The organism is Streptomyces sp. NPDC052682, from assembly GCF_040678435.1.
Lineage (GTDB): Bacteria > Actinomycetota > Actinomycetes > Streptomycetales > Streptomycetaceae > Streptomyces.
In genome coordinates this window covers 56,882-169,976 of the sequence record NZ_JBFATS010000010.1, presented here as the reverse complement: position 1 = coordinate 169,976, position 113,095 = coordinate 56,882, and the positions used below count along the sequence as shown (strand labels likewise).

Here is a 113,095-nt window from a genome sequence, read left to right as displayed (position 1 = left end):
GGACCTGCTCGGTGACGTTGGCCAGGTGGAAGTAGGTGGAGAAGGCGCGGACCAGCTTGGCCGCGGTCTCCAGTTCCGTACCGCGCAGCAGTTCGGCGGCGGCTTCGCCGTCCTCGCGGGTGAGGCGGCGGACCTTCTCGACGAGTTCCAGCAGCTCCGGGCCTTCCTGCCGGACGAGGGTCTCACCGAGGAGGTCGCCCAGTCGGCGGATGTCGGCGCGCAGCTCGCTGCTGGTCGTCGTGGACCGCGTAGTCAGGTCGTCGGCACTGCTCACAGGTGCGGCTCCTTGCAGTGTTGAAGCTCGTCTGGGAGGGGAACCCGGACGGCGTCTCGCGCGGCGGGTGCCGCATACGGGGCAGGACATCCGGGGAAAACTCAGAGCGGACCGCGCTGTCCGACCGAACAACAGGATAGGTGTCGGCCGGGACGCGCTGGCTAGGGGCTCTTGCCGCCGGGGTACGCACTGCCATACTTACGAAGCCGTAGGTTACGGAACCGTAGGAAGCACGTGTACCTCGCGCGGTTCCGGCAACTCGGCAACCGTCTTCATCCACAAACCCCCCAGGGGACGCGTATGACCAGTAGTTCCGATGTGATCGACGAAGCGCCGAAAGCGCCCGGTCCGAACACCGACGCCGAGACCGCCTCCGCCACGCTGGGCGGGGAGCGGAAGCGCTCCATCGAGCAGATCACCCTTCTCCTCTTCATCACCGTTCCGTTCCTGGCGCTGCTCGCGGCGGTGCCGCTGGCGTGGGGCTGGGGCGTGAGCTGGCTGGACCTCGGCCTGCTGGTGTTCTTCTACTTCCTGGGCTGCCACGGCATCACGATTGGCTTCCACCGCCACTTCACGCACGGGTCGTTCAAGGCGAAGCGGCCGCTGAAGATCGCGCTGGCGATCGCCGGGTCGATGGCGGTCGAGGGGCCGCTGGTGCGGTGGGTCGCCGATCACCGCAAGCACCACAAGTTCTCCGACGCCGAGGGCGACCCGCACTCGCCGTGGCGCTACGGCGAGACGATTCCGGCCCTGCTGAAGGGCCTGTGGTGGGCGCACATCGGCTGGATGTTCGACGAGGAGCAGACGCCGCAGGACAAGTACGCCCCGGACCTGATCAAGGACAGGACGCTGCGGAGGATCTCGCGGCAGTTCGTGCTGTGGACGGTGGTGTCCCTCGGCCTTCCGCCGCTGATCGGCGGTCTGGTCACCCAGTCCTGGTGGGGCGCGTTCACCGCGTTCTTCTGGGGCTCGCTCGTCCGGGTGGCGCTGCTGCACCACGTGACGTGGTCGATCAACTCCATCTGCCACGCGGTCGGCAAGCGGCCGTTCAAGTCGCGTGACCGTTCGGGCAACGTGTGGTGGCTGGCGATCCTGTCGTGCGGCGAGTCCTGGCACAACCTGCACCACGCCGACCCGACGTCCGCGCGGCACGGTGTGATGCGCGGGCAGCTGGACTCCTCGGCCCGGCTGATCCGCTGGTTCGAGATGCTGGGCTGGGCGTACGACGTGCGCTGGCCGTCACGCTCGCGTATCGATTCCCGCCGGAACAGTGCGGAAGGCGCCTCCCGGAAGGGGAAGGAGCCCGTCAAGGCGGCATGATGGTCGCTGTGGCGACCGACTCGAGCAGCACCCCCAGCAATGACAAGCCGCGGCGCGTGCGTCGTACCCGGATGACCGGTGCCGAGCGCCGCCAGCAGTTGCTGGAGATCGGTCGCACCCTCTTCGCGGCGAAGGGCTTCGAGGGCACGTCGGTGGAGGAGATCGCGGCGAAGGCCGGGGTCTCCAAGCCGGTGGTGTACGAGCACTTCGGCGGCAAGGAGGGGCTGTACGCGGTGGTGGTGGACCGCGAGATGCGGCAGTTGCTGGACATGGTGACCGGGTCGTTGACCGCAGGCCACCCCCGTGAGCTGCTGGAGCAGGCCGCCTTCGCCCTGCTGGACTACATCGAGGAGTCCACGGACGGCTTCCGGATCCTGGTCCGGGACTCCCCCATCCCCCAGTCGACGGGCTCCTTCGCGTCCCTCATCTCGGACATCGCCACGCAGGTGGAGGACATCCTCGGCAAGGAGTTCAAGTCCCGCGGCTTCGACTCGAAGCTGGCCCCGCTGTACGCGCAGGCCCTGGTCGGGATGGTCGCCCTGACCGGCCAGTGGTGGCTGGACGTGCGCCGGCCGAAGAAGGCCGAGGTGGCCGCGCACCTGGTGAACCTGGCATGGCACGGGCTGGACGGGCTGGAGCAGAAGCCGCGGCTGATCGGGCACCGGAAGAGCTGAGATCACCAGCAAGAGTGACACCAATAGACCGCAAGGTTGATCTTCTGACACATTGCGGGCATGACTGAGATCACGATCAGCGCAGCACCGACCACGGCCACGTGGCTGCGCTGCTCGTGTCTCCGCAGGTGATAGAGGATCTCGAGGACGCCCTGGCCGTCGCCGACCACCAGCGGCGCAAGGCGGAGGGCACGTTGGAGCCGGGCGTCCCCATGGCAGAGGTGCGCAGGCGACTGGGGCTCGAGCAGTCGTGACCTACGAGATCACCTTCGAGCCCGACGCGCTGGATGCGTCGGGCCGGGCATCCGCCGCCTGCGCGTCGGCGACTACCGGGTTCTGTACGTCGTCGACGACGACGTGATCCGCATCCTCGTCACCCACCTGGGCCGCCGCCCCTGACCTCCGGCTCCAGGAATCCAGGCGGTGATCACCCGGCTTCCTTGCGGGCGACCGCGAAGACGCGGCGGAACGGGAACGGGGTGCCGTGCGGGCCGGGCGGGTAGGCCTCGCGCAGTGCGGTGCGGTACTCGGCGAGGAACCGCTCCCGCGCCTCGGGGTCGTCGCCGAGGGCGGTCAGGACCGGCCGCAGGCCCGTGCCCTTCACCCAGTCCAGGACCGGGTCCTGCCCCGCCAGCAGATGGACGTACGTCGTCTCCCACACGTCGGTGGTGCAGCCCAGGGCCGTGAGGTGTTCCAGGTAGGCCTCGGGGGCGTGGACGGCGTCGGTGTGGCGGAGGGTGCCGGCCAGGCCGCACCGGGCGGCGAGGTCGCGCATCAGGCGGTGGCTGGGGGCGTCGAAGTTGCCGGGGACCTGGAAGGCGAAGGTGCCGCCGGGGACGAGCCCCGTGATCCAGTCGGCGAAGCGGTCGAGGTGCCCGGGGACCCACTGCAGGGCGGCGTTGCTGATGATCAGGTCGTACGGCTCCCGCGGGCGCCAGGTGCGGACGTCGGCGTGGGTGAAGTCGAGGCGTCCGCCGCCCGGGGTGGGGCCCTCGTGCTCCACGTGGGCCTGGTCGAGCATCTCGGGCGAGTTGTCGTAGCCGGTGATGTGCGCGGTGGGCCAGCGGCCGGCGAGCAGGGCGGTGACGTTGCCGGGGCCGCAGCCGAGGTCGGCGATGCGGGGCCGGGCGCCGGGCAGCTCGGGGACGCGGGCGAGCAGGTCGGTGAAGGGGCGGGCGCGGTGGCCGGCGTGGCGCAGGTACTGGGCGGGGTCCCAGGCGGGAGCGGACACGGGTCCTCCTGGAGGTGACGTGCCGGGTGCGACGGGTACCCAGCGTCACCCCGCAATTATCTTGATGTCAAGAAAATCGACTCCAAGAGACTTCACATCGACACAACCACTACACTGATCGCCATGGAGGACGAGGTCGATCGGCTGGTCTCTGCGTGGCGCCGGGAGCGCCCGGACCTCGACGTGGAACCGCTCGAGGTGCTCAGCCGGGTGAGCAGACTGGCCCGGCACCTGGACCGGGCACGCCGACTGGCGTTCTCCGAGCACGGCCTGGAGCCGTGGGAGTTCGACGTGCTGACGGCGCTGCGCCGCGCGGGCACCCCCTACCAGCTCTCGCCGGGGCAGCTGCTGACGCAGACCCTGGTCACCTCGGGCACGATGACGAACCGCATCGACCGCCTGGCCAAGAAGGGCCTGGTGGAGCGGCTGCCCGATCCGAGCGACCGGCGGGGTGTGCTGGTGCGGCTGACGGACGAGGGCCGCGACCGCGCGGACCAGGCCCTGGCGGGTCTGCTGGAGCAGGAGCGGGCGATCCTCGCGGAGCTCTCCCGTGCCCAGCGCAGCGAGCTGGCCGGCCTGCTACGCCAGCTGACCGCCCCGTTCGACAACATCCCCGGCTAGGTCCACCGGGCCGACCCCGGCCCGCCGGGCCAGGGCGACGGCGGCCAGGGTGGAGTGGACGCCGAGCTTGCCCAGCACGTTCTGCATGTGCGTGCGCACCGTGTGCGGGGAGAGGAACAGGCGTTCCGCGACGGCCTTGCGGCCCAGGCCGGCGACCATGCAGCGCAGCACCTCCCGCTCCCGGGGGGTGAGGGACTCCACCAGCCGCTCGCTCTCGGTGCGGTGCTTGCGGGCGGCGGTCAGTTCCCGCAGCACGCCGGTGAGCAGTGCGGGCGGCAGGTGTGTCTCGTCGCGCAGCACGCCCCGGATGACGGTGAGCAGCCGGGACAGCGAGCAGTCCTTGGCGACCCAGCCGGAGGCACCGGCCTGCAGGGCGAGTGCGGCCCGGCGCGGGTCGTCCTTCTCGGCGAGCACGACGGTCCGTACGTTCGGCTGCGCGGAACGCACCCCGGCGACCAGGGAGATCCCGTCCACGAGCCCGTCCTCGTTGCCCTCCCGCACGGGCACGGCCGGCTTGCCCGCCGGCATGTTGCCGCCCAGGTCGGCGTCGACGAGCAGCACGTCGTACCGCCGCCCCTCGGCGGCGGCGCGCTCCAGGCTGCGCAGCGCGGCGGGACCGCTGCCGGCCGCGGAGACCTCCACGTCGGGCTCTGCGGCGAGCGCCGCCGCGAGTGACTCGGCGAAGATGCGATGGTCGTCGACGACCAGGACTCGGATGCGAACCACGTAACCCCCTTCCCCGAGCTCTCGAAGAGCAGGGGATACACCGTCGTCGGACGACGACACCGGCGCGGGTACGACGCCCGGAGTGCCCAGGTCCGCTGTGTCCGTTCGTCCTCGCCGCACCTGGCCGGGTCGCCGCAGCCGCACGGCCGCCGCCGTGCAGGAACCGCTACCCCCACTCCGGGTGTCGTACCCGGCTGTCTCGCCCCCTGATCGGCACCGGCCCCCACCGGTGCTGCTCCTCAGAGTACGGACGGTGGCCTGGAGCGGAAGGAGATTTGCAGAACTGGCTGTCCTGCGCGTTTATGGTGTGCCGCATGTTTCGTCTTGAGACAGAAGTCGACAAAGCGCGACGTGATCTGCTCCGCGCCCGTCTGCGCGCCACGAACACGGCGGCCTCCCCGGTCCTGGCCGCCCTGCGCGGCACCCCGGACGAACGGCAGGCTCCGCTCCATGTGTGGGCCGTGGACGACGCGGGGGCGCTCGGCGGCGGCCTGGTCGGTCACACCTGGGCGACCTGGCTGCACGTGACGTACCTGTGGGTGGACGAAGCCCACCGGGGCGCGGGGCTGGGGTCGCGGCTGCTGTCGGAGGCGGAGCGGATCGCCGGGGCCGAGCGGGGGTGCCGGGCGGCGCGGCTGGAGACGTGGGACTTCCAGGCGCCGGAGTTCTACCGGAAGCAGGGGTACGAGGTGGTGTGCGTGATCCCCGACTACCCGCCGGGGATCACCGAGTACACGCTGACCAAACGGCTCAGCTGAGGCGCCGCGCCCCCGCCGAGGGCACCGCCTCGAAGACGCGGGGCGCGGTGAAGCCGGCCTCCGCGAAGGCCTCCTGGACCGCCTTGGTGATGCGGTCCACGTCGGCCTCCTCCGCCAGCACGATCGCCGAGCCGCCGAAGCCGCCGCCGGTCATCCGGGCGCCCAGCGCGCCGGAGGACAGGGCCGTGTCGACGACCAGGTCGAGCTCGGGGCAGGAGATGCGGAAGTCGTCGCGCAGCGAGGCGTGGCCCTCGATGAGGACCGGGCCGATGGCGCGGGTGTCACCGGACTCCAGCAGGGAGACCACCTGTTCGACGCGGTGGTTCTCGGTGACGATGTGGCGGACCAGACGGCGGACCTCCTCCTCGTCGCCGAGGCGCTCCAGGGCCGCGTCCAGGTCGTCGTGGGCGATGTCCCGCAGGGCGTCCACGCCCAGCAGGGCCGCGCCCTTCTCGCAGCCGGCGCGGCGCTTGCCGTACTCGCCCTCGCTGTGGGAGTGCTTGACCTGGGTGTCGACCACCAGCAGGCGCATGCCCTCGGCGGCCAGGTCGAAGGGGATCTGCTTCTGGGACAGGTCGCGGGTGTCGAGGAACAGGGCGTGGCCGGCCTCGCAGCACGCCGAGGCGGTCTGGTCCATGATGCCGGTGGGCGCGCCGACGTACACGTTCTCGGCGCGCTGGCACAGGCGGGCCAGCTGCCAGCGCTGGAGTCCGAGGGCGAACAGGTCGTTCATGGCGAGCGCCACGACGACCTCGAGCGCCGCGGACGACGACAGGCCCGCGCCCGTCGGCACCGTCGAGGCCAGGTGGATGTCGGCGCCGGTCAGCGCGTGGCCGGCTTCGCGCAGCGCCCACACCACGCCCGCCGGGTAGGCCGTCCAGTTCTTGTCCGACTCGGGGGCGAGGTCGTCCAGGCGCAGGGTGACGACACCGCCGTCGACGTCGGCCGAGTGCAGGCGCAGGACGCCGTCGTCGCGGCGCGCCACCGCCGCCACCGCGGTGTGCGGCAGGGCGAACGGCATGACGAAACCGTCGTTGTAGTCGGTGTGTTCGCCGATGAGGTTGACGCGTCCCGGTGCCGCCCAGACCCCGTCCGGGTCGGTTCCGTACAGCTCCCTGAACCGCTCGGCGACCGTGCCGGCAACAGCCTCGCTCATGCCCTGACCCCTGACCTTCCGTACGTGTCTACTTGCCGTGCCGCTGCGCGAAGTCCCACGCGTCGGCGACGATTCCCGCGAGGTCCGCGCGGGACGGGTTCCAGCCCAGCTTCTCGCGGGCCGTGGCGGCCGACGCCACCAGGACGGCCGGGTCGCCGCCCCGGCGCGGTGCCACCACCTCGGGGATGGGGTGGCCGGTGACCTCGCGGACCGTCTCGATGACCTCGCGGACGGAGAAGCCGTTGCCGTTGCCGAGGTTGCAGATGAGGTGCTCGCCCGCCGTGGCGGCGTCCAGGGCCAGCAGGTGGGCCTCGGCGAGGTCCGCGACGTGGATGTAGTCACGGACGCAGGTGCCGTCCGGGGTGGGGTAGTCGTCGCCGTAGACGGAGATCGCGTCGCGCCTGCCCTGGGCGACCTGGAGGACCAGCGGGATCAGGTGCGACTCGGGGTCGTGGCGCTCGCCGAACTCGCCGTAGGCGCCGGCCACGTTGAAGTAGCGCAGCGAGACCGCGCCGAGGCCGTGGGCGGCCGCCTCGCCGGTGATCATGTGGTCGACGGCGAGCTTGGAGGCGCCGTAGGGGTTGGTGGGCCTGGTCGGGGCGGACTCGACGATCGGAACCTGCTCCGGCTCGCCGTAGGTCGCCGCCGTGGAGGAGAACACCAGCGTGCGCACGCCGGCGCCGCGCATGGCGTCCAGCAGGGCCATGGTGCCGCCGACGTTGTTGTCCCAGTACTTCTCCGGCTTCGCCACGGACTCGCCGACCTGCGAGGACGCGGCGAAGTGCAGGACGCCGTCGTAGGAGGAGTCCAGCCATTTGGCGGCGTCGCGGATGTCGCCCTCGATGAAGTCGGCACCGGCCGGGACGCCCTCGCGGAAGCCCGTGGAGAGGTTGTCGAGGACGACGACCTCGTGACCCGCCTGCAGCAGGTGCTGGGCGACCACGCTTCCGACGTAACCCGCGCCGCCCGTCACCAGGTACTTGCCGCTCATGAACTCGCTACCTCTCGCAGTCGCTCGGCCGCGCGCTCGGGCGGCACGTCGTTGATGAACACGTTCATGCCGGACTCGGAACCCGCGAGGAACTTCAGCTTGCCGGAAGTGCGGCGAATGGTGAAAAGCTCGAGGTGGAGGGCGAAGTCCTCGCGGACCACCCCGTCGAACTCCTCCAGCGCGCCGAACGGGGCCTGGTGCCAGGCCGCGATGTACGGAGTCGGAGGCTCACCCTCACCGAAGATCCGGTCGAAGCGCCTCAACAGTTCCAGATACACCTGGGGGAACTCTGTGCGGGCCGCCTCGTCGAGGCCGAGCAGGTCGGGCACGCGGCGCTTGGGGTAGAGGTGGACCTCGTACGGCCAGTGCGCCGCGTACGGCACGAAGGCCACCCAGTGGTCACCCTCCAGGACGACCCGCTCGTCGGCGAGTTCACGCTCCAGGACGGCGTCGAAGAGGTTCTGTCCGCCGGTGGCCTCCTTGTGCGCGGCCAGCTGGCGCAGCATCAGGGCGGTGCGCGGGGTGGTGAAGGGGTAGGCGTATATCTGCCCGTGCGGGTGCTGGAGGGTCACGCCGATCTCCGCGCCCCGGTTCTCGAAGCAGAACACCTGCTGCACGGAGGGCAGATGTGACAGCTCCGAGGTGCGGTCGGTCCAGGCTTCCAGCACCAGGGCGGCCTGTTCCTCGGTGAGGTCGGCGAACGAGGCGTGGTGGTCGGAGGTGAAGCAGACGACCTCGCAGCGGCCGGAGTCGCCGGCCAGTGAGGGGAAGCGGTTCTCGAAGACCACGACGTCGTACGACGAGTCCGGGATCTCGCTCAGCCGGTCGCCCTCGGAGGGGCACAGGGGGCACTCGTCGGCCGGCGGATGATAGGTGCGGCCCTGGCGGTGCGAGGCGATCGCCACGGAGTCGCCGAGCAGAGGGTCGCGGCGGATCTCGGACGTGGTGACGGTACGGTCCAGGGGGCGGCGGTCCGCCGCGTCGCGCACGGTGTCGTCACGCAGGTCGTAGTAGATGAGCTCGCGACCGTCGGCCAGTCGGGTCGAGGTCTTCTTCACGCCGGACTCCTCAGTGAGCCACTCAATCATCAAACAGAACCCAACACATCGAAACACGACCTATCACGCCAGTCAACATCACAATCAAACAAAGAGCATCACCTTGCGTGTTCAAGCGCGGAGTGCCGAGGCATGAGTTCCGCTACGGATCAGTTCGCGCGACGAAGCGAGAGATGATGCAGACCCCCACGACCCTCTCAAATCCCCCATATCTGGCAGCCGAGCTGCGCCTGCCCACCAACTGGCTCGACTACACGATCCTCGCCCTGTACTTCGCCGTCGTGCTGGGCATCGGGTTCGCCGCCCGGCGCTCGGTGAAGACCAGCCTCGACTTCTTCCTCTCCGGACGCTCCCTGCCCGCCTGGGTCACCGGCCTGGCGTTCATCGCGGCGAACCTCGGCGCGACCGAGATCCTCGGCATGGCCGCCAACAGCGCGCAGTACGGCGTCTACACCACCCACTGGTACTGGATCGGCGCCATCCCGGCCATGGTCTTCCTCGGCCTGGTGATGATGCCCTTCTACTACGGCTCCAAAGTGCGTTCGGTGCCGGAGTTCCTGCTGCTGCGCTTCGACAAGGCGGCGCACCTGCTCAGCTCGGTGCTGTTCGCCTTCGCCGCGATCCTCATCGCGGGCGTCAACCTCTACGCCCTGGCGATCGTCGTCGAGGCGCTGCTGGGCTGGCCGGAGTGGGTGGCCATCGTGGTCGCCGGATTCTTCGTGCTGGCCTACATCACCCTGGGCGGCCTGTCCTCGGCGATCTACAACGAGGTGCTGCAGTTCTTCGTCATCCTGGCGGCCCTCATCCCCATCGCCGTCCTGGGACTGAAGAAGGTCGGCGGCTGGGACGGCCTGTCCGACTCACTGACCAAGAGCCACGGCGGCGACTTCCTGACCGCCTGGGGCGGCACCGGCATCGGCAGCCCGAACCCGCTGGGCGCCAACTGGCTGACGATCGTCCTCGGGCTCGGGTTCGTGCTCTCCTTCGGCTACTGGACGACCAACTTCGCCGAGGTGCAGCGCGCCCTGTCGGCGAAGAACCTCTCGGCGGCGCAGCGCACCCCGCTCATCGCCGCGTTCCCGAAGATCTTCATCGTCTTCCTGGTGATGATCCCCGGCCTGGTGGCGGCCGTCCTGGTCCCGAAGATCGGCACGGCCGGGTCGGACCTGCAGTACAACGACGCGATCCCCTACCTGATGGAGCAGCTGCTGCCCAACGGGGTGCTCGGCATCGCGGTGACGGGTCTGCTCGCCGCCTTCATGGCCGGCATGGCGGCCAACGTCTCCTCCTTCAACACGGTGTTCACCACCGACATCTGGGCGAAGTACGTGGTGAAGGACCGCGAGGACGACTACTACGTGCGGTTCGGCCGCGTGATCACGGCGATCGGCGTGCTGGCCTCGATCGGCACGGCGTTCCTGGCGTCGTCCTTCTCCAACATCATGAGCTACCTCCAGACGCTGTTCTCCTTCTTCAACGTGCCGATGTTCGTGGTGTTCATCATCGGCATGTTCTGGAAGCGGGCCTCGATGAAGTCCGGCTTCTGGGGCCTGATCGCCGGCACCACCGCCGCGATGGTCAACTACTTCGTCATCTACAAGGAGGGCATGATCGACATTCCCTCCGACCAGGGGGCGAACTTCGTCTCCGCGATCGCCGGGTTCGTCGCCGGCGCGGTGGTCATGGTGGCGGTGTCGCTGTTCACCAAGCCCAAGCCGGTGGAGGAGCTGCAGGGGCTGGTGTACGGGACGCGGTCCCCGGGCATGGCGGAGCCGCCCGCCGTCGGGGACGACGCGTGGTACCGGAAGCCGGCGCTGCTGGGCTGGGGCGCGGTGGCGCTGGCCGCGCTCTGCTACATCCCGTTCTCGTTCTGACCTTGCCGACTGGGAGTTGAGAAGCCATGTCCGAACACTCCGGGTACTCCGGATACTCCGAGAAGGACGTCCAGCGGGAAGTCACCGAACTGCAGGGCAAGTCGGCCACGGCCGCGCGGCTGTTCGACATCCGGCGGATCATCGGTGGGCTGTTCGTGGTGTACGGCGTGATCGTCACGATCGCGGGGCTGACGGCGTCGGATGCCCAGATCGACAAGGCGGAGGGCGTCAACATCAACCTCTGGACCGGGCTGGGGATGCTGGCGCTGGGCCTGTTCTTCCTGGCCTGGCTGAAGCTGAGGCCCACGGCTCCGCCGCCACCGGACGCCGTGCCTGGGGAGCAGCGGGGAGAGTGAGGCCGGGCTGCCGCCGAGGCACGGGTGGGCACCCAACCCGGCACAACGGGGTGCCGCCCACGCCCACCCGTGCCGCCCCGGGCGGCCCGCATGCCTACGGCTTGCGCCACACGCCCCGGCGAGGCGCGCACACCCGTGAATACCTGCGGGGCCCCAGGACGGTCCCCCCGGCCGGACCCGCCCCGCGCCTGGGGGTGCACCCCCAGCCACAGCCGTTCCGGCAGGCCAGGGCCGCTGCCCTCAGGTGGGAGCTGCCCGCGGCGTGCGCCACCGCGCCCCCGAGGCAGCGCGACGGGAAGGGGACGCGTCGGGGGTGTCCGCCCGCAGCAGCTGCCGCGCCGCGCACACCACCCGTAAGAAGCTGTTGTCTTTTCGACCTGAGCCTTGGCGGTCGAACGCGGATTCCCGGTTGGGTGATCTGCCGTGGCCTGGGTTGAAGACGGGGCCTCCTGAACAGCTCGTGGGTCCGTAGGGCTACAGGAGGCCCCTGGTGCCGCAGGTTTCCGTGTCGATGGTCGGGCAGTCCGACTCGGCTGCTCCGTGATCATCACCGTCCGGGTGGTGCAGCACGGCTGACGGCGCTCGGCCTGCCGCTTGGGTCTGAACCGCGCCCGCAGGAAAGCGACGCCGACGAGCGCGCCCGCAACTGGCGCCTGCCCTGGACGCAGAGCGCCTGGCAGGCGCGACGAAATGGACACCGCGTACTCGGCGTTCGGCGGATTGAACCTGGCAACCTGTGGGTTACCCGGGACGGCGGCCGCAAATGGCCAGCCTGGTCACCATGCCTTCACGCCCTCTGCCGCAGTGCCGGGAGCGACCTGTTCGCCAGCCAGGACGACGGCGCCACCTGGTCGCCGACGGGGAACCGGCATCTCGGTCCACACCCTGGAGCACCTGACCGCCGTCACCGACCGGCTCAACCACCGCCCACGCACAACGCTCGGCTGGGCAACCCCAGCCGAGCGCCTGCATGAACTGCTCGCGGCCTGATCCACACGACCACGTGTTGCGACCGCCCCTGGAAAGCGCCGGATGGGCGGGCACAAGAGCGCGCGGTGTCTACGGTTTCACCGGGTCGCCGTTCCCGATGGCCAGCCACCACACTCCGTTGTCGCGGGTGAGGTCGAGTGTCTGACGGCTTTCGTTTTCGAAGCGGAGTTCGACACTTGCCAGGCCTGGTGTGACGGGGTCCGCGACCACGGCCTCCACTGGATGACCGGCCTGGGCGCCGAACTTGGAGATCAGACTCCGGGCGGCTGCTTCCCTGCCTGTGTACCACGGAGCACCGATGTCAGCCAGGTTCTCGGCGTCACCGGCCTGAAGGCGCTGGACGTAGACCTCGAGAACCAGTTCGGCCTCGCGGGCGACCTCCTCGGCCTGTGGATAGGCGGACGTGGCGGCCCGCACCGTCAGGTGCACCTCGGGGGTGTCCCGCAAGGCGTACGGTGCCTGATCGCGCTTCGACCACCAGACCAGGGCGCCCACGACCACGCACAGGACGACGACTACGGCGATGAGCCACCGCGCTTTCGCTGTCCTGGGCATCAGTACCACTCCGGGATGACTCGGTGGATGTTCGCCCACGTTCCCCTCTGGCTGTTGATGTAGGTGTCGAGACGCTGGTTCAGACGGTTGTTGTTGTGGGCGCTCACGTATGCCTTGCCGTTCTTCATCTTGGTGACGACGCCCGCGTGGTCCCAGCCTCCCTTGCCGCCCCAGTTGAAGAAGACCACGTCACCGACCTTGGCCTCTTTTTGTTTGGACTCGGTGTTCACGATGCCGGCGCTGTGCTTGGAGAGGAAGGTCTCCATCTTGTCGGCGACAGTCCACGTGTGGGACCACAGATAGTAGAACCCCCCGCCGGAGTGTGGTGGCGACGAGTGCTTGGTACGCCACCAGTAGTTTGTGCTCTTCTTGTCCTTGCCCACGCCCTTCATGCGCATGCCGCCGCCGTGATACAGCGCCTTGGACACGAAGTTGGTGCAGTCTTGGCTGTACTCGTGCCGGTCGTTCCAGTGCTTCTTCGCCCACTCGGCGGTGCCGCTGCGGCTGATGCTGCCGAAGGTCTCGTACTGCACCGTTTCCAGGCCGAGTGCGGCGGGGCTGTCAGGGACCTGTCGCGTGAGCGCGGTGGGCGAGATGTCGCTCTCCACGCTGCCGTACGTCACGGTTCCGAAGGCATCGTCTCCCTTGGACAGGCGCTGCTCGTACTGCTGCGCGTTGAGCTTGCCGCGCAGTACGGGCGCGTCCTGCCCGGAGAAGGTGTAGAGGAGGGCCGTTTCGTTGGTCTCCGGTTCCTCGGGGCTGTCGGCGAGCGTCCGCTGCTCGTTCACGGTGGCCCGGACGGCCACCGATCCGTCGGAGGAGGGCATGACCAGAACGTCTGACAGTGTCGACGTCATGGCCGTGTAGACGAGTCCGTCTGCCTTCAGGGCTTCACGGGTGTCGAGCAGCCAGAACTCCTCAGCGTTCAGCAACCAGGAGTACTTCGAAGCATGCGGCTTGCCCTGCGTCGCGGCACCGGCGGTGTTGTGCGCACCCGTGGTCAGAGCGGCGACGACCCCAAGGTACTCGTTGAGCGCCGCGGTGTAAGTGGCGATGCTCAGCGGGGCCTTCACAGGAGTGGCGGCATTGCTGGTGACGGCCGTGCTGGTGCCGTACGGGCTCGATGCCTTGACCCGGAACGTGTAGGGAGCGTCGTTGCTGAGACCGGTGATCACGGCGTCCGTGCCGCTCGTGCTGCGAGTGGCCGCCACGCCACCGGAGGAGTCGATCGCGGTCACCTCGTAGGTGAGCTCCGTGTCGCTGTAGCCGCTGTCCCGGCTCGCGTTCCATGTGACCAGCGCCCCCTGGTCGCCCGGCTGGGCCTGCAGGTCCCTGGGCGGTGACGGCGGCGTGGCCGGCCCGTACTCAATGGTGAGTGCGGCCGAGGTGAAGCTGATGCCTGCCGTGCCAGCCCCGCCCTGCGCCCTGCGCAGGACGAGGCCGTGGTTGGCGTTCGCGCCGTCGGTCCACCCGGTGACCAGGCCGGTGACGTCGATCTTCCAGGGTGCGGTGGCATCCAGATTGACGCCTGGAGCGGTGGCACTGTCCAGCTCCGCTCCGGTCCCGCTGGTAGCCCAGGCGGCGTTGAGCGCGTGCACCGCGAGGTCTGGTGTGGTCGCGGTCGACTGGAGTTGCAGTGTTGCATTGGTGATGCGGGCCCCGGCGGGGATCTTCGACAGATCGGCCTTCAGATAGCTTCGCCAGTTCTTGCCGGAGATGCTTCCGACCTTCAGTGCCGTTCCCGTTTCACCGACGCAGTCGGCCGTGTCGGTGCAGACGGTGGCCTTGGTGAGCGGAACGCTCACGGACACGGCCGCGGCCGTCTCGTCGGGCGGCGTGCCGGACCCCGCGGAAATCGCCGTCCTCGCCGTCCATGCGGAGCACTTGCCCTCGAAACAGGCCCTCATCGACCAGTCGAAAGGGCCTGACGCAGTGAGCTTGTCGGCGGGGATCTGGAAACCGACCCGTTCGCCGTTGGGCACGATCTGAGTGCCCAGGAGCTGGGTCCCACTCGCGTTGCCAAGCCGGAACTGAGCCTCAATCATGCCGCCGTTGGGTGAACTGACCACACCGGTCACCACCGGGGAGGCGGTGTCGGTCGCTCCGGCCTGAAGCTGCCTGGGCAGGTCGGCGGGCTGCACGGCGCTCGCATCGACGAGGAACGTCGTCCAGCCGGACCACGCCGACGTATCGATACCGTCACTGGTGCGTGCCCGTACTCTCAGATGGCTGCCGTCCGGCACCGCGGAGGCGGTCGGGATCTGGGTCGTGGCCACAGTGCCCGGCGTGAACTCCACCGTCTTTCCCGTCCACGTGTACGTGGTGTCGGCGTACGCGGGATCAGGCTGCACCTGGAACTCGGTGATCAACGCAGACCCAGCATCGCTGTCGTCGACCTTCGCCTGGAGGGTCGGCGTGAGCGAACCGACCGTCAGGGGGGTCCCTGCCTTGCGTGGGGTGACACCCAGCTGCGCGGGCACGGCCGGCGCCGCGTTGTAGGTGACGATCAGCGAAGGCTCCGTCGCGGAGTCGTGCGAGCCGTCGACGTAGTTGGCGGACCGGTAGCGCCGCCAAGTGAGCGGATCGGTCTCGTCGACGGCCGCCAGACGCACCCCGTAGTTGGGCTGACCGTCCGCCCACGCCTGAACGATGCCCGCGACATCCCACGACACGTGACCGGCCGGGCAGCTCGCGCTGTAGCCCTTCGCCGCCTTCGACACCGGCGCCGCCGTGGTCGTGGTGCTCGGCTGGGCCGACCAGGAGATCGCCGAGGGATCCCAGTCAGAGGTCACTCGCCGGACCTGGACTCCGGCGTTATCCGTCGAACAAGACGACGACCAGTAGGAGAACAGACGCAGATCGGCATCGAGAATCCGCTTACCACTGAACCGATCCGTACTGAACTTGAGGTAGGAGCGCGCCTTCTCCTTCCCGTCGTACGTGCCGGCCTTCAGCTCGGTGGAGCCGCGCTGGGACGACGGATACGCCGCGTCCTGCACCCATGTGTCCGTGAGCGGGCCGAGCAAGGTGTTGGTCGGGTCCACCGTCACCGGATACTGCACGCCGGGATCCTCGAGGAACGACTTGGCCGGCTTGAGCACCAGAGTCTGCTGGTCCCCTCTGCCCTCCACCGTCACGGCGACATCGGAGACGTCCTCCGGTTCACGCGAACCAGCGTGCTCCTCCGCTCCCCACATGACGGGAACGGGTGCGGTGGCGACGTCCCTGCCGTCCTTGCCCTCCCAGAGCAGTCGCTCATCACTGGCCTGACGGAGCTTGACGCCCTCGGCCGCCACGGGTATGCGCAGCTCCACCTGCTCCGTCGGCCGCTCCTTGAGCACCAGGACGTGCGAGAAGCCCTCTGGCAGCGCGGACACCACCAGATCGGCGCCCGGCTGGACGTCCTCGTACGTTGCGGTGTTGCCCTGGAGGACCGGTTGGGGGAGCTCACCGTCCCAGCCGATGCCCAGGCTCTGACTGCCCTCACTCACCTGAGCGAGAGGGCCGGAGCCGCCGGCGGAGATCCTGATGTCCGCCGCGGCGTGCTTGGGCTGGACAACGCCGTCACGCAAGACGAGCGTGGTGTCCACATCCCGCCACGCACCCTTCTCGTCCTTGACCCTGATCGGCCCGGTGGACGACTCCTCGGTCACCGAACCGTCGGGGTTGACGTAGACGGTCGAACTCTCCGTGCGCAGGGAGGGGACTTCAACCCTCTCGCCGAGCATCGCAGCACGGATGCGAGCCGCGCCTACCTCCGCGTCGTCGCTGCCGGACCCCGACGCCGTCAGCGATGTGTCAGCGGATCCCGTGGTACCAGCGGGATGTGCGGGAGCACCGAGTTCCACGGCCAGCAAGCCGACCAGCAGGCATGCGCTGATCCCGAGAGTCCTCGAACTCCCAGGTTTGAAAAACCCCTTCACCATTCCCCCCACCCAACTCATAGAAAGACAAGGAGTCTTCACAAGGAGTACCGAGGCTGTCGAGACAGTGAGAGAAACCACACAGCGGAGCTTCCCATTGGCGCACAGCACGGGGAGACCGCGCCGCCCCTTGCGCTTTGGGAGTTGCCGCTGACTCGGATCGCCTTGCGCAGCCGGCCGTCGCGGCCTGTCACGTGGTTGTGGGCATGAAGACAGGGCCTCTTGGTAGCTCGTGGTTGCGAAGCCAACCGAGACCCATGCACGCGGCCAGGGCCGCTGCCCTCAGGCGGGAGCTGCCCGTGCCCCCGAGGCGCGCGGCGGGAAGGGGACGTGTCGGGAGGGGGCCGGGGCAAGTCTCAAGCCGCAGCCGCTACGGGTCCCGCGGCAGCTTGCCTGCCCGGTCCAGCAGGCCCGTGCGGGCGGCCAGGGCCGCTGCCTCCAGGCGGGAGCCGACGCCGAGTTTCATCAGGACGCGCTGGACGTGGGTGCGGGCGGTGGAGGGGGCGATGCCCATCCCCGCGGCGATCGCCCGGGTGTCCTCGCCCTCGGCGACCCGCACCAGCACCTCCACCTCCCGGGGCGTGAGCATCTGCAGCAGGCGCTGGCCCTCGTCGTCCGGCTCGGCGGCGGGGTTCAGCAGCTCGCTGAAGGCCCCCTGCAGCAGCGCGGGCGCCACCGCCGCCTCGCCCGCCCGGGCCTTCATGATCGCCCGCTCGACGCCCTCGATCCGCTCGTCGTGCCGGACGTAACCGGATGCCCCGGCCGCGAAGGCCGCCGCGATGCCCCGGGGGTTCGGCACCGGGCCGAGCACGAGCACCGCCACCTGCGGCCGCTCCCTCTTGATCTTCACGACCGGGTCGAACGCCCCGGGCTCCGCCGGTGTGGCCGTCCCCAGCAGGCACACCTCGGGCGCCCGGCTGATCACCAGGTCCGCCGCCCCGGCGGCCGGCGCCGCCGCGGCCAGCACCCGGTGCCCGCGCAGTTTCAACGCCGAGGCCAACGCCTCGGCCAGCAGTCGGTGGTCGTCGACCACCATGAGCCGCACTCCCATCGAGCAACCCCCCAGTCCCCCCAGTGGACCCTCACCGATGCTCCCCCGTGCGGGCCCGTGGATGCCCCACGGGTCCCGACGGCCGCCCCCACACGCCCACTGGTCCGTGCGGACAGAAGCCCCCTCCCGGCTCCCCCGCTCTTCATGCCCCCGGAAGCTACACGCTTGTTCGACGTTGCGCTTCCCCTACCGGTGAGAATCGTCCCGGATCGCCGACATTTCCGGTATTCGCGCGCATGCGAGGGTGATGAGCGGTACGTGCACGGCCCCGCCCCTGTTCAGGGGCGGGGCCGTCAACGAAGCCGAACCGATCAACGACGCGGGGCGCGTTCGGTCACCCCGTGCCGAAGGCGACCGCCAGGTACTCCTTGTCGCCGGTGGCCGACTGGGACGCGTACACCTGCGACATGTACAGCCGGCCCTTGCCGAACAGCAGCTCCGAGTAGTCCGGCAGCATGCTGGTCTCCACGTCCCGCACCGAGTCCGTGGCCGGGTTCTCCAGCAGGGTGCTCGCCTTGAAGCTGCCGCCGTCGATGCTGACCACCTGGCCGCCCTTGTCGTACGGCGGGCGCTTGTACGCCAGCAGGTTGCCGCCGTCCATGCGCAGCGGCGAGATCACGTAGCCGTCGCCCGCGTCCGCCCGCTGGCCGGTCTGCTTGCCGGTGGCCAGGTCGAAGGCGACGATCTCGTTGGTCCTGCTGTACTTGCCGGTGCCCTCGTGCTCCTCGGTCGGCACGTACAGCCGGTCGTTGCCGACCGCGAGCTGGGTGCAGTTCTCGATCCGGTAGACGCGGTCGCAGCGGCCCCCGAACTCCTCGCCCGGCGCGGAGATGCGGGCGCGCAGCTTGCCGGTCTTGTTGTCGAGGGAGAAGTAGTCCGAGATGCCGCTGCCGTCGCCCGCGCTGTCGCCGACGTCGGCGGCCACGACCAGCGGGTCGGTGGAGACGATGCTGGCGTACTCGATGCCCTGCGCCATCTTGTACTCGGAGATCACCGTCCCGTTCTTCGGGTTGATGGTCTGGATGTGCAGCTGCCGCTGGCCGTACGTGCCGCACTTGCGCACCGCCACCAGCTTTGGGCCGCCGCCGTAGCCGGCGTCGTAGCAGGTGTCGCTCGGCTTGGGGGCCCACAGGGCCTTGCCGGAGACGTCGAAGGCCGCGCCGCCGCCGGTGCCGCCGAGGGCGATGGTGGTCCCGCTGACCGTGACGTTGTCGAAGGTGGCCGGCTGGTCGCCGTCCTTGACCTTCTTCGTCCACAGTTTCCTGCCCGCGTCCAGGTCGATCGCCGCGACCTGGCTGCAGCCGTGCGCGGGTTCCGCCTTGGTCGGCATGGCGGGCTGGAAGACGATGGCCGTCTTGTGGTCGGCGGTCATCTGGCGGCTGGCCGTGCAGACCGGGCCGGGCAGCGGGATGGTCCAGAGCTTGGTGCCCTTGACGGGGTCGTAGCCGGTGATCTCGGCGACGCCGCTCTTGACGTAGGCCTTGTCGGTGAGCCACGAGCCGGAGACGACGACCGACCGGATCTCCTTCTTCACGGCCGGCATCGGCACCTGGAAGAGGACCTTGGCGGCCGGGTCGGCGGGCGCCTTCTCGGTGCCGCCGGAGGTCGTCCCCCCGGTGCCGCCGCTCTTGTCGTCACCGCCGCCGGTGCCGCCGCTGGAGCTCGCCGTGTCGTCCTTCTTGCCGTCGTCCTTGCTGGAGGCGTACCAGACGCCGCCGCCGACGATCAGCGCGATCGCCACCACGGCCGCGACGATGATGGCCAGCTGCGCGTTGACCTTCCGCCCGCCGGCCGGCGGCCCCGGCTGCGGCTGGAGCGGCATGGTCGGCTGCGGATGGCCGTAGCCGGGCTGACCGTAGGGCTGGCCGTACGGCTGCTGGCCGTACGGCTGCTGGCCGTACGGACCGGGCTGCTGGCCGGGGTAGCCGTAGGGCGGGGTCTGCGGCGGCTGGGGGGCCTGGGGTGCCGGGTGCGGGTAGCCGTACCCCGGCGCAGGCGGGGTGGGGGGAGCGGCCGGAGGCGTCTGCGGTGCCTGCGGGTAGCCGTACCCCGGCTGCTGCGGCGGCTGGTTCTGGGGCGGGCCGAAACCTCCGCCCTGCGGCGGCTGGTTCGGCGGTGGGGGCGGCTGGGTCATGACGTGGGTACCTCGCGGACGGGGACGGACGGCGGGCGGCGGGCGGGAAGGTCGGGTGCCGCGGGCTCACTTGCCGTAGGCGAGCATCAGCTTCTCCTTGGCGTCGTCGTTCCCATTCAGCCGGGTCGTCGAGAGGTAGAAGCGTCCGCCGGCCCAGTCGAAGTCCTTGGAGAAGAAGCCGTTCTCGACGTCGGCGGCGCTCTGCGGGTTCTGCAGCAGCTTGACCGGCTTGTGGTCGCTGCCGGAGACCGGGATGGCCACGACCTGGCCGCCCGCGTCGTACGACGGCTCCACGTACGCGATGAGCTTGCCGCCCTCGATCCTGACGGGCAGCATCGACTCGTCCGCGGGGGACTTCACGCGCCACTTCTCCTTGCCGTTGGCAAGGTTGACGGCGACGATCTCGTTGGCGCCGGTGGTGGCCTCGGTCGGCAGGTACAGGGTGTCCGCGTCGACGGCCACGCCCTGGCAGCCCGTCAGGTCGCGTTCGAGGATGGCCCAGCCGCACTCGGGGGCGAAGTCCTCGTCGAAGCCGACCTGGGAGCGGAACTTGCCGCCGGAGGTGAAGGTGGAGATGTTCCAGGCCTTCTTGTCCTCGTTGGTGCTGTAGACCACCAGCGGGTCGACGGAGTACGTGCGCGCGACCCGCCAGCCCTTGTCGAACTTCTGGGTCCACCGCACCTTGCCGGTCTTCGGGTCGAGCTCCTGGATCTCGTCGTGCTCGTTGCTGCCGCCGGCACCGCAGGAGGCGACCTGGACCAGCTTCTCGCCGCCCGCGAAGGCGGCCGGGAAGCAGGCGTCGCCGTACCGCTTCTTGTCGAACAGCTTCTTGCCGCTGGTGACGTCGTACGCCGTGCCCGACTGGGAGCGGCCCACCATCAGCGTGTCGCCGGTGACGGACAGCTCGACGGAGAGCGTGGAGTCGAACAGCTCGCCGTCGGCGACCTCGCCCTTCCAGCCCTTGTCGCCGGTGTCGAGGTCGACCTCCTGGAGCTGGTTGCACTCGGCGCGGCTGCTGCTGCCGCTCATGTACGCGACGACGATCTTGTTGTCGGCCGTCTTCTGCGGGGTGGTCGCGCAGATCTTCTGCGGGAAGGTGATCGGGTCCCAGGCGGGCGTGCCGTCGCCGACGCGGTAGGCGAGGAGCTGCTTGTACGCGGCCTTCACCGCCGTCTTGTCGGTGATCCACATGCCGGGGGCGTCCGCGCCCGAACCGGGCGCGTCGGGTGCCGACTTGTACCAGAGCACCCTGGCCTCGCCGGGCCGGCGGCCCTCGTTGAGGTTGTCGGGGTCCTCGCCGCCGTCGCCGGAGCCGTCGCCGGGGTTGACCGGGGAGCCGGAAGCGTCGGGCTTGGCGTCGTCGCTGTGCTGCGCCACGGGCTTCTTGCTGCCCTTGCCGCTGTCGGAGGCGCCGATGACGGCCCACGCGGTGCCGCCGATGACGAGCAGCGCCGCGACGGCCGCGCCGACGGCCAGGGCGGGCTTGCGCGTGAAGACGTTTCCGGAGCGGGGCGGGGTGCCGGGCGCCCAAGGGTACTGCGGCTGCGGCGGGAAGCCGTAGCCGGGCTGCGGCCCGTACGGGCCGGGCTGCGGGGGCTGCCCGTAGGGGCCCGGCTGGGTGTACGGGCCCGGCTGGGCGTACGGGCCCGGCTGCTGCGGGTAGCCGTAGCCCGGCTGCGGGGGCGGAGGCGTCTGGGGCGGTCCCTGCGGGGGCGGCGGAGTCTGCGGTGCTCCGAAACCGCCGCCCTGCGGTGGCTGGTCCTGCGGTGCTCCGAAGCCACCCTGCGGTGGCTGACCCGGCGGCTGACTCATCAGCGGCCTCCCCCGTTCACATCACTGATTTCTCGCCACGCCCGGAGGAGCTTCATCACCCGGAGTCGTCCTCGGACATGTCTCGGACGGCTCTTTCTATCACCCGGCACCGACAGCGGACCGGGCCGGTTCTGCCCCTGTTCCCAAGGGAGGACCGGCCCGTGACGCCACTGTTATGGGGCTTCACACCCCCTTCACGCGTCCTCGGCGAGTTCCAGCCAGCGCAGCTCCAGTTCCTCCCGCTGACCGGCCAACGCGCGCAGCTCCGCGTCCAGTTCCGCCACCTTCGCGAAGTCGGTGGCGTGCTCGGCGATCTGCGCGTGCAGCGTGGTCTCCCGCTCGGAGATCTTGTCCAACTGCCGCTCGATCTTCTGGAGTTCCTTCTTGGCGGCGCGCTGGTCGGCGGCGCTCTTCTCGGGCCGGTCCGCGGCGGGCCGGTCCGCGGCGGGCGCGGGGGCCGAGGCGGCCGCGGCCTCCTCCATGCGCCGGCGCCGCTCGAGGTACTCGTCGATGCCGCGCGGCAGCATCCGCAGGGTGCCGTCGCCGAGCAGCGCGAAGACCCGGTCCGTGGTGCGCTCGATGAAGAACCGGTCGTGGGAGATGACGATCATCGAACCGGGCCAGCCGTCGAGGAGGTCCTCCAGCTGGGTGAGGGTCTCGATGTCCAGGTCGTTGGTGGGCTCGTCGAGGAAGAGGACGTTGGGCTCGTCCATGAGCAGCCGCAGCAGCTGGAGCCTGCGCCGCTCACCGCCGGAGAGGTCCCCGACGGGCGTCCACTGCTTCTCCTTGCCGAAGCCGAACGTCTCGCACAGCTGCCCGGCGGTCATCTCGCGTCCCTTGCCGAGGTCGACGCGCTCGCGCACCCGCTGCACCGCCTCCAGCACCCGCCAGGTGGGGTCGAGTTCGGCGACCTCCTGGGAGAGGTAGGCGAGCTTGACGGTCCGGCCGACCCGGATGTGCCCGCCCGCGGGCTGCTGTTCGCCCCCGCTGCAGGCGGCGTCGGCGAGCGCCCGCAGCAGGGAGGTCTTGCCCGCGCCGTTGACGCCGACCAGGCCGATGCGGTCGCCGGGGCCGAGCTGCCAGGTGAGGTGCTTGAGCAGCACCTTCGGCCCGGCCTGGACGGTCACGTCCTCCAGGTCGAAGACGGTCTTGCCGAGCCGGGAGGAGGCGAACTTCATCAGCTCGCTGCTGTCCCGGGGCGGCGGCACGTCGGCGATCAGCTCGTTGGCGGCCTCGACGCGGAAGCGCGGCTTGGAGGTCCGGGCGGGCGCCCCGCGCCGCAGCCAGGCAAGCTCCTTGCGGACCAGGTTCTGCCGCTTGGCCTCCTCGGTCGCGGCGATGCGCTCGCGCTCGGCGCGGGCGAAGACGTAGTCGGAGTAGCCGCCCTCGTACTCGTGGACGGTGCCGCGCTGCACGTCCCACATGCGGGTGCAGACCTGGTCGAGGAACCACCGGTCGTGGGTGACGCACACCAGCGCCGAGCGCCGGGCCTGCAGATGGGCGGCGAGCCAGGCGATGCCCTCGACGTCGAGGTGGTTGGTCGGCTCGTCCAGGACGATCAGGTCCTGCTCCTCGATGAGCAGCTTGGCCAGCGCGATGCGGCGCCGCTCACCACCGGACAGCGGACCGATGACCGTGTCGAGGCCCTTGGGGAAGCCGGGCAGGTCGAGCCCGCCGAACAGGCCGGTCAGCACGTCCCGGATCTTGGCGTTGCCGGCCCACTCGTGGTCGGCCATGTCGCCGATGACCTCGTGGCGGACGGTGGCGGCGGGGTCGAGGGAGTCGTGCTGGGTGAGCACGCCCAGGCGCAGCCCGCCGGAGTGCGTGACGCGCCCGGAGTCGGCCTCCTCCAGCCTGGCCAGCATCCGGATCAGGGTGGTCTTGCCGTCCCCGTTCCGGCCGACGACCCCGATGCGGTCTCCTTCGGAGACGCCGAGCGAGACGCCGTCGAGCAGGGCACGGGTGCCGTACACCTTGCTGACGTTCTCGACATTGACCAGGTTGACGGCCATTTCTCTCCTGCGCAGGGGGTTGGGTCAGCCTCCCAGCGTAACGGGCGCCGGGAGGCCGTCCGGTCCCGCCGCAGGTCAGCGGGACGCTGCCGCGCGGATCTCGGTGAGCAGGCCGTACATGGTCCTACCCCGGGCAGTCCGTCTGTAGCCAGTCGCGGTGGGCGCTGACGGTGGTGACGTCCTTGGCGGCGTCCGTGGGACCGGTGTGGGTCAGGGGCGGGCGAAGGACGTTCACGCGTGGGCGACGTGGACGACCGTGGCGCCCGGCGCCGGCCCGGTCGCGGTGCGCACCGCACGGCAGGTGCCCGACGCCGCCAGGGCCTGCGCCACCGTCGCCGCCGACTGCGCGTCCCGGGCGAGGAACGCGGTGGTGGGACCGGAGCCGGACACCAGCGCCGTGAGGGCTCCGGCGGCGCGGCCGGCCGCGAGGGTGTCCGCCAGTTCCGGGAAGAGCGACAGGGCCGCGGGCTGCAGGTCGTTGGAGACGGTGGCGGCGAGCGCGTCCGGATCGCCCTTGGCGAGGGCGTCGAGGAGATCGCGGGAGGCGACGGGGGCGGGGATGCCGGTGCCTTCGCCGAGCCGGTCGAACTCCCGGAAGACGGCCGGGGTGGACAGCCCGCGGCCGGCCATCGCGAACACCCAGTGGAAGGTGCCGCCGACCTCCAGCGGCTGGAGCTGCTCACCCCGCCCCGTGCCCAGGGCCGCCCCGCCGACCAGGCTGAACGGCACGTCGCTGCCCAACTCGGCGCAGATGTCGAGGAGTTCTTCGCGGGAGGCGCCGGTGCCCCACAGCGTGTCGCAGGCCAGCAGGGCGCCCGCGCCGTCCGCGCTGCCGCCCGCCATGCCGCCGGCGACGGGGATGTCCTTGGCGATGTGGAGGTGGACGGCGGGGCTGCGGCCGTACCGCGCGGCGAGCGCCTCGGCCGCACGGGCGGCCAGGTTCGTACGGTCCAGGGGGACCTGGCCGGCGTCCGGGCCCTCGCAGGTGACGCGGAGGTCGTCGGCCGGGGTGACGGTGACCTCGTCGTACAGGCCGACGGCGAGGAAGACGTTGGCGAGGTCGTGGTAGCCGTCGGGGCGGGCGGGGCCGACCGCGAGCTGGACGTTGACCTTGGCGGGGACGCGGACGGTGACGCTCACTGCTGACCCGGCTCCTCGTGCTCGGCGTGCGCGGCGCCGGCGGCCTCGTGCTCGGCGTGCGCGGCCTTGTGCTCGGCGATGCGGGCGAACTCCTCGACGGTGAGGGACTCGCCGCGCGCCTGCGGGGACACCCCGGCGGCGACGAGGGCCGCCTCGGCGGCGGCGGCCGAACCCGCCCACCCGGCGAGCGCGGCCCGCAGCGTCTTGCGGCGCTGGGCGAAGGCCGCGTCGACGACGGCGAACACCTCCCGCTTGGAGGCGGTGGTCTTGATCGGCTCGGCACGGCGGGTCAGGGACACCAGTCCGCTGTCGACGTTGGGCGCCGGCCAGAACACGTTGCGGCCGATGGCACCGGCCCGCTTCACCTCGGCGTACCAGTTGGCCTTGACCGAGGGGACGCCGTACACCTTGGAGCCGGGCGCGGCGGCGAGGCGGTCGGCGACCTCCGACTGCACCATGACGAGGGTGCGTTGGATGCCCGGGAAGGTGTCGAGCATGTGGAGCAGGACCGGGACGGCCACGTTGTAGGGCAGGTTGGCGACCAGCGCGGTCGGGGCCGGACCGGGGAGCTCGGTGACGTGCATCGCGTCCGAGTGGACCAGCGAGAAACGGCCGGCGCGCTCCGGCATGCGGGCGGCGATGGTCGCCGGGAGGGCGGCGGCGAGGGTGTCGTCGATCTCCACCGCCGTGACGTGGGCGGCGACCTCCAGCAGGGCGAGGGTGAGCGAGCCGAGCCCCGGGCCGACCTCGACGACCACGTCCTCGGGGCGGACGTCGGCGGTGCGGACGATACGGCGGACCGTGTTCGCGTCGATCACGAAGTTCTGGCCGCGTTGTTTGGTGGGGCGGACGCCGAGGGCTGCCGCCAGCTCGCGGATGTCGGCGGGGCCCAGGAGGGCGTCGGGGGCGGGGCTGGTCACGGGGTCTAGGGTACGGGGGCCCGTGCCGGGGTCCTCCGCCCGGTCGCCCGGCGTCACGGCACCCGGCGTACCGCTGGGCACCGCCCTGGGCGGCGCCGCCCGGAGCCGTTCACCCGTGGAGCCGCCGGCCGCAGTGGGGCCAGGGGGCGGCGCCCTCGCGGACGTAGAGCTTCTTCGCCCGGTAGGTCTGTTCCGCCGCCGGGGCGTCCTGCGGGCGGCCCTGGCCGCCGAGGCGGTGCCAGGTGGGGGTGTCGAACTGGTACAGGCCGCCGTACGTGCCCGAGGGGTCCACCGCGTCGGGGCGGCCGCCCGACTCGCAGGCCGCCAGGCCCTGCCAGTTCAGGTGGTCGGCGCCCCGCACGGAGGCGGGCCGGGGTTGCGTGCCGACCCGCACCAGCCGGGGGCTCGGTTCCCGGACCACCTCGGTGCGCAGGCGGCGGGGTTTTTGCCGGACACCGTTGACGGTGCGCAGGGCGTAGGTGGTGCGGCGCAGGCCGGCGCGGCCCGCCTGGTCGACGACCTCGGTGCCCCGGAAGAGGGTGGGGTCCTCGGTCCGGCGTACCGGGAAGGGGATCGCCTCCTCGCGGACCTCCTGGCCGCCGGTGATCCGCAGCACGGTGATGGTCTGCCCCTCGCGCGGGAAACTGCCGGGCGGGACGGACGTGGTGTCCTGGCCGCGCAGGGTGATGCCGGCCTCCTCGACGGCCTCCCGGACGGTCGCCGCGTTGGTGCGGACGGTCCGGGCACGGCCGTCGGCCAGGACCGTCACGGTGCGCTCGGTGCGCACGTCCAGGGCGAGCCCCGCGCGCCCGATCCGCTGCGCGCGCGAGACGGACAGGTACGCGCCGTCCGCGCGCACCCCCAGCTGCCGCAGCGCCCCCTCGACCGTGCGCGCCGTCGTCCACACCTGGCGCGGCCGGCCGTCGAGGGTGAGCCGTACGGGACGCCCGTAGCGCACCGCGACCTCGTCGCCGTCGGTCAGCTCCGTGCCGGGGGCGGGGGCCACCACGTCGTGCGCGCCGGTCTCGACGCCCTCCTCGGCGAGGAGTTCGCCCACGTCGTCGGCGAAGGTGTGCAGCGTGCGCTGCCGGCCGTCGACGCTCAGCTCGATCGCCTTGTCCTCGGCGACGAACGCGGTGGTGCCGCCCGCCAGGAACGCCACCACCAGCGCCTGCGGCAGCAGGCGGCGCAGGGAACCGTCCGCGCGCTCCGCGTACCGGGCCTTTCGCCGCCGCGCGCCCCGCCGGCCCAGGACGGACCGCACACCGGGAGCGGCTTCCCGCGCCCGCGCTGCGGGTGCCCCCTGCCGGGGCAGCGCGGGCTCGGGCACCTCGTAGGCGGGCCGGTAGGTGTCCTCGTACGGGCCGTCGTACGGGCCGGCGTCGTACAGGTCGTCGTACGGGTCGTACGGGTCGTCGCCAGGAGTGCCGTACGACGGATACGGCACGTACGTCTCGTAGGTCTCGTACGGGGAGTTGCTCACGCCGACACGCTCCAGGGGACGGAGGGGGTCCAGGGGTCCGGATCGGGCCCCCAGAACCTAGCGGAGCGGTCGTCACTCTCCAAAGCGACTCGGCTACGCACAGTCGTGCGGCGTGCGTCCGTGGGCGACCGTCAGTAACCGAACGCGCGGGCCGTGTTGGCCGCGAGGGCGGCGGCCATCGTGTCCTCGTCGATGCCGCGCACGGCGGCCATCGCGCGCACGGTGACCGGGACGAGGTACGGGGCGTTGGGCCGTCCGCGGTAGGGCACCGGCGTGAGGAAGGGGGCGTCCGTCTCGACCAGGACGAGTTCCAGCGGGGCCACGGCGAGCGCGTCCCGCAGGTTCTGGGCGTTCTTGAAGGTGACGTTGCCGGCGAACGACATGAAGTACCCGGCACTCGCGCAGATCCGCGCCATCTCCGCGTCCCCGGAGTAGCAGTGGAAGACGGTGCGCTCGGGGGCGCCCTCCTCCTTCAGCACGCGCAGCACGTCCGCGTGGGCGTCACGGTCGTGGATGACCAGGGTCTTGCCGTGCCGCTTGGCGATCTCGATGTGGGCGCGGAAGGACCTCTCCTGCGCCGCCTTGCCCTCCGGCCCGGTGCGGAAGTAGTCGAGCCCGGTCTCGCCGACGCCCTTGACCTGCGGCAGCCCGGCCAGCCGGTCGATCTCGGCGAGCGCCTCGTCCAGCGCGGCGTCACCGCCCGGCCGGCGGGCCCCCTGCCGTGACCAGCCGTCGGGGTCGCCGTGCACGATGCGGGGTGCCTCGTTCGGGTGCAGGGCGACGGTGGCGTGGACGGCGTCGTACGCCGCCGCCGTCTCGGCCGCCCAGCGGGAGCCCTTCAGGTCGCAGCCGACCTGTACGACCGTGGTGACACCGACCGACGCGGCCTTGGCGAGGCCCTCCTCGACGGTGTCGGACTGCATGTCGAGGTGCGTGTGGGAGTCGGCGACCGGTACCCGCAGGGGTTCCGGGAGCGGCGGGGCCGCGGTCTTGCCGGGGGTGTCGGAGGGGTTCGCAGGCATGCCCCGATCCTACGAACCGTCCTGCGAACCGTCCCGGACGAGGGGGTGCCCTCCCCGGCAGGGGAGGTTCCGGGGAGGGCGCCGGCGGGGAGGTGCCGGCAGTCTCAGCTCGCCCTGCGCTGGAACGGGTGCAGCAGGTCGGACAGGTGCCAGTGGTGGTGCTCCCGGTCCCCTTCGGCCCCTGCTCCGGCCGGGGTGCCGGCCCGGTCCTCCGCGGCCGTCCTCGGCGCGACCACCGGTCCGGCGGGCGGCACCCGGTGGTGCCGGTGCTCGGCGTGCCGGGCCGAGGAGACCTGGCCCGCCCGCATGATCCGCACGACGTGGCCTTCGCAGTTCTGACACGTGGGGCGGCTCAGCGGCGACGGCACGATCGCGCCGTCCGCCACGTACAGGACGAACTCGTGGCCCTGGGCGTCCGTGTGGTGCTCTATCTCGTACGACTGCTCCCAGCCGTGCCCGCAGCGCATGCAAGCGAAGGAGTACGACTCGTTGACGACGGCGGTCGCACCGTTGCGAAGGCCGATCGGCTCTGCGGTCTCGCTCATGCCGGCTCCTGGTGTCCGCTGGAGGGAACGGTTTGCGTGTCCCGTTCCCCAGTGGACTCCTCCGATGACGCGACGACAGCCGACCTGTCGAGTGTTGGCGGCGATTTGGGCGTTCCTTGCCCCAGGGCCCGGGCGGCTTTGCCCGTGCATGGGGCGCCCGCTCATCCGGCAAGCGCCCTGCTCACAGGGCATGTGCGCCGGGTCTCAGGCGCCGGCGTTCTTCGCGGCGACGACCGCGTCGAACACCTCCCGCTTCGCAACCCCCGCCTGAGCCGCCACCGCCGCGATGGCCTCCTTGCGCCGCTCCCCGGCCTCCTCGCGCACCCGGACCCGGCGCGCCAGCTCGGCGGCGTCGACCTCCTCGGGCCCCCGCTCCGGCGCCCCCTCGACGACGACGGTGATCTCCCCGCGCACGCCCTCGGCCGCCCACGCGGCGAGCTCGCCCAGCGGGCCGCGCCGGACCTCCTCGTACGTCTTGGTCAGCTCCCGGCACACGGCCGCGCGCCGCTCGGCGCCGAACACCTCGGCCATCGCGGCGAGGGTGTCGTCGAGGCGGTGCGGCGCCTCGAAGTACACCAGCGTCCTGCGTTCCCCGGCCACCTCCCGCAGCCGGGACAGCCGCTCCCCCGCCTTCCTCGGCAGGAACCCCTCGAAGCAGAAGCGGTCCACGGGCAGCCCGGACAGCGCGAGCGCGGTCAGCACGGCGGACGGCCCGGGCACGGCGGTGACCCGGATGTCCTTCTCGACGGCCGCCGCGACCAGCCGGTACCCGGGGTCGGACACGGACGGCATGCCCGCGTCGGTCACCAGCAGCACGCGCGCGCCGCCGACGAGTTCCGCGACCAGCTCGGGCGTGCGGGCGGACTCGTTGCCCTCGAAGTACGACACGACACGCCCTTGGGGCGTGACCCCCAGCGCCTGGGTGAGGCGCCGCAGCCGCCGGGTGTCCTCGGCGGCGACCACGTCCGCGCCCGCCAGCTCCTCGGCGAGCCGGGGCGGGGCGTCCGCGAGGTCGCCGATGGGAGTGCCTGCCAAAACAAGGGTTCCAGTCACGTTTCCATCCTCGCAGGGCGCATCCACGGGACTCGCACAGACGGGTTCCCTACGATGGCGCGGTGACCAGTACAGCGTCGTCCATGGACTCCACGGACACCCGGCAGGGCCAGGCGCCGCACGAGCAGCGGCCCGCCTGGCAGCAGCGGCTGCGCCGTTTCGGCTACGAGGCGGGCCCCACCAGCGATGTCCGGGAGCGGCTGGTGCCGTCGTACACCCGGCCCAGCGGGCGGCTGTGGGCGGTGCTCGGCGTGCCGCCCACCCTCGCGGACCGGGTCACGCGCTGGTCGGCCTGGGGCGGACCGCTGCTCGTCACGCTGCTGGCCGGGGTGCTCAGGTTCTGGAACCTGGGCAGCCCGAAGGCGGTGATATTCGACGAGACGTACTACGCCAAGGACGCCTGGGGGCTGGTCCACCGCGGCTTCGAGGTCAACTGGGACAAGAAGGCCAACGACCTGATCCTGGCCACGAACGGGCACGTGCCCATCCCGACGGACGCCTCGTACGTGGTGCATCCCCCGGTCGGCAAGTACGTCATCGGGCTCGGCGAGCTGCTGTTCGGGTTCGACCCGTTCGGCTGGCGGTTCATGACGGCCCTGCTCGGGACGGCGTCCGTGCTGATGCTGTGCCGGATCGGCCGCCGCCTGTTCCGCTCCACCTTCCTCGGCTGCCTGGCGGGCGCGCTGATGGCGGTGGACGGGCTGCACTTCGTGATGAGCCGCACCGCGCTGCTCGACGGCGTGCTGATGTTCTTCGTGCTGGCGGCGTTCGGCTGCCTGCTCATCGACCGGGACCGGGCGCGCGCGAGGCTCGCCGCCGCGCTCCCGGCGGACGCCGACGGCCGGGTCCGCCCCGACGCGCACACCGCGGACACCACCCGCCTCGGCCTGCGTCCGTGGCGCTGGGCGGCGGGCCTGATGCTGGGCCTGGCCATCGGCACGAAGTGGAACGGCCTGTACGTCCTGGCCGCCTTCTGCGTCATGGCGGTGCTGTGGGACGCCGGCTCCCGCAAGGTCGCCGGGGCCCGGCACCCGTACGCCGCCGTCCTCCGGCTCGACACCGGGCTCGCCTTCCTGGCGACGGTCCCGGTGGCGCTCGTCACCTACCTCGCCTCCTGGACCGGCTGGATCCTCTCCCCCACCGACGGCACCGGCGGCTACCTGCGCAACTGGGCCGCGACCGACGGCAAGGGCGGCAACTGGACCTTCCTGCCCGACTGGCTGCGCAGCCTGTGGCACTACGAGCACCAGGTGTACGAGTTCCACGTCGGCCTGTCCTCGCCGCACACGTACCAGTCCAACCCGTGGAGCTGGATCGTCGCCGGCCGCCCGGTGTCGTACTTCTACGAGTCGCCCGCGCCCGGCAAGGACGGCTGCCCGGTCGACGCGGGCGAGAAGTGCGCCCGTGAGGTGCTGGCGATCGGCACGCCCCTGCTGTGGTGGGTGGCCTGCTTCGCGCTGCTGTACGTGCTGTGGCGCTGGCTCTTCCGCCGCGACTGGCGCGCGGGCGCCATCGCCTGCGGCATCGCCGCCGGCTACCTGCCGTGGTTCCTGTACCAGGAGCGCACGATCTTCTACTTCTACGCCGTCGTCTTCCTGCCCTTCCTGTGCCTGGCGGTGGCGATGCTGCTCGGCGCGGTCATCGGCCCGCCCCGCTCCACCGACACCCGCCGGGTCGCGGGCGCGACGGGCGCGGGCGTCCTGGTGCTGCTGATCGCCTGGAACTTCGTCTACTTCTGGCCGATCTACACGGGCACCGCGATCCCGATCGACGACTGGCGGGCGCGGATGTGGCTCGACACCTGGGTCTGAGCCGCCGCCTTTACCCGATCCCCTGTTCGGTCAACAGACGGAAACTCGCCTCCCCGCTTCCCTTGCGCCACTTACAGTGCGAGAACCACACACGGGGAGGGGCAGGCAGATGGCCAAGGGGGTCAAGGCCGCCGTCATAGGCAGTGTGTTCGCGGTGATGGTGGGGGCGGCCGGGTACGGCGGCTACACCTTCGTGAACGCGCTGAGCGGCGACGGGGGAGCCGGCGGGGCCGCCGCGGAGAGGAAGTCGGGGCCGCCCAGCGGCGACGAGGTCCGCGCCACCACGGCGAAGTTCTTCGCGGCGTGGGAGAAGGGGCAGGCGGCCCGGGCGGCGGCCCTGACGAACAACGCCGCGGCGGCCGAGCCCCTGCTGACGGCGTACGCCGAGGAGGCCCACCTCACCGACGTGCGGATCACGCCCGGCGCGGCGCACGGCACCCGCGTGCCGTACGCGGTGAAGGCGACGGTGTCGTACGACGGGAAGTCCGAGCCGCTGTCGTACCGCAGTGAGCTGACCGTCGTGCGCGGGCTCACCACCGGGCGGGCCCTGGTCGACTGGCAGCCCACCGTCGTCCACCCGCAGCTGCGCCGGGGCGACACCCTGGTCACCGCCGAGTCGGCCAGCCCGCCCATCGAGGCCGTGGACCGCGACGGGACCGTGCTGACCAAGGAGAAGTACCCCTCCCTCGGGCCGATCCTGGACGCGCTGCGCGAGAAGTACGGCGACGAGGCCGGCGGCAGCCCCGGGGTCGAGCTGGCGATCCGGCACGCCGACCAGAGCGCCGACACCCCGCTGCTCACCCTCGCCAAGGGCAGACCCGGCAGGCTGGAGACCAGCCTCAGCGCCCGAGTGCAGGCGGCGGCCGAGAAGGCGGTGCGGAAGTACGCCGAATCCTCCGTGGTGGCGGTCGAGCCGAGCACCGGGCGGATCCTGGCGGTCGCCAACCACCGCGACGACGGCTTCAACGCGGCGTTCCAGGGCAAGGTCGCCCCCGGCTCCGTCATGAAGATCATCACGTCGGCGATGCTCATCGACAACGGCGTGACCACCATGAACGGCCCGGCGCCCTGCCCGGACGAGGCCATGTGGCAGGGCCAGACCTTCAAGAACCTGACCGGCATGAAGCCCAACCCAAACGCCAGTCTCGCCAACAGTTTCCTGCGCTCGTGCAACACGGCCTTCATCAAGCTCATCGACGAGAAGCCGCTGACCGACGCCTCCCTCACCCAGGAGGCCGAGGAGCGGTTCGGGCTCGGACGCGGCGACTGGAAGACCGGTATCGAGTCCTTCGACGGCAGTGTCCCCACCGTCAGCGGGCCGGACCGCGCCGCGAACGCCATCGGCCAGGGCCAGGTGCAGATGAACCCGCTGAACATGGCCTCGGTGACGGCCACCGCGATCACCGGCACCTTCCGCCAGCCCTACCTGGTGTCGCCGAAGCTGGACGACCGGCGGCTGGCGCAGGCCAGGGGCCTGCCGGCCGGCACCGCCGCCCAGCTGAAGCAGATGATGCGGCTCACCGCGACCCAGGGCACCGCCGCGCGCGCCATGGCCGGGCTCGGCGGCGACATCGGCGCCAAGACCGGCTCCGCCGAGGTCGACGGGGTGGCGGTGTCCGACAGCTGGTTCACCGGGTTCCGGAACGATGTCGCCGCGGCGGCCATGGTGCAGAAGGGCGGCCACGGCGGCGACGCGGCCGGTCCTATTGTCGCAGCCGTGCTACAAGCGGGCGGCTGATTCCCTCCCCCCGTCACCCGACCAGGTCGGGACTCTAGGGTGGTGGCCGTCGTTGGAGGGCTACGGGGACCCTGGGGAAGTCGCGGAGGAACGGAAAAAGCCGTGGGCAACAGAAGGCGCGTCGCCGGTGAGCGACGGAAGACCAGACCCGCCGTGATCGGCGGGATGATCGCCGTGGTCGTCGGCGGCGCCGGTGTCGTCGGTTACGCGCTTCTCGGCGGCGGGGCCGCCGCCGAGAACGGGCCGCACTCCGCGGCCGTCGACCAGAAACCGAAGGTCAAGACGGGGCCGCTGTCCGCGGCCGAGGTCATGGGCGCCGCCCGCGCCTTCCTCACCGCCTGGCAGTCCGGGCAGGCCGGGAAGGCCGCCGCGGCCACCGACGACCCGGCCGCCGCCAAGGCGCTGCTCACCGGCTACACCAAGGACGCCCACGTCAAGGACGTCACCCTCACCCCGGGCACCCGCACCGGCGACAAGGTGCCCTTCTCGGTCAAGGGCACGGTGTCCTACCGGAAGGTGAGCAAGCCGCTCGCCTACGACAGCGCGCTGACCGTGGTCCGCCGTCCGAGTGACGGCAAGCCGCTGGTCGACTGGCACGCCTTCGTCGTCCACCCGGACCTGACGGACGGCGACAAGCTGGTCACCGGTGAGGCGGGCACACCCCCGGTCAAGGCCCTGGACCGGGACGGCGGCGAGCTGACCACCGCGAGGTACCCCTCGCTCGGCCCGGTGCTGGACGGGCTGCGCGAGAAGTACGGCAAGAGCGCCGGCGGCAGGGCGGGCATCGAGCTGCGTGTGGTGCGCGGCAAGGCGGCCGCCGCCCGCAAGCTCTCCGACAAGACCCTGCTGGAGCTGAGCCAGGGCACGCCCGGCACCGTCAAGACCACCCTCGACCCCACCCTCCAGGCCGCCGCCGAGCGGCAGGTGGCCCAGCGGGCCCGGGCCTCGGTGGTCGCCCTGCGCCCCTCGACCGGCGAGATCCTGGCCGTGGCGAACTCCTCCAAGGGCTTCAACACCGCCTTCCAGGGCTCCCTCGCGCCCGGCTCCACGATGAAGGTCATCACCTCCTCGCTGCTCATCGACAAGGGCCTGGCCTCCGCGGACAAGCCGCACCCGTGCCCGAAGTACTTCAGCTACGGCGGCTGGAAATTCCAGAACGACGACAAGTTCCAGATCAAGGGCGGCACCTTCAAGGCGAGCTTCGCCCGCTCCTGCAACACGGCCTTCATCAGCCAGGCCCCGAAGCTGAGGAACGACGACCTGACCAAGCAGGCCCGTCAGGTCTTCGGCCTGGGCGGGAACAACTGGTCGGTCGGGGTGCCGTCCTTCGACGGCGCGGTGCCGGTGCAGTCGGCGGCGCCGATGGCGGCCTCGCTCATCGGCCAGGGCGGGGTGCGGATGAACCCGCTGAACATGGCGTCGGTGGCGGCGACCGTGCGGGCCGGGGTCTTCCACCAGCCGTACCTGGTGTCGCCGAAGGTGGACGGGCGCACGCTCGCGACGGCCTCCCGCACGCTGTCCGCGACCACCCTGTCCCAGCTGCGCGAGCTGATGTCCTACACGGCCGCGTACGGCACGGCGGCCGAGGCGATGGCCGGGGTGAGCGGTGACGTCGGCGCGAAGACCGGCTCCGCCGAGGTCGACGGGCAGAAGAAGCCGAACGGCTGGTTCACCGCCTACCGGGGCGACCTCGCCGCGGCCGGTGTGGTCCAGGCGGGCGGCCACGGCGGCGACACGGCCGGTCCGATCGTGGCGGCCCTGCTGAAGACGGGCGGCTGACGGAGGAAGGCTCAACCGGTCACGGGTTCCGCGGCGGCCGTGTACGTCCGCCGCAGGAACCGCTGCAGCGCCTTGGTCTCGAACTGCACGACCGACACGCCCTGCGGGGAGTGGAACTCCACGACCGCCTGCACGCGCCCGCAGGGCCACACCCGTACGTCCCCGCTCTCGGCGGGCGCCCGCAGGCCCTGTTCCAGCAGCTCCCGCGAGAAGGTCCACTCGCGCCCGGCGCCGGGCAGCCCCACCCCGACCGACCGGGGGTCCTTCTCGGGGTCGTAGCGCAGTCTCACCGGTACGGCGTCCAGCTCGTCCTGCACCCGGACGTCCGCGTCCGTGACGATGTGGGCGCGTGCGTACTGTTCGACTACGGACATCGGCTGGGCCCCTTACGGTGCGCTACCTGTGCGAAAGCTGTACGTCCACCCCCTCTCCAATGTCGCATATTTTCCGGAACGCGCCCTCCGGTGCCGGACATATCACAGCCGAGATGACAGCCGTGATGCACGAGAATCTCGCTCTTGCAAACCGTTCGCATCTAGCCACTATCATCGAACGGTGCATGTACCAGACGGATTCATCGACGCCCCCACCTCCGCCGCCACCGGCCTGATCGCCGCGGGCGCCGTCGCGGTGAGCCTGCGCGGCGCGCGGCGGGAACTCGACGAGCGCACGGCGCCGCTGGCGGGCCTGGTCGCGGCGTTCATCTTCGCGGTGCAGATGCTGAACTTCCCGGTGGCGGCCGGCACCAGCGGCCATCTGCTGGGCGGGGCGCTGGCGGCGATCCTCGTGGGGCCGTACACCGGGGTCCTGTGCGTGTCCGTGGTGCTGCTCATGCAGGGCGTGCTGTTCGCGGACGGCGGCCTGACCGCGCTGGGGGTGAACATCACCGACATGGCGGTCGTCACGACGGTGGTGGCGTACGCCGTCTTCCGCGGCCTGGTGAAGGTGCTGCCGCGCACCCGCCGCTCGGTGACCGCCGCGACCTTCGTCGCCGCGCTCGTCTCTGTGCCGGCCTCCGCGCTGGTCTTCACCCTGATCTACGCGATCGGCGGCACGACCGACGTGGCGATCGGCAAGGTCGCCACCGCCATGGTGGGCGTGCACGTGCTGATCGGCATCGGCGAGGCCGTGATCACCGCGCTGACCGTGGGCGCGGTCGTGGCCGTCCGCCCGGACCTGGTGTACGGGGCGCGTGACCTGCGGCAGAAGCTGAAGCTGCGGGTCGGCGGCGAGCTGGTCGACGCGCCGGACGCCGAGCCCGTGCCCGTCGCCGCCCGGGCCTCGCACCGCGGGGTGTGGATCGCGGGTCTGGTCACCTCCCTGGTGCTCGCCGGGTTCGTCAGCTTCTACGCCTCCTCCAGCCCCGACGGCCTGGAGAAGGTCGCCGCCGACCACGGCATCGACAAGAAGGCCGAGGACCACGCGATCGCCGACTCCCCGCTCGCCGACTACGGCGTCCGGGACGTCGAGGACGCCCGCCTGTCCGGGGGGCTGGCGGGTGTCATCGGGGTGGGCGTCACGGTCGTCGCGGGCAGCACGGTGTTCTGGGCGGTGCGGCGGCGCCGTACGGGCGACACGAGCCCCGTGAACACGGGGGTCTGACATGGGGGCGGGGCACGCGCACCGGCTGTACCGGCACGGGCACTCACCCGTGCACGGGCTGCCGCCGCACACCAAACTGGCCGCGGTCTTCGCCTTCGTGGTCGTGGTGGTGTCCACCCCGCGCGAGGCGATGTGGGCCTTCGCCCTGTACGCCGTGCTGCTCGGTGCGGTGGCGTCCGTGGCGCGCGTGCCGGCCGGTTTCCTGCTGAAGCGGCTGCTGATCGAGGTGCCGTTCGTGGCGTTCGCGGTGCTGATGCCGTTCGTGGCGGAGGGCGAGCGGGTCGAGGTGCTGGGGATGTCCCTGAGCGTCAGCGGCCTGTGGGGCGCCTGGAACGTGCTCGCCAAGGGCACGCTCGGCGTCGCCGCGTCCGTGCTGCTGGCCGCCACCACCGAGCTGCGGGAGATCCTCCTCGGGCTCCAGCGGCTGAAGCTGCCGCCGCTGCTGGTCCAGATCGCCTCCTTCATGATCCGGTACGGCGATGTGATCACCGACGAGATGCGGCGGATGCGCGTGGCCCGGGAGTCGCGCGGCTTCGAGGCGCGCGGAGTGCGGCACTGGGGCGTGCTGGCCAAGTCGGCGGGCGCGCTGTTCATCCGCTCCTACGAGCGCGGCGAGCGGGTCCACCTGGCCATGGTCAGCCGCGGGTACGCCGGTTCCATGCCGGTGATCGACGAGGTGACCGCGTCCCGGGCGCAGTGGTCGTACGCCCTCGCGCTGCCGTTCGCCGCCCTGGTCGTGTGCGTGGTGGGATGGGCGCTGTGACGACACCTTCGCTGGAAGTGGCCGGGCTGGCCTTCGCGTACCCGGACGGGCACCAGGCCCTGTTCGGTGTGGACTTCACCATCGGGCGCGGTGAGCGGGTCGCGCTGCTCGGGCCGAACGGCGCCGGCAAGACGACCCTGGTGCTGCACCTCAACGGCATCCTGACCGGCGGCGCGGGCTCGGTGCGGGTCGCCGGGCTGCCGGTCGGCCGGCAGCACATGGCGGAGATCCGGCGCAGGGTCGGCATCGTCTTCCAGGACCCCGACGACCAGCTGTTCATGCCGACCGTCCGGGAGGACGTGGCCTTCGGCCCGGCGGCGGCCGGGCTCAAGGGCGACGAACTGGAGGAGCGGGTCGACCGGGCGCTGGAGCGGGTCGGCATGGCGGGGTTCAAGGACCGGCCCCCGCACCACCTGTCCTTCGGGCAGCGCCGCCGGGTGGCGGTGGCGACCGTGCTGGCGATGGAGCCGGAGATCCTGGTCCTGGACGAGCCGTCCTCCAACCTCGACCCGGCCTCGCGCCGCGAGCTGGCCGACATCCTGCGCTCGCTGGACGTGACCGTGCTCATGGTCACGCACGACCTGCCCTACGCGCTGGAGCTGTGCCCGCGCTCGCTGATCCTGAGCGACGGCGTGATCGCGGCGGACGGCCCCACGGCCGAGCTGCTGGCCGACGAGGAGCTGATGCGCGCCCACCGGCTGGAGCTGCCCTTCGGGTTCGACCCGCGGTCCGTGACAATGGGCGCGTGACGAACGAGGAGACCGGCCTTGCGGGGCCGCCGGTCCTGGACGACCAGCTGTGCTTCGCGCTGTACGCGGCCCAGCGCGCGGTGACGGCCGCGTACCGGCCGCTCCTTGACGACCTCGGCCTCACCTACCCGCAGTACCTGGTGCTGCTCGTGCTGTGGGAGCGCGGCCAGACCACCGTGAAGGAGCTGGCCGGGGCGCTGCGGCTCGACTACGGCACGGTCTCGCCGCTGCTGAAGCGGCTGGCGGCGGCCGGGCTGGTGCGGCGGGAGCGGTCGGCGCGCGACGAGCGGTCGGTGCTCGTCGCGGTCACGGCGCGCGGCGCGGAACTGCGCGAGCGCGCGGCGTGCGTGCCGGACGCCCTGCTGGCGGCGACGGGGCTCGACCGGGCGCGGCTCGCGCGGTTGCGCGAGGAGCTGTGGCGGCTGGCGGACCACGCCGAGTCGGCGGCGGACCGGGCCCGCTGACCTGCCCCCTCCGGTTACCCGCGGTTGCATCCCCCTGGGCGCGACCGGCTGGTTACCGGCCAGTACCTTGTGCGCAATGTACTCGCGCGCTCTTTTTCCCGGGGGAGGGCCATCGTGACCGGGGCACCCATGACCGACACCACGGCCGTCGACACACGTCCGACGAAGATCATGTACGTCGCCGAGGCCACCGCGCACGGCGGCCGGGACGGCTATGTGACCAGCCAGGACGGGCAGCTGGACCTGAAGGTCGCGATGCCCCCGCAGCTGGGCGGCGACGGCGCCGGCACCAACCCGGAGCAGCTGTTCGCGGCCGGCTACGCCGCCTGCTTCCACAACGCGCTGATCATGGTCGGCAACCGCGCGGGCTACGACCTGAGCGGCTCCACCGTCGCCGCGAAGGTCGGCATCGGCCCCAACCGCAGCCGCGGCTACGGTCTCGCGGTCGCCCTCAGCGTCTCCCTGCCGGTGCTGGACGCGGACCTCTCCGCCCGGCTGGTGGACGAGGCGCACCAGGTCTGCCCCTACTCCAACGCGACCCGCGGGAACATCGACGTCACGATCCTGCTTGGGTGAAAGGGAGCGTGACAGCGAGACGAGGAGGAGTACGGACGTGGAAGTGCACGGCACAGTGGCCGAGGGCTTCGAGCCGGTCAGGGAAGCGTTCGTACGGAACTTCACGGCGCTCGGGGAGCGGGGCGCGGCCGTCGCCGTGTACCGGGACGGGCGGCGGGTCGTCGACCTGTGGGGCGGCACCCGGGACGTGGACGGCGACGCGCCCTGGCAGCGGGACACGGCCCAGGTCGTCCGCTCGGCGACCAAGGGGGTGGCCGCCGCCGTCCTGCTGCTGCTGCACCAGCGCGGCGAACTCGACCTCGACGCGCCGGTCGGGCACTACTGGCCGGAGTTCAAGGCGCGGGGCAAGGAACGCGTGCTGGTCCGGCACGTGCTGAACCACCGCGCCGGAGTGCCGGTCCTGGACCGCCCGCTGACCCCGCGGGAGGCGCTGGACCCGCTGCGCGGCCCCGAGGCCGTCGCCGCTCAGGCGCCCGTGTGGGAGCCGGGCACCGACCACGGCTACCACGCGCTGACGTACGGCTGGATGCTGGACGAACTGGTCCGGCGCGTGACGGGGCAGGGCACCGGAGCGTGGCTCGCCCGGCACCTCGCCGCCCCGCTCGGCCTGGACCTGTGGCTCGGGCTGCCGGACACCGAGGCGCACCGCGTGGGCCGGGTCGGCCGGGTCGAGGGGCCGGAGCCGGCCGGGGGTGTGCGGATGCGCCCCAAGCGTTCGGTCACCGCGGCGTACCAGGACCCCGCGTCCCTGACCCGCCGGGCCTTCGCCGCGATCAGCCCGTTCCCCGACCAGAACGACCCGGCGTACCGCAGGGCGGCCCTGCCCGCGGCCAACGGCATCGCGACGGCGGACGCCCTGGCCCGCCTCTACGCGGCGCTGACCGATGGGCTCGACGGCGCCCCGGCGCTGTTCACGCCCGAGACGGTGCGGCTGGCCCGGGCCGAGGAGTCGGCGGGCCCGGACCGTGTCCTGGTCGTGGGCACCCGCTTCGGCCTCGGCTACATGCTGCACGGCAGCGCCTCCCCCCTGCTGTCCCCCGGTTCCTTCGGCCACCCGGGACGCGGCGGTGCCCTCGGCTTCGCCGACCCCGAGTCGGGCATCGCCTTCGGCTACGTGACCAACGGCTTCCGCAGGACGGTGACGGCGGACCCGAGGGCGCAGGCGCTGGTGCGGGCGGTACGGCAGGCTCTGTCCGGCCGGATGTGACCCGCTAGATGTGAATCGGGTGCGAGGTCCGCCCCGACGCCTGGTCGATCTCGTCGTGCGCCTTGGTCAGCAGCTGCATGGCGAGCTCGTTGAGCGCCCGGGCCCCGGCGATCTCCTCGCCGACCCTCGGCTGGTTGGAGTCGGTCCGGTGCCGGGTCGCGTGCCCCCGGGCCCGTACCTCGCTGCCGTCGGGCAGCCGCACCAGCGCGACCGCCCGCGTGTGCTGGTCGTCCTCCTGGAACTCCAGCTCCACATGCCATCCCACAGCGGTGTGCAGTGCCATGACGATCACCTCCGGAACACCTAGTTCCAGGGTGCTCCCGAGGATGGCCCCGCGCACCCACGGCTAATGGGCGTGCAGCATCAGCCCGATCCCCGCGACCACCAGGGCCGCCGCCGCGATCCGCGGGGCACCGAAGCGCTCCTTGAAGAACACCGCCCCGATCGCCGCGCCGACGATGATCGAGGACTCCCGCAGCGCGGCGACGGGCGCGAGATCGGCCCGGGTCTGCGCCCACAGGACCAGGGCGTACGCCATGACCGACAGGGCCGCGCCCGGGAGGCCGAGGCCCAGGTGGGGGCGGAGCACGGCCGCTGTCCGCCCGCGCAGGCGCGTGACGGCATAGGCGGGCACGACCGTGCCCTGGACGGCCATCAGCCAGGCGATGTAGCCGAGGGAGGAGCCGGAGGCGCGTACGCCCAGGCCGTCGACGACGGTGTAGGCCGCGATGGTCAGGCCGGTGGCGAGGGCGGCGCCGATCGCCGCCCAGTTCGGCCGGTGCCCGCGCAGCCCCCACAGGGCGACGCCGGTCAGCCCCGCGCAGGACACCGCGATCCCGGCGGCGCCCCACCCGTCGGGCACCTCGTGCGCGAAGACGGCGGCGAGCACCGTGACGACCAGGGGCGCGCTGCCCCGGGCGATGGGGTAGGCCTGCCCGAAGTCGCCCAGCCGGAAGGACCGCATCAGCAGCGCGTAGTAGACGATGTGGGTGGCGGCCGAGGCGAGCAGGTACGGCCAGGCCTCCCCCGCCGGGAACGCCACGAACGGCGCGAGGGCCAGCCCGATCAGCAGCCCGCCGCCGGAGATCAGCGTGAAGCCGACGAGCTTGTCGGGGATCTTGTGGGCGATGGCGTTCCACGCGGCGTGCGTGACGGCGGCGAGCAGGACGGCGGCCGTGACCAGCGGGGTCACGCGGAGCGCTCACGCACGTCCACGAGGGTGCCGCCGGCGTGCGTGATCAGTTCCTTCGGTGCCATCGGGAAGACGGTGTACGGGGTGCCGGCCGCCGCCCACACGGTGTCGTGCGCGAGCAGCCCCCGGTCCGCCAGCACCCGGGTGCGCCGCACATGCCCGAAGGGCGGCACGCCGCCGATGGCGTACCCGGTCGTCTCCCGTACGACGTCCGGCCTGGCCCGGGTGACCCGCTCCGCCCCGAGCTCGCGCCGGACCCGCTCGACGTCGACCCGGGAGGCCCCGTCCATGAGGACCAGCACGGGCTCCCCGTCCGCCGCGAAGATCAGCGACTTGCAGATCTGGCCCAGCTCGCACCCGAGGGCCGCGGCGGCCTCGGCGGCGGTCCGGGTGGCCTCGGGGAAGCGGCGGACCCGCGGGAGAAGTTCCTCCAGTCCGAGCTCGCGCAGGGCATCCGCGAAGCGGGGGTGGGCTCCCTGGCCCTCGGCGTCGGTGGCGGCTGTCGTCGTCATGCAGGGCACCGTAGCGGTGCGTGCAGGGGGCAGGCGACCGGGTTACGGGGGCCTCGGACCAGGCCCACGCCGGCCGCTCGGCCGTGTCACGCGTACAGCTTCTCCACCTCGTCCGCGAAGTCGCGCATGATCACCTCGCGGCGCAGCTTCATCGACGGGGTCAGATGGCCCGCCGCCTCCGTGAAGTCGACGGGCAGGACGGCGAAGCGGCGGATCGACTCGGGCCGGGAGACCAGCTTGTTGGCCTCGTCGACGGCGCGTTGCAGCACCGCCCGCAGCTCCTCGTCGTCCAGCAGCAGCCCGGGCGGCACCGGGTGCTTGCCGTTCATGCGGCGCCAGTGGGCGATGCCGTCCGGGTCGAGGGTGATCAGCGCCGAGACGTACGGGCGGCCGTCGCCCAGCACGATGCACTGGGAGATCAGCGGGTGGGAGCGCAGCCAGTTCTCCAGGGGCGCCGGGGCGACGCTCTTGCCGCCGGCGGTGATCAGCATCTCCTTCTTGCGGCCCGTGATCGTCAGGTAGCCCTCGTCGTCGAGCTCGCCGAGGTCGCCGGTGGCGAGCCAGCCGTCGGGAGCCGCGGGGACCACCCCGCCCGCCGCCGGGTCCCAGTAGCCGCGCAGCACGTGGTCGCCCGCCACCAGGATCTCGCCGTCGGCCGCGATCCGGACCCGGGTGCCGGGCAGCGGCCAGCCGACCGTGCCGAGCCGGGGCTTGAGCGGGGGTGTCACGGTGGCGGCGCCCGTGGTCTCCGTCAAGCCGTACCCCTCGAAGATCTCGATGCCGGCGCCGGCGTAGAACGCGGCCAGCCGGCGGCCGAGCGGGGAGCCGCCGCAGATGGCGTACTTCACCCGGCCGCCCATGGCGGTGCGGATCCGCCGGTAGACCAGCGGGTCGTAGAAGGCGCGGGCCGTCTTCAGCGCCCGGGTCGGGCCGGAGCCGGTGCCGGTCTGCTGGGCCTCCAGGGCCTCGCCGTAGCGGCGGGCCACCGCCACCGCCCGGTCGAAGGCGGCCACCCTGCCGCCCGCCTCGGCCTTCGCGCGGGCGGTGTTGAACACCTTCTCCAGCATGTACGGGATGGCCAGCAGGCAGGTCGGCCGGAAGCTCGCCAGGTCCGGCAGCAGGTCGTCGGCCTTGATGCTCGGCGCGTGGCCCAGCCGGACCCGGGCGCGGACGCAGGCGATCGCCACCATGCGGCCGAAGACGTGGGACATGGGCAGGAACAGCAGGACCGAGGCCTCCTCGCTGGTCCGGGACCTGAAGACCGGGTAGAGGAGCTCGATGGCGTTGTCGACCTCGGCGAAGAAGTTGCCGTGGGTGAGGGCGCAGCCCTTGGGGCGGCCGGTGGTGCCGGAGGTGTAGATGAGGGTGGCGAGGGTGTCCGGGGCGAGCATGCCGCGCCGGACCTCCACCTCCGCGTCCGGGACGTGGGCGCCGAGTTCCGCGAGCCGCGCCACGTGGCCCTTCTCGACGACCCACACGGACCGCAGATCGGGCAGGCGTTCCCGCTCGGGGCCGAGGGCGGCGGCCTGGGCGGCGGTCTCGGTGACCAGGGCGACCGCGCCGGAGTCCTGGAGGATCCAGCGGGCCTGGTAGACGGAGGAGGTGGGGTAGATGGGGACGGTGACCAGGCCCGCCGCCCACGCGGCGAAGTCCAGCAGCGTCCACTCGTAGATCGTGCGGGCCATCACCGCGACCCGGTCGCCGGGCACCAGGCCCTCGGCGATCAGGCCCTTGGCCAGGGCCAGCACCTCGGCGGCGAACCCGGCCGCCGTCACGTCCCTCCACCGCCCGTCGGCGTTCTTCCGGCTGAGGACCACCGCGCCCGGGGCCGCGGCCGCGTTGTCGAACGGCAGGTCGGCCAGCGACCCGTGCCGCACCGGCTGCGCGAGGGGCGGTACGGACGCCTCCCGCACCACCCCGTCCAGCCGCCGGGTCTCGGGCTCGACGAGGACGGGCCCGCCGTACACGTCACCGAAGGCGGAGGAGGGATACGCAGTGGACACGGGGCGACTCCTGGGGCGTGCAGCGGAGAACTGCTTGCTGCATGACGTACGTGCCTCGCACGCCGATGCGCTCAACGGCTGGAACCCGCCGAAAGGGGTTACTCACGGTAGGAACCGGATCGTACGGGCCCCACGTGGCGGGTTTGTGCGGGTTCGACGGTGGTCCGGAGCCAGGCCTGTGCAATATCGGGGGTCAGGTGAGAGGTCTTCACGTTCTCCCCCGGCTCACCCCCGCGTGACCGTCACGCCCGCTCCAGGACCGCCGTCACCCCCTGCCCGCCCGCCGCGCAGACGGAGATCAGCCCCCGGCCGGGCGCGTCCCGTTCGGCCAGCAGCTTGGCCAGGGTGGCCACGATGCGGGCGCCGGTCGCGGCGAAGGGGTGCCCGGTGGCGAGGGAGGAGCCGGCGACGTTGAGGCGGGCGCGGTCCACCGGCGGCAGCCCGCGCTTCTCCCAGGCGGCGAGGGTGGCCAGCACCTGGGAGGCGAACGCCTCGTGGATCTCGATCAGGTCGAAGTCGTCCAGGCCGAGGCCCGCCCGCTCCAGCATGCGCGGGACCGCGTACGCCGGGGCCATCAGCAGCCCGTCCTCGCCGTCCGCGACATCGCCGTGCACGAAGTCGACGGCCGCCGTCTCGTACGCCGTCAGGTACGCCAGCGGCTCCAGGCCCCGGGCCCGCGCCCACTCCTCGCTCGCCAGCAGCACGACCGCCGCGCCGTCGGTGAGCGGGGTCGAGTTGCCCGCGGTCATGGTCGGCTCGGGCTGGTCCAGGCCGAACACCGGCTTGAGCGTGGCGAGTTTCTCCACGGTCGAGCCGGGGCGCAGGTTCTGGTCGCGGGCCAGGCCGCGGAAGGGGACCACCAGGTCCTGGAAGAAGCCGCGTTCGTACGCCGCCGCCAGCCGCTGGTGGCTGGCGGCGGCCAGCTCGTCCTGCGCCCGGCGGCCGATGCCCCAGGCCCGGGCGGTGACGGCGGCGTGCTCGCCCATGGACAGGCCGGTGCGCGGCTCGGCGTTGCGCGGGATGTCGGGGACCAGGTGGCCGGGACGGATCTTCGCCAGGGCCTTCAGCCGGGCGCCCGCCGACGTGGCCCGCCGGGCCTCCAGCAGGATCCGGCGCAGGTGGTCGTTGACGCCGAGCGGGGCGTCGCTGGCGGTGTCGGAGCCGCCCGCGATCGCCGACTCGGTCTGCCCGAGGGCGATCTTGTTGGCGGCGGCGATGACGGCCTGCAGCCCGGTGCCGCAGGCCTGCTGGATGTCGTACGCGGGTGTGCGGGGGTCCAGCTTCGAGCCGAGGACCGTCTCGCGGGCCAGGTTGAAGTCACGGGCGTGCTTGAGGACCGCTCCGGCGACGAACTCGCCCACCGCACCCGGCTCCTGGAGCCCGTGCCGCTCGACGAGGCCGTCGAGGGCGGCGGTGAGCATCTCCTGGTTGGAGGCGGTGGCGTAGGGCCCGTCGGAGCGGGCGAAGGGGATGCGGCTGCCGCCGATGACGGCGACCCGCCGCGCCTGCGGCGGACTGAGCGGCTGCTGGGGGCTCATCTCGACCTGCTCCTCACCCGTGACATAGCATTACCTCCGGTAACCTTACTCCAGAGTAAGGAATTGTCGGAGCCCTCGCAGCTGGGAGTACCCCATGGCCGACCGCTATCTGAGCTTCACCGGCACCGCGCCCGGCCGCTTCCTCACCCGCCGCCTCGGCCTGCCCCAGCCGGCGGCGCTGCGGCGCTGGTCACCGCAGCGGCCGGTCCTCGACGGCGGCCTGCTGCACCTCACGGCGGGCAGCTCGGCCCTCGACCTGGCGCCCGTCCTCGCCCGTACGGGGCTGGGGGCCGACGCGGGCCGCCCGGCCGCCGTGGTCCTGGACGCCACCGGGGTACGCGGCGTCGAGGACCTGGCCGAGGTGCACGCGGCGCTGCACCCGGTCGTACGGTCGATCGCCACCAGCGGACGCGTGCTCGTGCTCGGCGCCCCGCTCGATGCGGCCGACCACCACCAGGCCGCCGCCCAGCAGGCTTTGGAGGGCTTCACCCGCTCCCTGGGCAAGGAGATCGGCCGGGGCAGGACCGTGAACCTCCTGCGCCTCACCGACGCCGCCGCCGCCGAGTCCACCCTGCGCTTCCTGCTGTCCCCCAAGTCGGCCTACGTCAGCGGCCAGGTCATCGAGGTCGGCACCGGGCAGGTGCAGGCACCCGCCGACTGGGAGCGCCCCCTGGCCGGCCGCACCGCCCTGGTCACCGGCGCCGCGCGCGGCATCGGCGAGGCGGTCGCCGAGACCCTGGCCCGCGACGGCGCCACGGTCGTCGTCCTCGACGTGCCGCAGGCCGAACAGGACGCCCGGCGCGTCGCCGAACGCCTCGGCGGCACCGCGCTCACCTGCGACATCACCTCCGGCGACGCGGGCGAGCAGATCGCCGCGGCCCTGCCGGACGGCCTGGACATCCTCATCCACAACGCGGGCATCATCCGCGACCGGCGCCTGGTCAACATGTCCGCCGACCGCTTCGGCTCCGTCCTCGACGTCAACCTGGCGAGCGTGCTGCGCACCACCGACGCGCTGCTCGGCAAGGGCGTCCTGCGGCCCGGCGGCCGGGTCGTGGCCACCGCCTCCATCGCGGGGATCGCGGGCAACACCGGCCAGACCAACTACGGGGCGAGCAAGGCGGGCGTCATCGGCCTGGTCCGCTCCCTCGCGCCGCGCGCCCTCGCCGAGCACCGGGTCACGGTCAACGCGGTCGCGCCGGGCTTCATCGAGACGAAGATGACCGCCGCCATCCCGCTGGTCATCCGCGAGGCGGGCCGCCGGATGAACTCCCTCGCCCAGGGCGGGCTGCCCGTCGACGTCGCCGAGACCCACGCCTGGCTCGCGCACCCGGCCTCGGGCGCGGTCAACGGGCAGGTCGTCCGGGTCTGCGGCCAGAGCCTGCTGGGGGCGTAGTGTCCGTCACGCTGACCAAGGCCCCCTCCCTCCCGCCGCTGCTCGCCCGCGGCGCCCTGCTGTCCCCCTTCAAACGGCCGGGCCCGGACGCGCAGTTCCCGCGCACCGAACTGGTGCTGCCCGACCTGCGCGCCGACCTGGCGCGGCTGGCGGCGTACGAGCGGGTGTGCGGCTTCCCGACCGGCGCGGACACCCTGCCGGTGACGTATCCGCACGTGCTGGGCTTCCCGCTGGCCATGCGGCTGATGAGCGGCCGGGACTTCCCGCTGCCGTTGCTGGGCCTGGTCCACACCTCGCTCTCGCTGACCCGGCACCGGGCGCTGCCGGTCGGCGCGGCGTACGACGTCGCCGTGCGGGTGGAGGGGCTGGCGCCGCACCGGCGCGGCACCGAGGCCGCGGTGCGCACCGAACTCCGGTACGGCGGCGAGGTCGTGTGGGAGTCGCGCAGCACCTACCTGGCCCGCCACCGCACCCACCACCGGCCCACCGCGGACAGACCCGCGGCGGAGCCCCCCAAGCCCCTGCCGGCCGTCGCCGAGTGGCGCCTCGGCGCGGACGTCGGGCGCCGGTACGCCGCCGCCTCCGGAGACCGCAACCCCATCCACCTCCACCCGCTCACCGCCCGGCTGTTCGGCTTCCCCCGGGCGATCGCCCACGGCATGTGGACGGTGGCCCGCTGCCTGGCCGCCCACGGCACCCCGGACACGGCCGCGGTCCGGGCGGACTTCCGGGCACCGGTGCTGCTGCCGGGGACGGTGACGTACGCGGCGGAGGGCGGCAGGTTCGAACTGCGCGGCCGAGACGACCGACTGCACCTGACGGGCGAGATCCAGTCCGGGTGACCGGTTCGCCCGGGCGAACGCCGCCGCCCGAGGCGGGCTCCAGGCCCCCCGCGAGACCGGCCGCCAGGGCTGACCCCGGTCAGATCCACCGCCGAGCCCCACCGTGCGCGAACTGCACGCCGCCCGCCGGCGCCCGTCGGCTACGCCGGCTGCTCCCGCTCCTCCGGCGGGGACCACGGCCGCCCTGCCATCAGGTCCCCCAGGCCCGCCCAGGCGAAGTTCATCAGGGTGGCCGCCGCCTGCCGGGCGGTGACGCCCGGGGTGGCGTTCGCCCAGGCGGCGAGGGACTCGGCGGCGCCCACCAGGGCCTCGGCGAGGCCGGCGACCTCCCGTTCGGGCAGGTCGGGGTCGTGGTGGGCTTCCCGTGCGGCGGCGAGGATCAGCTGGGTCACGAACGCGACGATCTCCTCGCGCATCGCGGTGACCTCGGCCGCGAACGGCTCGCCGTGCGTGCGGGCCTGGAGATGCAGCACCGCCCAGCCGTCGGGGTGCTGGGCGGTGTGCTGGAAGAACGCCCGCAGTCCTTCCCAGAGTTGACGGTCGGCCGCCAGGCCGGGGCGCGCCCCGGCGCGGACCGCCGCCGTCAGGGCGGCGGCCTCCCGGCGGATGCAGGCCGTGAAGAGGTCCTCCTTGGAGTTCAGGTACAGGTACACCAACGGCTTGGAGACACCGGCGAGTTCGGCGATCTCGTCCATCGACGCGGCCATGTACCCGCGCTGCCCGAAGGTCCGTACGGCGGCGTCCAGCATCTGCTGCTCACGGACCGCACGCGGCATGCGCTTGCTCTTCACGGCACCCATGCGTATCAGCGTACGGTCCGGGGCAGCCGGTCAGGTCCGGCTCAGGCCGTGGCCGTCACCGGACGCCGCTCGTCCGACGGCTCGGGCTCGTCCACCGGGGAGGTGCGGACGCTGTCGTAGGCGTCCCGGTCGAGCAGGTTCTCGCGGGCCGAGACGATGACCGGCACCAGGGCCTGTCCGGCGACGTTGGTCGCGGTGCGGATCATGTCCAGGATCGGGTCGATGGCGAGCAGCAGGCCGACGCCCTCCATGGGCAGGCCCAGCGTGGACAGGGTGAGCGTCAGCATGACGGTCGCCCCGGTCAGGCCGGCCGTGGCGGCGGAGCCGACCACCGACACGAACGCGATCAGCAGGTAGTCGCCGACGCCGAGCTGGATGCCGAAGATCTGGGCGACGAAGATCGCGGCGATGGCGGGGTAGACGGCGGCGCAGCCGTCCATCTTGGTGGTGGCGCCGAACGGCACCGCGAAGGAGGCGTACTCGCGCGGCACACCGAGCCGCTCGGTGACCTTCTGGGTCAGCGGCATGGTGCCCACCGACGACCGGGAGACGAAGGCCAGCTGGATCGCGGGCCAGGCGCCCTTGAAGAACTGCACCGGGTTGGCCTTGGCGACGGTGCCGAGCAGCAGCGGGTAGACGCCGAACAGCACGATCAGGCAGCCGACGTAGATGTCGGCGGTGAAGGTGGCGTACTTGCCGATCAGGTCCCAGCCGTAGGTGGCGATGGCGTAGCCGATGAGGCCGACGGTGCCGAGCGGGGCGAGCCGGATGACCCACCACAGCGCCTTCTGGAGCAGCTCCAGCACGGACTCGCTGAGGGTGAGGATCGGCTGGGCCTTCTCGCCGAGCTGGAGCGCGGCGATACCGGCGACGGCGGCCATGAAGACGATCTGCAGCACGTTCAGCTCGGTGAACGGCGTGATGACGTCGGTGGGGATGATGCCGGTCAGGAAGTCGAGCCAGGAGCCGGTCTTCTCGGGCAGCTTGCCGTCCTTGGGCGTGAGGCCCGTGCCGGCGCCCGGGTTGGTGAGCAGGCCGATCACCAGGCCGATGCTGACCGCGATCAGCGAGGTGATCATGAACCAGAGCAGGGTGCGGGAGGCCAGGCGGGCCGCGTTGTTGACCTTCCGCAGGTTGGTGATCGAGACCAGGATCGCGAAGAAGACGAGCGGGGCGACGGCGAGCTTGAGCAGGCCGACGAAGGTGTCACCGATCTTTTCCAGGGTCGTCACGAGCCAGGACACGTCCAGGCTGCGGGCGACCCAGCCGAGGACCACGCCCAGGGCGAGGCCGAGGAGGATCTGGGCCCAGAAGGGCACCTTCAAACGCTTCGTGGGGGACGGGGCTGTCTTCATTTCAACGACCGTAACACCTGAACTTTGAGACCCCCAAAGCCTTACTTTGAGAGGCGGAGGCCGAAAATGACCCCCACAAACGCAAATCGCCCCGGTATGCAGGGGTTTGAGAACCCCCCGCACACCGGGGCGCCGTACAGATGTGACCGACCTTACGCGGTCCTTACCCGAGGGCCTTACGAGGTCTGCCCCTGAGCCCGGGCGGCGTCGTCGGCGCCGTCCTCCTGGCTGCGGCTGGCCTCGAGGTTGGCCTTCATCCGGTCCACGCGCTGCACGATCTGCGCGGAGGCCCGGTCGCGCTCCCCGCGCAGCGCCACGAAGCTGATCGGGGCCGAGATCACCAGGGAGAGCAGGATGATCCACATGCCGTTCGACGAGCCGAGCCCGCGCGGGAAGACTCCGGCGTAGACGAGGCCCCAGACGACCACGAGGCAGCCCACGAAGATCCCGAGGCGCATCAGCGTGTAGCGGAGCATCTCAACCCACTCTTCCGTATCTATCGGCCGGAACGTCCCAAAGGGGCACCGTCCAGTGAAGCACGCCGGGCCGCCGGTCTCGCAGGGGGGTGGGTACGCGGCTCAGTGCAGTTCCAGCAGCATGATCACGTCGTCCCGGTCGTCGCCCGGGGCGACCCGGATCGCGCCGGGCACGCGCCCGACCTCCTTGTAGCCGCAGGAGGCGTAGAAACGCTCCAGTCCCAGGCCGCCCCGGCAGGTCAGCCGGATCGCCTCGATGCCCTCGCACGACCGGGCGGCGTCCGCGGCGGCCGCCAGCAGGTCACGGCCGTAGCCCCGGCCCTGGTGACGGGGGTGCACCATCACCGTGTACAGCCACAGCCAGTGCGTCATCAGCCGGTGGGTGTTGAAGGTGAGGAACGCGGTGGCGGCGACCCCGCCCTCCTCGTCGTGCCCGACGAGCAGCCGGGACCGGCCCTCCGCCATCGCCGTGAAGTGCTTCACGAGCTCCGGCCGGATCCTCTCCCGGGTCACCGGCGGCACGAATCCCACGGCGCCGCCCGCGTTGGACACGTCGGTCCACAGATCGAGGAGCCCGTCACGGAGCTCGGGGGTGACGGGCGGATCGAGGGTGAACGTAAGAGGCACGCCGGGATCGTATCTGCGACGACCGTTCCCGCGCCTACGCCAGTTCCCGTGCCGCCACCCTCAGGTCCGCCACCAGTCCCTCGTACGCCGCCTGCCGCTCCCGGTCGTCCCGCGCCCGCAGCACGGAGGACGGATGCACGGTCGCCACCAGCTTCTCCGGCCGGCCGTGGATCTCCCGCTCCAGCACCGCCCCGCGCACCTCCCCCACCCGGAACGCCGAACCGAGCAGGGCCTTGCCGGCCGTCGCGCCCAGGACCACGATCAGCTCCGGCTCCACGAGCGCCAGCTCGGCGGCCAGCCAGGGCCCGCACGCCGTCATCTCACGCAGGCTGGGGGCCTTGTGGATACGGCGCTTGCGGGGCTCGGCCCGAGTGAACTTGAAGTGCTTGACGGCGTTGGTCACGTACGCCTCGCCGGGGTCGATGCCGGCCTCGGCCAGCGCCCGGTCCAGCAGCTTCCCGGCCGGGCCCACGAAGGGCCGGCCCTGGCGGTCCTCCTGGTCGCCGGGCTGCTCGCCGACGAGCATGACGCGCGCGTGCGGGTGGCCGGTGCCGAAGACCGTCTGGGTGGCGTCGCGGTGCAGGGGGCAGCCGCGACAGGCGGCAGCTGCCGCACGCAGCTCGTCGAGCCCCGCCCCGGCGGGGAGGAAGGGCTCGGCGGTGTACGCGTCCTCGGGAGCCTTCGTGCCGGGCATGGCTGCCGGGTACCCCGGGTCGCGGGCGGCGAACGACGGGCCGGGCCGGCCTCACACCCGCATCGGCTGCGGCGCCTCGCGCCGGGCCGGGTCCGGGCCCTCGTACTCGCGGATGATCTCGTACCGCGTGTTGCGTTCCACCGGGCGGAAGCCCGCGTCCCTGATCAGCTCCAGGAGGTCCTCGCGGGTCAGCTTGTTCGGGGTGCCGAAGTTGTCCGCGTCATGGGTGATCTTGTACTCGACGACCGAGCCGTCCATGTCGTCCGCGCCGAACTGCAGGGCCAGCTGGGCGGTGTTGATGCCGTGCATCACCCAGAAGACCTTGACGTGGGGGACGTTGTCGAACAGCAGCCGGGAGACCGCGAAGGTCTTCAGGGCCTCCGCGCCGGTCGCCATCTGCGTCCGGGCCTGGAGCCGGTTGCGGACCTTGCCGTCCTTCATGTCGACGAAGTCGTGCTGGTAGCGCAGCGGGATGAAGACCTGGAACCCGCCGGTCTCGTCCTGCAGTTCGCGCAGCCGCAGCACGTGGTCGACGCGGTGGCGGGGCTCCTCGATGTGCCCGTACAGCATGGTGCACGGGGTCTTCAGGCCCTTCTCGTGCGCCAGGCGGTGGATGCGCGACCAGTCCTCCCAGTGGGTGCGGTGGTCGACGATGTGCTGCCGGACCTCCCAGTCGAAGATCTCCGCGCCGCCGCCGGTGAGCGACTCCAGGCCGGCGTCGATCAGCTCGTCCAGGATCTCGCCGGCGCTCAGGCCCGAGATCGTCTCGAAGTGGTGGATCTCGGTGGCGGTGAACGCCTTCAGGGAGACGTGCGGCAGGGCCTTCTTCAGTTCCCGCAGCGAGCGCGGGTAGTAGCGCCACGGCAGGTTGGGGTGCAGGCCGTTGACGATGTGCAGCTCGGTGAGGTTCTCCGACTCCATCGCCTTGGCGAGCTTCACGGCCTCCTCGATGCGCATCGTGTACGCGTCCTTCTCCCCCGGCTTGCGCTGGAAGGAGCAGTACGCGCAGGAGGCCGTGCACACGTTGGTCATGTTGAGGTGCCGGTTGACGTTGAAGTGCACGACGTCGCCGTTCTTGCGGGTGCGCACCTCGTGGGCGAGTCCGCCGAGCCAGGCCAGGTCGTCCGACTCGTACAGCGCGATGCCGTCCTCGCGGGTCAGCCGCTCACCGGAGCGGACCTTCTCCTCCAGCTCGCGCTTGAGCCCGACGTCCATGCCGTTACCTCCACCTAGAGACAGACTCCGTCAACCGTAGCCCTACGCCGGCTCGGGCAGGTCACCCACCCGGTTCTCCCACTTCGTGGACAGCACGATGGTGGTACGGGTCCTCGAGACGCCCTTGGTGCCGCTGAGCCGGCGGATGATCTTCTCCAGGCCGTCCACGTCGGTGGCCCGCACCTTGAGCATGAACGAGTCGTCCCCGGCGATGAACCAGCAGTCCTCGATCTCCGGCAGGTCCTTCAGCCGGCGGGCGACGTCCTCGTGGTCGGCGGCGTCGGACAGCGAGATGCCGATCAGGGCGGTGACGCCGAGGCCCAGCGAGGCGGCGTCGACGGTGGCGCGGTAGCCGGTGATGACACCGGCCGCCTCCAGCCGGTTGATGCGGTCGGTGACGCTCGGCCCCGACAGGCCGACGAGGCGCCCCAGCTCCGCGTAGGAGGCCCGGCCGTTCTCCCTGAGGGCCTGGATGAGCTGCCTGTCCACCGCGTCCATGCGATCGAAGCCTTCCGCTGAAGAGGTCTGAGGTCTGAGGTCTGAGAGGTCTGAAGAGGTCGGAAGAAGGGGGCGTGCGCTCAGGTGGCGGGACCGGACCCGCCGCCGAGTTCACCCTCCCAACGGCGATAGAGCCGGTGCGGCACGCCCGCCGCGTCCAGGACGCGTCCGGCGACGAAGTCCACCAGGTCCTGGATGTGCGTCGCGCCCGCGTAGAAGGCCGGGGAGGCGGGCACCACGGTCGCGCCCGCGTCGTCCAGGGCGACCAGGTGCCGCAGGGTCTGGCCGTTCAGCGGGGTCTCCCGTACGGCCACCACGAGCCTGCGGCCCTCCTTCAGGGTCACGCTCGCCGCCCGCTGCAGCAGGTCCTTGGACAGCCCGAGCGCCACCCCGGCCACGCAGGCCGTCGAGGCGGGCACGATGAGCATGCCCTTGGCCGGGTACGACCCCGAGGACGGCCCGGCCGCCAGGTCCCCGGCGTTCCAGTACCGCACCCCGTCGAGGTCCACGGCGAAGGCGTCCGGCTTCCCGTCGGCCCCCCGGGCCAGCCATTCCCGCAGATCGTCACGCCAGTGGGCGTCCCGGAAGGAGATCCCGGTCTCGTCGAGGAGGGTGAGCCGCGAGGCCCGGCTGACGACCAGGTCGACGGCTTCCCCGGCGGCGAGCAGTGCCCGCAGCACGGCGGCGGCGTACGGCGTACCGGACGCCCCGGACACCCCCACGATCCAAGGCGCGCGCTGCGTTTCTCCTGCGTTCACATCTTGAGCCTACCGGCGAGTCCGGACGTACTCAGGACCGGCCGGGCGCCTTCGGGTCGACGGGGAGCCGTCCGGTGGGGATCGTCAGCCTCCCCAGGGGCGTGTCGACCGTGAGGTCCCGGCCGTAGGGGATGGTGTCGCGGCCGCGGTAGCCGTCGGGGCCGGGGTTCCACATGGTCACGACGTGGCCTTGGAGCGGATCGAGGATCAGGTAGTTGGCGATGCCTCGCGAGGCGTATCGACGGGGCTTCACGTCGTAGTCACGGCGGATGCTCTCCGGGGACACCACCTCGGCGACCAGCTCGATGAGATCGGCCGGATAGGCGCTGAGGTTCTCGGCTTCGGCCTCGGCCGGGATCACGGCCAGGTCGGGGCAGAACTCGTTGGCGTCGTCGAACGGGAACGCGACCTCGCTCACCAGGGCCCACCCGGAGGGCAGCTGGTCCTCGGCGATGGCCCACAGGCGCTGAATGGTCTTCCCGTGGAACGGCCTGACCGGGTTCATCACGATGCTGCCCTCGACAATCTCCGTCAGGTAGCCGGGGAACATGTCCTCCAGCTTGCTGAGCTGCGAGTGCAGGCGATCGATGCCCGAGACGGTCACGGTGGCCTCCCTGGGGTCCTGCCCTCGATGGTAGGCCGCACCGTATTCACACGGTCAGACCACGAACCACCAGATCCAGCAGCGCGCACCCGAACAGGGCGATGCCGATGAAGCCGTTGACGCTGAAGAACGCCCTGTTCACGCGGGACAGGTCGTGGGGGCGGACGAGGGTGTGCTCGTAGAGGAACGCGCCCGCCACGATGACCAGGCCCAGCCAGAAGAAGGGGCCCGCGCCGGTGGCCAGGGCGTACCAGACGAACAGGGCCGTGGTCACGGCGTGGCAGCCCCGCGCGCCCCAGATCGCCGCGGGCACGCCGAAGCGGGCCGGGACCGATTTGACGCCGATCTCGCGGTCGGTCTCCACGTCCTGGCAGGCGTAGATGAGGTCGAAGCCGCCGATCCAGATCCCGACCGCGAGGCCGAGGATCACCGCGTCCCAGGACCAGGTGCCGGTGACGGCCAGCCAGCCGCCGACCGGTCCCATGGCCTGGGCGAGACCCAGGATGGCCTGCGGGAAGTTCGTGAACCGCTTGCCGTACGGATAGACCACCATCGGGATCACCGCGACGGGGGCCAGCGCCAGGCACAGCGGGTTGAGCGCGGCCGCCGAGGCGAGGAAGACGACCAGGGCGATCAGCGCGCCCGTCCAGGCGTGCTTGACCGACATCGCGCCGGTCACCAGCTCGCGGTGCGCCGTACGCGGGTTACGGGCGTCGATCTCCCGGTCGATGATGCGGTTCACCGCCATCGCGAAGGTGCGCAGGCCGACCATCGCGAGGGTGACCAGGAGCAGCCGTCCCCAGTGGATGTTCCTGTCCAGCTGGTACATCGCGGTCAGCGAGGCGATGTAGGCGAAGGGCAGCGCGAAGACCGAGTGCTCGATCATCACCAGGCGCAGGAAGGCCTTGGTGCGTCCGGGCTGCGGGATCGCGGCGGAGGCGCTGGTCACAGGCCGTACTCCTTCCAGCGGCGGTCCACCAGGGCGGCCGTCTCCGGGTCGGACTCCACCATGTCGGGCCAGCCGCCGTCGCGCGTGTACCCCTCCTCGGGCCACTTCCGCGTCGCGTCGATGCCCGCCTTGCCGCCCCAGAACTGCTGGTAGGAGGCGTGGTCGAGGTGGTCGACCGGGCCCTCGACGACCGTGAGGTCGCGGGAGTAGTCGGTGTTGCCCAGCGCCCGCCAGGCGACCTCGTGCAGGTCGTGCACGTCGCAGTCGGCGTCGACGACCACGATCAGCTTGGTCAGCGACATCATGTGGGCGCCCCAGATGGCGTGCATCACCTTCTGCGCGTGCTTGGGGTACTTCTTGTCGATCGAGACGATCGCGCAGTTGTGGAAGCCGCCCGCCTCGGGCAGGTGGTAGTCCACGATGTCCGGGATGATGATCTTCAGCAGCGGCAGGAAGAAGCGTTCCGTCGCACGGCCCAGCGGGCCGTCCTCCGTCGGCGGCCGGCCGACGACGATCGACTGGAGCAGGGGACGGCGGCGCATCGTCACGCAGTCGATGGTCAGCGCGGGGAACGGCTCCTGCGGCGTGTAGAAGCCGGTGTGGTCGCCGAACGGCCCCTCCGGGAGCATCTCGCCCGGCTCCAGCCACCCCTCCAGCACGACCTCCGCCTGCGCCGGCACCTGCAACGGCACCGTCTTGCAGTCGACCATCTCGATCCGCTTGCCCGCGATGAACCCGGCGAACAGGTACTCGTCGATGTCCCCGGGCAGCGGCGCGGTGGAGGCGTACGTCACGGCCGGCGGGCACCCGAAGGCGATCGCGACCGGCAGCCGCTCGCCCCTCCGGGCCGCCACCTGGTAGTGGTTGCGGCTGTCCTTGTGGATCTGCCAGTGCATGCCGATGGTGCGCCGGTCGTGCCGCTGGAGCCGGTACAGCCCGAGGTTGCGGATGCCCGTCACCGGGTCCTTGGTGTGCGTGAGCCCCAGGTTGAAGAAGGAGCCGCCGTCCTTGGGCCAGGTGAACAGGGCGGGCAGCCGGTCCAGGTCCACGTCGTCACCGTGCAGCACCACTTCCTGCACGGGCGCGTCCCCGGACTTCACCTTCCTCGGCGGTACGTGCGTCATCGCGCCGAGCTTCCCGAAGGCCTCGCGCACGCCGACGAACCCCTGCGGCAGCTCGGGCCTGAGCAGCCCGCCGATCTTGTCCGAGATCTCGCCGTACGACTTCAGCCCCAGGGCCTTCAGCAGCCGCCGGTCGGTGCCGTACACGTTCATCGCGAGCGGCATGCTCGACCCGCGCACGTTCTCGAAGAGCAGCGCCGGGCCGCCGGACTTCTGGACCCGGTCGACGATCTCACCGACCTCCAGATACGGGTCGACCTCGGCCTTGATGCGCTTGAGGTCGCCCTCGCGCTCCAGCGCCCTGAGCAGGGAGCGAAGATCGTCGTAAGCCATGGGGTCAAGTATCCCCGAGCGGATACTCTGGCCCTGTACCGCCCACCGCTTTCGCTGAGAGGCCGCATGCTCCGGGTACTGATGTTCCTCGTGCCGCTGGCGCTGAGCGTGTACGCGTTCATCGACTGCATCAGCACGAAGGACGAGGACATCCGCCACATGCCCAAGCCGCTGTGGGCGATCCTCGTGCTGCTGTTCCCTCTCGTCGGCTCGATCTCCTGGATCATCGCCGGGAAGAAGCGCACCCTGGCCGCCGGCCGGCCCCGGCAGTGGGTGGCGCCCGACGACAACCCGGAGTTCTTGAGGTCCCTCGAAGAGGAGAAGAAGAGGGACGAGGATCCCAAGCGGGACGAATCCTGAGGCAGGGCTGGTGCTCTGACTTCAGGCGCGCCCGGCAAGCACGTGCCGCTACGCGGGGGACCAGCCCCGCTCGCAGAGCACGAGCCGGTAGCCGTCCGGGTCCTCGATCGTGACGCCCCACCGGTTCCAGTACGGGTTCGGCGACGGTACCCGCTTGCCGCCGTGTTCCTCCAGCCGCGTGACCAGGTCATCGGGCACCGGGCCGTCGACGTAGATCACCAGCAGGTCCTCCTCGGTGGGCCGGGGCTCGACGGCGGGCTCGTGGACCAGCTCCAGATGCCAGCCGGCGTCCGGCCAGCCCACCATCAGCAGGTCGTGCTCACCGGGTTCCGGCCCGCTCTCGGCCCGCCACACCACATCGAGCCCCAGCCCCCGCACCCAGAACCGCTCGGCCACCGCCAGGTCCCGGGAGGGCCGGGCGACGCGGAGGTGACTACGACCGTTGACGGGCATCCCGACCTCTTCCTGAGCTGCCGATTCCTGCTCGACAGCTTAGGTATCAGGCTCTCGCGCGGGCATCGGCCGATCGTCCTGGATCACAGGTCCTAGTCGGACTAGAGCAGTTCGGCCTGCGGCACCTCCTCGACCTTGAGGTGTGCGGCACCGAAGGTCTTCTCCAGGACGGGCTCGGCCCGCTCGAGGGAGTCGACGCCGACCGACACCCATCCCCGTTCGTCCACGGCGACCTCCCGCAGCTCGAAGGTGGCGTCGAAGCGGTGCATGTCCTCGCCGATCCGGTCCGCCAGGGCGTCCAGGGTGCGGCGGTTGACGTCCGTGTCGTGCAGCCGGACCGTCACGCCCTTCTCGACGGCGTCGCACACGTCCGCGTCGAAGGCGGCGGAGGGGATGCGCCAGACGTCCACGACGTCCTTGTCCTCGTCGAGGGAAAGGCCCGTGTAGACGGCGGAGTGACGCCGGGTGGCGGTGAGCCGGTCGATGTGGTCCAGCACGCGCTGGAGCGGCATGCTGTGCGCGGGCCGCACGCCGGTGCACTCGGATGTGGCGGCGTACGTGTCGGGGGTGTCGCCGTACAGCACGGCAGCGGTCACCACGCCACAGGTGGCCAGTGCGGTCGCGACCCTGATGCGGTTGCTCATGGCACTGTGACGCCGGAAGGGGGCGGGAGGTTCAGCCCTTGAGCGCCGTGACGAAGGCGGACCAGGCCCTGCGCTGCACAACCAGGACCGGGCCGTCAGGGTTCTTGCTGTCACGAACGGGGACGGTGTCGGGGAAACCGGGGGCTATTTCGATGCAGTTGCCGCCGTTGCCGTCGCTGTAGCTGCTCTTGATCCAGTGCGCCGTGCCGAGCTCGTTGCTGTCCATGGTGCTCGTACCTCTCCATCGCCTCGTGGATCAGAGCGGCGGACTGGGGAGCTGACGGAGCGTCCGCCCTGAGCACATCATAGAGCTGGTTGTAGCGCTCGTAGACGGCCGGATCGTTGGTGAAATGGCCGCGGTTGAGGGACTCCGAGTAGAGCCACTGCTGCCCGTCCGGCAACGTGATCAAGGACATGGAGCCGCTGGGGCGGACCAGTTCGGCGGGACCGGCGGGCGCTACCTGGATGCGGATGTTCGTGCGCTGCGCGAGGCTGATCAGGTGCGCGCACTGGGCCCGCATGACCGCCGGGCTGCCGACCACGTTGCGCAGGCAGCTCTCATCGAGGACGACGACGTACAGCGGCCCGCGATCGGCGAGGAAGCGCTGCTGGCGGCTCAGTCGGGCGCGCACTCGCTCTTCCAGCTCCACACCACTCACATAGCGGGAGGACAGCGCCCGGGCGTAGTCCGCCGTCTGCAACAGACCGGGGATGACACGCTCCTGGTACTCCCGCAGGGTCACGGCCACCGCATCCATCTCAGCCCTGCGCCGGAACCAGTCGGGATGCTCCACCTGCGGATACCAGTCGATGCGGCCCCACAGCCGCATCAGCACCCCACCCGTCTCCAGCACCTCGTCGCACTTCTTGGCGAACGTGTCCTGCGGGACCCGCCTCCCCGCCTCCACCCGCGCGACATGGGAACGGTCGCACGGGATCCGGGACGCGAGGGCCTCCTGCGTCAGCAGCGCGGCTTCGCGGTAGTGGCGCAGCAGTTCGCCGAACACGGCGGCCGTACTCGTGCCCGCCCCGGACTCGGCGTTGCGTCGGCTCACGGTGTCCCCCCTCGTGACAGTGATCCAGTGGCACGCGTGAAGCGTTGATACGGACGGTTCCCGTGGGCGACGCTCAACACACACTGAGTGACCAAGTGGGCACGGAGAGATCATGGTTGAGCGGATCGCGCAGGACATCGGCAGGGGAACGCTCGTGTACGACCCCGAGTCGGGCAAGGTCGGCGAGTATCAGGGCAAGGCGGGCCCGTACGCGATGCTGCGGCCGGTCGGCGGGGGCCGGGAGTGGGAGGCGGACGCGGGCCGGATCCGCCCGGCGACCGCGCAGGAGCGGCTGAGCGCGGAGGTGCAGGCGGCCAACGTCCGGTCACAGGGAGGGCGTTGCGGGGTGGAGGACCTGAGCCGGCCGCCCGTGCCGGTGCCCGGCTGCGGGGACTGTGCGGAGCTGGCCGTACGGCGGGATCAGGCCCGGGCCCGCGCCGACGGTACAGCCGAGACCGACGCGAACGTGCTGCTGCGCCGGCACCAGCGTGGCGACCACGCGGGGGTGACGGACCGGCCCGTCCGCAGGCTGTTCCGGTACGTGCCGTACGCGATCGTGCAGGACCCGTCGGCGGAACCGGAGTACGAGGCCCGTTGTGTCTCGGGTGAGGAGGCCGACTGCGGGGCCTCCTCCGGGCCGTGCCGGGGGCCGGAGGAGGTCGAGGAGTGGCAGCGCCGGCACACGCAGGAGACCCGGCACACCCGCTACCGGCGCAGTTTCGCGGACTACGCGGTGCTGGAGCGGCAGGGCTGAGGGCCGGCCGGTCAGGACTGCTCGATCAGCTTCCTCAGCCCGGGCGGGAGCTCCCCGAGGTGGTCGACGACGGCCAGACGGTACTCCCCGGGTGCCTCCGCCACCGCGATGGCGATGCCCGGGTCCACTCCCCGGAGGGCGAACGCGGTCGTCAGGGTGGGGCCCTCCCCGTCGTCGCCGTCGCCGGGGGTGTCGTCGCACGCCGGACGGGTGGCCCGGCCGAGCGGCTCCCCCACGGGGAGGCCGGTTTCCCCGTGGCCCAGGTATCTGCGGCTGTCGTACTCGACGACGTACGCGCAGGACGGCGCGGCCTGGCCCCCGTCGTCCGGCGCCGACGTGCAGGCCGCGCAGAGCGCGGCCGCGGTGGCCGCCGGCAGCGCCCAGGCCGGGCCGCGTCGGCGGTGCGGTGGTGATGCCTTCATCGGTCACGCCTCCTGGTGGCCGGCTGGACCCGTGCGCACGGATCCCGTACGGGGACGTGCCGGGCCGGAGGAACGTTCAGTGCTGCGGCGGTCCTTGCGCCAGCAGCCGGCCGCCGGCCGCGCCGCCCTGCGGGCCGAGGTCGATCAGCCAGTCGGAGGCGCGGATGACGTCCGGGTTGTGCTCGATGGTCACCACCGAGTGGCCGGCGTCGACGAGTTGCTGGAGGACGTCGAGGAGGCGGGCGGTGTCGGCGGCGTGCAGGCCGGTCGTCGGTTCGTCCATGAGGTACAGGGCGCGGCCGGTGGTGCGGCGGCCCAGTTCCTTGGCCAGCTTGAGGCGTTGGGCCTCGCCTCCGGACAGGGTGGTGGCGGGCTGGCCGAGCGGGAGGTAGCCGAGGCCGACGTCCGCCAGGCGCCCGAGCCGGGCGGCCACCTGCGGGACGTCCTTGAACACCGTCAGCGCCTCGTCCACGGTCGCCTTGAGGATCTCGGCGATGTCGTGGCCGTCGTAGCGGACCGAGAGGACCTCGGGGCGGAAGCGGCGGCCCCGGCAGAGCGGGCAGCGCACCTCCACGGCCGGCAGGAAGTGCATCCGGACGGTGAGGACACCGGCCCCCTCGCAGCGTTCGCAGCGTCCGCCCGGCGTGTTGAAGGAGAAGTGGCCGGCGGCGAGGCGGCCCTCGCTGCGGGCTGCGAAGACCTCCCGGATCGGGGTGAAGACGTCCGCGTACGTCGCCGCATTGGAGCGGGGCACGCGGCTGATGGGCTCCTGGTCGATCAGTACGGCCTTGGACAGGTGCTGCCAGCCGTCGATGCCGTCGTGCTCGCCGGGCGGGTCCCCGGCGCCGTGGAAGTGGCGGCGGGCGGCCCGGCCGACGATGTCCAGCAGCAGCGTGGACTTGCCGGACCCGGACGGGCCCGTGAGCGTGACCAGGCGGCCCAGCGGGATCCGTACGGTGAGGTCCTTGAGGTTGTGGGCACGGGCCCCGCGGACCACCAGCGCGGCCTCGCTGTCGCCGCGCCCGCGCGACCGGGGTGCGGGCCGCCGGCCCGACAGGTACGCGCCGGTGACCGAGTCCTCGGCCCGGGCCACCTCCTCGGGGGTGCCGGCGGCGACGATCCGGCCGCCGTCGCGGCCCGCGCCCGGGCCGACGTCCACCACGTGGTCGGCCGCGCGCAGCACGTCCAGGTCGTGCTCGATGACCAGCACCGTGTTGCCCAGGTCGCGCAGGCGGCGCAGGACGCCGATCAGGCGGGCGGTGTCCGAGGGGTGCAGTCCGATGGTCGGCTCGTCGAGGACGTACAGCACGCCGGTCAGTCCCGAGCCGAGCAGGGCGGCCAGCCGCAGCCGCTGGGTCTCCCCGGCGGACAGGCTCGGGGTGGACTGGTCCAGGGTGAGGTAGCCGACGCCGACGTCCACCAGGCGCCGGACCCGCTCCTCCAGGTCGGCGACGACCGGCTCGGCGAACAGCCACTCGTCCCCCTCCGACCGCTCCCGCAGGCCGCCCAGCCAGGCCGCCAGCTCGGTCAGCGGCAGCCGGGCCGCCTCGACGAGGGTCAGCCCGTGCACAGTGACCGCCCGGCTCTCCGCCCGCAGCCGGGTGCCGCCGCACTCCGCGCAGACCTGCTTGGTCAGGCCCTGCTTCTCGGCGCGTTCGCGGTACTCGGGGTCGTCGGCGCGGTCGGTGTAGCGGCGCAGCAGCGCGGTCGCGACGCCTTCGAAACGGCCCGCGGCGACGGTGGCCGGCGGGTCGGTCGCGGGGAAGTGCCTCCGGAACTCGGGGCTTTCGACGCCGTACAGCAGCAAGTCGCGCTGGGGGTCGCCGAGTCGGTCCACCGGGGTGTCCGGGTCGAAGGCGATGCCGTAGTGGCGGGCGGCGGCGCGCAGGACGGGGATGCTCCACTCGGTGTACTTCGCGTTCCAGCCCCGTACCGCGCCGCCGGCGACCGAGCGGCCGCCGTCGAGCAAGCGCCGTGCGTCGGGCCGGATGACCTCGCCGAGGCCGGTGCAGGCCGGGCAGGCGCCGGCGGGCTTGTTGAAGGAGAAGGAGCCCATCACCAGCTCGGGCACGGGGGTGCCGCAGTGCGGGCAGGGCGTCTGCCCGGCTTCGGCGTCCTCGTCGGGCTCGGCGTCGTGGGCGTACGACGGCGGCACGCTGCGGCCGCAGTGCGGGCAGGGGCGGGTGCCGATCCGCGACCACAGCAGGCGCAGGTAGGTGAAGACCTCAGTGACCGTGCCGACCGTGGAGCGGGGGCTGCGGTTGGTGAGGTGCTGGTCGACGCTGATGGACGGGGACAGGCCGGTGATCGAGTCCACGGCGGGCTTGCCGACCAGGCCGGTGACCATGCCCAGCGACTCCATGTACTGCCGCTGGCCCTCCCGGTGGAGGGTGTCGAAGGCGAGCGTGGACTTGCCCGAGCCGGACAGGCCGGTCATGACGACCAGCTGGTTCTTGGGGATGTCGAGGGAGACGTTCCTGAGGTTGTGCAGGCGGGCGCCGGTGACGCGGATGCGGTCGTCCATGCCTTCAACTGTCTCATTGAAGTAGCGAGTTGAGACTTGAGCGCGGTTTGGGTGGTATCTCGGCGAGTAACCTTCAAACCCGTGAGGAACGAACGCCGTCTGCGTCCGGTGGACCTGGCCCGGCTGGCCGGTGTCTCCGCCCAGCAGATCCGCAACTACGAGGAGGCCGGTGTGCTGCCCCCGGCGGCCCGTACGGCTTCCGGCTACCGGGTCTTCACGGACGTCCACCGCCGCGCCCTGCTGGCGTACCGCGTGCTGATGCGCACCCACGGCCCGGTGACGGCGGCCCGGATCCTGCGCGCGGTCCACGACGGAGACGTGCCGGGCGCCCTCGCCCTGGTCGACGCCGCGCACGCCGCGCTGCACCAGGAGCGCATCGCCCTGCGGGCCACGAGCGAGGCCCTTCAGTCCCTGGCCCGCGAGGACCCGGCCCCGCTGCCCCGCTCGGGCGGCCTGCGCATCGGAGAGGTGGCGGCCCTGCTCGGCGTGCGCACCTCCGCCCTGCGGGTCTGGGAGGCGGCGGGCCTGCTCCGCCCCGAGCGGGAGCGCGGCACCCGGTACCGCCTCTACACCCCCGCCGACGTCCGGGACGCCCGCATCATCCACACCCTGCGCCGCGGCCACTACCTCTTCGACCAGATCCGCCCGGTGCTCGAGGGCCTGCGCCGGGAGGGCAGCAGCGAGGCCCTTCGCGCGGCGATCACGGCCCGGGGCGAGGCCCTGACGGCTCGGACCCGGGCGATGCTGGAGGGCGCGGGCGCCCTGCACGCCTACCTCGGTGCGGCAGCCGCGCCGGCGGCGGAGTGACGGGGCAGCAAGCGCGGCGCAGCCGCGACGACGACAGCACCGGGACCGGCGGGCCGTGCTGTCGGCCCTCGTATGGCCGTTCGAGATGCCATCCGTTCCATTGAAATCTCGCGACACCCGCTGCGCGGACTCGCGGAGTGTGCATTCCCCTGGTCGGGTCTGTCCCATCTGCGAACGGAGGCGCCCCGTGCGAATGACTGACATCCAGCGCTGCGAGGTTCGGCCTGGACGACTCGTCGAATGGACCCTCAGTCCGGCGACCGTCGCGACGGCGACCGGCCTGCCCGAGGACTCCCGGCCACCGGCGTACATCCAGGAGTCGCACATCAGAACGGCCCGGTCCGTGCGCGAGGACGGTCTGTTCGTGCCGACCTGGCTCGGGACGGCCTTCGACATCCCGGGCCGGATCGACCTCGACGCGCTGCAGGAGGCGCTGCGCGGCTGGACGCTGCGGCACGAGACGCTGCGCAGCGGCTTCCGCTGGGCAGGCGACGCCGGGGACGAGGTACGCCGTTTCACGCTCGACGCCACGGCGGTGTCCCTGCACCGTGAGGAGATCGGCGACTTCCCCGACGTGGCCGAGCTGGTGCAACACCTGCAGGACCGTTTCGACGCGACCGCGCACGCGCTGCGCTGGCCCAACCTCATCTACGCCGCGGTGGTCCGGGACGACTCCACCAGCGTGTACATGGCCTTCGACCACAGCAACGTCGACGCGTTCTCCATCTACCGCATCCCGTCCGAGATCCACGAGCTCTACGCGGCACACGTCGCCGGCCGGGACGTGGAGCCGGTCCCGGTCAGCAGTTACGTCGACTTCTGCCAGGCCGAGCGGGAGGACGCGGACCGGATCGACAGCGGGCACGAGGTCGTCGCCCGCTGGCGGGACTTCATTCACCGCTGCGACGGCAAACTGCCCGACTTCCCCGTCGATCTCGGCCTGGAGCCCGGCGGCCCGCTGCCCACCCAGAAGCTGATCCGCGAGCACCTCGTCGACGCCCGGACCGCCGCCGCGTTCGAAGCGTACTGCCGCCCCTGCGGCGGAAGCCTGGTCGGCGTCCTGGCCGCCACCGCCCTCGTCGTGCACAAGATCGGCGGGCAGCCCGTCTACCGCACGGTCGTGCCGTTCCACACCCGGGTGAAGTCCCAGTGGTCGGACTCGTTGGGCTGGTACGTCGGGGGCGCGCCCATCGAGGTTCCGATGACGCAGGCCCCCGACTTCCCGGCGGCCCTGCGGACGGTGCGCGCCGCGCTGCAGGCCAACCGGCACCTGGCCCGGATGCCGCTCGCCCGGGTGCTGCGCTTGCTGGGCGCGGACTTCCGGCCCACGTCACCCGACCTGTACTCGATCGTGTCGTTCGCCGACGCCCGCGTCGTCCCCGGGTCCGAACGCTGGACCGGCCTGAAGGCGTACGGGCTGATCAGGGTGTCGTACGGCGACCAGGTCTGCGCGTGGGTCACCCGGCTCCACGAGGGCCTGTGGTTCGCGAGCCGGTACCCCGACACCGACATCGCCCACAAGAACCTCAGCCTCTACGTCGAGCGGCTGCGGGACATCATCACGGGGGTGGCCTCCTGTCCGTACAGCAGAGGCCGGTTTCCGTGACCCAGGTCACAGAAACCGGCCTCAAGCCGTACGAGAGTCTCAGACTCCGGCGTAGGAGTGCTTGCCGCTGACGAAGATGTTCACGCCGTAGTAGTTGAACAGCCAGCAGCCGAAGGCGATGAGGGCGAGATAGGCGGCCTTGCGGCCCTTCCAGCCGGCCGTGGCGCGGGCGTGCAGGTAGCAGGCGTAGGCGACCCAGGTGATGAAGGACCAGGTCTCCTTCGGGTCCCAGCCCCAGTAGCGGCCCCAGGCGTCACCCGCCCAGATGGCGCCCGCGATGATCGTGAACGTCCACAGCGGGAAGACGGCCGCGTTGACGCGGTAGGAGAACTTGTCGAGCGAGGCCGACGACGGCAGCCGCTCCAGCACCGAGGTCGCGAAGGTGCCCGGCGTGCCGCCGCTCGCGAGCTTGCTCTCGTAGGAGTCCTTGAACAGGTACAGGATCGTGGCGACCGCGCCGACGTAGAAGACCGCGCCGCACAGGATCGCCGTGGAGACGTGGATGTACAGCCAGTACGAGTGCAGCGCGGGCACCAGCTGGTCGCTGGCGGTGTACAGGACGGTGACGGCGAGGCCGAGGTCGAGCAGGACCGTGGTGACGAGGAACAGCCCGAGCCAGCGCACGTTCTTCTTCAGGGCCAGCAGCAGGAGGTACACGCCGACCGCGACCGTGGAGAAGGTGATGTTGAACTCGTACATGTTGCCCCACGGCGCCCGCTCCACCGAGGCCGCGCGGGCGACCACGCCGCCCAGCTCGACGAGGAAGGCGAGCACGGTGAGGGAGATGGCGATCCGCCCGTACAGGTCGCCCTGCTCGTCCCCGCCGTGCGCGCCGGGCCCGTCCGGCACGTCCCGCTGACCGGACGCCGACCTCACGACGACCTTGGGCCGCTCCAGGACGGCGGTGCCGCCGTCCTTGCGCACGGTGACGGCCGGGGCCTTGCTCTGCTCCGGCCGCGCGGTCAGGGCGGCGGCCGTGCGGGCGACCTTGCTGCGGCTGCCGAAGAGCCACTCGGCGATGTAGGCGAAGAACGCCAGGGTGTAGACGGCCATCGCGGAGTAGATCAGCACGTTGCTGATGTTCGCGAGGTGTTCGTTGGTGGCGGCGGCCAGATCGGTTGCGGCGGCGAGAGTCACTGCTGCTCAGCCCCTTCGGCAGGTACGACTTGGGGGTCGGGGGTGGTGTCGTCGTGAGGGGGGTCGTCGTCGGGCTCGGGGGCGCCCGGCGCCTGGTCGTACAGGATCCCGGCCAGCTCGCCGAGCTCCTCGGGCACCTTCGCGGACTCGCTGCGGCCGAGGCCCGCCATCTCCACGACGGTGATGCCGTCCGGGCCCGCGGCCGCCCGCACCCACACGCGGCGGCGCTGGATGAACAGGGAGGCGGCCAGGCCGCCGATGGCGGCGAGGGCCCCGGCGAGGGCCCAGCCGCCGCCGGGCTCCTGGACGATCTGGAAGCCGGCCCACTCCTTGATGCCCTTCTCGAAGGTGACCGAGCCGGCGCCGTTCGGGAGCTTCATGGTCTCGCCGGGCCGCAGCAGCTGCTTGAGCAGCCGGCCCTTGGCGTCCTTGAACTCCTTCATGTTGGTCTTGTCCATCTGGTACACGCTCTGCGGGATGCCGGCGTCGGCACCCAGGTCGCCGTGGTAGGCGGACAGCGCGAGGACCGGATAGTCGAGCGCGGGGAACTGGGAGAGCATCGTGCCGCTGGCCGAGCCGCCGAAGGTCGGCACGAAGAAGGCGTTGAAGCCGAGCTGCTCCTTCTTGCCCTGCGGGTTGCGGTAGCCGTCGAGGACCTTCACCACGCCGGAGGAGGTGACGTTGGAGTCGAGCGGCAGCAGCGGCACCGCGTCGTGGAAGACGACCCTGCCCTTGCCGTCGCGGACCGTGATGACGGGGGCGTAGCCGTGGCTGACCAGGTAGACCTTGGCGTCGCCGATCTCCAGCGGGTGGTTGACCTTGACGGTGGTCCGCTTCTCCTTGCCGTACGCACCCGTCGCGTAGTCGAGGGCGGCCTGGTAGGTGCGCGGGGTGCCCCGGTTGGGGCCGGTGCGCTCGTAGGTGCCGGTGAACTTCCTCAGGTCGAAGCTGAACGGCACCAGGTCGTCGGCGGTGAAGAGGCTGCCGGACTTGAAGTCGTCGTACTGGGTGAGCGTGTTGGAGAAGCCGTCGCCCTCGACGACCAGCTTGTTGCCCTCCGACTTGTACAGCTGGCCCCAGGCGAAGGCGACCAGCATCACGATGAGGGCCAGGTGGAAGACGAGGTTGCCGAGCTCGCGCAGGTAGCCCTTCTCGGCGGCGACGGCGTCCCCGGCGACGTGCGCCCGGAAGCGGCGCCTGTTCAGCAGGGCGAGGGCGGCCTCGCGGACCTGCTCGGGCTCGGCCTCGGTGCGCCAGGTGGTGTAGGCGGGCAGGCGGGTCAGCCGCCGGGGGGCGGCCGGGGGGCGGCCGCGCAGCTGGCCGACGAACTGCCAGGTGCGCGGGACGATGCAGCCGATGAGGGAGACGAACAGCAGGATGTAGATCGCGGAGAACCACACCGAGCTGTAGACGTGGAACAGGCCGAGCTTGTCGTAGAGGTCACCGAGCGCCGGGTGGGCCTTGCGGAAGTCGGCGACCTTGGTCTCGTCCTGGCCGGACTGCGGGATGAGCGAGCCGGGGATCGCGCCGAGCGACAGCAGCAGGAGCAGCAGCAGCGCGACCCGCATGGAGGTCAGCTGCCGCCAGAACCAGCGGGCCCAGCCGATCACGCCCAGGGAGGGCAGGCTGGGCGGGTCCTCCGTCGGGGCGGTGGAGAGCTGGGAGCCGGCGGCGCCCAGGTCCTGGTCGTCCGATGCGGTCTGGGGCGCGTCGCCGGATGTGGTCCTGCTCATGGATCAGATCCCCACAGTGAAGCCGTCGGACCAGACCTGCATCTCCTGCACGATGCGGTCCCAGGCACCGGTCAGCAGCAGCAGACCGGTCACGATCATCATGGTGCCGCCGATGCGCATCACCCAGACGTAGTGCCGCTTGACCCAGCCGAAGGCGCCGAGCGCCTTGCGGAAGGCGACCGCGGCGAGCACGAACGGCACGCCCAGCCCCAGACAGTACGCGACGGTCAGCAGGGCTCCGCGTCCGGCACTCCCCTCGTTCAGGGCGAGGGTCTGCACGGCGGCCAGGGTCGGTCCGATGCAGGGCGTCCAGCCGATGCCGAACAGCGCGCCCAGCACGGGTGCGCCGAGCAGCCCGGCGGCGGGTTTGCGGTGGAAGCGGAACTCGCGCTGGGTGAGCCAGGGCATCAGCCCCATGAAGAACACACCCATGAGGATCATGAAGACGCCCAGCACCTTGGACAGCACGCCCCGCTCCTGTTGGAGCGTCTGCCCGAAGTAGCCGAAGAAGGCGCCGCCGGAGACGAACACGGCCGTGAAGCCCAGCACGAACAGCGAGGCACCGGCGACCATCCGGCCCCGCCGGGCCTCGGCCAGGTCGGTGCCGCTGACGCCGGTGACGTACGACAGGTAGCCCGGCACGAGCGGCAGCACGCACGGGGAGAAGAAGGAGACGAGTCCGCCGAGCAGCGCGAGGGGCAGGGCCAGCAGCAGGGCTCCGTTGAGCACCGTGCCGTTGGGGTCCGCGACCGCGGCCAGGGTGGTGAGCGCGCTCACGTCACTTCTCCGCGAGGACCGGCTTGAGCATCTTCAGCAGCCGGGTGTCGCTGAGCGCGGACAGCGAGCGGGCGGCGATCTTCCCGTCCCGGTCCAGGATCAGGGTGGAGGGGACCGCCTGCGGGTTGAGGGTGCCCGGCTTGAAGCGGAGCATCAGCTTGCCGGTCGGGTCGTACAGGCTCGGGTAGGTGATGCCGAAGTCCTTCTCGAAGGCGACGGCGTTGCCGAGGCTGCTGTCCCGGGTGTTGATGCCGACGAACTGCACGCCCTTGCCGGCGTACTCCTGGGACACCTTCGCGAAGTACTTGGCCTCCGCGCGGCACGGGTTGCACCAGGAGCCCCAGATGTTCAGGACGACGACCTTGCCCTTGTAGTCGGCGACGTCGAGGGTCTTGCCGTCGAGGGTCTTGCCGGACAGGTCGGGTGCCGGGGTCCGCTTGCCCTGGGCGACGGTGTCGATGCCGTCGGTGCCGGTGACGAAGTTGGTGTCGCCGCCCCCGCCGGACGTCCCGCCGGAACCGCACGCGGAGACGAGCAGCGCGGCCACGGCGGCACCGGCGGCCAGGGCGGTACGGCGGCGGACCCGGGCCGCACGGGCCGTACGGTCATCGGGGCCGGAGTGTTTCGAGCGCAGGGGGGCGCGGCTGGCGGCACTCATGTGAAAAGTTTCGCATGTCCGTTCTGGGGATCTCGCCCACCCCCCGTGCGGGCGGAAAACCGCATTTCAGGCGGCCTGCCCGGCCCCCCGGGACGGCTTGTCCGCGCCCTGCGACGGCTTCCCGGCGTCCTTGAGGAACTGCTTCCAGCCCCCGGCCGGGCGCTGCCCGACATCGAGGGTGCGCAGCTTGGCGAGCACCTCGGGCTTCTGCACGTCCAGCCAGTCGACGAACTGCCGGAAGGAGACCAGCCGTACGTCGGCGCCCTTGTCCTTCTCGCGCGCGATGTGCTTGAAGGCCTCTTCGACGGCGTCCATGTAGATGCCGCCGTTCCACTGCTCGAAGTGGTTGCCGACGAAGAACGGCGCCCGGTTCGTCTCGTAGGCCCGCCGGAATCCCTGGATGTACGCCTGGGCGGACTGCCGCCGCCAGCCCGGGTAGTTGTGGGCGGGGGCCCGGGTGGTGCTGATCGACTGGTTGGCGAGCATGTTGTAGTCCATCGACAGCACCTCGAAGCGGCGGCCGGGAAACGGTATCTGCTGCAACGGCAGGTCCCACAGGCCCTGCCGCTTCACGGGCCAGACCTGGCGGCCGCCGGGCGAGGAGGCGTCGTAGCGCCAGCCGAGCTCGCGGGCGGTGGGCAGCAGGTTGTCCTGGCCGAGCAGGCAGGGCGTCCGGCCGCCGACGAGCTCCTTGTCGTAGTCGAAGGGCAGGGCGGGCAGGTCCGTCCAGCCGGTGTGGGTGCGCCACTGCTTGACGAAGGCCTTGGCCTGCTCGATCTCGCTGCGCCACTGCTTCGGCGTCCAGTGCGCGACCGAGCCGTAGGCGGTGCCGCAGAAGTGCCCGTTGAAGTGGGTGCCGATCTCGTGCCCCTCCAGCCAGGCGCGGCGGACGTTCTTCAGCGTGTCCTTGATGTGCTCGTCGCTGAGGTAGCCGATGTCGGAGGCGCCGCGCGGGTTGTTCGGCGGGTCGTACAGGCGCTTCTTCGACTCGGGCAGCAGGTACAGCCCGGAGAGGAAGAAGGTCATGCTCGCCCCGTGCTCCCGGGCGAGGTCCAGGAAGCGCGGGAAGAGGCCGTTGCCGACCTCCCCGGCGCCGTCCCAGGAGAACACGACGAACTGCGGCGGCGTCTGACCCGGCTCCAGCGGTACGGGCCTGTCCGGCTGGTGGGGCTGCTTGCCGGTGAAGGAGGTGGAGCCGTCACCGAGGGGGCGGGCGGTGGGGGTCGGCTTGTCGGAAGGATTCTTCCCGTGGCGCGCGGAACCCCCGGCGGGGGCCGGGCCGTCCGACCCCGTGAGGCCGCCGCAGCCCGTCAGCGAGACGGCGGCCGCGGCGCCGGCCCCGATCCCGAGCATTCCCCTGCGGGTGAGAGTGCGCATGGCATCCCCGTTCGTCACGATCTCTGGCAGTCACCCAGACAGAGGACGTGAGGAACGGGGCGGTTCCTTGCTCTCGCACACGTATCGCAACAATTGTCACGAACGTGTCATAGATCTCACCGCAGGGGCAGGCGCGGCTCAGGCCCCGAAGGCCTTGCCCTTCCCCCGCACCGGCTTGGCACCGGCGAGCAGATGGGCGGGGACCAGGTCGCGGGCCGGCTCGGTGTAGCCGACGGACACGATGCGGTCGCCCTGGAAGGTGAACGTCGTCAGGGACGCCAGCGTGCACTGCCGCTTGCGCGGGTCGTGCCACAGCCGCCGCCGCTCGACGTAGGAGCGCACGATCCAGATCGGCAGCTGGTGGCTGACCAGCACCGCCTCGTGCCCGCGCGCCCGGTCCTTCGCCGAGTTCAGCGCGTTCATCATCCGCACGACCTGGTCGACGTACGGCTCGCCCCAGGACGGCCGGAACGGGTTGACCAGGTGCTTCCAGTTGCCCGGCTTGCGCAGCGCGCCGTCGCCGACGCCGAAGGTCTTGCCCTGGAAGACGTTCGCGGCCTCGATGAGCCGCTCGTCGGTGCCGACGTCCAGCCCGTGCGCCTTGGCGATCGGCTCGGCGGTCTGCTGCGCCCGCTCCAGCGGGGAGGCCGCGACGTAGGTGATGTCGCGGGACGCCAGGTGCTCGGCGACCCGGTCGGCCATCCGGCGGCCCAGGTCGGACAGGTGGTAGCCGGGCAGCCGCCCGTACAGGATCCCGTCCGGGTTGGCGACCTCGCCGTGCCGCATGAGGTGGACGACGGTGATGTCGCCGCTGCTCCCGGTGCTCATACGCGCGTCCCCGCCGGTGCTCTCGGTGCTCATGCGGTCGCCTCCGCCGCCGCGCGGGCCGCCGCCGGGAGGGCGTCGGCGATCCTCTCCACGGCCCGCTCGTCGTGCGCGGTGGACACGAACCACGACTCGAACGACGACGGCGGCAGGTAGACGCCGTGCGCGAGCATCGCGTGGAAGAAGGCGTTGTAGCGGAAGGACTCCTGGGCCTTGGCGTCCTCGTAGTTCCGCACCGGCCGGTCGGTGAAGAACACGGAGAACATGTTGGAGGCGCTCTGCAGGGTGTGCGCGACGCCCTCCTTGGTGAGCGCCTCGGAGACCAGCGCCTGGATCTGCGCGGAGGCGGCGTTGATCTTCCGGTACGCGGCGTCGTCGAGCAGCCGCAGCTGGGCGAGCCCCGCGGCGGTGGCGACCGGGTTCCCGGACAGGGTGCCGGCCTGGTACACGGGCCCGGCCGGGGCGAGGTGCGCCATGACGTCCGCCCGGCCCCCGAAGGCGGCGGTCGGGAAGCCGCCGCCCATGACCTTCCCGAAGGTCATCAGGTCCGGCTCCACGCCGTCGACGCCGTACCACCCGGCCCGGCTGGTGCGGAACCCGGTCATGACCTCGTCGGAGATGTACAGGGCGCCGTGCTCGGCGCAGAGGTCCTTCAGGCCCTGGTTGAACCCGGGCAGCGGCGGTACGACGCCCATGTTCCCCGGGGAGGCCTCGGTGATCACACAGGCGATCTCGCCCGGGTGGGCGGCGAACGCGGCCCGCACGGCCTCCAGGTCGTTGTACGGCAGTACGAGGGTGTCCCCGGCCTGGGCCCCGGTGACGCCCGGGGTGTCGGGCAGCGCGAAGGTCGCCACACCGCTGCCGGCCGAGGCGAGCAGGGCGTCGACGTGCCCGTGGTAGCACCCGGCGAACTTGATCACCTTGGTGCGCCGGGTGAACCCGCGCGCCAGCCGGATGGCCGACATGGTCGCCTCGGTGCCGCTGGACACCAGCCGCACCTGCTCCAGCGGCGCGACCCGGGCGACCATCTCCTCGGCGAGCGCGACCTCGCCCTCACTGGGCGTGCCGAAGGACGTACCGCGGGCGACGGCCTGCTGCACGGCGGCGACGACGTCCGGGTGGGAGTGCCCGAGGATCATCGGCCCCCAGGAACAGACGAGGTCGACGTACTCCCGCCCGTCGGCGTCGGTCAGGTACGGGCCGTTGCCGGACACCATGAACCGGGGCGTGCCGCCCACGGCACGGAAGGCCCGCACCGGGGAGTTCACGCCGCCGGGCGTGACGGCCGCCGCACGGTCGAAAAGAGCCTGCGAGACGGGCGCTTCGTAGGGGTAGGGCGCTCCTGTGGAGGCTCCCTGAGAGGGCGTTTCGCTCATGCGTGCGACTTCTCCGACCTTCTCCGACTTCTCGGACTCCGGTTGTCAGTGACCAGTTCAGGGTAGGCCAGAGGGGTGCCAGGGCAGCGGGGCGCTGTGCGGGGGCCGTGGGGCGCTGGGCGGGGGCCGTGGGGCGCTGGGCGGGGACCGTGGGGCGCTGGGCGGGGGCCGTGGGGCGCTGGGCGGCGGCCGTGCGGTGCGCCGCTGCGGCGGAAGCGGCCCCCGATCCCCTGTCATCTGCGAAACTGGGACCTGATACACACAGCTCGAACGGCCCACGGTGGTCAGAGGCTGGGCAGATCCTGCGGACAGATGTTTCACCGCACGTTTCGGCGGGCGGCCGCGGGGGAGGTCACTGACACGATGATCGGGTTGCGCGGCGGGGGCCACGCGCCTAGAAAAAGCAGTCGGGTGGAGATATGCATCGCGGTGGCGGACTGGGCGAGGGGACTGATGACCTGGGTCCTCGACGTGCCCGGCGGGGAAGGCACCGGCGCGAAGCGGAGGACACGAACGAAGCACGTCAGTCACAGGGTCTGCCGAGTGAACCGGAACGGCTCGACCGACGTACGGAACGACGGATCGACCGGATCGACGCGCTGAGCGCGGGGAGCAGGAATGGTGGTCGGGTGGGGGTGACGTACAAGTACTTCGGCGCGCCCGACGGCGCGACGGCGGCCCGCGTCCCGATCTCGATGCGCCCCGAGGAGCTCGGCGGCGACGAGCTCGGCATGAACGGCATGTTCACCAAGATCAAGCCGGAGACGATGGCGGCCATGGTCCTCACCGGCATCGAGGGCGTGCCCCTGCACAAGGTGCCGCCCCTGGAACTGGTCGTCCTGCACCCCGACTACGCCGTGGTCAAGCTCCCCATGACCGTCGTCGACCCGCTGCGGGGCATCGGCGAGGAGGCGGTGGGCGCGGCGGCCTTCATCTGGTCGACGGTGCCGGACCGCGGGGGGCCGCGGGACGCGTTCAACGTGTACCAGTTGCTGCACGAATGGCAGGACTTCTCGCATCGGCTGCATGAGGCGGGGCATCAGCCGTATTGCTTGGTGTGGCCCTGACCTGGGGTTTCGCAGGGTTCAGGTGGGGTTTTCGGACCCCGCCCTCGCTAGTGCCCGGGGGAGGCCGTCAGGCGGCCAGGGCACATTGAGGGCACATGGGTTTCTTCGGAGGCACTGATGTGCCCTGAGCCTCTGCTGCCGGGGCTTCGGTGAAGGCGTCGTCTATCGCCTTGCGGGTGCGGGTCTCGCTGGACGGCAGCAGGTGCGTGTACGTCCGCAGCGTGAAGCCCGGGTCCGAGTGGCCGAGGTACTCCGAGAGCGCCTTGATGCTCTCCCCCGCGTCCAGGAGCACGGAGGCGTAGGCGTGCCGGAGGGCGTGCATCCCCTCCTCCCGGGCCGCCTGGAGGTACCTCGCGCCGCGCTCGCGGGGAGGGATCACGCCGGCGGCAGCCAGAGCGCGCTTCCAGTCCCCCATGTTGAAGACGCTGCGGTTGTAGGCCCGCCCCTTCGCGTCGACGAAGAGGAGGCGGAACGTCCTCGGCTCACCGTCCGGCTTGGTCCACGGCAGGGTGACCTCGACCGGCGGGAACTCCTTCATGTGGGCCTTGAGGGCCGCGGCAAGCTGGGCCGGTAGAGGCACGGACCGGATCTTGTTCCCCTTGGGCAGGGCGAAGACGGGCTTCGTGCCGACGAGCCGCACCTGGCGGTTGACGTGGATCCAACCGCCCTTGAAGTCGATGTCTTCGACGGCGAAGCCGAATACCTCGCCCTGCCGCAGGCCGCAGCCGAAGGCGAGCTTGCCACCGGCCTGGAAGCGCTTGGGCAGGCCGGCGAGGACTGCCCGGACGCGCTCCAGCGGCCAAGGTATGACCTTCTTCTTGGTCGCGGTTGGCAGCTTGACCGACTTCGCCTTGCAGGGGTTCTTCGGCAGCAGCCCATCCTCCACGGCCGCGCCGAGGATGCTGGAGAGGATGTCGAAGATGCCCTCGATCGTCGACGCCTCCAGGCCGGCGTCCTGGAGCGTGCGGATCCAGCCCTGGATGACCGAGGGCTGGTTGAGGGAACGCAGCTCGCGTCGCCCGAGGTGCTCGACGATGTGGTTGCGGACCGTCGCCTCGTAGCGGAGGGCTGTCGTCGGACCGACGGAGTTCGCGTCCAGCCACTTCTGCGCGTAGGCGCCGAGCGTCTGCTTCGTCTCGGCTGGTACGACGTAGGAGCCGCGCCGGATCTCGACGTCGACCTCGGCGGCCCGGTTGTCCGCCTCGGCCTTGGTATCGAAGTTCTCCTTGCGCTGGCGGCCGTCCAGATCGCGGTAGCGGACCTGCCAACGCTTGCCAACACCGTGATCGGCGGTGGGGACCATCTGCCTCGTACGGCTCTTGTGTTCGCCGCATTCGACCTCGGTGGGCTTGGGGTGGGACTTGTGCCAGCGGTCGTACACGTCAGCCAAGAAGGGCCCCCCGGATGTGCTCCGAGGTCTGGAGCGGAGAGGTCTCCAGAGGCAGCAGGACTGCGGGCGAGACGCCGAGAGCGGCGGCGATCGCGACGAGGTCGTCGACGTCACAGCGGCGGTGGCCACGCTCGGTGCGGCTGAGGGCTGTGTTGGACATCGGGCGGCCCAGCGCGGTGCATCGGACAGCCAGCTGGTGCTGGGTCAGGCCGCGCACGATGCGTATTCGCTCTATGGCGCGGGCGGCGTGGAGGCCGGCGGGTCCTATTTCAACGGGTCGAGTTGCCATGACAGGTAGCTGTAACTTGCAGCCGACCTTTATGGCAAGAGTTGGCTCTAAAACTCTACAGAAGTCGTTGCAGGGTGACCGTGGGGCAGCGTGGCGTTTATCTCGTCCATTCACGAGACGCGGACGGGTAATTCCCGGGAGTCGCCGTGCTAACTTGCCGTCGCGCGTGAACTTTGGGCGTTTTGAGCTGGTAACTGATGATGTGCTCAGTGCTTGCTTCAGCTCACTTGATCGCCCGTCCAGACTGGCTCCGGCCTGCACGAACCGACGACACGTGCCCGGTCGGGGCCCCTCGGGCGATCAGGGATGAGGAGGTAGTCGCCAACTTTTTGGTCAACGGCCGATCCGCCTCTACGGTTATTCCCTCCCTCCCAGCCACGCCGAGGGAATTAGTGGAGAGTTTTAGAACCAACGCTGGACTTCTTCGCTGGCAGTGTGGCTGTGTTGTCCAGGCCGCTGTCCAAGACCGAAAAGGAGCCCTGTGCCGAATACCTCTCTCCGCAGCGCGAACGCCCCTTCCTCCGCCAACGCTGCCCGGCGCGGCCCGTTGGCCACCCCGGCGGAAGTCGCTGCCTATCTCGGGGTGCCGGTGAAAACGCTCTATCAGTGGAAGTACCGGGGCATCGGCCCCAACGTGCACAAGGTCGGCCGTCACCTCCGCTACCGCTGGTCCGAGGTGGACGCCTGGGTGAACGCCCAGTCCGCGTACGACCTCACGGCCTGAAGCCGCCCTGCCGGGACAGCGAAGCGGCTCTCCGCGAGCCACTGCCGAGAGCCGCACAGTCCCCGCCCCATCGCTCTTGAACGATCGAATCGGTGGGCCGGGCCTTGCCCGTCCGGCCCACCGGGAAGGAACGCCTATGGACGAATCTATGTCCCCCGCCTCCTCCGCCGTATCCACCACCGAGGACGACGAGCCAGGGCAGACCGGAGAAGGCGCGCAGCTGCTGGACGAGCTGCGGGAAGCCATCGCGCGGTACGTGATCCTGCCCAGTAGTGAGGCGCTGACTGCCGTCACGTTGTGGGTGGCGGCCACGCACATCCAGCCTGCCCTCCAGCACGCACCTCGCCTCGCCGTGGTCGGGCCGGCGAAGCGGTGCGGCAAGTCCCGCCTGCTGGACGTGCTCACGGAGACGGTGCGCGAGCCGCTGATCACGGTCAACACAAGCCCGGCGGTGGTCTTCCGCTCTATCGGTGACGATCCGCCCACCCTGCTTGTGGACGAGGCCGACACCATTTTCGGCAGCATCAAAGCTGCCGAGAAGAACGAGGAGCTGCGCGGCCTGCTCAACGCGGGTCACCAGCGCAATCGGCCCGCCCTGCGCATCTCAGGGCCGGAGCACAAGCCGCAGGCGTTCCCCACCTTCGCCATGGCAGCGCTCGCCGGCATCGGAGACCTGCCGGACACGGTCATGGACCGAGCTGTGGTGATCCGTATGCAGAGACGCAAGGCAGGTGAGCGGGTGGAGCAGTTCCGCTCTCGCCGCGACATCCCCGCCCTGCACGCCCTGCGTGACCGGCTGACCGCCTGGCTGCGCCCGCTAATGGACACCGCAGCCGACCTGGTACCGCCGATGCCGGTGCAGGACCGGGCCGCCGACACATGGGAACCGCTGGTGGTCGTCGCCGAACTGGCAGGCGGGCACTGGCCGGAGAGAGCACGGGCAACGTGCACAGCAATGTGCGCGGCCGAGGTCGGCCAGGACGACGAGTCCAACGTGAAGACGCGCCTGCTGAAGGACATCCGCCGCGTCTTCGCGTGCTACGGCGATCCCGACACCGTGCGCACGCGGGACCTGCTGGAGGAGCTGCTCAAGGACCAGGAGGCGCCGTGGGCGGAGTACCGCAACACCGGTCTGACCCCGCGCTACCTCGGGATCCTGCTGAAGGACTTCGGCATCCAGGCAGCCGTCCTCCGCTTCGAGGGCGGACGGCAGGCCCGGGGATTCACCCGCACACAGTTCACCGATGCCTGGGCCCGCTACTGCCCCGAGGAGCAGCCACCCGACGGCGGTGAGACCACACGTCACGGGTCGGCCGTACACCCGTAAACACCCGTCGCACACGTCGCACCGCAGGTCATCCCCGTGACGGGTCCGGCAACTGTGACGGGTCCTCCCGTATCACGCCAGGCTCCCGTACCTGCCCTGACCAGGCATGCGACGCGTGCGACGAGTCCGCCGCCCGCACTGGCAACCCCGCACCGTGCCTAGGCACCCGTCTCCCCCTGGAGTACCACGCTTGCCCTCACGCACCGCCCAAGCCCCCGTGCCGCCAGTGACCGTAGCGATCCGCCTCGGGGTCGCCCTGGTCGGCACGATCGGCTTCGCCCTCTCCTACGACGCCCTGCGGCAGATGGCCGTCGCCATCCACATCCGCGGAGTCCTCACCTACGCCTTCCCCCTCGTGATCGACGGGTTCATCGCCATCGGCGTCGCTGCCCTGCTCATCCTCCGTACCGCGCCCTGGCGTTCTCGCCTGTACGTCTGGGCACTGGTCGGCCTCGCCACCGTCACGAGCATCTGGGCGAACGCTCTGCACGCCGTCCGCCTCAACCAGCAGGCACACGCCGCCGGTCTCCATCTGGACGATGTGACCGTCGGCGCCCTGTCCGCGATAGCTCCGCTCGCCCTGGCCGGCGCGGTCCACCTCGACCTCGTCATCCGCCGCCACCCCACGAGTCTGCGCCAAGAGGCCGCCGCCGCACCGGGCCACAACACCTCTGGCCACAGCCACAACGGCACGCACAGCGCCATGCGGCCTGCCCGTTCGCAAGACGATGACGTCCTGCCGAAGGAGGCACAGAGCTCGCCCGACGTGGCCGAGCGCCCAGACGTGGCGGAGGCAGCCGCCAACGTGCCGCAGGCATCGAAGTCGCTCTCCAAAGACGAGGGCCACGAACGGGATGTCACCTTCGACGAACTCCTCGCCATCGCCCGCACCGCACCGCTGGGACGCGGGGACCGTGCCTCACGCCGCAACATCGAGGCGGCCATCCGAGCCGCTGAGTACCGCATCGGCAAGGACCGTCTCACCCAGCTCAAGGACCGAGTACAGGCCGAACTCGACCGGGCGGCCCGCCAGCGGCAGGCCGAGCCCGACACGGCCCCCGTCGGCGCGCGCTGAGGGCCGCCGCCCTACCCCGATCGACCCACTCCGCTCGTTCCCGCACAGTCCGGAGCGGGGACGAGCGGCCCACTAGGCGACACGTCCTCGCCCCTCAACACCGCACGGAGAACCCCTCAATGCACGACCCGCACCCCGAACTCGCCACCGCCGGACACAGATGATGACCACCGCCACCAGCGCAGCAAGGTATGGCGTTGGACCGTCCAAGGGTCGGTCCAACGCGGGCGCCTCCGCCCCGGGGGTGGCGGAGGACCTCGGGCACCAGGGGGTGCCTGAGGAGGTAACGCCCGGCGACGCAGCCGAGCAGTCGCCCGCCGCCCCCGCCGACGAAGTCACCCTGCGTCGCATCGCTCGCCGCCGTACCCGCGAGAGCGTCCAGCGCAAGCAACGTGTCGATGTCCGCTACAGCAGCGATGAGAAGGCCCGGATCCTTACCCGTGCCCGCAAGATGGGCATCGCCGGCGCCCACCTCGTCGGCGCAGTGATCACGGCCTACCTCGACGGTGATCTCGCCGTGGGCCTGGCCGGGCAGCGCACCCAGCTCGATGAATGCCTCGACAAGCTCGACGCCCTACGGGCCGAGGTCGCGCGCATCGGCAACAACGTCAACCAGATCGCCCACCGCCTCAACGCCGGAGGCGATCCACACCCTGTGGACGCCACCGTCCTCGCCCAGACCGAACGCACCCTGGACGCCGTCCGCGCCGCCATCAGCGACATCGCGCAGACCATGAACCACGCCGTCTCCGGGAAGGCGGCCTGGTGATCGCCAAGATCGGCAGCGGCAAGAGCACCGCCGGCCTGATCCGGTACCTGTTCGACACGAAGAAGGCCAAGGACCACAGCGACCCGCACCTGGTCGCCTCCTGGGACGGCTTCGCTCCCGACCCCGGCCGCGCCGACGACTTCGACGCCACAAAGAAGCGCCTCGTGGCCGACCTCGACCTGCGCGTCAAGCAAGCCCGCCGACTGGGCCGGGTACCCGAGCGGCACGTGTGGCACTGCTCCGTACGTGCCGCCCCCGGCGACCGGCACCTCACCGACGCCGAGTGGGCGGACATCGCGCGCCGCGTTGTGGCGGCCACCGGCATTGCGCCACAAGGCGATCCCGACGGGTGCCGGTGGGTCGCTGTACGCCACGCCGACGACCACATCCACATCGCCGCGACCAAGATCCGTGGTGACCTGCGCACCGCCCGCCACTGGAACGACTACCTGACCGCCGACAAGGAACTCGCCGCCATCGAGAAGGAATACGGCCTCAAGCAGGTCGTGCGCGGCGACCGCACCACCGCCAAGCGCCCCACCCGCGCCGAGACGGAGAAGGCCCGCCGCGCCGGCAAGACCAAGACCTCCCGCGAACGGCTGCGCACCACCGTCCGCCAACTGGTCTCCATCGCCACCAGCCCCGAGGAGTTCCTCCGCCTGCTCGACGGCGTCGAGGGCATCGTCGTCGACGTCCAGCACTTTCCCTCAGGCGACGTACGCGGGTACAAGGTCGCCGTGGAATGCGACACCAACGCCGCCGGTGAACCCGTCTGGTTCTCAGGCGCCAAACTCGCGCCCGACCTGTCCTACCTCAAGATCCGCGAGCGCCTCACCGCCATCGACGTCGCGCCCGTCACCGAGCCGGGCAGCCGACGCAAGCCCAATCCCTGGCACCAGGCCACCGCCGCGGCCGAGCGCATCCCCCACCACCTCGACCACGGCGACGACGCAACCGCCCAGGCCCACATCGCGGCCTTTGGCGAAGCCATCGACATCCTGCCGCTGCTCGCGCCCAACCACCTGCGGCCACAGCTGCAGCAGGCAGCCACCGCGTTCGAACGTGCCACCCGCTCGCGCATCCGCGCCCAGCAGGACCAGGCCCGCGCTCTCCGGGGCGCCGTCCGCGCCCTGCGCACCACGCCAGTCACCGGCGATGGCGCCGGACTGGCGATGTTCCTCGACATCGCCGTCCTCGTCGTCATCGCCGCAGCGCGCTGGCACCAGGTCCGCCGGCACGACCAGCAGGTCGCCGCCACGCACAAAGCCCTGGTCCACCTGCATGCCGCCTACCGACAGGCTGCTGCCGAGCCGCTGGCCGCTCTGGCCCAGCGCCAACCACCGGCCCGCACCATCGAACGGCACGCCCAGCGCGTCCTCGTGATGCTGCCCGATCACGCCCAGCAGATCCTCGACGACCCCGCCTGGCCCGCACTGGCCGCCGCCCTGACCGAAGCCGAGACCGCCGGCCACGACCCCGAACAGCTCCTCCAGCACGCCGCACGGCAGCGCACCCTGGACGACGCCCGCTCCACCGCCAGCACGCTCACCTGGCGCATCCAACGCCTCGCCGCCCGGCAGGCCCGCAGCGATCGAGCACGAACCGCGCGAGCCGGCACGTATGTGACACCACAACCGGCACAGCCTGGCCAGACACCGCCGAGCCCGTCACAGCCTGGGCCTGCGGAGGCCCCCGCGCGACACCGGTAATTCCGGCACTGGTGGCCTCGCGCCCGCGAGGCCACCAGTGGGTGGAAAGACACCTCTCTCGTCCGCTTCCAGCTTTCGAGTGACGGAGGGCATCACCGCGCCGTGCTGACCAGAGGCTCCAGCAACTCCAGCGCTTCGTCCCAGCGGAACCGTTCCGCCGCGCCGCCAGCCCTCGGCCGGTGCGGTTCGCATGAGCCGATCAGAACACCCATGCCCCGCAGCCGGTCCAAGCTCTGCTGGTAGGCGGGATGGGCAGCCTGGGCGGAGTTCAGGTAAGGCAGCACCACAGTCGGGATGTCCATGCCGTACGCCTCGCACAGGATGCCCAGGGCGAGGGTGTCGGAGATCCCGGCGGCCCACTTGTTGATCGTGTTGAAGGTGGCGGGAGCCACGGCGATCGCGTCCGCCGGGGGCAGGGGGCGCGGGTCTCCCGGTGAACGCCAGGCGGAACGGATGGGGTAGCCGGTCTGTGCCTCGATCGCCTTGGTGTCGATGAAGCCGAGTCCCTGCGGTGTGGCGATGACGCCGACGTCCCAGTTGGCTTCCTGGGCGGCGGTGATGAGCTTGCCGACATCTCGGGCAACACCCGCAGCGCACACGACGACGTACAGGAAGGGCTTCTTGTCCGGGGCGGTCGGCTCGGTCACGCGGGGACTCCCAGTTGGCGACTGAAGTGGTGCAGTTCCGGCAGGGTACGTCGGCGGTCGCGGGCGGCCATATCGGCGACCAGGTGGCGGACATCGGGGCGGCGGATGTCCTGGGCGGCACAGGTCTCGGCGATGCGCAGGGCCTGGTAGCCGTCGGCGAGGCGGCCCTGCTGGCTGTAGGCGCGGGCCGCCTCGACCCATAGTGCGGCGCGGCGCTCGGGGACCGGGATGTGCCGACGCATGAGGGGCCGGGCCGCCTGAAGGGCGAGGCCGGCGTCGCCGAAAGCCACCAGAGCGCTCAGCTCGTGCAGGGCGACATTGGTCGGGCTGAAGGTGGCCCAGGCGTCGGGCCGGTCGAGAGTGACGTAACGCGAGACTTCCTTCGCCTCACTGAGGAATTCCTTCGTGGCCGCGCGGTCACCGCGACTGCTGGCCGCGGTCACACCGCGCAGGAGCAGCAGTCCCACAGCGGCGAGGTACTTCGGTGAACGCCGGTCGTAGGAGCCGGTGAGCTGGTCAGCGGTGTGCCGAACCAGGGTGACGGCCTCTGTGGCGTGCTTCTCGCGGACCAGAACGTGGGCCTGGACACGGACGCTGGAGGCGAGGACCACCGGATCCCCCGAGCGTTCGGCCTCGGCCATCGCCCGGCCGACGGCGAGCCATGCGTTGCCTTGGTCGTGCTGCTTGAGCAGCAGGCTCGTCGTCGTCTGGTACGCCGTGGCCAGGAGCCGGGACACCGTGTCCCTGTCCGTCGCATCACCGGACGCCAGTCGCAGGTCGGCGATCAGGCTCGGGAGGGTGCGCTCCAACTCCGTGTAGTGGCAGGTGTGGAAGAGCCTCAGTGCTGATCCGACGCGTTCGTACAGGACGACCGTGTCCTGTGGGCCACCGGTGCCCGCGGGGCCGGGACCGGGCAGGAGGGCCTGGACGAGGGCGGTGCGCGAGGCCGAAGAGCCGGCCGGGGCCGCGAGCGCTGCGATGCTCGCGGAGAGGAAGGTGCGGCGGTGCATGTCGTCAGCTTCTTGATCGGCGGCGGAGACGTCCTGAGATGGGGCGAGGCCCAACTCATGAGGCGGGATGTTCAGTTCCTGCGCGATGGCGCGTAGTACGCGGATGTCCTCCGTGCCGCGACCGCTCTCCAGACGGCTCACCTTGGACTGGTGATACCCGAGCGCTGCGGCCACGTCGTGCTGTGAACGCCGCTGTAACACCCGCGCCCGCCGGATCCGTTCTCCGATCCGTCTCGCTTCCCCATGCGCGTCGGCCATCTGCCACGGCTCCCTCCGCCGTCGCTGATCCTGCCTGCTCAATCGAGCATAGATCAGCCGTAGTTGGCGGTGATGCAGCTCCTGCATAAGTCATGCAGCGCCCGCGTCAGGGCTCACCACTCACGGCGACGGACTGGTTGCTTGGTGTGGCCCCACCTACACCGGGAGGCCGCTCATGGAAGCGCACCAGCTCGCTCTCTCCCTGCCCGCGACGCCCGCCGCAGCAAGCCAGGCCCGGCACCAGGCCGTGGACGCGATAGCTGGCTGGGACGCGGGACTGGGCACCGAGGTGGTGCACACGGCCGAACTGCTGGTCAGCGAGCTCGTCACCAACGCGGTCCAGTACTCCGGTGCCGGATCCGTCTCGCTCGCGGTCTGTCTCGACGAGGCCGTCCTGCGGATCGAGGTCTGCGACACGAGCCCGGTCCTGCCCCAGCCGGCTCTGTCCGACGCGGACAGCGAGGGCGGCCGGGGCCTGTTCCTCGTCGCCGCTCTCGCCGACCGGTACCACGCCGAGCCGACCGAGACCGGCAAGCGCTGCTGGGCCGAAATCGATCTGACCAGCAAACCCAGCCAGGAAGTCGCCTGTTTCCTCCCTCTCCAGAGGAGTTGATGATGACAACCACCCACGCCCCCGGCGTGGCCGCCGAGGTGATCGCCGTACGCCCCGGGCCGCCGCTCGCCGGCACCGTGAGCGTCGACGGCTCCAAGAACGCCGCTCTGCCGCTCCTGGCCGCCGCGGCGGCCCTCGGTCGGCCGGTCCGATTGAGCAACGTCCCGGACAGCACGGACGTCCAGATCATGCTCACTCTGTTGCAACAGGCGGGCTGGCATGTCACGCAGCCCGTCGGCGAACCGACCACTTACGTGATCCTGCCGACGGAGGCATCTCACCGGCTGCCCGATCTGGCGCAGGCAGCCCAGATCCGCGCCTCGTACTACCTCGTCCCCGCCCTGCTCGCGCGTTACGGCCAGGCGCGGCTGCCCTGGCCGGGCGGCTGCCGGATCGGTGCGCGCGGGATGGAGCTGCACTTCAACGTGTACGAGGCGTTCGGCGACCGGAGCCGACAGGACAGCTCCGGATACGGCATCGAGGCCCTCACCTCTCACACCGGCACCGTCTCCATCGCACTGCCCTTCCGCTCTCGCGGTGCGACCGTGGCCGCGACATTGCGCGCCCTCACAACCGGCCGGCCTTTACGGCTGGGTCAGCCCAATCTCTCGCCCGAAGTCCTGAGCGTGCTCGACGCCCTGAGTTCGGTGGGCTGGGAGACGCGGGCCGGCGAACATGTACTCACTCTCTCGCCGCCCTCCTCGTCGCCGACTGCCCCCGCTGCCTGGACCGTGCCCGGAGACAAGATCGAGGCAGCCACGCTGGCCTGCGCGATCGCCGCGACGCGCGGTACTGCCCGCATCGACGGCGTGCAGGGCAAGGACGTAGGCCCGTTCGTGGCTGCCCTTCATCAGCTCGGCATCCCCGCAGACGCGGAGCCGGGTGGCCTTACTGTCCGCGCGCATGAGACAGCCCCCACTGGTCGTCCCCTGCGAGCCATCGCCTCTCTGAGCCCGGCGGGCCTCGACGCCGACTTCGAACCACCGCTCATGGCACTCGCCCTCGGACTGCCCGGCACGCATCTGTTCGCCGACGCCATCAATCCCGGCCGCCACGGCAACCTGCTGCCGCAGCTGACCCGCCTGGGCGCCGACATCGAGGAGATCTCCCCCACCGAATGCCGCCTGACCGGTCCCCAGCAGCTGACGGGCGCGGGCGTCGAAGCCACCGACATCCGCACCGGGTCCGCCCTCATGGTCGTCGGCCTCACAGCCCGAGGCGTCACCACCATCGGCGGCCTCGACCAGCTGCGCCGCGGACACGCCGACCTGTCCGGCAAGCTGCGCACCCTGGGCGCCGACATCTGCGAGGTCACCCCATGACCAGCGATGGCCGCGTCCTCCGCCAGATCGTTGCCACGACCGACGTGCATTCCGCTTTCGACAACGCCGCGCCGTTCCTGACTCACCTCCACGCGCTACGCCCGACCTCGCTCATCGTGGACTGCGGCGACTTCTTCGAAGGCAGTGGGTACTACCGCCTCGGTCGCGGCACGATCGAGCGGAAGATCCTGCTCGGGCTCTACGACGTGCTGGCCCCTGGCAACCATGGCTGGCCCCACCACTTCGAACCCGACCTTCACCGGCGCACTGTCTGCGCCAACGCCATCGATGCCAACACTGGCGACGCTCTCTTCCGCCGCCTGCACATCGCCGATATCGATGGACGGCGCGTCGGCGTAACCGCCGTGATCGGTCAACAAGCCTTCCACTCGATCCCGGCCGCCCAACGAGCCGGCCACTGCGTCACCGATCCCCTCCAGGCCCTGCGCGAGGTGATTCTCGCCCACCACCATGACGTGGACAGCTGGGTCCTGCTCAGCCACTCCGGCTTCGACGAAGACCGGAAACTCGCGGCGGCCTGTCCGTTCCTCGACGTGGTCTTCGCCGGGCACTGCCACAGCGATCAATATGGGCCGGTCCGAGTCGACGGCACCCTGGTCGTCAAGGGCCGGGAGCTCGCCGAAGGCTATGCGATCGCCACGCCCGTGGGCGCGGGATGGGGCGCGGGCACTACATCCTTCCCGGATCAGCTCCCGAGCTTCGTCCCCGCGGAGCTTGCGGGCCTGCGCTCACGCATCGAGGACGTCAGACAGCAGCTGGCCGCCGTCCTCGGCCCCATCAGGCTGGCCTACCGCCACCAGCCCCTCGACCGGCGCAACCTGCTCCTGGACCTCGCCGCCCGCCTGCGTAAGGCACTCGGGGCAGACGCGGTCATCCTCAACGAGACGGCACTGCGCGCTGTCCCCCTCGGCGACACCCTCACCCAGGGCCACCTGCTCTCCATCGAACCGTTCGCCAACCAGCTGGTGCACGCCCACGTACCTGAGCCGGCACGCAGCGACCTCCCCGGCTGGCTGTCACATCTGAGCACCCAGACCGGCCCGCTCGTCACCGCCCCCGATCCCTTGCCGGATGCCGTCACCACCGTGCTGACCACCGACTACCTCGGCGACACCTACCTCGGCGAGCGCACGCACGAGGCCGGCCTGCGTCTGGACCAGGCAGTCCAACACGTCCTCACCACTACCGACACCGCGGAAGGAGGCAGGCAATGATCCTCACCGGCCCGGAGATCACCGCTGCCGCTCATGACGGCCGCCTCCGCATCACCCCGTTCGCCGCCGATCAGGTCAACCCCAACAGCTACAACGTGCGTCTGGGCCCCACCCTGATCACCTACACGGCCCCCGTCTTGGACCCCTATCGGCCCAACCCCACTCACGAAACCAGCATCGGCCCGGACGGCCACATCCTCCAGCCGGGCGAGCTCTACCTCGGCCACACCCTCGAAGAGGTCGGCTCCGACACCTTCGTCCCGCTGCTGTTCGGCCGCTCCTCCGTCGGCCGCCTCGGCCTGTTCGTCGAGATCACCGCCCCCATCGGCGACATCGGCTTCCACGGCCAGTGGACGCTCATGCTCGCCCCGATCCGACCGCTGCGCGTGTACGCCGGCATGAAGGTCGGGCAGATCATGTTCTTCGTCTCCACCGGCGCCATCGACCTCTACCGCGGCAAGTACCAGGCCGCTGCAGGACCGCAACCCTCCGCGTACTGGCGAGACCTCGCCCGACTCCGGGCGGTGGCATCGTGATCCTCACCGGCCCCGCCATCGCGGCCGCCGTCCAGGCCGGCGAGATCACCATCGACCCGTACGAGCCCAGCCGCGTCTCCCCCAACGCCTACGACTGGCGCCTCGGCAACACCATCCGCGTCTGCGACGGCGACCTCGACGCCGCAATGCCCACCACCTTCACCGAGCAGGCCATCCCCAACGCCGGCCTGGTGCTGCGCCCTGGCCTGCTGTACCTGGGCATCACGCTGGAGCGGACCGGTTCGGAGACGTACGCGCAGATGCTCAACGGCGACCGCACCACCGGCTCCCTGGGCATCTGGGTCCACGTGTCGGCTCCGCTCGGACACCAGGGCCATGCGATCCGCTGGACGCTGGAGATCCGCGCCGCCCGACCTGTGCGCGTGTATCCGGGCATGACCTTCGGCAAGCTCGTCTTCCTCACCACCTTCGGCGCACCGGCCAGCTACCAGCAACAGCCCGCCAAGTACGCATCTACGGAAGGCATCGACATCTCACGCCTCTACGAGGAGATCAACGGAGGAATGCGGTGAACGCCAGCTCGGCCACCGACCCGATGGCCGCCACCTTCCTGGATCTCCCCGTCGGAAGCCCCGGCGGCAGCGTCGAGCTCTTCCTCGACCTCTACACCGGCCAGCAGCCCCTCATCCCGGCCCGCGCCTTCATGCTCACGCCACCTGGTCACGCTCCCCGGCCGCCCGTCGGACTCAACCTGCTCCCCGTGGCAGGCAAATGCCTGGAAGGAACGGCCTTCAGCCGCTACGTCGCCACCCTGCGCAGAGCGCTCACGGCCGCGGTCGATGCCACACAGATCGACGTCCTCCACTTGCAGCACCTCGCGTTCGGCGCCACACCAGCCCTCATCCGCGCGCTGCCCGCACATCCCCGGATCGCCCTCGTCCACGGCACGGACCTGCTCTTCGCCGAGACACACCGAGACCAGCTCCAAGTGCTGCGCGAAACAGCCAGGGCCGCCCACGCCATCGTGGTCCCCACCAACGCAATGGCCGACCGCCTCCTCAAACTCGCCCCGCAGATCGAACGCCGCAAGATCACCCACATCTCCTGGGGCATCCCCGACCACCTGCTCACCGATCCGCCAGCCCGACCACTGCGCACATCCACCAGCCACCTTCGGCTCCTGTACGCAGGACGCCTGACCGCCGAGAAGGGTGCCGAGGCCCTGATCAAGAGCCTGGCTCCGGTGGTCGGCGTCGAGTTGAGCGTGGCGGCGCCCAGAGCCCAGTTCCACGCGCTGGCCCCGCTGCTGCAACGAGCTGGCGTACGAGTGCGCTACCTCGGCTGGCTCCGCCGCCCACAGCTGTGGAAAGCCTTCACCGAACACGACGTACTGGTCATGCCGTCCACCACCCTGGAAGCCATGGGACTGGTCGCGCTGGAAGCCCAGGCATGCGGACTCCCAGTCCTCTACCAGCCCGTACCCGGCCTCAGCGAAGCCCTCGCCGCATCCGGCATGGCCACCGACTTCACCCACTCCGCCGCACTCGCGCACGACCTCGACCGGCTGAGAAAGACACCCGGGCTGATGACCGCCCTGCGCCAGGCGGGCTACGCAAACGCGGCACGCTATCCCCTCTCGGCGACCGCACGATTGCTGACCGACCTCGGCCGACAGCTCACCTGAACCGACCGCCAGACGACCCGACACGTCACTACCCGAACCGCTCCACGAACGTCACTACGCTGACCGACGGGACACCCCCGGCGAAGAGGGAGACCATGACGTACGACCGCGACCGCATCGAAGCCCTGCTCGACGAGGGAGTCCGCGACAAGGTGTACCCCGGCGCCGTGTGGGCCCTCGGCAACGCCACCGGCACCCTCGGCCGGGGCACCACCGGCGTCCTCGACCCCGACGAGCCGGAGGTGCCGATGCGCACCGACACCGTCTTCGACGCCGCCAGCCTCACCAAGATCCTGGCCGTCTGGTCCTCCATCGGGGCCCTGTGGGAGGACGGCACCCTCGACCTCGACCAGCCGCTCGGCAGCTTCTGGCAGGAGGTCACTGGGCACCCACTCGGAGCCGTCACCGCCCGGCAGCTGCTGACGCACACCGCCGGCGTCCCACTGCGGGCGCAGCTGAAGAACCTCTACGGCACCGACCCCCACGAGATTCGCCGAGGCGTCCTCCAAGAACAACTTCATCGGACACCCGGAGAAGCCGTCGAGTACACCGACCGGGCCGCCCTCATCCTCGGCTACCTCGCCGAACACCTCTCGGGCCGCCCCTTGGACCAGCTGGCCACCGCCCGCACCTGGCACCCCCTAGGCATGACCGGCACCCGCTTCGGCCCCCTGCCCGCCGACCTCGCCGCCCGCTGCGCCCCCACCGAACTCGACCAGGACACCGACACCCACCTCAAGGGAGTCGCCCACGACTTCTCAGCCCGCCTCCTGGGCGGCGTCTGCGGCATCGCCGGCGTCTTCACCGTCCTCGACGACCTCGCCACCTTCCTCCAGTACATGCTCGCCCCCGCGGCGTCACAGCTCCGGGCTGATTTCGGCATCGAGTGGATCAACAAGTCCCTGGCCATCGAGACGGGGCAGCTCCAGCCCGCTCGCGGCCTGTTCTGGCACCCCGCTCCTGGTACCACCATCGAGGAGGACGTCTGGGTCCACTACGGCTTCACCGGCACGGGCATGTGGATCTCCCCCACCAAGGACCGCTGGGCGGTGCTCCTGACCAACAAGCTTTACTACACAAGGGATCGTGGGCCATTGACCGAGGTTCGCAACACCTTCCGCGAACTCGCCTTCAATTGATGTTTCAAAAAGGGGCCCAGCCCCATCCGACGTCCACCACCCGGTGTTGAGCGCAACGCTGCCCACCCGCCTGCTAGACGGCTGACCTTACTCGGACAGCGGTCATCGCCGGTGTCCGAAGGTAAGTGGACACACAGTGCGTTGCAGCTGAGACCGAACGAGCGCTGCCAATGCGACGGAGTTAACCGAATCGGCTCCGGTGGCCCACCCATTTCGTCCGCTTTAGCGTGGAATGCACCGCTCTTCAGATAGGGGTGATGTCAGTGCCATAGGGAAGACTCTGGATGTGGGGGAGGGAGACTCATGACTGACCAGCAAAATGGCTCTGACCAGCGCATACCTGCTCCGAACGGTTGCCGATGGTGTGGGCTTGAGGCGCGGGAGCATGCGCAGCGCTGGAAGCCTCCGGTGGGGTGGCACAAGTGGGAACCGCCGACATTGGAACAACGCAAGGAACGCATGCTCGCACGGCGGCGGCGCCGCAGCGGTACCAGTGAGACCAGGTCAGCGCTGCGCGCTCTTACCCTGCGGCCAGCTTTCTGATCTCGCCGAAGATCTCCCGCAGCTGTGCGGGCACCTCATCAGGGCTGGTGAGCGTGCTCACCAGCCCGAACATCATGTCGGGTTTGCCGCTGGGCCCGCTCGTGCTGTCATTGCGGAGCATGTTCAGCACTTCCTTACTGAACTTCTTGCCGCGCTGAGCGGTGAAGTCGTCCTTGGTCCACGGCTCGCCGCCCTTCGGCCAGAGTTCGTTGGCGGTCGCGGCCCACAGATCGTCCGGGAACAGTTCCTCAAGCTCATTGAAGGCGTCCGGCTCGCCCACGAAACGGACAACGTCGCTGAAAGCACTGCCGAAGAACTGCTGGAGTCGGGCTTCCTTGAAGAGCCCCTTGGGCAAGGTGCGGCTGTCGGCGTCCACCATGAGCATCACGGAGCGACCATGCGCGACCAGATAGTGAGCGAGGTGCAGGGCCCCCTCATTGTTGAAGCACGCCCACAAGGCGATGCCGGCCGACTGGAGAGACTGGCCCTCCGACAGTCGGAACAGCATGGGGATCACCCGCTGTTCGGTGTCACCCTCGACAGCCAGAAAGCAACGCTCATGCAGTAGAACGGAGTTTCGAAGACCGACCGCCGCGGCCATGCGCCCCAGGTGCACGTCGATGCCGTCGTGGGTGTCGGCCCCCAGCCGCTCGATCACCGTCCGTCCGCGCTCCAGTCGCAGATGCACGACGTCAGCAATATCGACACCGTCGATGAGGTTCATGGAGTGGGTGGCGACGATTACGTTCACATGGGGCAGCGCGCTCTGGTCACGGATGAGCTGCATGATCTTGCGCTGGTGCCCGTAGTCGAGGTGTGTGTCCGGCTCGTCGTAGATCACAATCGTCTGCACCGGAGGCGGGACATCTTCGGCGGCCTCAGGGTCAGCTGAGGAGTCGACGTCGGCGAACTCCTCGCGCGTGAGCAGTTGGCTGTTCCACTCCCAGATCGCCAGGGAGATACGTCGTGCGCTACCTAGGCCGGAACGATCCAGGCCCACGGTCTCGCCCTTCGTACGGGCGATTCGCAGCGGCGCACCCCGGAAACCGTGAGTGAACGAGACCACAGGCTCGACATCAACGTCTGTGAGGTCGTCGCAACGACTCTGAATGTGCTCGCACAGAGACCGGGCATCGTCCTGAAGTCGCTCTTTGATCCCGGCCTCGATCGACTGCAACTGGCCCTCAAGCGTGGGGTCCGCCATATGGGCCTGGTAGCGGCCCATCAGCGCGGTCTTCACCGCAGCGTCGGGATCGGCCGACTTCCCGTCGAATGGCATCAGCCGGGGCATGCGGCGCTCCATCTCCTTCGGAGCAGGAACCCAGCCCGACGCCGAGGCGTGAGCCATGCCGTACCTGCAGAGGGCTGGCTCGATGTCGCCGCGTTTTATGGACGACAGCTCAGGGAGCAACTGCTTGGCGAGGGCTCTCACCTCGTTGAGGGACAGCTTGGAAGGGTCACGCAGTCGTTCGTCGTCCGCGAGCGGCGCCCAGCACTCAAGGACGGGGTCCTCACCGTTGACAGCGCGCCGCCGTACGCGCAACTCCTCGGTCGGGAAGCCGAACGTTTGCAACTCCCAAAGGTCGAGGGTGAACTGTCCCTCCACCCATGTGGTCGAACACCGCAGGAGAGGCGCCGAGTCATCGACGTCCACGCCATCCGAAGCGTCGAGCTCGTACGTACGATCGTCCTCGGTCAACTGCTCATTGCCCACAAGGAACGCCAGCGCGGCAAGCACCGCGCTCTTACCGCCGTCGTTCTGGCCGGCGAGGATGGTAGGTGTGCTGACCGGAATGTCACGGACGTCCTTGAGGGATCGGAATCCGCACACGGTGAAGCTGTGCAGGTGCACCGTTCTCAGCCGCTCCGTTCCCTAGCGCCTCGGGGCAGACGCAAGCCACCAGGGGCGCCTCGCCCCAGACATCGACCTGGGCAACAGCCAACCCAGGCGCATCATCTTATGTCTTGTGGAGATAGCCTGTTGGCGCTGTGAACGGATCTGACCGATTCAGACCGACACCGCACGAAGCCTGCCTGCCTCGGGCTCAATATCACGGCTCACGGGGCCTTCATCGCCCCCGAACCGCACCACGCCCGCGTCCTGTTCTCAGGCATGCAGCCGTCCTGAGCAGTGTCCACACGTGTGCGGGCAGGCCCGTCTACGATCAGCCGCCATGGACTGGCTGGAGCGGATAGCGAAGCTGAGGCAGTGGACCAGGAGCGGTACCCGCGCTCCGCACAAGCCGCTGCTGCTCCTGTACGCCCTCGGCCGGTTCCAGGATGATGCCGACAGCGGCCTGCAATACACCGCAGTGGAACAGGACCTGCAGCGCCTCCTGACCGAGTACGGCCCACCCAACAAGACGACACCCGCCTATCCCTTCCACCACCTGGTGAGCGACGGCGTATGGGAAGTGCGCACCGATCGCGGACCGGGAAGCCCTGGAAGCGGAATACGGGACCTCCGGGAGACGGGCGCCACCGGGCAGCTCGCGCCGGACTTGAGAGCGGCGCTGCGACGCGAACCAGACCTGCTCGGCAGAATGGCGCGATTGCTGCTCGACCTGCACTTCCCACCCTCCCTGCACCGAGAACTGTGCGAAGCCGTCGGCCTGGAACTGGAGCCGGCGGAGGCCGAGCAACTCTCGCCCGTACACAGACAGCGGGACCGGAGGATGCGGGAGCTGGTGCTGACCGCCTACGAGTACCGGTGCGCCTTCTGCGGATACGACGGCAGGATCGGCGCGGTGCCCGTCGGGCTGGAGGCCGCCCACGTGCGCTGGTGGGCGTTCGGAGGACCCGACGAGATCGAGAACGGGCTATGCCTGTGCTCGCTGCACCACAAGCTCTTCGACAAGGGCGTCCTCGGCCTGGGAGACGACCAACGCATCCTGGTGTCACAACGCTTCGTTGGCCACAGCCCCGCCGCCCGCGACCACGTCATAGCTCTCGCGGGCCGCCCACTCATCGGCCCCCAGCCGGGTGCTCGCCCTGTTGCCGCAGTTCACTGCGACTGGCACGCCCGACAGGTCTTCCACGGCGAACCGCGCCCTGCCACTGCCTGAACGCTGCTGCGCCCACAATCAACTGTTCAGAGAGTGGCCCTCACTTGCAGCGCTACTTTCATCATATGATGCCGAATCAGTCACGGAATATTTTGTGCTACTGTCTTGAGGTCTGATACGAGGTGGTGTCGTGTATGGCGATCACTGAGCTGCAGGCGCAGCCCGGGATGCTCGTGCTGGCGCGCGAGTCCCGCGGGCTGACGCAGGCTGAGGTCGCCGCGGCTATGACCAAGGTGTCGCCAGGCGGCGCCACGCCGGTTTCCCAGGGCTACGTAAGCCGAGCCGAGGCTGGTCGTCTCGTCGTCACACATGAGCGTCTTGAGCTGTACGCTGCCGCGCTTGGCTACCCTCCTGAGTTGCTGTGCCTGGATCCGCAGGTCAGCGGCATCGGGGTGGGCCTGGTCCACCACCGCAAGAAAGCAGCTCTGACTGCCTCCGCTCTGCGACGCGTGCACGCCCATGTGGCGCTCTCACGGATTCAGCTGAACGGCCTGGCGTCCGCAGCGGCATTGCCGCCAGTCTCACATCGCTTCTTCAGGGTCCCACTGGATGACCTCACCACCCCGAAGGACGCTGCCCGGCGAGTCCGCAGGGAGTGGAGCGTGGCCCCCGGTCCGGTACCCGACATGGTCGCGGTGCTGGAGAATGCCGGCGCACTGGTGATCACCCGCGACCTGGACAGCGACCTGTTGGACGCCGTAAGCCAGTGGGAAGCGGGCGGGCGTCCTCTGCTCCTGGTCAACACCCGGGCACCGGGCGACCGACGTCGCTTCAGCATCGCGCACGAGCTGGGTCACCTGGTGATGCATGACGAGCCGGGCACAGGGTCCACGCAGGAGAAGCAGGCCGACGCCTTCGCTGCCGAGTTCCTGATGCCTGCCTCCGATATCCGGCAGGCGTTCTCCGGCGGCGTCGATCTGGCCAAGCTGATGGAGCTGAAGCGGGTTTGGGGTGTCTCCATGAGCGCGCTGCTGCGCCGTGCCCAAACGCTCAACGCCGTCAGCGAGTGGCAGTACCGCACCCTGGTGATCGAGATGTCAGCGCTCGGCTACCGGACCGCAGAGCCTGTTGATGTCCTCCCTGAGCAGCCGCAGCGCCTCGTTGCCCTTGTCAACACCTTGCTGACCGACCGCCAGATGACTCTGGAGGATGCGGCTGCCTGCGCGCACCTGCTTCCTGAAGACTTCCAGCGCCTGTACGTCGAGGGCGCCGGTTCATCATCATTCCCGGCCTTCCGAAGGTGACCATGACCGACCGTTCCGCCCCGCTGCCTCGTCCGCGCTCCGATCTGACCGAGCCTCCCGACGCTGCGGGTGCGCCAGACCGGCCGGACAGCCTGAACGGTCTGCAGGGCCGCATGCTGATTCAGGTCAGCGCCGCCCGGCTCGGCTACGTCCAGGGGCAGGTCGACCCGGTACGCAGTGGGCTCATCCTGTGTGGCACCGACGCCGTGAAGAAGGCCGGCGCCCTGCGATACAGGGAGGGCTACGCCGCTCCACTCCTGATCGACCCAGCGGTGTACGAGGTCAGCGCCGCGACCGAGGAGAACCCCTTCCCCTACGACGTCGAGCCCACGCTCTTCCTCGACGATCCCCTGGAACTGTCTCTGGCCGAGCAGCGGGACGCCGGAGCAACGCTCCCCATGACCCCCACCGGCTACATCAGGGCCGAGGACTCCGATGCCCTCCGGGCCGCCGTGACCCGTGTCCTGGAACTCGACGACCCAGAGGTGATCTTCGCCGCTCCGGTGGATGTCTCCTGGCTACGCGACGAGGAATCGACCCGCCAGCTCATCGCCTACCTGCGGATGGTCAAGGGGCCGAAGGCCATCATGCTGGGCGGACAGATGGACCCCCTGGCGCGTTACGCCAAGGCCGTAAGCCATCTCAAGCAGGTCATCGAGGAAGTCCCCGGGGCTGCCCTGCTACGCACGGATCTCGCGGCGTTCGGCGCGCTGGCCTTCGGTGCCGCCTTCACAGCCTTCGGCGCCAGCAGCCGCTACCGGCACGTCGTCGCCCCCGGCGAAAAAGCGCAGACCAACAAGAGCATCCCCGTCCAGTCACCGCACGTTCTCTTCCCCGACCTGATGGCCTTCTTCCTGGGTGAGTCGATCGCCAAGCGTTACGGTGGCGCCGAAGCTCCGGTCTGCTTCTGCTCGGCCTGTGTCGGCAAGCTCGCACTGGACGCCTTCACAAGCAACCGCGGCGAGCTTCCTGCCGCAGCGGCGGCACACAACGTCGCGGTCCTCATGGAGTGGCTGCGTGCCCTGACTTCGGTCAAGCCCGGCACAGCACGCCAGCAGTGGTGGTTCGACCGCTGCCGTAAAGCTCTCGATCAGTACGAACTGATCAACACGTCCATCAGGCAGCCGAAGGCGTTCAAGCCTCCGGCGCAGCTCGATCGATGGGCGTTGACCGCTCCCGAAACCGCCAAGACACCGGCTCAGACAGCCGCCGCCGAGCGTAGGCGCTGATACACATCCTCGACGAACCACCAGGCCGCAGCGGTGTGCCGGGGCGGTCTGTAGTCCTCCGGCTCCAATACCAGCTCGACCTCGTCTCCAGAGGCGACGAACACGCCGATGCCGTAGAAGTCGGCCTCGACGAGGACCTCATCCAGTCGGGCTGGAAGACGGTCCAAGAGCATGGCCCGGCGGCAGAAGGGAGCAAATTGGCCCGCTCGCTCAAGGCCCTGGCGCCACCCGGAAGCGCGAACCACAGCAAGATCCACCTGCAGGGGCCGCACGGCACGTCGGGTGACCGTCTTCCGGTCTCGCTCCACCGCTCCCGACGGCAGCCCTCGCACCGCCCGCCGCGCCGGCGAGTCCAGCGATTGCAGCGGAACAGGAACGCCCACCGGGAGTGTCAGCAGGCACTCAAGATCGGGCAGCTTATCCACTCGGGCGGCGGAGACTTCCTCGCGCCGCGCATGCTCGCCCTCGTTCAGACGGTAGAAGCACAGCGCCTCGGTCCCGAAGACAGAAACAGTTCGGGCCTGCCCGCCCGGCTCCAGCAAGGCGCGAGAAGCCTCCCGCACAGAACCGCCCGTCAGGGAACTCGCCAAGGTCACCATGGCCCCCACCCTGCCTCACTGGGATTCGACCGCATGCAGCGGCCCCGCGTTCATCCAAGCCGTATGCGTACGGGTACACCCACCAAACAGCTCAAGACGCCTCGCGGACACTGCCCGACTGGGATCCTTCTCCGCATCACTGCCCTCATCACGGCGCCCTAGGCGCGAAAGCTGGGCCTGAACGCGCCTCCCCAGCCACGTCCCCGGAGGGCACATCCAGGGCACATGAGCCTGGGAAACGGCGTTGACCCGTGAGAACTACCGAGACGAGTTCCCGCAGGTCAACGCACGTTTCACCGAGAATGCACAGGTCACAACCCCGCCTCTTCCAATCGCTGCACGAGTGGCAGGACTTCTCGCATCGCCTGCATGAGGCGGGGCATCAGCCTTATTGCCTTGTGTGGCCCTGAGCTGGGGTCTTTTGCGGATCGGGCGGGGCCTTCGGGTCCCGCCCTCGCCATGTGCCCTGCCGGCGGCGGCGCTCCGCAGAGCACGGGGCGTGCTGACCACTTCCGGCAAAGTCGATCACTGACAGGAAAGCTACTGACAGGTCCCGTCACCACGTACTGATTCATGGGACCTTTCTGGGAGTTACACGTGTCATATCGGCCGCCACTTTGTCGCCCCGCCATACCCAAAACAGTGACTCGGCCGCTAGATTGACGCCCAAGCCTCCGCAAAGAAGTCGGGCAGAACCCGCAATCTCACGGAGGCAGTCATCCCACCTAAGCCTTCACAAGGCGTTCTTCGGGTGCCCCCAACCGCAGCGGCTGAGTTCGCTGCTTCTCCCTTTCTCACGCCATGTCTTCCGGCGTCCCCCCTCCCATAACTGGAAAGCGCACGTAAGTGATGAGATCCCTGAAGCGTTTCGGCCCCGGGCTGGCCATCTCGACTCTGACGATCGTGTTGAGCACGCCCGGTCTGGCCGCCGCCGACGAGGCGACCAACGACACGGACACCACGTACTACATCTCGCTCGGTGACTCCCTGGCCACCGGCTACCAGCCGGACGTCGACAAGGACACCGACGCCGCCTACACCGACCAGCTCTACGCGCGGCTCAAGCAGCACACTCCCGGACTGAAGCACATACGCCTCGGCTGCACCGGTGAGACCACCGAGTCTTTGATCAGCGGCGGAAAGTGCGCCTACCCGAACGCCAAGTCCCAACTGGACGCCGCCCTGAAGGCCCTGGCCCAGCACCACGGCAAGGTCGCCTACGTGACCCTCAGCGTGGGCGCGAACGACATCCAGGCATGCGTCGGCCCGGCCGGCAGCCTCGACGGGGCGTGCCTGAACAGCGCGAGCCAGACCATGGGGAAGAACCTCGCCCGGATCACGGGCGCGCTTCGCCAGGCGGGCACGACGAACACCCAGTTCGTGGGCTCGACGTACTACAACCCCTTCCTGGCGGCCTGGCTGCTGGGTGCTCAGGGGCAGCAGGCCGCCAGGGAGTCGGCACCCCTGATCGAGGCCGGCAACACGGGCATCGGCCAGGTGTACAAGTCCACCGGCTTCAAGGTGGCGGACGTGGCCGGGGCGTTCTCCTCCCAGGACTTCACCACCATGGTGAACGTGCCCGGCGCGGGCGAGGTGCCGGCGAACGTGGCCAAGATCTGTCAGCTGACGTGGGCGTGCACGCCGAAGAAGGACCCCCACCCCAACGCCGACGGCCATCAGGTGATCGCGGGCGTCTTCGCCGCGGTGCTCGCCAAGAACGACGCGCCCGCGCCGGGCGCGTCCCCGGCCCCCAGCGAGTCGGCCCCGTCCGGTGCGGGCGAGTCCCCGACACCCGGCCAGTCCGCCACGCCCGGGTCCGGTACGGACACGGGGGCGAACGCCCCGACCACGAACGGGAATCTCGCCGAGACCGGCGCGTCGAGCAACGCTCCCGTCCTCGCGGGTGCCGGTCTCGCGGTCGTGGTGGCCGGCACCGCCGCGGTCTACTTCGCGCGCAGGCGCCGTGCGGGTGAAGAGGGCTGACGGGCAGTCACTGGGTCGGACTTGAGCAGCAGGCCGCTCGCGGTGTCGCGGGTGGCCTGCTCGCCTCGGCCACGGACGGGGGAGCAGGCGCCTCCGATCGTGTTCGCTCGATCGCTGCTCCGACGACGGCTTCGGGGCAACTCCCTGCCAGGCAGCTTCCTGGCCCGACCGGAAGCGGACAGCAGGTGTGTCGTGGTGGTTGTCTCTTCTCAGCGGCCGGGAACGCGGGGGACGCGGACCGGCCCGGGGGAGCTGAAAGCACATCTGGCTCCATGCGCATCGTCGCAACGACACTGCCTCACGCATGGAATGGAGACCAGCCATGAACCGCATCATCAACCGCTGTACCGCGGGCGCCGCCCTGGCCACGGCCGTACTGGCCACCCTCGCCTGGGCCACGCCCGCCCAGGCCGCCGACCGCCCTGCGCAGGAGACGGCGGCCTCGACTCAGGACTTCACCTGGCAGCCGCCGTCGCCGATCGGTGCACTCGCCCCGGTCACCGGGCAGCTGCCGCACCTCCCCGGCCTGCCCGGCGACTTCACCTGGTCCCCGCTGCCGGCCCACGGGCCCGAGGACTTCACCTGGTCCCCGCTGCCCGAGGACCACCGGGGCGACTCGCGGTGAGCATCGGTGGTCCGCGGGCCGGGTCCGCCTGTCAGATCCACTGCCGGCGGGTGGCCTGCACCCCGGCCTCGAAGCGGCTGGACGCGCCGAGCCGTTCCATCAGCTCGGCCATGATCCGCCGTTCGGTGCGCACGCCGATGCCGAGGGCCCGCGCCACCGCCTCGTCGGTGAGGCCGGTGGCCAGCAGCTGGAGCAGCTTGCGTTCCTGCGGGGTGAGCCCGTGCGGGTCGTCCGCGGGGGACGGCTCCTGATGGAAGGGGGTCGCGTGCTCCCAGTACGCCTCGAACAGCGCCCGCATGGCGAGCACCACGGGCCGGCTGTGGAACAGCAGGGCCGCGGGACCCGTCTGGCCGGGCAGGTTGGCCACGATCGCCGCGGTGGTGTCGATGATCAGCAGCCGCATCGGCAGGGTCGGCGACGTACGTATCTCGCTGTTGTGCTCCGCCATCCACTGGGCGTGCGCCTTGGTCACGCGGTCGTTGACGGCGCTGTCCAGGTAGATCGAACGGAACCGGACACCCCGGGCCAGCGCCCGCTCGTTCAGCGGCCGGGACGCGTCGATCGCCTCCTTGGTCAGGCCGCCCACGGGATGGAAGACGAGGGACTCCTGTTGGCACGATTCCGCGAGCGCCTCCAGCCGGATGCGGATCTCGTCGACGTTGTCGAGCTGTTCGGTGCCGTCCGAGCCGGACCCGCCTGACGCCGTGTACTCGGCGGCGAGAGCGGCCAGCGCCGCCCGGTTCTGCTCGATGCGTTGCTGCCGCCAGGCCAGTTCGTCCTGTTCCCGCTGGAGCAGGACCTTCAGGCCGAGCGACGGGTTGACGGCACGCAGCGTCCCGGGCAAGTCCCGGGAGGGGGCGAGCAACGCCAGGTCGGACAGCCGCACGAGGGCCTTGTCCACGTCACCGGGGGCGATGCGGAGGAGTTCGGCGAGCTTGTCCGGATCGTGTTCCTTGTGGAACAGGATCGCGCGGTACACCGCGAGGGTCTGCTGATCGAGTGGCGCAACCTCTTCCACGTGGTGTTTCCCCCTTCAACCACATGTGTGAGCCGAACCATCGCGCTCGGTCGGGCGCGGTCACGGCGGGACGGGGGACCCGGCGAGCGCCCCCATGAATCGTTCACATATTGGCCACGTTACCCGTTCAGGAGTTCCGGTGTCGCACACAGTCGCTCGTGTACTTCCGCCTTTGCACGGCTGTGTCGTCCTTGTCGTCGATGCCACCACCGGGGCCGGCCGTCGTGTCACCAGTCAGCTGTGTGCGCTCGGGGCCGCGGTGGCGGTGGTGGGCGCGGGACACCCGGGGCGCGACGGCGACGCAGCCACCAACGCGGCGTTCCTGTGCAAGGAACTGGCCGGTATCGGGCTGGTCGCCCTGCCGTACCAGGCCGATGTGGAACGGCCGGAGTCCTTCCGGGCGCTGCCCGGCCAGATCGCCGCCGACCTCGGGCCGGTGACCGCCAGTGTCGTGGTCATCCCGTCCGAACCCGGCAGCGAGGGGCTGACCGCCAGCTTCCGTGCCCTGTCGGACGCGGTCGCCGCGTCCCTGCCGGCCGGTGCCGAGCACATCGAGGTCGACACCGGCCTCGACGGCGTCAGCCACGAGAAGGCGGCCCAGGCGGTGGTGGAGCGGCTGACCCGGCTGAACGACCGCCGCCACAGCTGCTGAAGGTCCGCCCACTGAATGGTTTCCCAAGTTCGTTCTGTTGCACCGTACGGGGGTCGAGCATGTCGATACGGATAGTCGTCGCAGGTGATCACCAACTCGTGCTGGAGGCTTTCGCCGAGACGCTCAACGGCGTCGACGGGCTCGAGGTCGTCGGGCTGGCCACGTCGTGCGACGCCGTCCAGCCGGCCGTCGAACGGCACCGGCCCACGGTGCTGCTGCTCGGCGAGTCCACCATGGCCGGCAAGGCTCTGCGGGTCGCCACCGACGTGCGCAGCCGGCACCCCAAGTGCGGGGTCGCCCTGATGGTGGGAGCGGCCACGCCGTCGGTCGTGGACCGGGCCGTGGCGGCCGGCGCCCTGGGTGTCGTACCGAAGAACGCCCGGCTGCCCCAGCTCGTCACGACGCTCATGGGGGTCGCCGGCGGCTGCCTGACCGTGGACCCCTCGCTGCTGCGGCCCGTGGCCGTCGGGGAGACGATGCTGAGCACGCGGGAGGTGGACGTCCTGCGACTGACGGCCGGGGGTGCGACCGTGAAGGAGATCGCGGGAGAGCTGTATCTGGCGGCGGGCACCGTGCGCAACCTGACGTCGGCGGCCATCAAGAAGCTCGGGGGGCGCAACCGGTTCGACGCGGCGCGCATCGCCGGGGAACACGGGTTGCTGTGAAAGCCCCCACGGCGGTGGGCGGACATACGCCTGCCCCGGCACGGGGGGTGCCGGGGCGGGGCGGGTCGGTACGGCCGCTGGTCAGGCTCGTGCGGTCGCTGCGGCGCCTGGTGTCCGTCCGGGTGCGAGGGTCACTTCTCCAGGCAGAACTCGTCGATCGGGTAACCGACATGACGGTCCGCCGTCGGCAGGTGCCCGAGGATCCGGTCGCCCGGCTTGAGCTCCGTGGAGTTGAGGACCGCGGCGTTCGGGCCGAGCACCCGCACGTGCCAGTCGTCCTGAAGGATCAGGTTGACCGTCTGACCGCTCGGGGCCACCGCGTCGATGGAGATCAGCGGACGGGTCTCGATCTTGACCCGGCCGACGCTGACGGGCCTGGTGCGGCCCTTGACGTCGACGGCCAGCACCTTGCTGCCGGCGTGGAGTTCACTGAGGTAGTGGGTGCGGCCGTGCTGGGACACGGTGTACGAGTGCAGGGCACCCGCGTTGACCCGGAACGGACGGGTCGGCATGTACGGCAGCGGGTGGGTCTCGCTGACGCACAGCACCATGCCCTTGGAGTGCGAGCCGACCAGGATGCCCTCGTCCTTGCGGAAGTGGGTCGTCGTGTCGACGCAGGCCCGCTCCCCCATGCCGATGTGGGTGGTCCGGGTGACAGTCAGCTCCACCAGGTCGATCTCGCCGCCCCGCGCGCTCGCCGCGGTACGCAGCGCGGTGGCGTCTCCGACGGCGTTCGCCCGCATCAGCACCCCGTCCGAGCCGAGCTCCAGGACGCCGTAGATGATCTCGGCCTCCTCGGTGTTGGACGCGGTGGTGATGATCGAGCCGGGCGCACCGGTGGCCGCGGCGATCACGATCTCCAGCGGGATCTTGGTGGGGTCGCGGAAGTCGAGCACGCTCCACGGCTCCAGACGGGCCGCGAGGCAGGCGTCCTCCAGCGTGTCGGCGTCGACGATCTCGACGTACCGGCCGAACTCGACGTCCGGGTGGGCCTCCTGGAGCGCGGCACGCTCCTCCCGGGGACCGGGCACGACCACCACGTCGGCGGCGCCGAGGTCCGCGGGGACGGCGTCGAGCCCGTCCTCGTAGAGCAGGACCTTGCGGACGGTGGGCGGCAGCCCCGTGAAGGCGGCCGGATCAGCGGCGACGATGCCGTCGATGCGCTGGTGCAGGGCCTCTTCGAGCACGGCCCCGGTAGCGGTGCCGGCGCCCCGGATGTCAAGCCAGCACAGTTTTGCGTCCGTCATGGTGCGGACCTCCTGTCGGATGTGAAAGGTCGGAGAGGTGGTGGGTCTCGGTTGCGATGCGTGAGCCGGGCGCGCCGAAACGGGCAGGGGCGTCCAGGTGGTCGGGGGTCAGCCGCTCGTCCCTGGGCGCCCCGGCCGTGGCCGGGAACGCCACCGGGCCGAAGTGCTGCTCCGGGAAGTGGTGGATCAGCCGGGCCACCTCGGCCGCGAGCCGGCGCGGGTCGGAGGCCTGGAAGATGTTGCGGCCCATCGCCACCCCGCCCGCGCCGCCCGCCAGGGCGTCACGGACGTAGGCGAGCACGTCCTCCTCGGTGGGCATCGCGGGGCCGCCCGCGACCAGGACGGGCACCGGGCAGGTGGCGGTCAGGTCGAGCATCTCCGCGGTCGAACCGAGGAAGACGGTCTTGACCAGGTCCGCGCCCAGGTCGGCGGCGACCGTCACCGCGTGGGCGACCAGCGCCGGGTCGCGCGGGTCGGTGACCCTCGGGCCGCGCGGGTACACCATGGCGAGCAGCGGCAGGTTCCACCGGTCGCAGGCGTCGGCGATCCGCCCGAGGTCGCCGATCTGCTGCCGCTCGTCGTCCGAGCCGACGTTGACGTGGACGCTGACCGCGTCCGCGCCGAGCCGGAGCGCCTCCTCGACCTGGGTCACCACGTACTTGGCGTCGGGGTCGAGCGCCTGGCTGGTGGAGGCGTTGAGATGGATGATCAGCGACATCGCGGCGAACCGCTCCGGGCTGATGTGGCGGACGCTGCCCTTGTGCACGACGACCGCGTCCGCGCCGCCGGCGGCGAGCTGCCCGGCGAGGTGATCGAGGCTCGTGCCCTTGGGCACCACGGGCCCGTCACTGATCGAGTGGTCGAGCGGGGTGATCATCAGGCCGGCCGTGCTGTGGCGGTAGAGCCGCCGCAGCCTCAGCGACCTGGCGAAGTGCCCGAATCCGGTCATGGGATGCCCTTTCTGTTGCGCGGATCGGTACGCCCGCGGGCGTCTGGTCCGGCGGAGCCGCCCGGCACCCCGCCGGCGCCGGGCGGGCCCGTGCCGCGTGCCTCGGCGGGCGGTGGTGCCGCGGGCACGGGCCCCGCGGGCCGGGTCCGCACGGGTGCGGTCATCCCGCGCAGCCGGGCCCGGTCCGGTTTGCCGGACGGCGTGAGCGGCAGTTCGGGCCACACGGAGACGCTGACCGGGGCGTGTTCGGGGGTGAGCGTCGCCGCGACGTAGTCCCGCAGGTCGCAGGAGGTGTGACCGGCACCCGAGTGCAGCTCGACGGCGGCGTGCACCTGCTCCACGAGATCCGCGTCCCGTACGCCGAACACGGCGGCCTGCCGCACCTGCGGATGCTGGAGCAGCGCTGCCTCGATGGCGGCCGGGTCGAGCTTGAGGCCGCCGTGCTTGATGACGTCGCCGACCCGGCCGTCCAGGCGCAGATAGCCGTAGCGGTCCCAGTGCCCGAGGTCGCCGGTGCGCAGCCAGCCGTCCCGGTACGTGGCCGCGGTCAGCTCCGTGTCGTCCAGGTAACCCGCCGACACGGTCGGGGAGTTGACCCAGATCTCGCCGGTCTGGCGCCGGCCCAGCGGCGCGCCGGAGTCGGGTGCCCGGATGTCGACGCGCACCCAGGGGAAGGGCCGGCCGGCCGAGCCCAGCAGTTCGGGCTCCCGGTGGTCCAGCGGAGTCAGACTGCTGATGCCGCCCGCCTCCGTGGTCCCGTACACCTGGATGAGTACGTCGCCGAGAATCCGTACCGCCTCACGGACCCGCTCCGGGGCCGCGGGGGTGCCGCTGTAGGTGACACGGCGCAGGGACGACAGGTCGTAGGACGTGATGTGCGGGTGGTCGAGCAGCCGGTACAGGTGAGGCACCGCCAGGTACACGTCGGTGACGCCGAGTCCGGCGATGGCCCGGAGTGTGGCGTCGGTGTCGAACTCGTCGTGGAGCACGACCGTGCCGCCCCCGCACAGCACGGCGTCGGCCATGGGTGCCGTGGTGTGGCTGACCGGGGTGACGGACAGCAGCGTGGCCGGTCCCCGGGGGTCGAGGCCGTCGGCCAGCCGTGCGACGAGGTGCTCGCGGGTCCCGTAGCGCTGCGCCACCATCTTCGGGCGGCCGGTGCTGCCGCTGGTGAAGTCGACGACGGCCAGGTCGTCGGGCCGCGGCGGCTGTGCCGGCGGCACGCTGTCGTGGCCCAGTGCCGTGCGCGGGATCGCCCGCACGGTGAGGCCGGGTCGCCGCCGCGCCAGCCATCGGCCGCGGGCCGCGCTCTCCTCGTCCGTGTCGTCCACCAGCAGCAGCGACACCCCGAGGTCCCGCAGCAGCCCGGCCTGGGTGGCGATCGAGAAGGTCTCGGTGTCCGTACGCGGATTCATCGAGCGGACGTACACGGAGGTGGCGCCGAGCAGATGCACGGCGTACCGGGCACTGAGCATCAGCGGATGGTTGGGACCCGTCAGGATCGCGACGGTGGTGCCGGGGCGGACGCCCTGGGAGCGCAGCAGCGCGGCACTGCCCAGAACGGACGCCCGCAACGCGCCCGCCGTCACCGTCGTGTCCGGCCGGTGCAGCACGACCCGGTCCGGGTCCCGCTCCAGCGCGGCGAGGACACGGCGCGCATAAGGCCGTGGAATCGTTTCGGTGGTCATGGTCCTCCTCTCGAACCATTCACTCGCCCCGTTCAGGGTGAGAAGAAATGCGAGGGAAATCAGGCGATCTTCATCTGCGCCATCATTCCCATGGCGCTGTGGTCGATCATGTGGCAGTGATACGGATACACGCCGCGGTGTGAGTCGAAAGTGAGCTGGAGTTTCGCGCTCTGACCGGGGAAGAGGAGCACGGTGTCCTTCCAGCCGGTCTCCGCCGGATACGGCGGCTGTCCGTCACGCTCCAGAATGCGGAACTGCACCAGGTGGGTGTGGAAGTTGTGCGGGACGGTGGCGCTCTTGTTGGTCACGGTCCACACCTCGGTGCTGCCCCACTCGATGTGCGTGTCGATGCGGTCCGGGTCGAACGTCCTGCCGTTGATGTAGGCCTGGTGGCCTCCGGAACCCGGCTCGTCCATGGAGAGGTCGAAGGAGCGTTCCACCGTCGGCCTCGGCAGCGCCGGCAGCGTGGCGAGGGTGTCCGGGACCCGACTGTCGTCGGCGGTCCGCTCGCCCACCTCGAACCGCATGACCTGCCCGACCCGTTCCATCGGGCCCGGACCCAGCATGTTGGCGAGGGTGAGGCGGGTGCCGGGCGCGTACCGGGCGAAGTCGACGACGACGTCGGCGCGTTCGCCGGGCGACAGGACGATGACCGGGGTTTCGGCGGGGGCGGCGAGCAGCCCGCCGTCCGTGCCGATCTGCTGCACGGGGTGCTGCGTGGCCGAGCCGTCGGACAGCGCCAGGACGAAGATGCGCAGGTTGCACGAGTTGACCAGCCGGAATCGGTACTTGCGGCCCTCGACCCTCAGATACGGCCAGGGCCTGCCGTTGACCAGGATCGTCGTGCGGTTCTCCGAGTCGTCCATCGTGTAGACGAGTTGCGCGTCGTCGTCGAAGTGCGCGTCACGCAGGACCAGGGGGATGTCGTACGGGCCGGACGGCAGCCCCAGCCGGTCCTCGGCGGGGTCCCGCAGCAGGTAGAGCCCCGACAGCCCCCGGTAGACGTGCTCGGACTCCATGTGGTGCGCGTGGTCGTGCGTCCACAGGGTGGCACCGGGCTGCTTGTTCTCGTACACGTAGGTGCGCCGGCGCCCGGGCGCGATGGTGTCCGTCATCCCGCCGTCGTGTTCCACCGGGTTGTTGCCGCCGTGCAGGTGCACGGAGGTCGGCATGTCCAGCGCGTTGACCTGCTGGACCACGGTGGTCCGGCCGGTGCGGGCGCGGATGGTGGGGCCGGTGAACGATCCGTTGTAGGTCAGGGCGTCGGTGCGGGTGCCGGGCAGGATCTCCACGCCGGCGCGGCGCATGGTGATCCGGTAGTGGTCGGCGGTTCTGGTTCTGCGGTACGGCGCCAGAACCGGTGGAACGGTCAGGGGCACCGAGAACGGCTCCACCGCTCCCGCCGCGCCTGCCGCCGGGGCCGCGACGGGAACGGTGACCGGCCGGTGCTCGGCGGCCGCGGCCGGCTGTCCCGCGGTGAGCGTCCGGAAGACCCCGCCCGCCGCGCCGACCGCCCCGACGGCGCCGGTGGTCAGACCCAGACGTATCGCATGTCGACGTGTGAACACGAGGTTTTCCTTCTCGTCGGGAATACCGAATTCGTGTTCCGAGCATGCGCTTTGGGCGCCGAATGTCCGAGCGAACGGTGTCCGCCCCTGTCATCTGTCACGTATTCCATGACCTCGGTCATGACCGGGAATGGTGACTGTCATTCTGTGCGGCCGTCGGGGAGGGGACGGGTGTAGCGGGGGTCAGAGTGGTTTTCGACAGGTCCATGAAGCCGAGCACGAGCACCGGAGGCCAGATGAATCCCGCGTCCACGGAAAATCCCCCCGAGCCCAGCGCCCGGGCGCTGCGCACCGATGTGCGCGTGACGTTCGACGACGGCACGGACACCGCCGTACTGCGTGGGCCCGTCACCTCGCTCGCCCTGCGGCCGGTGCGCGGGGCGCTGCGCACCGTCCTGCACCGGCTGGCCGAGGGACCGCTGCCGCGCGGGGAACTGTACGAGGGCCTCGGCGACGCCGAGCGGGGCCGGGCCGACGCCCTGCTGGAGCGGGCCGCGCCTCTGCTGGCGCACAGCGTCCTCACCCACGACGCACCGCCGTCGCGCCGGGAGCTGATCCGCCTGGAGCCGACGGCCCGCGACGCCCGCCACCAGGTCACGGCCGTGGCCGCCGACGCCCGGGTCCGGCTCTCGCGGTTCGCGTTCTGCCGTACCCGAGAGGGCGTGCTGGTCCTCGAGTCACCGCTCGTGAAGTTCCGCGCCGTGCTCACGGACCGGGCCGCCCGCGTACTCGTCGCCGCCCTCGGTCAGCCGGTGTCGGCCGCCCTGGCCGGTGAGGGGACCGGGCTGAGCGAGGCGGAGGTCCTCTGCGCCCTGGCCCACCTCGTCGGTCCGGGCTTCGCCGAACTCGCCGGCCCGGACGGTACGTTCGCCTCCGACACCGAACCGGTGCTGCGGCAGTGGGACTTCCACGACCTGTTGTTCCACTCGCGCATCCGTTCAGGTCGCTACGACGGGGTCTTCGGCGCCGTCTACCCCCACCGGGGCACGATCGACCCGCAGCCCGCCGTGAAGACGGCGCCGCGCGGGCCTGCGACCGACCTGTACCGGCCGCGGCGCACGGACATCGAAGCGCGTGACCCGTCCCTGACCGCCGCCGTCGAGACCCGCCGCTCTCACCGCACCTTCGGACCGAGAGCCCTGACGGCACGTGAGCTCGGCGAGTTCCTGTACCGGGTGCAGCGGGTGCGCGTCCACCACACGCCCGGCCCGCATGCGCCCGACCGGGACGAGGTCGTCTCCCGCCCCTACCCGAGCGGCGGCTCGCTGTACGAGCTGGAGCTGTACGTCACCGTGCTGCGCTGTCAGGGGCTGGCACCGGGCATCTACCACTACGACTCGTACGCGCACCGCCTCGTCCTGCTCAACGAGGCGGAGGCCGACCGGCGGTCGCTGCTGGGCGTGGCGTCCCGGGCGGTGGGCTTCGAGGTGCGCCCCGACGTGCTGTTCACCGTGACCTCGCGGTTCCAGCGCATGGCGTGGAAGTACCGGGCCATGGCGTACGCCACGACCCTGCGGCACACCGGGGTGCTCTACCAGACCATGTACCTGGTGGCCACGGCGATGGGCCTGGCGCCCTGCGGACTGGGCAACGGCGACGCCGACCTGTCCGCCCGCGTCCTGGGCCTGGACTACCTCCAGGAGTCCTCGGTCGGCGACTTCCTGCTCGGCACGCCGGCCGCGGACACCGCGCTCCCCGAGGACCCCGGCGAGGAATGGCACATGGTCAACAGCCCTGAATGGGCTATTCCGCTCGATGCCGCCGAAAAGCCGGGCGCTACGGGAAAGTCATTCGGGCCGTGATAAATGTCAGCCGCCGCCCGGAAACTCTGGTGCCGGGGTGGCCGGTCGAGCACTATGGAGTCACAGCCGGACGGGATCCCAAGAATTCCGGAAGGCCGCCAGTGACGAAGGCCGGGAATTCCGTCCCCGGAATTCCTGAACACAGTGGAAGGAACACGGAATGACCGCCAAGGACATCAAGAACAACGACGTGGACCAGGCGTTCGAGGGCTTCGACGCGGACGAGCTGGAGACCCTCGAGGTCACCGACGGCGTCGCCCTGCCGGAGATGGGTGCCTCCAGCGGCTCGATCGGCACCTCCTCCTCGTCCTCCAGCACCTGCTCGGCCTGCTGACCCACCCCACCAGGACTACCGGAAGGACCACGACATGAGCATCGACGGCATCAAGAACAACGACGCGGACCAGGCGTTCGAGGGCTTCGACGCGGACGAGCTGGAGACCCTCGAGGTCACCGACGGCGTCGCCCTGCCGGAGATGGGCGCCTCCAGCGGCTCGATCGGCACCTCCTCCTCGTCCTCCAGCACCTGCTCGGCCTGCTGAACCCGCGTCACCGCCTGAGCACAACGGTGTGAACGCAGAAGGATGCGCCTGCCCGGCCCCGGCCGGTCGGGCACATCCTTGCGTTCGCTCGCGGACGGCGCCCGGGTTCGTCAGCCCCGTACGGCCAGGTGGTAAGCCGAGCCCCACAGGACCACCGCGCAGCCCAGCCCCACCACGACCCGCACGCTCTCGTCGGCCAGCCCCGCCACGACGAGGACCAGGCCGACGACCGACAGGGCGGTCAGCAGTGCGGCCGTCCACCGGTACTGCCACTGGTCGTACAGACGGGCGAGCGGGAAGAAGTGCAGCCCCACGACGAGGGCGATGCCCACGGGGATGAGCTCGGGCCGGCCCGAGGCGTTGGACGCGGCGATGACGGCGAAGACGGCCACCAGCTCGACCGTGTTGACGATGCCCACACCGCGCGCCCAGTTCGCCGGCAGGCTCACCATCCGCGGCGAGGGCGCGGCGCCCTTGCGGTACCCCAGGTAGATCGCCCCCGCCGTGACGAGGACGGCGGCCGCCTCGATGCCCACCGGTACGGCGTCCGTGGCCGAACCGGTCCCGGAGGCCGCCGCGACGGCCCACACCAGCGCGAACACGGAGAGCACGAGGGTCCCCCGGCGCCGCAGCGTGCGCGTGAGCGCGCGGCATTCGGCGTCCGAGGCGGACGGGACCGGGGGTGTGGTGGGGGGCGTAGACGTCATTCGCGGAGAGTACAACGGCCACGCCGCCCACCTGGACGTTTTCGGCCAGCGCACGGACCGCCGGAAAACGGAAGAAGAAGTTCCGACCTCTCGCGACAGAGGTCGTGCCCGAGCGGCGGAAACGTCACGGAAACGATGACTTATGTAAGGCCCGGGCTTTTTCCTCTTCCGTCGCCAATTATCGGCGCCAATGATGTGACTCGGATTTTCTTTCTCTTTTTTCGCTCGTCTCGGAAGGTGCGAAGGACATGGGGGTTGACGCTCCGGAGCGCAGTGCCGTGAGGCCGGATTCCGCCGGCCTGACGGGGGTGCGGCTCCACACCCGGATGCCGGTGACACCGGCCTGGCTGGCCCGGTACGTCGTCCCGGTCGCCCGCAAGCTCGGCGAGCGGGGCATACCCGGCGTACAGGTGCGCCGTGGCTGGCTGCACGGCCCGCACATCGACGTGCTCGCCCCGGCCGGCGCGGGAGCGCCGGGCGGGCCCGGGGCGCCTGCCGACTGGTCGGCCGTCGCGGCCGGACTCGACGCCGGCCCCCTCGACCCGTCCCGGGCACTGACCGAGGAGGTGTATCTGGAACAGGCCCGCGAGTTCGGCCGGCTGGAGGCCGTCGAGCCCCCCTATCTGCCGTTGCGTGAGCACGGCGTGGTCTTGCGCATCGGCCCCGACGACCCCGCCCTGCACTCCCGCGAGCCGCGCCTCGACGCGCTGCGCACCGTCGTGAACGGCGCCCTCACCCCGCCGGTCCTGTCGATGATCGAGGGTCTGGCCGAGGAACCCGGCAGCGGCACGGCCCGCCTCGCGGAGGCGTTCGCCGCGCTCGTCGACACCCACGCCCTCGGACCGGCCTACGGGGTGTTCTCGCCCCGGTCGCACGTGGAGGCGTTCCTCGCCTGGGCCGCTCCGCGCAAGGACATGCGGCCCGTCTTCCGGGCGCGTCTGGCCGACGAGGCCCCGCTGATCCGTGCGGTCGTCGAGCAGCGGCTGAGCGGCGCGGTGTCACCGGCGGCCGCCCAGTGGCGCACCGCGTTCGCCTACAGTGCCGGGGTGCTGGACAGCGCCGTCGCCGCGGGCACCCTCACCGCGCGGTTGCTCGACTCCGTCACCGAGGGGATCGACCGCGACCGGATGGGCCCGCCCGGGGCGCCGACGGCGGTGCCGCGAGGCGAGCAGCCGGACACCGACTTCCACCGGACCGTGCACGGCTCCGGCGCGATCAGCACCCCGTCGCCCTTCTTCGCCGCCTACCGCCTTCTGACGAACCTCTTCTACCAGCACCTGCCGCTGCTCACGGTGTCGCCGATGCAGCGCTACTACATGTGCTTCGCCCTCGCCGAGACCGTCGACGAGGTGCTCGGCACCACCTGGCGGGAGCGCCTGGCGGCGACCGCCCAGCCCACCGACCCGACGGGAGCCCCGCGATGACAAGCCCCGAACCCCAGTGGTTCCTGCGCGTCAATCCGCTGCGCAGGGCCCGCCTCGCCGACCCGGACCTGCGCCGCCTGACCCGCGAACTCGCTGGCGTGGAAACCGAGTTGGCCGAGGCCGCCGCACAGTGCTCGCAGGAGTTGTACGAGCGGATCGGCGCGGCTGGATCCGACGCCGAACGCCGCGACCTCATCGCGCTGCGCCGCGCCATCCACAACGGCCGGGCGCCGAAGAAGACCCCCGCGGCCGAGGTCCCCTCGGTGGCCCGCTGGCTGGCCGCGCACACCGAGCGGGAGCGGCTGCGCGCCACGATCATCCAGCGCTACCCGGCCGCGGCCGACCGCGAACGAGCGGTCCTGGCCGGCCTGCTGGGCGACGCGGATCTGCTGTGCTCCCTCGCCCTGGTCGCCCCCGAGGTGCACCAGGAGGCCGAGCGCTACCGCGCCGCGGTCCAGGGCCCCGGCAAGGTCTCGGCCCGCACCCGCAAGTCCGAGCGCGGCCTCATCCAGTACGTGACCCGGGCCATGGTGCGCACCAGCCCGCTCTCCCGGTTCACCGCGGTCGGCATCGCCGAACCCGCCCCCGCCACCGACCCGGAGGCCGTACGCCCCGGCGAGGTGTCCTTCACCGGGGCGCGCGCCGTGCCGGGCCTGGACCGGGTCATGCTCCACTACGTGCTCGGCGGCCTGCCCGCCGACGACGGCACGGACCTGACCGGGCTGTGGGTGGGCATGCCGCCCACCTCCGCTCCCGACCCCGAGACGGGCAAGCTGTACTTCCTGAAGTTCACCGAGCAGGGCATGCACCGCCTCGCCGTCCCGCTCGACGGGCCCGCCGGTGACCTGCTCGACGCGCTGTCCATGGGGCCGCGCAGGTTCCCGGCCGTCGTCGCCCACGTCGCCGAGCGCGCCGGATGCTCCGCCGAGGACGCCGACCGGCGGGTACGGCAGGCCTTGCGGCAGGGCGTGCTGTGCACGTTCAACCAGCCTGAGGACCGG

107 protein-coding genes and 2 pseudogenes (2 of these 109 cut by a window edge) are annotated in these 113,095 nt (G+C 70.9%); 49 read left to right on the top strand and 60 right to left on the bottom strand.

Annotated elements, in window-relative coordinates; translation table 11 throughout:
- Positions 1–274 carry the 5' portion of a phosphoenolpyruvate carboxylase gene (ppc, locus tag AB0K80_RS17955; protein WP_365670599.1) on the bottom strand. It extends 2,468 nt beyond the left edge of the window, so 274 of the gene's 2,742 nt are visible here — the first part of the coding sequence; its start codon is at positions 272–274; its stop codon lies off the left edge, out of view.
- Positions 275–574: 300 nt separating this feature from the next.
- On the opposite strand from ppc, the gene AB0K80_RS17950 reads away from it, so the two are divergent.
- The 4 genes and pseudogenes from AB0K80_RS17950 (at position 575) to AB0K80_RS17935 (ending at position 2,667) form a co-directional block, all read left to right on the top strand.
- Positions 575–1,594, top strand: coding sequence for an acyl-CoA desaturase (locus tag AB0K80_RS17950; protein WP_365670597.1), 1,020 nt, complete (start codon positions 575–577; stop codon positions 1,592–1,594).
- Positions 1,591–2,268 carry a TetR/AcrR family transcriptional regulator gene (locus AB0K80_RS17945; RefSeq protein ID WP_365670595.1) on the top strand — a complete coding sequence of 226 codons (678 nt, stop codon included), beginning with the start codon at positions 1,591–1,593 and terminating at the stop codon, positions 2,266–2,268. The genes AB0K80_RS17950 and AB0K80_RS17945 overlap by 4 nt, the downstream gene beginning before the upstream one ends.
- A gap of 86 nt (positions 2,269–2,354) precedes the next feature.
- Positions 2,355–2,522, top strand: a pseudogene (locus tag AB0K80_RS17940) (type II toxin-antitoxin system prevent-host-death family antitoxin); the annotation flags it as partial.
- Positions 2,523–2,571: 49 nt separating this feature from the next.
- The gene (locus AB0K80_RS17935; protein WP_365670835.1) at positions 2,572–2,667 is read left to right on the top strand and encodes a hypothetical protein; all 96 of its coding nucleotides are present in this window, start codon (positions 2,572–2,574) and stop codon (positions 2,665–2,667) included.
- Positions 2,668–2,695: 28 nt separating this feature from the next.
- Here AB0K80_RS17935 and AB0K80_RS17930 read toward each other — a convergent pair whose 3' ends face one another.
- Entirely contained in the window at positions 2,696–3,499 is an 804-nt protein-coding gene (locus AB0K80_RS17930; RefSeq protein ID WP_365670593.1) for a trans-aconitate 2-methyltransferase, read from the bottom strand.
- A 123-nt stretch (positions 3,500–3,622) separates the two neighbouring features.
- Between AB0K80_RS17930 and tamR the strand changes: the two genes are divergently transcribed.
- Positions 3,623–4,120: a MarR family transcriptional regulator TamR gene (tamR, locus tag AB0K80_RS17925; RefSeq protein WP_365670591.1), complete on the top strand. Its 498-nt coding sequence runs from the start codon at positions 3,623–3,625 to the stop codon at positions 4,118–4,120.
- On the opposite strand, the gene AB0K80_RS17920 is transcribed toward tamR, so the two are convergent.
- Positions 4,079–4,846: a response regulator transcription factor gene (locus tag AB0K80_RS17920; protein WP_365670589.1), complete on the bottom strand. Its 768-nt coding sequence runs from the start codon at positions 4,844–4,846 to the stop codon at positions 4,079–4,081. The genes tamR and AB0K80_RS17920 overlap by 42 nt on opposite strands.
- A 302-nt stretch (positions 4,847–5,148) precedes the next feature.
- Here AB0K80_RS17920 and AB0K80_RS17915 point away from each other — a divergent pair, with 302 nt between their 5' ends.
- Positions 5,149–5,604, top strand: a complete 456-nt coding sequence (locus AB0K80_RS17915; RefSeq protein ID WP_365670833.1) for an N-acetyltransferase — start codon at positions 5,149–5,151, stop codon at positions 5,602–5,604.
- Here the strand turns inward: AB0K80_RS17915 and galK are convergent.
- From galK to galT, 3 genes are read right to left on the bottom strand one after another with little or no spacing between them, the layout of a single operon-like run.
- Complete coding sequence (gene galK, locus AB0K80_RS17910; RefSeq protein WP_365670587.1) at positions 5,597–6,760, bottom strand: galactokinase; 1,164 nt, start codon at positions 6,758–6,760, stop codon at positions 5,597–5,599. The two genes, AB0K80_RS17915 and galK, sit on opposite strands and share 8 nt — an antisense overlap.
- Before the next feature lie 28 nt (positions 6,761–6,788).
- Positions 6,789–7,751 (bottom strand): UDP-glucose 4-epimerase GalE, encoded by a 963-nt coding sequence (gene galE / locus AB0K80_RS17905; RefSeq protein ID WP_365670585.1) that lies wholly within the window; start codon positions 7,749–7,751, stop codon positions 6,789–6,791.
- The gene (gene galT, locus AB0K80_RS17900) at positions 7,748–8,809 is read right to left on the bottom strand and encodes a galactose-1-phosphate uridylyltransferase (RefSeq protein WP_365670583.1); all 1,062 of its coding nucleotides are present in this window, start codon (positions 8,807–8,809) and stop codon (positions 7,748–7,750) included. The genes galE and galT overlap by 4 nt, the downstream gene beginning before the upstream one ends.
- A gap of 176 nt (positions 8,810–8,985) precedes the next feature.
- Between galT and AB0K80_RS17895 the strand changes: the two genes are divergently transcribed.
- The 3 genes and pseudogenes from AB0K80_RS17895 to AB0K80_RS17885 all read left to right on the top strand — a co-directional run.
- Complete coding sequence (locus AB0K80_RS17895; protein WP_365670831.1) at positions 8,986–10,683, top strand: sodium:solute symporter family protein; 1,698 nt, start codon at positions 8,986–8,988, stop codon at positions 10,681–10,683.
- A gap of 26 nt (positions 10,684–10,709) precedes the next feature.
- Complete coding sequence (locus AB0K80_RS17890) at positions 10,710–11,039, top strand: hypothetical protein (protein ID WP_365670581.1); 330 nt, start codon at positions 10,710–10,712, stop codon at positions 11,037–11,039.
- An 858-nt stretch (positions 11,040–11,897) separates the two neighbouring features.
- Positions 11,898–12,029, top strand: a pseudogene (locus AB0K80_RS17885) (IS30 family transposase); the annotation flags it as partial.
- 69 nt (positions 12,030–12,098) lie between these two features.
- On the opposite strand, the gene AB0K80_RS17880 reads toward AB0K80_RS17885, so the two are convergent.
- The 12 genes from AB0K80_RS17880 to rsmI all read right to left on the bottom strand — a co-directional run bounded on the left by AB0K80_RS17880 (position 12,099) and on the right by rsmI (position 29,679).
- On the bottom strand, positions 12,099–12,584 hold the full coding sequence (locus AB0K80_RS17880; protein WP_365670579.1) for a hypothetical protein: 486 nt from the start codon (positions 12,582–12,584) through the stop codon (positions 12,099–12,101).
- Positions 12,584–16,312: a DNRLRE domain-containing protein gene (locus AB0K80_RS17875; RefSeq protein WP_365670577.1), complete on the bottom strand. Its 3,729-nt coding sequence runs from the start codon at positions 16,310–16,312 to the stop codon at positions 12,584–12,586. Before AB0K80_RS17875 ends, AB0K80_RS17880 begins: the two co-directional genes overlap by 1 nt.
- A 565-nt stretch (positions 16,313–16,877) precedes the next feature.
- Positions 16,878–17,558, bottom strand: coding sequence for a response regulator transcription factor (locus AB0K80_RS17870; protein ID WP_365670576.1), 681 nt, complete (start codon positions 17,556–17,558; stop codon positions 16,878–16,880).
- 334 nt (positions 17,559–17,892) lie between these two features.
- On the bottom strand, positions 17,893–19,692 hold the full coding sequence (locus tag AB0K80_RS17865) for a PQQ-binding-like beta-propeller repeat protein (RefSeq protein ID WP_365670574.1): 1,800 nt from the start codon (positions 19,690–19,692) through the stop codon (positions 17,893–17,895).
- A 66-nt stretch (positions 19,693–19,758) separates the two neighbouring features.
- The gene (locus tag AB0K80_RS17860) at positions 19,759–21,504 is read right to left on the bottom strand and encodes a PQQ-binding-like beta-propeller repeat protein (RefSeq protein WP_365670572.1); all 1,746 of its coding nucleotides are present in this window, start codon (positions 21,502–21,504) and stop codon (positions 19,759–19,761) included.
- 194 nt (positions 21,505–21,698) lie between these two features.
- Positions 21,699–23,516 carry an ABC-F family ATP-binding cassette domain-containing protein gene (locus AB0K80_RS17855; RefSeq protein WP_365670571.1) on the bottom strand — a complete coding sequence of 606 codons (1,818 nt, stop codon included), beginning with the start codon at positions 23,514–23,516 and terminating at the stop codon, positions 21,699–21,701.
- 231 nt (positions 23,517–23,747) lie between these two features.
- Entirely contained in the window at positions 23,748–24,656 is a 909-nt protein-coding gene (locus tag AB0K80_RS17850) for a 4-(cytidine 5'-diphospho)-2-C-methyl-D-erythritol kinase (protein ID WP_365670568.1), read from the bottom strand.
- Complete coding sequence (gene rsmA, locus AB0K80_RS17845; protein ID WP_365670566.1) at positions 24,653–25,576, bottom strand: 16S rRNA (adenine(1518)-N(6)/adenine(1519)-N(6))-dimethyltransferase RsmA; 924 nt, start codon at positions 25,574–25,576, stop codon at positions 24,653–24,655. The genes AB0K80_RS17850 and rsmA overlap by 4 nt, the downstream gene beginning before the upstream one ends.
- A gap of 109 nt (positions 25,577–25,685) precedes the next feature.
- Positions 25,686–27,059, bottom strand: coding sequence for a ubiquitin-like domain-containing protein (locus AB0K80_RS17840; RefSeq protein WP_365670564.1), 1,374 nt, complete (start codon positions 27,057–27,059; stop codon positions 25,686–25,688).
- 131 nt (positions 27,060–27,190) lie between these two features.
- Positions 27,191–28,081: a TatD family hydrolase gene (locus tag AB0K80_RS17835; protein WP_365670562.1), complete on the bottom strand. Its 891-nt coding sequence runs from the start codon at positions 28,079–28,081 to the stop codon at positions 27,191–27,193.
- A 104-nt stretch (positions 28,082–28,185) separates the two neighbouring features.
- Positions 28,186–28,626 (bottom strand): hypothetical protein, encoded by a 441-nt coding sequence (locus AB0K80_RS17830; RefSeq protein WP_365670560.1) that lies wholly within the window; start codon positions 28,624–28,626, stop codon positions 28,186–28,188.
- Between the two features lie 204 nt (positions 28,627–28,830).
- Positions 28,831–29,679, bottom strand: coding sequence for a 16S rRNA (cytidine(1402)-2'-O)-methyltransferase (gene rsmI / locus AB0K80_RS17825; protein WP_365670558.1), 849 nt, complete (start codon positions 29,677–29,679; stop codon positions 28,831–28,833).
- Between the two features lie 62 nt (positions 29,680–29,741).
- On the opposite strand from rsmI, the gene AB0K80_RS17820 reads away from it, so the two are divergent.
- From AB0K80_RS17820 to AB0K80_RS17810, 3 genes are all read left to right on the top strand, one after another.
- The gene (locus AB0K80_RS17820; protein ID WP_365670556.1) at positions 29,742–31,490 is read left to right on the top strand and encodes a phospholipid carrier-dependent glycosyltransferase; all 1,749 of its coding nucleotides are present in this window, start codon (positions 29,742–29,744) and stop codon (positions 31,488–31,490) included.
- 109 nt (positions 31,491–31,599) lie between these two features.
- The gene (locus AB0K80_RS17815) at positions 31,600–33,228 is read left to right on the top strand and encodes a penicillin-binding transpeptidase domain-containing protein (protein ID WP_365670554.1); all 1,629 of its coding nucleotides are present in this window, start codon (positions 31,600–31,602) and stop codon (positions 33,226–33,228) included.
- A 102-nt stretch (positions 33,229–33,330) separates the two neighbouring features.
- On the top strand, positions 33,331–35,007 hold the full coding sequence (locus tag AB0K80_RS17810) for a penicillin-binding transpeptidase domain-containing protein (protein WP_365670552.1): 1,677 nt from the start codon (positions 33,331–33,333) through the stop codon (positions 35,005–35,007).
- An 11-nt stretch (positions 35,008–35,018) separates the two neighbouring features.
- Here AB0K80_RS17810 and AB0K80_RS17805 read toward each other — a convergent pair whose 3' ends face one another.
- Complete coding sequence (locus tag AB0K80_RS17805; protein ID WP_365670550.1) at positions 35,019–35,381, bottom strand: SsgA family sporulation/cell division regulator; 363 nt, start codon at positions 35,379–35,381, stop codon at positions 35,019–35,021.
- Between the two features lie 181 nt (positions 35,382–35,562).
- Here AB0K80_RS17805 and AB0K80_RS17800 point away from each other — a divergent pair, with 181 nt between their 5' ends.
- From AB0K80_RS17800 to AB0K80_RS17775, 6 genes are all read left to right on the top strand, one after another.
- On the top strand, positions 35,563–36,609 hold the full coding sequence (locus AB0K80_RS17800) for an energy-coupling factor ABC transporter permease (RefSeq protein WP_365670548.1): 1,047 nt from the start codon (positions 35,563–35,565) through the stop codon (positions 36,607–36,609).
- Between the two features lies 1 nt (position 36,610).
- Positions 36,611–37,372 (top strand): cobalt ECF transporter T component CbiQ, encoded by a 762-nt coding sequence (gene cbiQ / locus AB0K80_RS17795; RefSeq protein WP_365670546.1) that lies wholly within the window; start codon positions 36,611–36,613, stop codon positions 37,370–37,372.
- On the top strand, positions 37,360–38,121 hold the full coding sequence (locus AB0K80_RS17790; RefSeq protein ID WP_365670545.1) for an ABC transporter ATP-binding protein: 762 nt from the start codon (positions 37,360–37,362) through the stop codon (positions 38,119–38,121). The genes cbiQ and AB0K80_RS17790 overlap by 13 nt, the downstream gene beginning before the upstream one ends.
- Positions 38,118–38,585, top strand: a complete 468-nt coding sequence (locus tag AB0K80_RS17785) for a MarR family transcriptional regulator (protein ID WP_365670543.1) — start codon at positions 38,118–38,120, stop codon at positions 38,583–38,585. Before AB0K80_RS17790 ends, AB0K80_RS17785 begins: the two co-directional genes overlap by 4 nt.
- A 129-nt stretch (positions 38,586–38,714) precedes the next feature.
- On the top strand, positions 38,715–39,161 hold the full coding sequence (locus AB0K80_RS17780) for an organic hydroperoxide resistance protein (RefSeq protein WP_365670829.1): 447 nt from the start codon (positions 38,715–38,717) through the stop codon (positions 39,159–39,161).
- A 37-nt stretch (positions 39,162–39,198) separates the two neighbouring features.
- Entirely contained in the window at positions 39,199–40,368 is a 1,170-nt protein-coding gene (locus AB0K80_RS17775; protein ID WP_365670540.1) for a serine hydrolase domain-containing protein, read from the top strand.
- A 4-nt stretch (positions 40,369–40,372) separates the two neighbouring features.
- On the opposite strand, the gene AB0K80_RS17770 is transcribed toward AB0K80_RS17775, so the two are convergent.
- From AB0K80_RS17770 to AB0K80_RS17750, 5 genes are all read right to left on the bottom strand, one after another.
- A complete protein-coding gene (locus tag AB0K80_RS17770) occupies positions 40,373–40,651 on the bottom strand; it encodes a DUF1876 domain-containing protein (protein ID WP_365670538.1) in 279 nt (92 codons plus the stop codon).
- 63 nt (positions 40,652–40,714) lie between these two features.
- Entirely contained in the window at positions 40,715–41,560 is an 846-nt protein-coding gene (locus AB0K80_RS17765) for a DMT family transporter (RefSeq protein ID WP_365670536.1), read from the bottom strand.
- On the bottom strand, positions 41,557–42,072 hold the full coding sequence (locus AB0K80_RS17760; RefSeq protein WP_365670534.1) for a YbaK/EbsC family protein: 516 nt from the start codon (positions 42,070–42,072) through the stop codon (positions 41,557–41,559). Before AB0K80_RS17760 ends, AB0K80_RS17765 begins: the two co-directional genes overlap by 4 nt.
- An 86-nt stretch (positions 42,073–42,158) precedes the next feature.
- Positions 42,159–44,075, bottom strand: coding sequence for a long-chain fatty acid--CoA ligase (locus AB0K80_RS17755; protein WP_365670532.1), 1,917 nt, complete (start codon positions 44,073–44,075; stop codon positions 42,159–42,161).
- A 242-nt stretch (positions 44,076–44,317) separates the two neighbouring features.
- On the bottom strand, positions 44,318–45,613 hold the full coding sequence (locus AB0K80_RS17750; protein WP_365670530.1) for an acetyl-CoA C-acetyltransferase: 1,296 nt from the start codon (positions 45,611–45,613) through the stop codon (positions 44,318–44,320).
- A gap of 94 nt (positions 45,614–45,707) precedes the next feature.
- On the opposite strand from AB0K80_RS17750, the gene AB0K80_RS17745 reads away from it, so the two are divergent.
- Both AB0K80_RS17745 and AB0K80_RS17740 read left to right on the top strand, forming a co-directional pair.
- Positions 45,708–47,009, top strand: a complete 1,302-nt coding sequence (locus AB0K80_RS17745; protein WP_365670528.1) for a 3-oxoacyl-ACP reductase — start codon at positions 45,708–45,710, stop codon at positions 47,007–47,009.
- Positions 47,009–47,851: a MaoC/PaaZ C-terminal domain-containing protein gene (locus AB0K80_RS17740; RefSeq protein WP_365670526.1), complete on the top strand. Its 843-nt coding sequence runs from the start codon at positions 47,009–47,011 to the stop codon at positions 47,849–47,851. Before AB0K80_RS17745 ends, AB0K80_RS17740 begins: the two co-directional genes overlap by 1 nt.
- A gap of 140 nt (positions 47,852–47,991) precedes the next feature.
- Here AB0K80_RS17740 and AB0K80_RS17735 read toward each other — a convergent pair whose 3' ends face one another.
- From AB0K80_RS17735 to AB0K80_RS17685, 11 genes are all read right to left on the bottom strand, one after another.
- Complete coding sequence (locus AB0K80_RS17735; protein WP_365670524.1) at positions 47,992–48,651, bottom strand: TetR/AcrR family transcriptional regulator; 660 nt, start codon at positions 48,649–48,651, stop codon at positions 47,992–47,994.
- 41 nt (positions 48,652–48,692) lie between these two features.
- On the bottom strand, positions 48,693–50,006 hold the full coding sequence (locus AB0K80_RS17730) for a dicarboxylate/amino acid:cation symporter (protein ID WP_365670522.1): 1,314 nt from the start codon (positions 50,004–50,006) through the stop codon (positions 48,693–48,695).
- A gap of 176 nt (positions 50,007–50,182) precedes the next feature.
- Complete coding sequence (locus tag AB0K80_RS17725) at positions 50,183–50,482, bottom strand: DUF4229 domain-containing protein (protein ID WP_365670519.1); 300 nt, start codon at positions 50,480–50,482, stop codon at positions 50,183–50,185.
- A gap of 102 nt (positions 50,483–50,584) precedes the next feature.
- Positions 50,585–51,109 (bottom strand): GNAT family N-acetyltransferase, encoded by a 525-nt coding sequence (locus AB0K80_RS17720; RefSeq protein ID WP_365670516.1) that lies wholly within the window; start codon positions 51,107–51,109, stop codon positions 50,585–50,587.
- 34 nt (positions 51,110–51,143) lie between these two features.
- Entirely contained in the window at positions 51,144–51,803 is a 660-nt protein-coding gene (locus AB0K80_RS17715; protein ID WP_365670513.1) for a UdgX family uracil-DNA binding protein, read from the bottom strand.
- Positions 51,804–51,854: 51 nt separating this feature from the next.
- Positions 51,855–53,018, bottom strand: a complete 1,164-nt coding sequence (mqnE, locus tag AB0K80_RS17710) for an aminofutalosine synthase MqnE (protein ID WP_365670511.1) — start codon at positions 53,016–53,018, stop codon at positions 51,855–51,857.
- 42 nt (positions 53,019–53,060) lie between these two features.
- A complete protein-coding gene (locus AB0K80_RS17705; protein ID WP_365670509.1) occupies positions 53,061–53,516 on the bottom strand; it encodes an Lrp/AsnC family transcriptional regulator in 456 nt (151 codons plus the stop codon).
- Between the two features lie 80 nt (positions 53,517–53,596).
- Positions 53,597–54,274, bottom strand: a complete 678-nt coding sequence (locus AB0K80_RS17700) for a UbiX family flavin prenyltransferase (RefSeq protein WP_365670507.1) — start codon at positions 54,272–54,274, stop codon at positions 53,597–53,599.
- Positions 54,275–54,305: 31 nt separating this feature from the next.
- A complete protein-coding gene (locus tag AB0K80_RS17695; protein ID WP_365670505.1) occupies positions 54,306–54,878 on the bottom strand; it encodes a Uma2 family endonuclease in 573 nt (190 codons plus the stop codon).
- Between the two features lie 46 nt (positions 54,879–54,924).
- Positions 54,925–55,827 carry a menaquinone biosynthesis prenyltransferase MqnP gene (gene mqnP / locus AB0K80_RS17690; RefSeq protein ID WP_365670503.1) on the bottom strand — a complete coding sequence of 301 codons (903 nt, stop codon included), beginning with the start codon at positions 55,825–55,827 and terminating at the stop codon, positions 54,925–54,927.
- Entirely contained in the window at positions 55,824–57,281 is a 1,458-nt protein-coding gene (locus AB0K80_RS17685) for a menaquinone biosynthesis decarboxylase (protein WP_365670501.1), read from the bottom strand. The genes mqnP and AB0K80_RS17685 overlap by 4 nt, the downstream gene beginning before the upstream one ends.
- Before the next feature lie 66 nt (positions 57,282–57,347).
- Here AB0K80_RS17685 and AB0K80_RS17680 point away from each other — a divergent pair, with 66 nt between their 5' ends.
- The gene (locus tag AB0K80_RS17680; protein WP_365670499.1) at positions 57,348–57,641 is read left to right on the top strand and encodes a PLD nuclease N-terminal domain-containing protein; all 294 of its coding nucleotides are present in this window, start codon (positions 57,348–57,350) and stop codon (positions 57,639–57,641) included.
- 48 nt (positions 57,642–57,689) lie between these two features.
- On the opposite strand, the gene AB0K80_RS17675 is transcribed toward AB0K80_RS17680, so the two are convergent.
- From AB0K80_RS17675 to AB0K80_RS17660, 4 genes are all read right to left on the bottom strand, one after another.
- Complete coding sequence (locus AB0K80_RS17675) at positions 57,690–58,094, bottom strand: VOC family protein (protein ID WP_365670498.1); 405 nt, start codon at positions 58,092–58,094, stop codon at positions 57,690–57,692.
- A gap of 101 nt (positions 58,095–58,195) precedes the next feature.
- Positions 58,196–58,738, bottom strand: coding sequence for a hypothetical protein (locus AB0K80_RS17670; RefSeq protein WP_365670496.1), 543 nt, complete (start codon positions 58,736–58,738; stop codon positions 58,196–58,198).
- A gap of 31 nt (positions 58,739–58,769) precedes the next feature.
- A complete protein-coding gene (locus AB0K80_RS17665) occupies positions 58,770–58,886 on the bottom strand; it encodes a DUF397 domain-containing protein (RefSeq protein ID WP_365670827.1) in 117 nt (38 codons plus the stop codon).
- Positions 58,849–59,793, bottom strand: coding sequence for a helix-turn-helix transcriptional regulator (locus tag AB0K80_RS17660; RefSeq protein ID WP_365670494.1), 945 nt, complete (start codon positions 59,791–59,793; stop codon positions 58,849–58,851). The genes AB0K80_RS17665 and AB0K80_RS17660 overlap by 38 nt, the downstream gene beginning before the upstream one ends.
- A gap of 112 nt (positions 59,794–59,905) precedes the next feature.
- Between AB0K80_RS17660 and AB0K80_RS17655 the strand changes: the two genes are divergently transcribed.
- The gene (locus AB0K80_RS17655) at positions 59,906–60,547 is read left to right on the top strand and encodes a hypothetical protein (protein WP_365670492.1); all 642 of its coding nucleotides are present in this window, start codon (positions 59,906–59,908) and stop codon (positions 60,545–60,547) included.
- Positions 60,548–60,558: 11 nt separating this feature from the next.
- On the opposite strand, the gene AB0K80_RS17650 is transcribed toward AB0K80_RS17655, so the two are convergent.
- Both AB0K80_RS17650 and uvrA read right to left on the bottom strand, forming a co-directional pair.
- Positions 60,559–60,969, bottom strand: coding sequence for a DUF6281 family protein (locus AB0K80_RS17650; protein WP_365670490.1), 411 nt, complete (start codon positions 60,967–60,969; stop codon positions 60,559–60,561).
- A gap of 76 nt (positions 60,970–61,045) precedes the next feature.
- A complete protein-coding gene (gene uvrA, locus AB0K80_RS17645; RefSeq protein WP_365670488.1) occupies positions 61,046–63,493 on the bottom strand; it encodes an excinuclease ABC subunit UvrA in 2,448 nt (815 codons plus the stop codon).
- A gap of 81 nt (positions 63,494–63,574) precedes the next feature.
- Here uvrA and AB0K80_RS17640 point away from each other — a divergent pair, with 81 nt between their 5' ends.
- Both AB0K80_RS17640 and AB0K80_RS17635 read left to right on the top strand, forming a co-directional pair.
- Positions 63,575–64,300, top strand: a complete 726-nt coding sequence (locus AB0K80_RS17640; RefSeq protein WP_365670487.1) for a MerR family transcriptional regulator — start codon at positions 63,575–63,577, stop codon at positions 64,298–64,300.
- Between the two features lie 187 nt (positions 64,301–64,487).
- On the top strand, positions 64,488–65,906 hold the full coding sequence (locus AB0K80_RS17635; protein ID WP_365670486.1) for a condensation domain-containing protein: 1,419 nt from the start codon (positions 64,488–64,490) through the stop codon (positions 65,904–65,906).
- A 39-nt stretch (positions 65,907–65,945) separates the two neighbouring features.
- Here the strand turns inward: AB0K80_RS17635 and ccsB are convergent, their stop codons facing one another.
- The 7 genes from ccsB to hemL form a co-directional block, all read right to left on the bottom strand.
- Entirely contained in the window at positions 65,946–67,043 is a 1,098-nt protein-coding gene (ccsB, locus tag AB0K80_RS17630; protein WP_365670484.1) for a c-type cytochrome biogenesis protein CcsB, read from the bottom strand.
- A complete protein-coding gene (locus AB0K80_RS17625) occupies positions 67,040–68,776 on the bottom strand; it encodes a cytochrome c biogenesis protein ResB (protein ID WP_365670483.1) in 1,737 nt (578 codons plus the stop codon). Before AB0K80_RS17625 ends, ccsB begins: the two co-directional genes overlap by 4 nt.
- Positions 68,777–68,779: 3 nt before the next feature.
- A complete protein-coding gene (locus AB0K80_RS17620; protein WP_365670481.1) occupies positions 68,780–69,553 on the bottom strand; it encodes a cytochrome c biogenesis protein CcdA in 774 nt (257 codons plus the stop codon).
- A gap of 1 nt (position 69,554) precedes the next feature.
- Positions 69,555–70,211 (bottom strand): TlpA disulfide reductase family protein, encoded by a 657-nt coding sequence (locus tag AB0K80_RS17615; protein ID WP_365670479.1) that lies wholly within the window; start codon positions 70,209–70,211, stop codon positions 69,555–69,557.
- Between the two features lie 66 nt (positions 70,212–70,277).
- Positions 70,278–71,588, bottom strand: coding sequence for a hypothetical protein (locus tag AB0K80_RS17610; protein WP_365670477.1), 1,311 nt, complete (start codon positions 71,586–71,588; stop codon positions 70,278–70,280).
- A 138-nt stretch (positions 71,589–71,726) separates the two neighbouring features.
- Entirely contained in the window at positions 71,727–72,449 is a 723-nt protein-coding gene (locus tag AB0K80_RS17605; protein ID WP_365670475.1) for a histidine phosphatase family protein, read from the bottom strand.
- Complete coding sequence (gene hemL / locus AB0K80_RS17600) at positions 72,446–73,789, bottom strand: glutamate-1-semialdehyde 2,1-aminomutase (RefSeq protein ID WP_365670472.1); 1,344 nt, start codon at positions 73,787–73,789, stop codon at positions 72,446–72,448. Before hemL ends, AB0K80_RS17605 begins: the two co-directional genes overlap by 4 nt.
- Before the next feature lie 629 nt (positions 73,790–74,418).
- Here hemL and AB0K80_RS17595 point away from each other — a divergent pair.
- Complete coding sequence (locus AB0K80_RS17595) at positions 74,419–74,856, top strand: hypothetical protein (RefSeq protein ID WP_003974483.1); 438 nt, start codon at positions 74,419–74,421, stop codon at positions 74,854–74,856.
- Positions 74,857–74,923: 67 nt separating this feature from the next.
- Here the strand turns inward: AB0K80_RS17595 and AB0K80_RS17590 are convergent, their stop codons facing one another.
- Both AB0K80_RS17590 and AB0K80_RS17585 read right to left on the bottom strand, forming a co-directional pair.
- The gene (locus AB0K80_RS17590; RefSeq protein WP_365670825.1) at positions 74,924–76,237 is read right to left on the bottom strand and encodes a tyrosine-type recombinase/integrase; all 1,314 of its coding nucleotides are present in this window, start codon (positions 76,235–76,237) and stop codon (positions 74,924–74,926) included.
- A gap of 1 nt (position 76,238) precedes the next feature.
- Positions 76,239–76,535 (bottom strand): helix-turn-helix transcriptional regulator, encoded by a 297-nt coding sequence (locus tag AB0K80_RS17585; protein ID WP_330338457.1) that lies wholly within the window; start codon positions 76,533–76,535, stop codon positions 76,239–76,241.
- Positions 76,536–77,016: 481 nt separating this feature from the next.
- Here AB0K80_RS17585 and AB0K80_RS17580 point away from each other — a divergent pair, with 481 nt between their 5' ends.
- The 5 genes from AB0K80_RS17580 (at position 77,017) to AB0K80_RS17560 (ending at position 82,139) form a co-directional block, all read left to right on the top strand.
- Positions 77,017–77,259, top strand: coding sequence for a helix-turn-helix domain-containing protein (locus AB0K80_RS17580; RefSeq protein ID WP_365670470.1), 243 nt, complete (start codon positions 77,017–77,019; stop codon positions 77,257–77,259).
- 136 nt (positions 77,260–77,395) lie between these two features.
- Positions 77,396–78,586: a DUF3631 domain-containing protein gene (locus tag AB0K80_RS17575; protein ID WP_365670468.1), complete on the top strand. Its 1,191-nt coding sequence runs from the start codon at positions 77,396–77,398 to the stop codon at positions 78,584–78,586.
- A gap of 217 nt (positions 78,587–78,803) precedes the next feature.
- Complete coding sequence (locus AB0K80_RS17570) at positions 78,804–79,661, top strand: DUF2637 domain-containing protein (protein ID WP_365670823.1); 858 nt, start codon at positions 78,804–78,806, stop codon at positions 79,659–79,661.
- 271 nt (positions 79,662–79,932) lie between these two features.
- Positions 79,933–80,430 (top strand): MobC family plasmid mobilization relaxosome protein, encoded by a 498-nt coding sequence (locus AB0K80_RS17565; RefSeq protein ID WP_365670466.1) that lies wholly within the window; start codon positions 79,933–79,935, stop codon positions 80,428–80,430.
- Positions 80,427–82,139, top strand: a complete 1,713-nt coding sequence (locus AB0K80_RS17560; RefSeq protein WP_365670464.1) for a relaxase/mobilization nuclease domain-containing protein — start codon at positions 80,427–80,429, stop codon at positions 82,137–82,139. Before AB0K80_RS17565 ends, AB0K80_RS17560 begins: the two co-directional genes overlap by 4 nt.
- A gap of 92 nt (positions 82,140–82,231) precedes the next feature.
- Here the strand turns inward: AB0K80_RS17560 and AB0K80_RS17555 are convergent, their stop codons facing one another.
- Positions 82,232–82,786: a flavoprotein gene (locus AB0K80_RS17555; RefSeq protein ID WP_344016007.1), complete on the bottom strand. Its 555-nt coding sequence runs from the start codon at positions 82,784–82,786 to the stop codon at positions 82,232–82,234.
- A complete protein-coding gene (locus AB0K80_RS17550; protein ID WP_365670462.1) occupies positions 82,783–84,054 on the bottom strand; it encodes a helix-turn-helix transcriptional regulator in 1,272 nt (423 codons plus the stop codon). Before AB0K80_RS17550 ends, AB0K80_RS17555 begins: the two co-directional genes overlap by 4 nt.
- A 175-nt stretch (positions 84,055–84,229) precedes the next feature.
- On the opposite strand from AB0K80_RS17550, the gene AB0K80_RS17545 reads away from it, so the two are divergent.
- The 7 genes from AB0K80_RS17545 (at position 84,230) to AB0K80_RS17515 (ending at position 90,544) form a co-directional block, all read left to right on the top strand.
- The gene (locus tag AB0K80_RS17545) at positions 84,230–84,667 is read left to right on the top strand and encodes an ATP-binding protein (protein ID WP_365670460.1); all 438 of its coding nucleotides are present in this window, start codon (positions 84,230–84,232) and stop codon (positions 84,665–84,667) included.
- Between the two features lie 2 nt (positions 84,668–84,669).
- Positions 84,670–85,989 (top strand): UDP-N-acetylglucosamine 1-carboxyvinyltransferase, encoded by a 1,320-nt coding sequence (locus AB0K80_RS17540; protein WP_365670458.1) that lies wholly within the window; start codon positions 84,670–84,672, stop codon positions 85,987–85,989.
- Positions 85,986–87,224 (top strand): bifunctional metallophosphatase/5'-nucleotidase, encoded by a 1,239-nt coding sequence (locus AB0K80_RS17535; protein WP_365670456.1) that lies wholly within the window; start codon positions 85,986–85,988, stop codon positions 87,222–87,224. Before AB0K80_RS17540 ends, AB0K80_RS17535 begins: the two co-directional genes overlap by 4 nt.
- A complete protein-coding gene (dcd, locus tag AB0K80_RS17530) occupies positions 87,221–87,760 on the top strand; it encodes a dCTP deaminase (protein ID WP_365670454.1) in 540 nt (179 codons plus the stop codon). Before AB0K80_RS17535 ends, dcd begins: the two co-directional genes overlap by 4 nt.
- On the top strand, positions 87,757–88,293 hold the full coding sequence (locus AB0K80_RS17525; protein WP_365670452.1) for a deoxycytidine triphosphate deaminase: 537 nt from the start codon (positions 87,757–87,759) through the stop codon (positions 88,291–88,293). Before dcd ends, AB0K80_RS17525 begins: the two co-directional genes overlap by 4 nt.
- 23 nt (positions 88,294–88,316) lie before the next feature.
- Entirely contained in the window at positions 88,317–89,405 is a 1,089-nt protein-coding gene (locus AB0K80_RS17520; RefSeq protein WP_365670820.1) for a glycosyltransferase family 4 protein, read from the top strand.
- Between the two features lie 95 nt (positions 89,406–89,500).
- Entirely contained in the window at positions 89,501–90,544 is a 1,044-nt protein-coding gene (locus AB0K80_RS17515; RefSeq protein ID WP_365670450.1) for a serine hydrolase domain-containing protein, read from the top strand.
- Between the two features lie 520 nt (positions 90,545–91,064).
- On the opposite strand, the gene AB0K80_RS17510 is transcribed toward AB0K80_RS17515, so the two are convergent.
- Positions 91,065–92,939 (bottom strand): TOPRIM nucleotidyl transferase/hydrolase domain-containing protein, encoded by a 1,875-nt coding sequence (locus AB0K80_RS17510; protein ID WP_365670448.1) that lies wholly within the window; start codon positions 92,937–92,939, stop codon positions 91,065–91,067.
- 322 nt (positions 92,940–93,261) lie between these two features.
- On the opposite strand from AB0K80_RS17510, the gene AB0K80_RS17505 reads away from it, so the two are divergent.
- From AB0K80_RS17505 to AB0K80_RS17495, 3 genes are all read left to right on the top strand, one after another.
- Positions 93,262–94,152 carry a phosphorothioated DNA-binding restriction endonuclease gene (locus tag AB0K80_RS17505; RefSeq protein ID WP_365670446.1) on the top strand — a complete coding sequence of 297 codons (891 nt, stop codon included), beginning with the start codon at positions 93,262–93,264 and terminating at the stop codon, positions 94,150–94,152.
- A gap of 134 nt (positions 94,153–94,286) precedes the next feature.
- A complete protein-coding gene (locus AB0K80_RS17500; protein ID WP_365670445.1) occupies positions 94,287–95,396 on the top strand; it encodes an ImmA/IrrE family metallo-endopeptidase in 1,110 nt (369 codons plus the stop codon).
- Between the two features lie 2 nt (positions 95,397–95,398).
- Positions 95,399–96,625, top strand: a complete 1,227-nt coding sequence (locus AB0K80_RS17495) for a hypothetical protein (protein WP_365670443.1) — start codon at positions 95,399–95,401, stop codon at positions 96,623–96,625.
- Here AB0K80_RS17495 and AB0K80_RS17490 read toward each other — a convergent pair.
- Entirely contained in the window at positions 96,595–97,224 is a 630-nt protein-coding gene (locus tag AB0K80_RS17490; protein ID WP_143655927.1) for a hypothetical protein, read from the bottom strand. The two genes, AB0K80_RS17495 and AB0K80_RS17490, sit on opposite strands and share 31 nt — an antisense overlap.
- Positions 97,225–98,118: 894 nt before the next feature.
- Here AB0K80_RS17490 and AB0K80_RS17485 point away from each other — a divergent pair.
- Both AB0K80_RS17485 and AB0K80_RS17480 read left to right on the top strand, forming a co-directional pair.
- Complete coding sequence (locus AB0K80_RS17485; protein WP_365670817.1) at positions 98,119–99,207, top strand: SGNH/GDSL hydrolase family protein; 1,089 nt, start codon at positions 98,119–98,121, stop codon at positions 99,205–99,207.
- Positions 99,208–99,529: 322 nt separating this feature from the next.
- Positions 99,530–99,832: a hypothetical protein gene (locus tag AB0K80_RS17480; RefSeq protein WP_365670441.1), complete on the top strand. Its 303-nt coding sequence runs from the start codon at positions 99,530–99,532 to the stop codon at positions 99,830–99,832.
- Positions 99,833–99,863: 31 nt separating this feature from the next.
- Here the strand turns inward: AB0K80_RS17480 and AB0K80_RS17475 are convergent, their stop codons facing one another.
- Positions 99,864–100,850 (bottom strand): helix-turn-helix transcriptional regulator, encoded by a 987-nt coding sequence (locus AB0K80_RS17475; RefSeq protein ID WP_365670438.1) that lies wholly within the window; start codon positions 100,848–100,850, stop codon positions 99,864–99,866.
- Positions 100,851–101,118: 268 nt separating this feature from the next.
- Here AB0K80_RS17475 and AB0K80_RS17470 point away from each other — a divergent pair, with 268 nt between their 5' ends.
- Together AB0K80_RS17470 and AB0K80_RS17465 are read left to right on the top strand one after the other, a co-directional pair.
- Positions 101,119–101,502, top strand: coding sequence for a hypothetical protein (locus tag AB0K80_RS17470; RefSeq protein ID WP_365670436.1), 384 nt, complete (start codon positions 101,119–101,121; stop codon positions 101,500–101,502).
- 59 nt (positions 101,503–101,561) lie between these two features.
- The gene (locus AB0K80_RS17465; RefSeq protein WP_365670434.1) at positions 101,562–102,167 is read left to right on the top strand and encodes a response regulator transcription factor; all 606 of its coding nucleotides are present in this window, start codon (positions 101,562–101,564) and stop codon (positions 102,165–102,167) included.
- Positions 102,168–102,298: 131 nt separating this feature from the next.
- On the opposite strand, the gene AB0K80_RS17460 is transcribed toward AB0K80_RS17465, so the two are convergent.
- The 4 genes from AB0K80_RS17460 to AB0K80_RS17445 are packed head-to-tail and all read right to left on the bottom strand — an operon-like array spanning position 102,299 to position 107,619.
- Positions 102,299–103,414 (bottom strand): 3-dehydroquinate synthase II, encoded by a 1,116-nt coding sequence (locus AB0K80_RS17460; RefSeq protein WP_365670431.1) that lies wholly within the window; start codon positions 103,412–103,414, stop codon positions 102,299–102,301.
- Positions 103,386–104,363, bottom strand: coding sequence for a 2-amino-3,7-dideoxy-D-threo-hept-6-ulosonate synthase (locus AB0K80_RS17455; RefSeq protein ID WP_365670429.1), 978 nt, complete (start codon positions 104,361–104,363; stop codon positions 103,386–103,388). Before AB0K80_RS17455 ends, AB0K80_RS17460 begins: the two co-directional genes overlap by 29 nt.
- Positions 104,360–106,051 carry a fatty acid--CoA ligase family protein gene (locus tag AB0K80_RS17450; RefSeq protein WP_365670427.1) on the bottom strand — a complete coding sequence of 564 codons (1,692 nt, stop codon included), beginning with the start codon at positions 106,049–106,051 and terminating at the stop codon, positions 104,360–104,362. The genes AB0K80_RS17455 and AB0K80_RS17450 overlap by 4 nt, the downstream gene beginning before the upstream one ends.
- A gap of 59 nt (positions 106,052–106,110) precedes the next feature.
- A complete protein-coding gene (locus AB0K80_RS17445) occupies positions 106,111–107,619 on the bottom strand; it encodes a multicopper oxidase domain-containing protein (RefSeq protein WP_365670425.1) in 1,509 nt (502 codons plus the stop codon).
- Positions 107,620–107,855: 236 nt separating this feature from the next.
- Here AB0K80_RS17445 and AB0K80_RS17440 point away from each other — a divergent pair, with 236 nt between their 5' ends.
- The 3 genes from AB0K80_RS17440 to AB0K80_RS17430 all read left to right on the top strand — a co-directional run bounded on the left by AB0K80_RS17440 (position 107,856) and on the right by AB0K80_RS17430 (position 109,963).
- Entirely contained in the window at positions 107,856–109,421 is a 1,566-nt protein-coding gene (locus AB0K80_RS17440; protein WP_365670423.1) for a SagB family peptide dehydrogenase, read from the top strand.
- 160 nt (positions 109,422–109,581) lie between these two features.
- The gene (locus AB0K80_RS17435; RefSeq protein ID WP_365670420.1) at positions 109,582–109,755 is read left to right on the top strand and encodes a thiazolylpeptide-type bacteriocin; all 174 of its coding nucleotides are present in this window, start codon (positions 109,582–109,584) and stop codon (positions 109,753–109,755) included.
- A 34-nt stretch (positions 109,756–109,789) separates the two neighbouring features.
- Positions 109,790–109,963 carry a thiazolylpeptide-type bacteriocin gene (locus AB0K80_RS17430; protein ID WP_365670417.1) on the top strand — a complete coding sequence of 58 codons (174 nt, stop codon included), beginning with the start codon at positions 109,790–109,792 and terminating at the stop codon, positions 109,961–109,963.
- A gap of 110 nt (positions 109,964–110,073) precedes the next feature.
- Here AB0K80_RS17430 and AB0K80_RS17425 read toward each other — a convergent pair whose 3' ends face one another.
- A complete protein-coding gene (locus tag AB0K80_RS17425; RefSeq protein ID WP_365670415.1) occupies positions 110,074–110,670 on the bottom strand; it encodes a hypothetical protein in 597 nt (198 codons plus the stop codon).
- Between the two features lie 248 nt (positions 110,671–110,918).
- On the opposite strand from AB0K80_RS17425, the gene AB0K80_RS17420 reads away from it, so the two are divergent.
- Both AB0K80_RS17420 and AB0K80_RS17415 read left to right on the top strand, forming a co-directional pair.
- Positions 110,919–112,094 (top strand): hypothetical protein, encoded by a 1,176-nt coding sequence (locus AB0K80_RS17420; protein ID WP_365670413.1) that lies wholly within the window; start codon positions 110,919–110,921, stop codon positions 112,092–112,094.
- Positions 112,091–113,095 carry the beginning of a lantibiotic dehydratase gene (locus AB0K80_RS17415; protein ID WP_365670411.1) on the top strand. Its footprint extends 1,611 nt past the window's final position, so 1,005 of the gene's 2,616 nt are visible here — the first part of the coding sequence; the start codon lies at positions 112,091–112,093; its stop codon lies beyond the right edge, outside the window. Before AB0K80_RS17420 ends, AB0K80_RS17415 begins: the two co-directional genes overlap by 4 nt.

Excerpts from the sequence above, each read along its gene's own strand:
- AB0K80_RS17950 (WP_365670597.1), top strand. The coding sequence starts at position 575 with ATGACCAGTAGTTCCGATGTGATCGACGAAGCGCCGAAAGCGCCCGGT.
- AB0K80_RS17945 (WP_365670595.1), top strand. The coding sequence starts at position 1,591 with ATGATGGTCGCTGTGGCGACCGACTCGAGCAGCACCCCCAGCAATGAC.
- tamR (WP_365670591.1), top strand. The coding sequence starts at position 3,623 with ATGGAGGACGAGGTCGATCGGCTGGTCTCTGCGTGGCGCCGGGAGCGC.
- AB0K80_RS17915 (WP_365670833.1), top strand. The coding sequence starts at position 5,149 with ATGGTGTGCCGCATGTTTCGTCTTGAGACAGAAGTCGACAAAGCGCGA.
- galK (WP_365670587.1), bottom strand. The coding sequence starts at position 6,760 with ATGAGCGAGGCTGTTGCCGGCACGGTCGCCGAGCGGTTCAGGGAGCTG.
- galE (WP_365670585.1), bottom strand. The coding sequence starts at position 7,751 with ATGAGCGGCAAGTACCTGGTGACGGGCGGCGCGGGTTACGTCGGAAGC.
- AB0K80_RS17895 (WP_365670831.1), top strand. The coding sequence starts at position 8,986 with ATGCAGACCCCCACGACCCTCTCAAATCCCCCATATCTGGCAGCCGAG.
- AB0K80_RS17890 (WP_365670581.1), top strand. The coding sequence starts at position 10,710 with ATGTCCGAACACTCCGGGTACTCCGGATACTCCGAGAAGGACGTCCAG.
- AB0K80_RS17880 (WP_365670579.1), bottom strand. The coding sequence starts at position 12,584 with ATGCCCAGGACAGCGAAAGCGCGGTGGCTCATCGCCGTAGTCGTCGTC.
- AB0K80_RS17875 (WP_365670577.1), bottom strand. The coding sequence starts at position 16,312 with ATGCTCGGCGAGAGGGTTGAAGTCCCCTCCCTGCGCACGGAGAGTTCG.
- AB0K80_RS17870 (WP_365670576.1), bottom strand. The coding sequence starts at position 17,558 with ATGGGAGTGCGGCTCATGGTGGTCGACGACCACCGACTGCTGGCCGAG.
- AB0K80_RS17865 (WP_365670574.1), bottom strand. The coding sequence starts at position 19,692 with ATGACCCAGCCGCCCCCACCGCCGAACCAGCCGCCGCAGGGCGGAGGT.
- AB0K80_RS17860 (WP_365670572.1), bottom strand. The coding sequence starts at position 21,504 with ATGAGTCAGCCGCCGGGTCAGCCACCGCAGGGTGGCTTCGGAGCACCG.
- AB0K80_RS17855 (WP_365670571.1), bottom strand. The coding sequence starts at position 23,516 with ATGGCCGTCAACCTGGTCAATGTCGAGAACGTCAGCAAGGTGTACGGC.
- AB0K80_RS17835 (WP_365670562.1), bottom strand. The coding sequence starts at position 28,081 with ATGCCTGCGAACCCCTCCGACACCCCCGGCAAGACCGCGGCCCCGCCG.
- AB0K80_RS17830 (WP_365670560.1), bottom strand. The coding sequence starts at position 28,626 with ATGAGCGAGACCGCAGAGCCGATCGGCCTTCGCAACGGTGCGACCGCC.
- AB0K80_RS17815 (WP_365670554.1), top strand. The coding sequence starts at position 31,600 with ATGGCCAAGGGGGTCAAGGCCGCCGTCATAGGCAGTGTGTTCGCGGTG.
- AB0K80_RS17805 (WP_365670550.1), bottom strand. The coding sequence starts at position 35,381 with ATGTCCGTAGTCGAACAGTACGCACGCGCCCACATCGTCACGGACGCG.
- cbiQ (WP_365670546.1), top strand. The coding sequence starts at position 36,611 with ATGGGGGCGGGGCACGCGCACCGGCTGTACCGGCACGGGCACTCACCC.
- AB0K80_RS17790 (WP_365670545.1), top strand. The coding sequence starts at position 37,360 with ATGGGCGCTGTGACGACACCTTCGCTGGAAGTGGCCGGGCTGGCCTTC.
- AB0K80_RS17780 (WP_365670829.1), top strand. The coding sequence starts at position 38,715 with ATGACCGACACCACGGCCGTCGACACACGTCCGACGAAGATCATGTAC.
- AB0K80_RS17770 (WP_365670538.1), bottom strand. The coding sequence starts at position 40,651 with ATGGCACTGCACACCGCTGTGGGATGGCATGTGGAGCTGGAGTTCCAG.
- AB0K80_RS17760 (WP_365670534.1), bottom strand. The coding sequence starts at position 42,072 with ATGACGACGACAGCCGCCACCGACGCCGAGGGCCAGGGAGCCCACCCC.
- AB0K80_RS17750 (WP_365670530.1), bottom strand. The coding sequence starts at position 45,613 with ATGAGCCCCCAGCAGCCGCTCAGTCCGCCGCAGGCGCGGCGGGTCGCC.
- AB0K80_RS17745 (WP_365670528.1), top strand. The coding sequence starts at position 45,708 with ATGGCCGACCGCTATCTGAGCTTCACCGGCACCGCGCCCGGCCGCTTC.
- AB0K80_RS17735 (WP_365670524.1), bottom strand. The coding sequence starts at position 48,651 with ATGGGTGCCGTGAAGAGCAAGCGCATGCCGCGTGCGGTCCGTGAGCAG.
- AB0K80_RS17730 (WP_365670522.1), bottom strand. The coding sequence starts at position 50,006 with ATGAAGACAGCCCCGTCCCCCACGAAGCGTTTGAAGGTGCCCTTCTGG.
- AB0K80_RS17725 (WP_365670519.1), bottom strand. The coding sequence starts at position 50,482 with ATGCTCCGCTACACGCTGATGCGCCTCGGGATCTTCGTGGGCTGCCTC.
- AB0K80_RS17715 (WP_365670513.1), bottom strand. The coding sequence starts at position 51,803 with ATGCCCGGCACGAAGGCTCCCGAGGACGCGTACACCGCCGAGCCCTTC.
- mqnE (WP_365670511.1), bottom strand. The coding sequence starts at position 53,018 with ATGGACGTCGGGCTCAAGCGCGAGCTGGAGGAGAAGGTCCGCTCCGGT.
- AB0K80_RS17705 (WP_365670509.1), bottom strand. The coding sequence starts at position 53,516 with ATGGACGCGGTGGACAGGCAGCTCATCCAGGCCCTCAGGGAGAACGGC.
- AB0K80_RS17685 (WP_365670501.1), bottom strand. The coding sequence starts at position 57,281 with ATGGCTTACGACGATCTTCGCTCCCTGCTCAGGGCGCTGGAGCGCGAG.
- AB0K80_RS17680 (WP_365670499.1), top strand. The coding sequence starts at position 57,348 with ATGCTCCGGGTACTGATGTTCCTCGTGCCGCTGGCGCTGAGCGTGTAC.
- AB0K80_RS17675 (WP_365670498.1), bottom strand. The coding sequence starts at position 58,094 with ATGCCCGTCAACGGTCGTAGTCACCTCCGCGTCGCCCGGCCCTCCCGG.
- AB0K80_RS17670 (WP_365670496.1), bottom strand. The coding sequence starts at position 58,738 with ATGAGCAACCGCATCAGGGTCGCGACCGCACTGGCCACCTGTGGCGTG.
- AB0K80_RS17655 (WP_365670492.1), top strand. The coding sequence starts at position 59,906 with ATGGTTGAGCGGATCGCGCAGGACATCGGCAGGGGAACGCTCGTGTAC.
- AB0K80_RS17650 (WP_365670490.1), bottom strand. The coding sequence starts at position 60,969 with ATGAAGGCATCACCACCGCACCGCCGACGCGGCCCGGCCTGGGCGCTG.
- uvrA (WP_365670488.1), bottom strand. The coding sequence starts at position 63,493 with ATGGACGACCGCATCCGCGTCACCGGCGCCCGCCTGCACAACCTCAGG.
- AB0K80_RS17625 (WP_365670483.1), bottom strand. The coding sequence starts at position 68,776 with ATGAGCAGGACCACATCCGGCGACGCGCCCCAGACCGCATCGGACGAC.
- AB0K80_RS17615 (WP_365670479.1), bottom strand. The coding sequence starts at position 70,211 with ATGAGTGCCGCCAGCCGCGCCCCCCTGCGCTCGAAACACTCCGGCCCC.
- AB0K80_RS17610 (WP_365670477.1), bottom strand. The coding sequence starts at position 71,588 with ATGCGCACTCTCACCCGCAGGGGAATGCTCGGGATCGGGGCCGGCGCC.
- AB0K80_RS17605 (WP_365670475.1), bottom strand. The coding sequence starts at position 72,449 with ATGAGCACCGAGAGCACCGGCGGGGACGCGCGTATGAGCACCGGGAGC.
- hemL (WP_365670472.1), bottom strand. The coding sequence starts at position 73,789 with ATGAGCGAAACGCCCTCTCAGGGAGCCTCCACAGGAGCGCCCTACCCC.
- AB0K80_RS17585 (WP_330338457.1), bottom strand. The coding sequence starts at position 76,535 with ATGGCAACTCGACCCGTTGAAATAGGACCCGCCGGCCTCCACGCCGCC.
- AB0K80_RS17575 (WP_365670468.1), top strand. The coding sequence starts at position 77,396 with ATGGACGAATCTATGTCCCCCGCCTCCTCCGCCGTATCCACCACCGAG.
- AB0K80_RS17550 (WP_365670462.1), bottom strand. The coding sequence starts at position 84,054 with ATGGCCGACGCGCATGGGGAAGCGAGACGGATCGGAGAACGGATCCGG.
- AB0K80_RS17545 (WP_365670460.1), top strand. The coding sequence starts at position 84,230 with ATGGAAGCGCACCAGCTCGCTCTCTCCCTGCCCGCGACGCCCGCCGCA.
- AB0K80_RS17540 (WP_365670458.1), top strand. The coding sequence starts at position 84,670 with ATGACAACCACCCACGCCCCCGGCGTGGCCGCCGAGGTGATCGCCGTA.
- AB0K80_RS17535 (WP_365670456.1), top strand. The coding sequence starts at position 85,986 with ATGACCAGCGATGGCCGCGTCCTCCGCCAGATCGTTGCCACGACCGAC.
- dcd (WP_365670454.1), top strand. The coding sequence starts at position 87,221 with ATGATCCTCACCGGCCCGGAGATCACCGCTGCCGCTCATGACGGCCGC.
- AB0K80_RS17520 (WP_365670820.1), top strand. The coding sequence starts at position 88,317 with ATGGCCGCCACCTTCCTGGATCTCCCCGTCGGAAGCCCCGGCGGCAGC.
- AB0K80_RS17515 (WP_365670450.1), top strand. The coding sequence starts at position 89,501 with ATGACGTACGACCGCGACCGCATCGAAGCCCTGCTCGACGAGGGAGTC.
- AB0K80_RS17505 (WP_365670446.1), top strand. The coding sequence starts at position 93,262 with ATGGACTGGCTGGAGCGGATAGCGAAGCTGAGGCAGTGGACCAGGAGC.
- AB0K80_RS17500 (WP_365670445.1), top strand. The coding sequence starts at position 94,287 with ATGGCGATCACTGAGCTGCAGGCGCAGCCCGGGATGCTCGTGCTGGCG.
- AB0K80_RS17495 (WP_365670443.1), top strand. The coding sequence starts at position 95,399 with ATGACCGACCGTTCCGCCCCGCTGCCTCGTCCGCGCTCCGATCTGACC.
- AB0K80_RS17490 (WP_143655927.1), bottom strand. The coding sequence starts at position 97,224 with ATGGTGACCTTGGCGAGTTCCCTGACGGGCGGTTCTGTGCGGGAGGCT.
- AB0K80_RS17480 (WP_365670441.1), top strand. The coding sequence starts at position 99,530 with ATGAACCGCATCATCAACCGCTGTACCGCGGGCGCCGCCCTGGCCACG.
- AB0K80_RS17465 (WP_365670434.1), top strand. The coding sequence starts at position 101,562 with ATGTCGATACGGATAGTCGTCGCAGGTGATCACCAACTCGTGCTGGAG.
- AB0K80_RS17460 (WP_365670431.1), bottom strand. The coding sequence starts at position 103,414 with ATGACGGACGCAAAACTGTGCTGGCTTGACATCCGGGGCGCCGGCACC.
- AB0K80_RS17455 (WP_365670429.1), bottom strand. The coding sequence starts at position 104,363 with ATGACCGGATTCGGGCACTTCGCCAGGTCGCTGAGGCTGCGGCGGCTC.
- AB0K80_RS17450 (WP_365670427.1), bottom strand. The coding sequence starts at position 106,051 with ATGACCACCGAAACGATTCCACGGCCTTATGCGCGCCGTGTCCTCGCC.
- AB0K80_RS17440 (WP_365670423.1), top strand. The coding sequence starts at position 107,856 with ATGAATCCCGCGTCCACGGAAAATCCCCCCGAGCCCAGCGCCCGGGCG.
- AB0K80_RS17435 (WP_365670420.1), top strand. The coding sequence starts at position 109,582 with ATGACCGCCAAGGACATCAAGAACAACGACGTGGACCAGGCGTTCGAG.
- AB0K80_RS17430 (WP_365670417.1), top strand. The coding sequence starts at position 109,790 with ATGAGCATCGACGGCATCAAGAACAACGACGCGGACCAGGCGTTCGAG.
- AB0K80_RS17425 (WP_365670415.1), bottom strand. The coding sequence starts at position 110,670 with ATGACGTCTACGCCCCCCACCACACCCCCGGTCCCGTCCGCCTCGGAC.
- AB0K80_RS17420 (WP_365670413.1), top strand. The coding sequence starts at position 110,919 with ATGGGGGTTGACGCTCCGGAGCGCAGTGCCGTGAGGCCGGATTCCGCC.